This is a genomic window from Sphingobium naphthae, from assembly GCF_043589935.1.
In the GTDB taxonomy this organism is placed as follows: domain Bacteria; phylum Pseudomonadota; class Alphaproteobacteria; order Sphingomonadales; family Sphingomonadaceae; genus Sphingobium; species Sphingobium naphthae_A.
Genome location: NZ_CP171454.1, coordinates 2,729,411 through 2,841,591, shown reverse-complemented (window position 1 = coordinate 2,841,591; position 112,181 = coordinate 2,729,411). Strand labels below are relative to the sequence as shown.

The window sequence follows — 112,181 nt, the reverse complement described above, 5'->3', positions numbered from 1 at the left end:
GTCGTGGTCGAGAACGTCGAGCGCAATATCGAGAATGGCATGTCCCCGCTCGACGCCGCGCGGCTGTCGATGGACGAGGTGTCGACCGCGCTGATCGCGATCGTGCTGGTGCTGTGCGCGGTGTTCGTGCCGACGCTGTTCATCACCGGCATTTCCGGCGCCTTCTACCAGCAGTTCGCGGTCACCATCTCGACCGCGACGGTCATATCGCTGATCCTGTCGCTCACCTTGTCGCCGGCGGCCGCCGCGCTGCTGCTAAAGGAAAAGCACGGTGCGCGCGATCGCAGCGGCGATCCGGTCTGGCGGCAGAAGCTGGGCGCGGCGGCCGATGCGTTCAATCGCGGCTTTGACCGGATGAGCGCGAGCTATGGCCGGCTCACCCGCTTCCTGGTCGCGCGGCCCAAGAAGATGCTGCTGACCTATGCCGGCCTGATCGCCGCCACCATCGCCCTGTTCTGGGTGACGCCCGGCGGCTTCATCCCGGCGCAGGACCAGGGCTATTTCCTGGCCGTGGTCCAGTTGCCTTCGGGCGCGTCGCTGGAGCGCACCGACAAGGTGACGCGCGAGGTCGCGGAGAAGATCCTGCCGATCAAGGGCCTGCGCGGCGCGGTGATGTTCGCCGGCTTCCACGGCCCGTCGCAGACGCAGGCGCCCAACAGCGCGGCGATCTACTTCCCCTTCAACAGCTTCGCCGAGCGCGAGAAAGAGGGCGTGACCTATGCCGGCATCATGGCCGAGGCGAACAAGGCGGTCGCGGGCTATGACAAGGCGCGCATCCTGCTGGTGCCGCCGCCGCTCATCCAGGGCATCGGTTCGGCCGGCGGCTATCGCATGATGCTGGAGGACCGGGAGGGGCGCGGCTATGCCGAGCTCAACAAGGAGGCCGGCGCGCTGATCGCCAAGGCCAACCAGTCGCCCAGCCTGTCGATGGTCTACACCCTGTTCGACGTCGGCACGCCGCGCGTCTATGCCGATGTCGACCGCCGCAAGGCCGACCTGCTGGGCGTCCCGCCCGAGCGCATCTTCGAAGCGATGCAGGTCTATCTGGGCTCCGCCTTCGTCAACGACTTCAACCTGCTGGGCCGCACCTATCGCGTGACCGCGCAGGCCGATGCCGAACATCGCGGGTCGGTGGCGGACATCGCCAATCTCAAGACCCGGTCGAATAGCGGCCAGATGGTGCCGATCGGTTCGGTCGCGACCTTCGAGGACAAGACCGGCCCCTATCGCGTGGTGCGCTACAATCTGATGCCGGCGGTGGAAATCGACGGCGACACGGCGCCAGGCTATTCCTCCGGCCAGTCGCTGATGACGATGGAGAAGCTGGCGGCGGAAGCACCGTCGGGATATGGCGCGGAGTGGACCGGCGTCGCCTATCAGCAGAAGAGCGCCGGCAATACCGCCGGCCTGGTCTTCGGCATGGCGGTGTTCTTCGTCTTCCTGGTGCTGGCGGCGCAATATGAAAGCCTGACGCTGCCGCTGTCGATCATCCTGATCGTGCCGATGTGCCTGTTCGCGGCCATGCTGGGCGTGAACCTGCGCGGGATGGACAATAATATCCTGACGCAGATCGGCCTGGTCGTGCTGATCGCGCTGGCGGCGAAGAACGCCATTCTGGTGGTCGAATTCGCCAAGCAGGCGGAGGAAGAACAGGGATTATCGCCGATCGAGGCGGCGGTCCAGGCGGCCCAGACCCGCCTGCGCCCGATCCTGATGACCAGCTTTGCCTTCATCCTGGGCGCGGTGCCGCTGGTGATCGCAAGCGGCGCGGGGGCGGAACTGCGCCAGGCTCTGGGCACGGCCGTCTTCTTCGGCATGGCCGGGGTCACCGCCTTCGGCCTGCTCTTCACCCCAACCTTCTATGTCGTGTGCCGCGCGCTGGGCGATCGCTTCGCCCGTCGCCCGCGTGGCGCCGGCGACAATGGCGCCGATGCTGCCGTGCAGCCGGCCGAATGAGGACGAACGCCATGACCAGGAACCTGATTGCCCTGCTGCTCGGCGCCAGCGCGCTGACCGCCTGCGCCGCCGGGCCGGACTATCGCCCGCCCGCCACCCCCGCCAGCGCCGCCGCCCCCTTCATCGGGGCGGCGAGCCCGGCGGTGGCGCAGGCCCCGGCCGACGACCATTGGTGGCGGCTGTACCAGGACCCGCTGCTCGACGGGCTGGTGCGCGACGCGCTGGCGGCGAACACCGACATTCGCGTCGCGGTCGCCCGGCTGGAGCGTGCCCGCGCCCAGCTGCGCGGCGCGCGGTCCGACCGGCTGCCCGGCACGACGTTGAGCGGATCGCCCACCTATGGCCGGGTCAGCGAGGCGCAGACGCTGCCCGGCATGGACCGGGAGAATTGGACCATCGATATGGGGCTGGACGTCGCCTATGAGGTCGACCTGTTCGGCCGGGTGAAGCGGTCCATCGAGGCGGCGCGCGGCGAGCTGGGCGCGGCGGCGGCGGATGCGGACGCGGTGCGCGTGGCGGTGGTCGCCGACACGGTGCGCGCCTATGTCGACGCCACAGCTTCGGCCGAGCGCATCGCGGTGGCGCGGCAGACGGTCGACCTGCTCGACCGCTCGCTGCGCATCACCCAGGCGCGCTTCGACGTGGGCCGGTCGGACCGGCTGGACGTGGTGCGCGTGAGATCGCTGCGCGACCAGCAGGCGGCGCTGATCCCCTCCCTGGAAGCGGACCGCAATGCGGCTTTGTTCCGGCTCGCGACGCTGACCGGACGAACGCCGCAGACCCTGCCGGAGGCGGTGCGCGCGGCGCGGCAAATGCCTGAGCTGAGCCAGCCGATCCCGGTCGGCGATGGCCGCGCGCTGTTGGCGCGCAGGCCCGACGTCAAGGCGGCGGAGCGGCGGCTGGCGGCGGATACGGCGCGGATCGGCGTCGCGGCGGCGGATCTTTATCCGCGCATCACGCTGGGCGGGTCGATCGGCACCACGGCGATCGGGGGCGGCGACCTGCTCGGCGGGGGACCGCTCAACTGGGTGCTGGGACCGCTGATCAGCTGGGCCTTTCCCAACCAGGAGGCCAATCGCGCCCGCATCGCCGCCGCGCGGGCCGATGGCGACGCCGCGCTCGCCAGCTTCGACGGCACGGTGCTGCGCGCGCTGGAGGAAACGGAGACGGCGCTCTCCACCTATGTCCATGCGCTGCAACGGCGCGCGGCCCTGCAGACCGCGCGGGACGAGGCTGCACGCGCGGCGCGGATCAGCACGGCGCGCCAGCGCGAGGGGCGGATCGACTTCCTGACGGTGCTGGATGCGCTGCGCAGCCAGGCGGCGGCCGATGCCGACCTGGCGAGCGCCGATCGCGCGGTCGCCTTCGCGCAGGTCGACCTGTTCCGCGCGCTGGGCGGCGGCTGGTCCGAAAGCTGAACCCGGTGCGGGCGGGGCCGGCTGGTCCCGCCCGCGCAGATCCCGGTCAGTCGCGGAAATTGCCGGCGAAGGCGAAGTCTTCGATTGGTTTGCGCCCGCTCGGCATTTCGCGCGCCTGCAGCGCTTCGGGCAGGATCGCCTTGTCGGCTTGCCGCCCGATCGCGACGGCGGCTTCGAGGCGGAAGCGATCCGGCACCGCCAGTTCGGTGCGAGCGCGATCGAAATCGACGCCGGCCATGGCATGGGTGCGATAGCCCATGCGCGTCCCTTGGAGCGCCAGCGCCATCCACGCAGCGCCGGCATCGAAGCTGTGGCTGTGCAAGGGCTTGTAATCGGTCGAGCCCGGCGCGGCGGTCAGCGTATCGGACAGGATCAGCATCAGCACCGAGGCATGTTGCGCCCAGACGCTGTTGCCCGGCACCAACAAGCCCAGGAAACGTTCCCAGTCGGCGCTGTCGCGATGCGCGTAGAGGAAGCGCCAGGGCTGATAGTTGGAGGCCGACGGCGCCCAGCGCGCCGCATCGAACAGCGTGTCCAGATCCGCCTGCGGCATTGCGGAACCGTCAAAGGCACGCGGTGACCAGCGTTCCAGCAGCAGAGGATCGACGGGGCGGGTGACGGCGCGGGGGTCTGTGGTCATGCTATGCCTCGCAAAGAAAGAACCTGCTTTGCTTTATGCACGGCAGAGCGATCGCGACGAAGCGCAAAATTGGCAACCGATCTTTCAGCGCGCACCCTCGCAACCGCCCGCCGGCAGCGCATCGACGTCACCGGTGCGGGCATCCACATTCTTTTCCAGCAAGGTCACGGCGGGCTCGCGCAATACCGCCTGCGTCAGGCGCGTCCACCAGGAGGCAGGCGCCTCATCCAGTTGGGGGTCGTTCATGGCTCTCCTTCGTGCCGACTCATGCGGCTTACTATCGTTATGATAGAGAAATGGCTGCCAAGCAATGCTGAGGGCGCGAACAGAATTGCTTTGAGCGGCGGCATCGCGACCGCGCCCTGACGAACAACCGAAGAGGAGGAAAAATCGACCCGGACAGCCTGAAGACGCGTGCAGTTCGTCAAAGGCTGTCCGGGCGCAACGTCGTCCGCCGTGGAGAGGGAATGACAACGTTGTCCGAGTCTGTTAGAGGCTTTCCGCCACCATTGCAAGACGCTTGTCAGCCAAGGCAAAAAGAGAGCGGGCGCACCGGGATCCCGGCACGCCCGCTCGCGCATTCCACAAGGATAGAAGCCGTCAGCCGGCGAACAAATGGGTCGGCAGGCCGCGCACGCCGCTATCGACTTCGAAGAAGCCGCCGTCATGCTCGCTCGGATCGTCCAGCCCCACCGTCGCCGAACTCACGAACATGCGATCGAGGTCGGGACCAGCGAAGCAGATGTTGGTCACCTGCCGTGCGGGCATGGGAATCGCGCGGTCGAGCGCGCCATCGGGCGTGAAGCGGCTGATCCGCCCACCGCCCCAATGCGCCACCCAGATATGCCCTTCGGCATCGACCGTCATGCCGTCGGGATAGCCGTCCGCCTCCTCGAAGCGGATGAAGGGCTCGCGATCGGTCGCGCCGGTTTCGGTGCGGCGGAAGCGGTACATCTGCCGCTTCGCCGTGTCGCTATGGTAGAGCCACTGGCCGCAGGGCGAGAAACAGGGGCCGTTGGGCACGCGATAGTCGCTGTCGATGCATGTCCAGCTGCGGTCGGGCGCGAGGCGGTACAGCGCGCCGCGGTCATGCTCCTCCGCCATGTCCATCGTGCCGCACCAGATGTGACCCTGGGCGTCCGCCTTGCCATCATTCATCCGGTTGCCCGGAAAATGGGGTTCGGGGTCGCCGATCGGCGTGATCGTCAGCGGATCCAGGCGGATTTCGGCAAAGCCGCTCTGGAACCCGCCGATGAAGCCGCCCGCCTGCCGTTCCGCCACCCAGCCGAGGGGTTCGGGCATGGCGATGCGCGTGACGGCGCCATCCGCCAGCGAGAGGCGGTTAAGCGCCGGGGCGAGAATATCGACCCAGTAGACGGCGTTGTCACGCGCCGACCAGAGCGTCCCCTCCCCCAGTGTGTCCGCGACGTCGCGCGGGATCATCCGCCATTGCGGCATCAGCGCTTCACCGACAGGCGATAGATCATCTGATGATGGTAAGGCTTGCCCGGATCGACCCGCGCCGAGAGGAAGGCGGGCTTGTTGGGGGCGTCAGGGAATTTCTGCGGCTCCAGCGCAATGCCGTCGCCCATCCGGTAGAGATGGCCACCCTTGCCGACCAGCGTGCCGTCGAGGAAGTTGCCGGCATAGAATTGCACGCCCGGTTCGGTCGTCAGCACTTCGAGCACGCGACCCGAGACCGGGTCCTCCAGCCGGGCGGCGAGTTCGGGCGTCCGGGTCGCACCCTTGTCGAGCGCCCAGTTATGATCATAGCCGCGGCCATAGACGATCTGCTGGTCGCGGCCGTCGCGAATACCGTCAGCGACGCGACGGGGATTGCGGAAGTCGAAGACGCTGCCGTCCACCGGCTTCAGCTCGCCAGTGGGGATGAGATTGGCGTCGACCGGCGTGAACGCCTTGGCAGGGATGGTCAGCACATGGCCCAGCGCGCCATCGGGCGACCCTTCGCCCGCCAGGTTGAAAATGGCGTGGTTGGTCATGTTGACGATGGTGGGCTTGTCGGTCTTCGCGTCGAAGGCGATGCCCAGATTGCCGCTTTCGTCCAGCGTGTAGGTAACGGTCACGTCGAGCTTGCCGGGATAGCCCGAATCGCCGTCGGGGCTGGTCAGCGCCAGCACCGCCCGGGCGGTGGGCCCGCTCTTGAGCGAGACGACTTTCCAGACCTGCTTGTCGAAGCCCTTGCCGCCGCCATGAAGCGAATTGACGTCATTGTCGTTGACCGGCAGCTGATAGGCCTTGCCATCCAGGCTGAACTTGCCGCCGGCGATGCGGTTGGCATAGCGGCCGACGGTCACGCCGAAATAATTGGGATGTTCGGCATAATCCTTCACATCGTCATAGCCGAGCAGCACGTCGACGGTCTGCCCGTCCTTGCCGGGCGCCATGAGCGACTGGAGCGTCGCGCCATAGGTCAGGACCTTGGCCGTCACGCCCTGGCCGTTGGTCAGCGTCAGCGTTTCGATGGCGGCGCCGTCCACGGTGCCGGCGGGCGCGCGGCTGGCCTCGGCCGCCAGCGCGGTTCCGCTTGCGAGGCTCAAGGCGAGCGCATAAGACAGCGCTGTTTTCAACATGACGACCTTTCGCATATGACTTCCTCCCGGTGACCTGCGCCCATTGACGGGCGGTTGCCGTGGATATACTCCGACAAAATCGGCAGGCGCAACCCTTGATCGGTCGCTCGCCGCGTGGAACTGCACTGGAGAAGGATGAATGGCAGGACCGATCTCGTCTGGCGCTGCGCCGGCCGCAACGCATAATCCCGGCACGCGCTATGGCCCTGCGCTCGCGCTGCTCGCCAGCCTCTTCTTCATGTGGGGCTTCATCACCGTCATCAACAACACGCTGCTGCCGCATCTGCGTAGCGTGTTCGACCTCAGCTACACCCAGACGACGCTGATCGAATCCGTGTGGTTCATCGCCTATTTCTTCGCCTCCATCCCGTCGGCCAAGCTGATCGAGCGGGTCGGCTATCAGAAGTCGATGGTCATCGGCCTGCTCATCATGGCGGCGGGCGCGCTGGGCATGACGCTGGCGGCGTCGATCCCCTCCTATGGCGTGACGCTGGTCATGCTGTTCGTCATCGCGAGCGGCATCACGCTGCTGCAGGTGGCGGCCAACCCCTATGTCGCGGTGGTCGGCAAACCCGAAACCGCCTCCTCGCGCCTCAACCTGGTGCAGGCGATGAATTCGGCCGGCACGATGCTGGCGCCGATGTTCGGCGCCTATCTGATCCTGGGTCGGTCGAAGGGCGGCACGGCGCAGGGCGAGGTTGTGCTGACGCAGGCCGAGCGACTGGCCGACGCGCAGTCGGTCGTCCTGCCCTATGTGCTGGTGGCGATCGTGCTGACGGTGCTGGCCGTGGTCATCGCCCGCTTCCCCCTGCCCGCCATGGGCAATGCGACGCAGCGCCACAACAAGGAAGAGCGCAAGAAGCATTCGCTGTGGAAGCACCGCAACCTGGTGTTCGGCATCCCGGCGATCTTCATCTACCTGATCGCGGAGATCGGCGTCGCCAACCTGTTCATCAACTTCGTCAGCCAACCGCACATCGCCAATCTGACCCACGAGCAGGCGGGCAACTACCTGACCTTCCTGTGGGGCGGGATGATGGTCGGCCGCTTCGCGGGATCGGCGATCATGCAGCGCTTCGATGCCGGTCATGTCCTGGCCGCCTTTTCGATCGGCGCGTTCGTCGTGATGCTGGTGACGGTGTTCGCGACCGGCCCGATCGCCATGTGGTCGCTGATCCTGGTCGGCCTGTTCCACTCGATCATGTTCCCCACCATCTTCACGCTGGGGATCAAGGGCCTGGGCCCGCTGACCGAAGAAGGTTCGGGCCTGCTCATCATGGCGATCGCCGGCGGCGCGCTGGTGGTGGTGCAGGGCTGGCTGGCTGACCATTATGGCCTGCAGACCAGCTTCCTGCTGACCGCCGCCTGCGAACTCTATGTGCTCTTCTATGCGCTGTGGGGGTCGAAGACGACCAACGCTTTGCCGGACCAGCATATCGAGGCGTAACGAGCCGAGAGGTCGCACCATCGATCAACAAAAGGCCGGAGCGGACATGCCGCTCCGGCCTTTCTTCTTGGGCCCAGTTGGATGGCACGCCCGCCTTTGGCAGCGCGCGCGCCGCCTGCGCGGACCTTCAGCGCTCCATCGCGCTGGCCGTATCCTCCAGCGCCAGGTCGACCAGCACGCCCATGGCTTCGGCCGCGGCGTGCGGATCGCCCGCAACGATCGCGTCATAGACGCGGACATGGTCGGGGATCGGGTTGCGCGGCAGGGCGCGGGCGCGCTGCTTGAACTGGGTGGTCCAGTTGACGGCCGCGCCGATGCTGGCGGTCAGCACCAGCAGCGCATCGTTGCGCGTGGCGTTGAGGATGGCATTGTGAAAATCGCGGTCGGCCGCGCGCCCCGCCTCGGTCGCCAGCGTGTGGCGGCGCATCGCGGCGAGCGCATCCTTCATCAGCCGCAGATCCTCCTTGTCGCGCCTCTGCGCCGCGAGCCGCGCTGCCGCGGGCTCGACAATGGCGCGCAGTTCGAACAAGTCCCGCACGAACTGGATGTCGGGCTCCCCGGCGAACGCCCAGGCGAGCACGTCGGGATCCAGCAGGTTCCAGCGGTTGCGCGGCAGCACGCGCGTGCCCGCCTTGGGCCGGCTTTCCACCAGCCCTTTGGCGGTCAGCACCTGGATCGCTTCGCGATAGGCGCTGCGCGACACTTCCAGTTCCTCGGCGAAGGCGACTTCGCCCGACAGTGTGTCGCCCGGCTGGTATTGGCCCGACAAGATCGCCGTGCCCAGCTTGTGCGCGATCGCGCCGTGCAGCCGCCGGCCCGGTCCCCTGGTTGCCCGCTCCTTGCCGTTCCTGTCCGTCTCCGCCGCTTGCAAAGACGGATTTTCCTTCACCATTCGGCCTTCCTCCCCCCCCTCCATCCTTTGAGGCATGACATACCGTAGAATACAATCATTGCCTTTACCATTGCCGTGTAATATGTCGGAGTAATTCGGATTCACCGCCACGGCGACGTTGGTCGTCGGGGCCATTCATTCTTGGTCGGAACCAGCGCCGGAAAGGCGCGCGGGAGGAGAGTTTCCATGACATTGCGTCTGTTGCAGCACCGTTCGGACTCTGGCGAACGGGCGGTCATCGCCGCTCAGGGCGATGCGGCCCATTTCGTGCCGGGCTATGCCAGCATCCGCGCGCTGGCGCTGCACGCGATCGCCGATGGGATCAGCCTGGCGCAGGCGGTGGACGCCGCGGGCAAGGGCGATGCTGTGGACATCGCCGCCGAATATGCCGCCGACCGCCTGCTCGCCCCGATCGATCATGACGATGGCGCGCATGTGCTGCTGACAGGCACGGGCCTGACTCATCTTGGTTCGGCAGAGGGCCGCGACAAGATGCATCGGGAAGCCGCAGCGGCCGAAAAGCAGACCGATTCCATGCGCATGTTCCTGGAAGGCCTGGAAGGCGGCAAGCCGGCGGTGGGCACGGTCGGGCAGCAGCCCGAATGGTTCTACAAGGGTGATGGGTCGCAGCTGGTCGGGCCGACCGAGCCCTTCACGATGCCCGCCTTCGCCAAGGATGGCGGCGAGGAGCCGGAACTGGCCGGCATCTACCTGATCGGCGAGGATGGCACGCCCTACCGGCTGGGCCTGGCGCTCGCCAACGAATTTTCCGACCATGTGACCGAACGCCACAATTATCTGTGGCTCGCCCACAGCAAGCTGCGCCAGGCGTCGCTGGGCCCCGAACTGCTGGTCGGCACGCCGCCCGAGCATATCGAGGGGTCGAGCCGCATCCTGCGCGATGGCAAGGTCATCTGGGAAAAGCCGTTCCTGTCGGGCGAAGGCAATATGTCGCACAGTTTCGCCAATCTGGAACATCATCATTTCAAATATGACCTGTTCCGCCGCGCCGGCGACGTCCATGTCCATTTCTTCGGCACCGCCACCCTGTCCTTCAGCGACGGCGTGCAGACGCAGGAAGGCGACGTGTTCGAGATTCTCGCCGCGCCCTTCACCCTGCCGGTGCGCAACGAACTGAAGCGCGCCGCACCTGTCCAGGTCGCCGTCAAGACGCTCTGAGCCCGATGGACCCGATCCGTATCGCGATCGTCGGCATCGGCAAGATCGCGCGCGACCAGCATGTGCCGGCCATTCGCGGCAATGGCGCCTTCAGCCTGGCGGCAACCGTCAGCCCGCATGACGCGGGCCTGCCCGGCGTGCCGCACCATGCCAGCCTGGACGCGCTCCTGGCGCAGGGGCCGGCGGTGGACGCCGTCGCGCTCTGCACCCCGCCGCAGGTACGCTATGACCTGGCGGCGCAGGCGCTGAGCCGGGGCGCGCATGTGTTCCTGGAAAAGCCGCCCGGCGCCACGCTGGCGGAGGTCGAGGCGCTCAAAGCCCAGGCGGACAAGGTCGGTGCGACCCTGTTCGCCGCCTGGCACAGCCGCTTTGCCGCCGGCGTCGCCCCCGCCCGCGCATGGCTGGCCGAGCGCCGCATCGAGAAGGTGTCGATCGTCTGGCGCGAGGATGTGCGCGTCTGGCATCCGGGCCAGGCCTGGATCTGGCAGCCCGGCGGGCTGGGCGTGTTCGATCCGGGCATCAACGCGCTTTCGATCGTGACGCACATATTGCCCCGCCCGTTCTTCCTCAAGGACGCGACTTTGGTGCTGCCGGAAAATCGCGCCGCGCCGATCGCCGCCGATCTGGCCTTTCGCGACACCGCGGGCGCGCCGATCCACATGGACCTGGACTGGCGGCAGACCGGCCCGCAAAGCTGGGACATCCATGTCGACACCGATGCGGGTACGCTGAAGCTCAGCCATGGCGGCGCAGTGCTGACATTGCCGAGCGGCACCGAGCATGGCGAGGATATCGAATATGCGGGGCTCTACAGCCGCTTCGCCACGCTGATCCGCGGCGGGCGCAGCGATGTGGACACAGCGCCCCTGCGGCTGGTCGCCGACGCCTTCCTGCGCGGCCGGCGCGAGACCACCGACGCATTCCACGACTGAATTCTTACGCAAAGAGGGAGAGGACGGACATGATCAAGACTTTGCGCCGCACCACCGCGGCGCTTCTGCTGGCGGCGAGCGCGCTGGCGACGCCGGCGATGGCCGATACCGACGGCACGCCGACCAGCGCGACCATCCACGCCGACACGCCCGGCCCGGTCTATGACAAGCGCATCTTCACCCAGTTCGCCGAGCATCTGGGAACCGGCATCTATGGCGGCCTGTGGGTCGGAAACGACCGGTCGATCCCCAACACCAAGGGCTTCCGCAACGATGTCGTCGCGGCGCTGCGCAACCTGTCCGTGCCGGTGATCCGCTGGCCGGGCGGCTGTTTCGCCGACGAATATCATTGGCGCGAGGGCGTCGGCCCCAAGGCCAAGCGCCCGGTCAAGGTCAACACCCATTGGGGCGGCGTGACCGAGCCCAACACGGTCGGCACCGACGAGTTTTTCGAACTGCTGCGCCAGGTCGGCGCGGAAGCCTATGTCGCGGGCAATGTCGGCAACGGCACCCCGCAGGAAATGGCGGAGTGGGTCGAATATATGACCGCGCCCGCCGGCACGCTGGCCGAGGAACGTGCGAAGAATGGCCACAAGGAGCCCTATGCCGTTCCTTATTTCGGCGTCGGCAATGAATTGTGGGGCTGCGGCGGCAATATGCGCGCCGAATATGCGGCCGACGTGACGCGTCGCTACGCCACCTTCATCAAGGCGCCCAAGGGCACCAAGATCATGAAGATCGCGGCGGGAGCCAATGTCGACGATTATAACTGGACCGAGACGATGATGCGGGTCGCGGGCGACCAGCTCGACGCACTGTCGCTCCATTATTACACCCTGCCCCAGGGCGGCTGGCCGCCCAAGGCCGACCCCGTCAATTTTGACGAGACGCTATGGGCCGATACCCTGTCCAAGGCCGTCCACATGGACGAGCTGATCACCAAGCATACGGCGATCATGGACAAATATGATCCCAAGAAGCGCGTCTTCCTGGCGGTCGACGAATGGGGCACCTGGTATGCGCAGGATCCCGGCACGCATCCGGGCTTCCTGCGGCAGCAGAATACGCTGCGAGACGCGCTGGTCGCCTCCATCCATCTCGACATCTTCGCCAAGCATGCCGACCGCGTGCGCATGTCCGCCATCGCGCAGATGGTGAACGTGCTGCAGGCGATGATCCTGACCGATGGCAAGAAGATGGTGCTGACGCCCACCTATCATGTGTTCGAGATGTACAAGCCCTGGCAGGACGCGACCGTGCTGCCGATCGAGCTCGATACGCCTTGGTATGGCAAGGGGCAGTTCACCATGCCGGCGGTCAGTGGTTCCGCGGTGAAGGGCAAGGATGGCAAGGTCCATGTCGGCCTGTCCAACCTGGACCCGAACCAGCCCAACACGGTGACGGTGAAGCTGGATGGCCTGAACGCCGCCACTGTATCCGGCCGCATCCTGACCGCGTCGGCCATGAACGCGCACAACACGTTCGACGCGCCGGAAACGATCAAGCCCGCGTCCTTCACCGGCGCGCAGGTCAGCGGCGGCACGCTGAGCGTCACGCTGCCGCCCAAGTCGGTGGTCGTGCTGGACCTGCAATAAGAGTTTGGAGCGGGCGGAGGGTGGAATGGCCGCCCGCTCCATCCCATCGGCGACCCGCTCCGGCCAAAGCCGGAGCAGAGTAGACATTCAGGCGAACGGGAGCTTTCAACCGTGGAAGCCCGTCCCCCAAAGGAGAGGCCGGCATGAAGCGGCAGATGATCATGACATGGCTGGGCCTTGCCCTTCTTGGCGCGCCCGCCTGCGGCCAGCAGCCGCCCGAGCCGGCGCGCGAAACGCTCAACAGCCGCCTTGCCGGCGACCTTGCGCCCACCCATGATCCGGTGATCATTCGCGAAGGCGACACCTATCATGTGTTCAGCACCGGCCATGGCAAGCGGCTGATCGAAACCCGGACCTCCACCGACCTTGTCACCTGGAAGGCCGGCGACCCCGTCTTCACCGCCCTGCCCGCCTGGGCGAGCCAGGCGATCCCGGGCAGCAACGGCATGTGGGCGCCCGACATTTCCCATGTCGACGGGCGCTACCGGCTCTATTATTCGGTCTCGACCTTCGGGTCCAACCGCTCGGCGATCGGCCTTGCCACGGCAAAGACGCTGGACCGCTCCTCGCCCGATTATGGCTGGCGCGACGAGGGGCTGGTGGTCATGTCCACGACCGCGGATGATTTCAACGCGATCGACCCCAATTTCATCGTCGATCGCGATGGCCGCCACTGGCTGGCGCTGGGCAGTTTCTGGACCGGCATCAAGCTGTTCGAACTGGACCCCAAAACCGGCAAGCCCAAGGACCCGAAGGCAAAGCCGATCAGCATCGCGCGGCGCCCCGCCCCGGCCGGCGCACCCGCTCCGGTCGAGGCGCCCTTCATCATCGACCATGGCGGCTATTATTGGCTGATGGTCAGCTACGACTATTGCTGCAAGGGCGTGAACAGCACCTATTATACGGTCATGGGCCGGTCCAGGGCGATCACCGGCCCCTATGTCGGCAAGGATGGCAGCAAGCTGATGGAGGGCGGCGGCACCATCTTCCTGCGCGCCGATCTGCAGGAACAGCAGCGCTGGCGCGGCCCGGGCCATGCGGGCTGGCTGCACGACAAGGACGGCAGGACCGGGAAAAACACGGATTATGTCGTCTATCATGCCTATGACCGCCAGGCGAACGGCGCCCCTACGCTGCGCATCGCGCCGGTCATATGGGGTGATGACGGCTGGCCCGTCGCGCAATATTGATCCAAGATTAGTCTGACTTAACCGGAGAGAATCAGATGCTTTTCGCCCTGTCCCGCCGTGGCTTCATCGGCAGCGCCGCCGCCTTGTCGGCCGCGCCGATGGCGGTGCGCGCCGCCTCGGACGAGGCCGCTGCGCCCGTGCCCGTCAATCCGCTGGTCAAGAACCGCGCCGACGCGCAGGTCTTCCGCCATGAGGATGGTTATTATTACATGACGGGCTCCGTCCCCGAATATGACCGGCTGGTGCTGCGCCGGTCCAAGACCATCGCCGGCCTTGCCACGGCGGAGGAGAAGGTGCTCTGGCGCCATGAGGCGAGCGGCCCGCGGTCGGGCTTCATCTGGGCCCCCGAACTGCATCAGATCGACGGCAACTGGCACATGTATTTCGCCGCCGGACCGAGCGGCGGCGGCGATGATGTGTTCCGCATCCGCACCTATGCGATCGTGTGCGACGGCGCCGACCCGATGACCGGCACCTGGCGCGTGCTGGGCGAGTTCCAGTCGCCCTGGGACAGCTTCAACCTCGATTCGACCATCTTCACGCACAAGGGCGTGCGCTATTTCGTATGGGCCCAGCGCGAGCCGGGGATCGAGACCAACTCCAACCTGTATATCGCCCCGCTCAAGACGCCGCTGACGCTAGCGGCGAAGCCCGCGCGGCTGACCGTTCCGACGCTCGACTGGGAAGTGCGCGGCTACAAGGTCGCCGAAGCGCCCGCTATCCTGCATCGCAACGGCCGCCTGTTCATGACCTATTCGGCCAGCGCCACCGATGCGCGCTATTGCCTGGGGCTCCTGACCGCGGACGAGAATGCCGACCTGATGGACCCCAAGAGCTGGACCAAGTCCAAGCAGCCGGTGTTCGTCACCAATCGGCAGACCAGCGTCTATGGCCCTGGACACAACAGCTTCACCGTCGACGAGCAGGGGCGCGACATCCTCGTCTATCATGGCCGCGACTATGAAGCGATCGAGGGCGACCCGCTGTTCAACCCCGACCGGCACACCCGCGTCCAGCGCCTCTATTACACCGCCGAGGGCACGCCCGATTTCGGCGTGCCGGTCGGCAATGGGCCGATGCCCGAGCGCTTCATTTCCGCCGCCACGCCGACCGCGCTGCTGGCGCATGACGGCCCGCGCCTGATCGGCGGCAACCCGTCGCTGGCGCAGACACAGTTCCGCCAGACCAGGGGCCGCGCCGGCAAGGAAAGCGTCATGCTGTCCCCCATATTGATGCCCGACCATTATCTGGTCGCAGGCAAGGATGGCGCCGTGACGTTGCAGCCCGACAGCAAGAGCGCGGACTTTTCGCTCCGCAGCCAGTTCGTGCGGCTGGAGGAGAAAGGTGAGGGCCTGTTGCGATTCGCCGCGGTGGGGGCGCCGGGCAAGGCGCTGGGGCTGGCCGAAGGGCAAATCCGGCTGGTCGGCAGCCGGGAAACAAGCGCTTATTGGCGCGCGGACTGAGCTCGCCGGGCCAAGTCCGACAAAAGCTTGCAAGATCAAGGGGGCCGGTCATCTGTTGGATGGCCGGCCTTTCGCGATGCGCGGCTTTACATAGCAGCGCAAGCCAGCGCTGTCCCGACATGCAGCATAAATGTCACAAGCTTCCCACGTCCTGAAATGTCGCGCCAACTTTCCGCTTGCGCTTCATTTGTCGGAGCAATAATTAGTCAGAGTAATTCAGGCATGGCATGGCGTATGCGCCAGCCCAGGGGAGGATTAGCTGATGGCTTTCAAGCCGGTCATTTTCACTACCACGTCCATGTTCGCGCTGATGCTGGCGGGCGCCGCCCATGCCCAGACCGCGCCCGACGCTGGGGTTGCCGCGGCGCCGCAATCCGACGCAGAAATCAACGAGATCGTCGTCACTGGCGTGCGCGCGTCGATCGTCGGCGCCCTCAACGTGCGCAAGCAATCGACGCAGATCGTTGATTCGATCGTGTCGGAAGACGTCGGCAAGCTGCCCGACAATAACGTCATCGAAGCGCTGCAGCGCGTCACTGGCGTTCAGGTCACCAACCGCACCGGCGGCGAAGCGGCCGGCATCTCGATCCGCGGCCTGACCGACGCCCTGACCACACTCAACGGGCGCAACATCTTCACCGCCGCCGGTCAGGCCTTTGCGCTGCAGGACGTGTCGGCAAACCTCGTCAGCCGGGTTGACGTCTACAAGACGCGCTCGGCCGACCAGATCGAAACCGGCTTGGCCGGCCAGGTCGACGTGCAGACCCGCCGTCCCTTCGACTTCGATGGCTTCGCCATTTCAGGCCTGGCCCGCGGCATCTACAATGAGCAGGCCGACACCTATAACCCCAACGTCGCCCTGCTGGTCAGCGACCGCTGGGAAACCGGCATCGGCGACATCGGCATCCTGGTCAACGGCAGCTACACGCGCACCAAATATCGCGACCAGACCGTCACCGCCGGCGCGCTGGTGCCGTTTGCCGACATGGATCCGGCCGAGGGCACGGGCCTTTCCCCGTTCCAGCGCATCTTCCCCGCGGCAAAGGACCCGATCACGGGTGAATTCGCCGTCGCCCCGACCCTGGGCGCGTGGGAGCCGGGCCTTGACCGCGGCCTGTCTACCGCCGCCGGTTCGACCATGCTCGTCAATGGCGTCGAAACCCCCTATTATCTGTCGCGCGACGCGGTGTTCAGCTCCGACCTCTATGGCAAGCGCGAGCGCCCCTCCTTCAACGTCGCGTTACAGTGGGCGCCCAACAGCAGCTCGGTCTACACCGCCGAAGTCTTCTATGCCGGCTTCCGCGGCGAGACGTTCAACAGCCTTCAGTTCAGCTTCGTCGACTATTGGGCCAATCCCGAGGCGCCGACCCTGTATGACGGCACCAATATCGTGAAGGCGCGCACCGCCAATTCGGTCTACGGCTTCAACAGCGGCGACTTCACCAAGTCGAAGACCGACAGCTGGGTCTATGCCCTGAACGGCAAGTGGGACCTGGGCGAGCGCGGCAAGATCGTCGGCGACATCGCCTATCAGCGCAGCAAGGTGGAGAGCAGCTTCATCGCCATGCGCACCGATCGCGTCGCCAACAGCATCACCACCGATTTCAATGCGGGCGGCGGCATTCCTTCCTATCATTTCGATGACGACAGCCTGCTGAACGACACCAGCATCTGGAACGTGGCGCAGCTGTACGACAATGCCAACCGCGACAAGGGCAGCGCCATCACAGGCATGCTGGACGGCTATTATACCTGGGATGAAGGCTTCATCCGCCAGGTGAAGGCCGGCATCCGCATCGACCAGCGCAAGGCGTCCAACTATGTCCGGACGCAGGATCGCGGCGCGCCGCTGGTGGGCACTACGCTGGCCGGCCTGGGCGAGGATGCGGCCTTCACCAATTCGGACTTCTATCAGGGCCGGGCCGACGTGCCGTCGAGCTGGACCCTGGCCAATGGCTATTGGCTCTATGACAACGCCGACATGGTGCGTGGCCTGTACGGCCTTGCGACGTCCGACCAGCTGTCGCTGCAGAAGACGTTCGACATCGACGAGAGCACCATCGCCATGTACCTGCAGGTCGATGGCGAGGTGTCGATCTTCGGTCGGCCGCTGAAGCTGCAGGCCGGCGCGCGCTATGTCACCGTCGATACCGACTACAACTTCTTCGATCGCTACAATAACGGCGCGCAGACGACCGTCTCGTCGGGTTCGGATCGCTGGCTGCCCAGCTTCACCGCCCGTTATGAGATCACGGACAATCTGCGCCTGCGTTTCAACTATGGCGAAACGCTGCGTCGTCCCAACTTCGGCGACATCAACCCCAATTACACGCTGACCGGCGATCTCACCAATGTGGGTTATGGCAGCGGCTCGGCGGGCACGGCGGACTTGAAGCCCACCCATTCGAAGAATTTCGACCTGGCGCTGGAATGGTATTTCGAACGCAACAGCGCGATCACGCTGACCGGCTTCCGTCGTGAGATCGAAGGTCTGGTGGTGCCGCTCACAATCCAGGAATATATTCCCAACAACGGGATCGAAGCCGGCGCGACCGACACCTTCGCCATTACGCGCCCGGTCAACGCGTCGAACGGCGTGCTCAAGGGCCTGGAACTGGGCCTGACCTATTTCCCCAGCTACCTGCCGGGTCCGCTGGACGGCCTGGGCTTTGTCGGCAGCGTCACGGTGCTGGATTCCAAGCAGAATATTCCGCTGTCCAACTCGGCCGGCGAGATCACGGGTGAAGCGACGTCGTCCTTCTTCGGCGTTTCGGACCTCAGCTACAACGCGACGCTCGCGTATGACAACGGCCCGATCGGCGCGCGCCTGTCCTATATCTGGCGCAAGGAGTTCCTGGCGAACAACGAGGCGCGCCTGTTCGCCAATCCCATCGGCGTGTGGCGCAACCCCGAAAAGAGCCTGGACTTGCAGCTCACCTGGAACGTCAATGATCGCCTGGGCGTGACGTTCGACGCGGTGAACTTGACCAAGTCGAAGCAGCAGACTTACTATAAGTTCGAAGATGTCGGCGGTCCCGAGCAGTTCAACCTCGGCACCACGCTGATCGCACGGACATTCGCTCTGGGTCTTCGCTACACGTTCAAATGAGTGCCCGATGGGGCGCGGTGTCTCCTCACTGCGCTCCGTCTTCATGGCGGTCGTTCCGGGAAATCTCTCCACTTCCCGGGACGGCCGCCATATCTGTTTGTGACATAAGGGAGGATGAGCGATGCGCGCGATCGGGATGATGATGCTGGCGGGAGCCGCGCTGACCGGGATCGGCGCCGCCCCTCCCCCGCCCGCGATGGACACGGCCGCCATCGCCGCGGCGCGCTTCGGCAATGATGCACCCTGGTATGAAGACCGCATCCCCTTCTTCGAATCCGCCGATCCCCGGATCGACGCGGTCTATTATTATCGCTGGCAGATTTTCCGCGGGCATCAGCGCGACCTGGGCGCCGAAGGCTATATCACCACCGAATTTTTCGACGATGTCGACTGGCAGCGCCAGCCCTATGCCAGCCTGAATGACGCTAGCGGCTTCCATATCGGCGAAGGACGCTGGCTGCGCGACCGGCGCTTTACCGACGATTATATCAATTTCATGTACCGCAGCGGCGGCAATGACCGGCATTTCACCGATCATATGGCCGACAGCGTCTGGGGCCGTTACCTAGTCGATGGCGACCGGCAGGATGCGATCGAACATCTGCCGGTGATGAACCATATCTACCGCCTGTGGGACGATCATTTCGATTTCGACAAGGGCCTCTATTTTGTCGAGCCGCTGCTCGATGCGACCGAATATACCGTGTCGTCGATCGACGCGTCGGGCGGCAAGGACGGCTTCCGGGGCGGGGACGCTTTCCGCCCGTCGGTCAACAGCTATATGTTCGCCAATGCCCGCGCGCTGTCGCAGATGGCCGCGATGGCGGGCGACAAGGCGATGGCGGCCGACTATACCGCGCGCGCCGACGCGTTGCAGCGCCGGGTGCTGGACGCTCTGTGGAGCGACAAGCTCACGCACTTCATCGACCGGCACCAGTCGCGCAAGAACGAGTTCGTCAACTATTGGGACCCGATCCGCAATCGGGAGCTGGTCGGCTATCTGCCCTGGATGTTCGGCCTGGTGCCGGACGACCCCAAATATGCGCAGGCGTGGGCGCATCTGATCGACCCCGCTTCGCTCGCCGGCAAGGCGGGGATGCGCACGGTCGAGGCCGGCTACGAATATTATATGCGGCAATATCGGTTTCTGGGCAACGCGCCCGAATGCCAGTGGAACGGACCGATCTGGCCCTACCAGACGACGCAGGTCCTGCATGGCATGGCCAATCTGCTGAACGATCGCAGCGCCCATGGGCCGGTGACGCGCAGCACCTATATGCGCCTGCTGCGCCAATATGCCGCCCTGCATTATCAGGGGGATCGGCTGGACCTGGAAGAGGATTATCATTCCGAAACGGGCAAGCCGATCGTGGGACTCGACCGCAGCCATCATTATTTCCATTCCGGCTTCAACGACCTGATCCTGACCGGCTTAGTCGGCATCCGCCCGCGCGCCGACGATGTGCTGGAGGTCAATCCGCTGCTGCCGGCGATGAACGACGCGCAGGCTCTGGCCTGGTTCCGGGTGCAGGATGTCCCCTATCATGGGCACAGGATCGCCGTGACCTGGGACGCGGACGGCAGCCATTATCGCCGCGGCAAGGGGCTTTCGATCGAGGTCGACGGCAAGGAAGTGGCGCGCCGCGACACACTGGGCCGCCTGGAAACGCAAGTCGCGCGCGTCGCCATCGCCCCGATCGTCCGGCCGATCAACAAGGCGGTGCAGCTGGTGCGCGGACAATATCCGATGGGTTCAGCGTCCAGCAACGCCGACACGGAGAATGTCCATGATGCGATCGACGGGCGCACCTGGTTCTTCCCGGAACTGCCCAATGGCTGGTCCTCGGCCGCTGCGCCCGCTCAGCAATGGTATGCGATCGACCTGGGCCGGCCTCAGGCGATCGGCCGCGCCGAACTGGCCTTCTTCGCCGATGGCAAGGGCTTTGCCGTGCCGGCCCGCTACCGGATGCAGGCCTGGGTCGATGGCGCCTGGCGTGACATCGCTACGCCCAAGGGCAGCCCTGTCGCCAATGGCGTCACGGATATGCGCTGGCCGGCGCTACGCACCGCCAGGATACGCATCGCTTTCACCCAGCATCCCGGCAAGGCGGTGCGCCTTGCCGAGTTCAAGCTGTTCCAAGACTGATCAGGCGTCGGCGCCTGATCAGGCGTCGATGCTGATCACGCCGCGGCGGATCTGGTCCAGCTCGATGCTTTCGAACAGGGCCTGGAAATTGCCGTTGCCAAAGCCTTCATTGCCCTTGCGCTGAATGATTTCGAAGAAGATCGGCCCGAACATGTTTTCGGTGAAGATCTGGAGCAAGATGCCCTCGCTCTCGACATCGCCGTCGATCAGGATGCGGTTCTTGCGCAGCCGCTCCAGATCCTCGCCATGGCCCGGGACGCGCTTGTCGACCAGTTCATAATAGGTTTCGATTGTGTCTTGCAGGCGCACGCCGCGCGCCCGCAGCTTTTCTACCGTTTCGTAGATATTGTCGGTGGTAAGCGCGAGATGCTGGATGCCCTCGCCATGATAGTCGCGAATAAATTCCTCGATCTGGCTCTTGTCGTCCTGGCTTTCGTTCAGGGGAATGCGGATGGCGCGATCGGGCGCGATCATCGCCTGGCTGGTGAGCCCGGTCGCCTTGCCCTTGATGTCGAAGAATTTCTGCTCCTCGAAATTGAAGAGCGTGCGGTAGAATTCGCTCCACACGCGCATCTGGCCGCGCCGCACATTGTGGGTCAGGTGATCGAGCAGGTCGAGGCCGACGCTGTTGGCGGCCTCCTTTTCGCGCCAACCGGGCATTTCGGCCCAGTTGCCATACAGGTCCTCGCCGTCCTGGATGAAGTAGAGATAGGCGCCGCCAATGCCTTCGATGACGGTGTCATCCTCTTCCGTCGCCTTGGCGCCATTATCGAGCGCCCAGGCGAGCGCCGCTTGCGGATCGGCGACGCGGAACGCCATGGCGCTGGCCGAGGGCCCGTGAACGCCGCGGAAGGCCGCCACGCGCCCGGCATCGTCGCGGTTCAGCATCAGGTTGATGCGGCCCTGCTTGTAACGCGTGATATTCTTGGTCGGATGGCGATGCGTCGCGGTAAAGCCCAGCGCTTCGAACTGCGCGGCCATCCTGTCGGGTTCGGGCGAGGTGAATTCGACGAATTCGAACCCGTTGAGGCCCAGCGGATTGGCGGACGGGGCGTCGAGCTGCTGCTCCAGCATGGTGGCGGTCATAAAGGCTCCTCTTCCTTGTGTCTGGCATAGGCCTGGGTTCCGCGAGTCAGCACGCGGTCGCCAGGCAGGATGCTGTCGGTTTCATGATCGGGCAGCGTGGCGAGATCGGCATAGAGCGGCGCGAAATCGGTCTGCGTGGTCTGCGCCAGCAGATCCTCGAAACTGTCGATGACGAAATAGCTTTGCTGGAAATCGTCGATCCGATAGCGCGTGCGCATGATCCGCCGCAGGTCGAAACCAAGGCGGTGGGGCGACGGGTCTTCCAGTGCGAACCGCGATTCGGCATTGGACGACACGATCCCGGCGCCATAGAGGCGCAGCCCCTCGCCTGTCGCGATCAGCCCGAATTCGACCGTGTACCAGTAGAGCCGAGCAAGCTTCGCAATTGCGCCGAGGCCATCAGCGCGGAGCCCGCCACGGCCATAGGCCTGCATATAATCGGCGAAGACCGGGTTCGCGAGCAACGGGACATGGCCGAACACATCGTGGAAGATGTCGGGCTCCTGCAGATAATCTTCCTGTTCGGGCGTGCGGATGAACCGCCCGGCGGGGAAGCGCCGATGAGCGAGATGATCGAAGAAGATGCGGTCCGGCACCAGTCCGGGCACCGCCACAACCTGCCAGCCGGTCGCCGCCATAAGCCGATCATTGAGTGCGGCAAATTCGGGAATGCCCGGCCGGTCCATGCGCAAAATGTCGAGCCCGTCCAGGAATTGCGGCACGACCCGCCCCTGAAGCATCTGCGCCTGACGTTCGAACAACCGATCCCACGTCGCATGATCGGCGGCGCTGTACCGATCCCAACCCTGCGGAATCGTCCAGTCTTCCGCCGCGCCAGGGGGGCGAGTGTCGGCATCCTTCTCCATATGAGGATGATGTCAAAAAAAATGCGCGAATGCTTTTCAAAGGGGATGGACGACGACGTGGAAACGAAAAGCTGTTTCATGCTAAAGGATCTGCATGACGAATTTTATCAGCCTTGATCCGCTGGACCGGCGAATATTGGCGGAGCTTCAGAGGGACGCCACGCTCAGCAATGCCGAGCTGGCCGAGCGGGTGGGCAGCACCGGCCCGTCCTGCTGGCGGCGGGTGCGCGCGATGCAGGAGCAGGGATTGTTGCGCCGCGCGGTCTGGCTGGCCGATCCGCGCGCGCTGGGCCAGGGCGTCACCGTCCTGTGCCATGTCCGGATGAAGGCCTTTTCCGCCGAAGCGATCGCCGCGTTCGAGGATTTCGTGCGCGCCCATGAACAGGTGATGGAATGCTATTCCATGTCGGGGGAGTGGGACTATCTGTTGCGCATCGTCGCATCCGATGTTGCCGATTATGAGCATTTCCTGATGCGTACGCTGCTGAAACATCAATCGGTGGCGGGCGCGTCGTCGCAATTCGCCCTATCGACGACCAAATATGAAACGGCCCTGCCGGTGCGCTGATCCCGATCGGCATCAGCGCGCCGCGGGTTTTACTCTTGCGCCCATGCTGTTACCATGCACAAAGCTTGCCAACCGCAGGGTGGCCGACAATCTAGACGCGCGGCCGCAGGGTTCGCGAAGGATGACAGGATGCACGACGTGACCGTTCAGGACCGGCCGACCCCGGCCCACCCCCTCGCTCCTCAGGAAGTGGGCGATGGGCTGTCGGTCATCTCGATCGCCAAAAGCTACGACAAGCGCGTCGTCCTGTCCGACGTGTCCCTGACCGTGGGCAAGGGCGAGGTGGTCGGCCTGCTTGGTCCCAATGGCGCGGGCAAGACGACCTGCTTCTATTCGGTGATGGGGCTGGTGCGCCCCGATCGCGGCCGCATCGTGCTGGACGGGCAGGACATTACCGGCCTGCCCATGTATCGCCGGGCGATCCTGGGCCTGGGTTATCTGCCGCAGGAAACATCGATCTTCCGGGGCCTTAGCGTCGCGCAGAATATCGGCGCCGTGCTGGAGCTGGCGGAACCCGACAAGGCGGCGCGGGCGGCGCGGCTGGAACAGCTGCTGGACGAATTTGGCCTGACGCGGCTGCGCGACTCTTCCGCCATGGCGTTGTCGGGCGGCGAGCGCCGGCGGTGCGAAATCGCGCGCGCGCTGGCGGCCAACCCTTCGATCGTGCTGCTCGATGAGCCCTTCGCCGGGATCGACCCGCTGTCTATCGCCGATATTCGCGACCTGGTGAAGGACCTCAAGAACCGGGGCATCGGCGTCCTCATCACCGACCATAATGTGCGCGAGACGCTGGAAATCGTCGATCGCGCCTGCATCATCTATGGGGGCCAGGTGCTGTTCGCGGGCAATCCCACCGAACTGGTCGCCAATGCTGACGTCCGTCGCCTCTATCTGGGCGAAAATTTCCAGCTGTAAGATGGCGCGGGGGCGGCCTCTTTCTGCCGACCGGACGCCTGGCTGATGGCGCTCGGGCCGCGCCTCGACATTCGCCAGAGCCAGTCTCTGGTGATGACGCCGCAGCTGCAGCAGGCGATCAAGCTGCTGGCGCTGTCCAATCTGGAGATCGAGGCCTTCGTCGCGGGCGAGCTGGAGAAGAACCCGCTGCTCGAAACCGGCAGGGACGATGGGCCGCCTGCGCCCGACGGCATCGACCGCGCGGTGGAGGCGCCCGTCCTCGCCGCCGAAAGCGGGGCAAGCGACGACCTGATCGCGCAGGGCATGGGCGAAGCGGACAGCCCGCTCGATGTCGATCATGGCGCCGAAACCTTCATCGACGATGGCCCCGGCGAACGAATGGCGTCAGCCATGGGTGCTGGCGGGAGCATGGACCCGATCGGCGGCGGCTATGCCGAGGACGCTCCTGATTTCGACAGTTTCGCCGCACCCGACGCCAGCCTGCAGGAACATCTGATGGATCAGGCGCGCGCCGCTTTGTCCGGCATGGACCTGCTGATCGCGTCGCAACTGATCGGCCAGATTGATGAGGCGGGCTATCTGGAGGCGAATCTGCTGACGACCGCCCATGGCCTGGGCGTACCGCTGCACGATGTGGAGCGCGTGCTGGGGGTGATCCATGGCTTCGATCCGACCGGCGTGGGCGCGCGGTCGCTGTCCGAATGCCTGGCGCTGCAGGCGAAGGAAGCCGACCGTCACGACCCGTGCATGGCGCGGCTGCTCGCCAATCTCGATCTACTGGCCAAGGGCGCCCTGCCCCAGCTGCGCCGCATCTGTGGCGTGGACGAGGAGGATATGGCGGACATGATCGCCGAGTTGCGCGGCTATGATCCCAAGCCGGGCCTGCGCTTTTCCGGCGCCAGCGCCGCGCCGGTGACGCCCGACCTGTTCATCCGCCCGACCAGCGACGGCTGGGCGATCGAGATCAACAGCGCCACCCTGCCCCGCGTGCTGGTCAACCGCAGCTATTATGTCGAACTGGCGAGCGGACCGCAGGACAAGAACAGCAAGGCGTGGCTCGCCGATTGCCTCGCCAGCGCCAATTGGCTGGTGAAGGCGCTGGACCAGCGGCAGAAGACGATCATCAAGGTGGCGAGCGAGATATTGCGCCAGCAGGAGGAATTCTTCCGCAAGGGCGTCGCGCATCTCAAGCCGCTGACGCTCAAGGCCGTGGCGGACGCGATCGGCATGCATGAAAGCACGGTCAGCCGCGTCACATCCAACAAATATCTGTCCTGCCCCCGGGGGCTTTATGAGCTCAAATATTTCTTCTCGAGCGGCGTTTCGGCCGCGAGCGGTGATGGCGCGGTGTCGGCAGAAGCGGTCAAGAGCCACATCAAGGCGCTGATTTCCGCCGAGGACCCGCAGGCCATCCTGTCCGACGACACGCTGGTCGACCTGCTGCGCGCCAAGGGCATGGACATCGCCCGCCGCACGGTCGCCAAATATCGCGAGGCGATGGGCATCGGCTCATCCGTGCAGCGCCGCCGGCAGAAAGCGTTGAAAGGGAAGGCGGCTTGAGGCGAGCGCGATGTGGGCAGACTATGCGCCAACCTTACCTCTACCGATATTGCGCCGCCCATAACCTGCGGAGTGGCTTGACCCTGGGCGGGGGAGCGGCAAAAGCAGCGGCATCGCTCGTTGCCAGGGATCATTCCGCCTCATGTCCGTCGCCTATCTGAACGGCGCCTATCTGCCGCTCGCAGATGCTCGCATCTCGCCGCTGGATCGCGGCTTCCTGTTCGCCGACGGTATTTACGAGGTTGCCGCGGTCATCGACGGCAAGCTGGTGGACAGCGCGTCGCATCTGGCGCGGCTGGAGCGATCGACCAGCGCGATCGGCATTCGCCTGCCGCTCCCCCTGGCGGAGATTGAGGCGGTGCAGAAGGAACTGGTCGCCCGCAATGGACTGAGCGAGGGCCTTGTCTATCTGCAGGTCACGCGCGGCGCGGACAGGACGCGCGACTTCATCGCGCCGCAGGATCTTGCACCGACCCTGTTCCTGTTCGTCCAGGACAAGCCCTTCCTCGACGTGCCAGCCGTCCGCGACGGCATCGCTGTCGCCACCATGCCCGATCTGCGCTGGGCGCGGCGCGACATCAAGAGCGTCGGCCTGCTCGCCCAGGCCATGGCCAAACAGGCCGCGCGCGCGGCGGGCGCGCAGGAGGCGTGGATGGTCGAGGACGGCTTCGTCACCGAAGGCGCGTCCTCCACGGCCTTCATCCTGACCGATGACGGCATCGTCACCCGACCCTATAGCCAGGCGGTGCTTGCCGGCTGCACCGGCGCGGCGCTGGCTGCGCTGGCGGAGGAAAGCGGCATCGCCGTGGTGCGCCGCGCCTTCACCGTCGCCGAAGCGATGGACGCCAAGGAAGCCTTCATCACCAGCGCGTCGACCCTGTGCCAGTCGGTGGTGCGGATCGATGGGCAGGCGATCGGAGACGGAACGCCCGGCCCCCTCGCCATGCGCCTGCGGCAACTCTATATCGACTTTGCCCGAAAAACCGGGGTTTGACGGAAAAGACTCCGAAATGGAGAGAAGATCAACGTCTCATTCGAAGATAGGAAATTCGTAGGAAAACTGTCGCCAATCGCGCCACTGCGGACCCATTCCGGACCGGGTCGGCGTCTCTCCCGAGGCGCTTCGAAGGGGACATCGCCAACTCGTGTCCACATCGGCGAAGGATTGGGCTGAACTGATCCGTTCTTGCTTTATTCTCCAGAACGAAGCTAGAACAGGGACTGGATCATGATGGACGATTTTTCCTACGCGACGCCCTTTTGCGATGCGTCCCAGCCGATCGCCGAGCGCGACGATCGGCAGAGCCTGCTCATCATCGCCGATTGGGCCGACACGGCGGCGCTGGCGCCGATCGCGCAGGCGGCCAATCTGCGCCTGCTGGGCGTCACTGGCCTGAGCGAGGCGGCGGAGCGTCTGGACGCGCAGACCCAATGCGATTCGCTGCTGCTCTTTTGTCCGACCATGACCCCGATGCTGGAGCGGCTGCTGGTGCAGGTCGAGACGCAGGCGATCCAGACCGGTATGGCGGTGGTGCTGGTTGCGGGTTGGGACACGGTGGAACTGGCCTTCGCCTGCCTTCGCAGCCCGCACAGCCAATTATTGTGCGATCCTGATCCGGTGGAGCTGGCCGCAGCGCTGGTGGCGGCTGGCGAGCATCGACCGATCGGCGGCAGCGTGCACGAAGTGGATCGGGAAGCCATGCGGTTGCAGCAGCTCAGCGACGAGGTCGGACGGCTGGCCCGCACGATCGATGCGTTGACGCAGCGCGCCAAGGTGACGGCGACGCCCAGTTTCGATCTGGGGCCGCGCATTTCCGACCGCGCCAGCGACTATATCGGCATGCCGGCAATCACGCCCTTCGCCCCGCCGGCCCGACCCGCCGAAACGCCCGCGGTCACCGCCCAGCAAGTGCGCGACATGCTGCGCGCGCGGCGCATACGCGCCGATTTCCTGCCCGGCGACCTGTTCGCCGATCCCGCCTGGGACATGCTGCTCGACCTGCTGGCGGCGCGGCTGGAGCAGGAGCGCGTGTCGGTATCGAGCCTCTGCATCGCGGCTGCCGTACCGCCGACCACAGCCTTGCGCTGGATCCGGACGCTGACCGACAAGGGGCTGGTGCAGCGCCATGCCGACCCGCATGACGGCCGCCGCGTCTTCATATCGCTGGCGCAGGAAACCGCCGAATCGATGCTGCGCTGGTTCGGCGCAAGCCGCCGGCTGCTCAGCAGCTGAAGGGCTTGACCGGCGCGGCGTTTGCCCGCAATAGGCGCCTTCCCGACCGGGGGCGATTAGCTCAGTTGGTAGAGCGTCTCGTTTACACCGAGAATGTCGGCGGTTCGAGCCCGTCATCGCCCACCATTTTGCCGAAGATGGCATCCGCGAGAGTGTCAGGAACTGGGGCGGTCTTCCCGCATCACCCCCTGCAAGTTTCGCCAGCAGGAAAGCGCCTCAGTCCGACGGCATAACGTTCAGGCTGGAGCAAGCATGGCGCGCGCAATCCTGTCGCATGCCCTTTGCCTTTTCTCTTGCCGGCGCGATCCTGCCCGTGCTGCTGATGCTGTCACCCCTGGCGGTGATGGCGACGCGGGACTGCGGCGCGTGGACGGCGCTGGCCAAAGCGGAGGGCTCCGCCAGGAACACTCCCTGCGGCCGCATCCTGCCGCCGCGCATGTAGACGGGGCATATTGCGGCGCACCGCAGCCGCTGCTAATTCCGCTTCCCATGATCCAGCCGCCCGAAATCATCCGAGTCTCCAAGCCCCGCGTGTCCTGTGACGGTTCGGGGGATATTCCCGCCGCGCTCGGCCACCCGCGCGTGTTCCTGGAAATCGACGAGCATGGCTATGTCGATTGCGGCTATTGCGACCGTCGCTTCGTGCTGATCGGCGGCGTCGCGGACACGCCCGACGTCGCCACGAAGCCGGACATCGCATCGGGCGCCAGCCTCTAAAGCTTTTCTGTTGGGATCGAGCCGGCGCGCGCCTATATCAGGCGGATGACCGATACCGCATCCCTGTTCACCGACGCCCGCGGCCTTCTCTACCGTCCCGGCCTGCTCGATCCCGATGGCGCGCGCCGCCTGACCGCGCAGGCACTCAGCCAGTGCGACGACGGCGAACTCTATCTGCAATATCGTGCCAGCGAGAGCTTTGGCTTCGACGACGGGCGACTGAAGACCGCCGACTATTCGACCGATGCGGGCTTTGGCCTGCGCGGCGTGTCGGGCGAGATGACCGGCTTTGCTCATGCCAATGATTTGAGCGAAGCGGCGATTGCAAAGGCGGCGCAGACGCTCACCCTGCTCGATCCCGCCAAGGGACAGCCCGCTCCGCCCCCGCAGCGCACCAATCGCCATCTCTATACCGACGCCAATCCGCTCGAAATCGTGCCCTTCGCCGAGAAGGTCGCGCTGTGCGCCGAGATCGACGCCGCCGCCCGCGCGCGCGATCCGCGCGTGGCCCAAGTATCGGTGAGCCTGGCGGGCAGCTGGTCGGTGGTCGAGATCGTCCGCGCCGACGGGTTCACCGCGACCGATGTTCGCCCGCTGGTGCGGCTCAACGTCTCCATCATCCTGGAGGAAAATGGTCGCCGTGAAACCGGCGTGTTCGGCATCGGCGGCCGCTATCTCTACGACCAGGTGATGGACAAGGCGGTGTGGAACCGCGCGATCGACGAGGCGCTGGCGCAAGCGCGCGTCAACATGCGATCGGTCGCGGCGCCCGCCGGCGAAATGACGGTGCTGCTGGGCCCGGGCTGGCCCGGCGTCCTGGTGCACGAAGCGATCGGCCATGGGCTGGAAGGCGATTTCAACCGCAAGGGGACCAGCGCCTTTTCCGGTCGCATCGGCGAGCGAGTCGCCGCGCCGGGCGTCACCGTGGTCGACGATGGCAGCATCATGGACCGGCGCGGTTCGCTGTCGATCGACGACGAAGGGACGCCGACGCAGGAAAACATCCTGATCGAGGACGGCATCCTGCGCGGCTATATGCAGGATCGGCTGAATGCTCGGCTGATGGGCGTCGCGCCCACCGGCAATGGTCGCCGCGAAAGCTACGCCCATGCCCCCATGCCGCGCATGACCAACACCTTCATCAAGGGTGGCCAGGATGACCCCGCAGAGATGCTGGGCGGCATGAAGAGCGGGATCTTCGCCAAGAGCTTCGGCGGCGGGCAGGTCGACATTGTGTCCGGCAAGTTCGTCTTTTCCTGCACCGAGGCCTATAAGGTCGAGAATGGCAAGCTGGGCGACCCGATCAAGGGCGCGACGCTGATCGGCGATGGGCCGACCGCGCTCACCAAGGTGATCGGCGTCGGCAATGACTGGGCGCTGGATGAAGGCATCGGCATGTGCGGCAAGGGCGGGCAGAGCGTGCCGGCCGGTGTCGGCCAGCCAACACTGCTGATGGAAGGGCTGACGGTAGGCGGCACCGCCGCCTGACGAGCGGTTTTCCGCCGGGACTGCGCCCGACGGAGCCCTCGGCCCCTCGAATGGCGGAACCAGAGCCGCGGTTCTTCATTGGTTCTGCATGAACATGCTGACCGACAGCCATGACGCCGTTACCGCCGACTGGGCGGCCGCCCTGCTCGATTTCTGGTTCAACCAGGTCGGGGAAAGCGGATGGTGGAGCCATGACCCAGCGCTGGATCAGCGCTGCCTGGCCGAATATAAGGCATTGTGGAGGGAAAAGCAGGCGCTTCCCGCCGAGACCTTTCTCGATCGCGCGGATGACGCGCTGGCGGCGGTGCTGCTGTTCGATCAGTTGCCGCGCAACATGTTCCGAGGAACGGGGCAGGCCTTCGATACCGATGCGCTGGCGCGCGACATCGCGCGCGGCGCCATCGCCCATGGTTATGACATCCAGATCGGTGGCGCCGGGCGGCTGTTCTTCTACATGCCCTTCCAGCATAGCGAGGCGCTGGAGGATCAGGAGATGGCGGTGACCCTGATCGAGGGCACGGGCGACGCAGACGCGATCGACTTCGCGCGCCAGCATCACGCCATGATCCAGCGCTTCGGCCGCTTTCCACATCGCAATGCCGCGCTGGGCCGCGAAACGCTGCTCGAAGAGGCCGAGGCGGTGGCGGAAGGCAGCGACTGGTAGGAAGCATGCCCATTTTTTGAGCAGGAGCGCCAGGCTGCCCATTTTTTCGGCGGCCGGACGAGCGACGCCTGGCAGTAAAGGCCCGTTAATGGGTCTTTAGCGTTTTGGCACGGCTCTTGCTGATCGTTCCCTGCACACCATCCACAGGGGGCGACATGAAACTTGTCATGGCTATCATCAAGCCGTTCAAGCTTGACGATGTCCGCGAGGCACTGTCCTCGCTCGGCATCGCCGGCATGACGGTCAGCGAAGTGAAGGGCTTTGGTCGCCAGAAGGGCCAGACCGAAATCTATCGCGGCGCCGAATATTCCACGAACATGGTTCCCAAGATCAAGATCGAGGTGGTCTGCGACGACGACCTTGCGCCGCGCGTCGTGGAAGCGACCCAGGCGGCCGCCAATTCGGGCGCCATCGGCGATGGCAAGATCTTCGTCCTTGATGTCGGGCAGGCCGTGCGCATCCGCACCGGCGAGACCGGCGAAACCGCGCTGTAAGAAGGGGGGAATGATGAGCTTTTCCAAGAAATTCTGCGGCGTGGCGGGGGCTGGCGCCCTGTCGCTGTTCGCCGCGCTGCCCGCATGGGCGCAGGAGGCGGCCGCCGCCGCGCCGACACCCGACAAGGGCGACACCGCCTGGATGATGATGTCGACCATCCTGGTGCTGGCGATGATCCTGCCGGGCCTCGCCCTCTTCTACGGCGGTCTGGTTCGCACCAAGAATATGCTGTCGGTCATGACGCAGATCGGCGCCGCCACCTGCTTCGCCATGCTGATCTGGGTCATCTACGGCTACAGCCTGGCCTTCGCCGGTCCCAGCAACGGCTTCATTTCGGACCTGTCCAAGCTGTTCCTGGCCGGCATCACGCCGGATTCGACCGCTGCGACCTTCACCGATGGCGTCGTCATCCCCGAATATGTGTTCGTCTGCTTCCAGATGACCTTTGCGGCAATCACCGTCTCGCTGGTGCTGGGCTCGGTTGTCGAGCGCATCAAATTTTCGGCGGTGATGGTCTTCGCGCTGGTCTGGCTGACCATCGTCTATTTCCCCGTCGCGCATATGGTGTGGGCGGCCGGCGGTCTCTTCTTCGAAATGGGTGCGCTGGATTTCGCCGGCGGCACCGTGGTGCACATCAACGCCGGCGTGTCGGCGCTGGTCGCCTGCCTCATCCTCGGCAAGCGCATCGGCTATCCCAAGGAGCCCATGCCCCCGCACAGCCTGACGCTGACCGCGGTCGGCACCGGCCTGCTGTGGGTCGGCTGGTTCGGCTTCAACGCCGGCTCCGCGCTGGAAGCCAATGGCTCGGCCGCGCTCGCGATGATCAACACCTTCGTCGCCACCGCTTCGGCCGGTCTGTTCTGGATGCTCGCCGAGCGGCTGAACGGGCACAAGGGATCGGCGCTGGGCTTCTGCTCGGGCATCATCGCCGGCCTGGTCGCGGTGACCCCGGCGGCCGGCAATTCGGGGCCGTTCGGCGCGATCGTGCTGGGCGCCGTCGCCTCCATCATCTGCTTCTACGCCGTCACCGTCCTCAAGCCGAAGCTTGGCTATGACGACAGCCTGGACGCCTTCGGCATCCATGGCATCGGCGGCATGATCGGCGCGATCGGCACCGGCATCGTCTATTCGCCGGCGCTTGGCGGCCCGGGCGGCGACGACTTCGCCATCGGCAGCCAGGTCGTGACGCAGCTGCTGGCCACCGTCACCACCATCATCTGGGCCGCGATCGGCACCGCCATCGCCATCTACATCGCCAAGGCCGTCACTGGCCTGCGGGTCAGCCAGGAGGTCGAATATGAAGGCCTCGACCTCGGCGAACATGGCGAGCGCGCCTACAACCCGTAAGTTTTCACCGATCTGGCCGGGCGGCCAAGCCTTTCAGTCAGGCCGTCGCCCCGCCTTCCGATGTTCCTCCTGCGAACATGCCTGGGTCGATGCGCAAGCATCGGCCCTTTTTTTGCCGAGCGAATCGAGCTTTGCGCGGGCCGTCAGTCGCGGGGACGAGTCCAGAGCGCCGGCGAACGAGGCGCGTCCGCCGGCCAGCGGCGGGCGCGGCCGATGACCTGCAGCCCCGCGCGCGCGACCCAGGCGATCTTGTCGCGCCGGGGCGTCACGACGCGATGGTCCCAGGCATGGTCGCCGCACCGGGCGACTTCCCGCGCGATGTCGCCATAAATGCCCGCCGCGGCGAGCACCGCCCAGGCCGCGCGCGGCGGCAATGCGCCGGTGCCATGGCGCGCGCTCTGCTCATAGGCGGCGGCCATGTCCGCCAGTCGCCGCGCCAGTCTGGAGAGCCGCGGACGCACCCACGGCTTCATATGCTCGCCGGGCGGCATGTCCATTTCAACCAGCCATTCGACCGGCAGATAGCAGCGATCGGCGGCTTCATCTTCGCAAATGTCGCGGGCGATATTGGCGAGCTGAAAGGCCAGGCCCAGGTCGCATGCGCGATCGAGCGTCGCCTGGTCGTCGGGATCGACGCCCATCAGCACCGCCATCATGCAGCCGACCGCGCCGGCGACATGATAGCAATAGCGCAGCATGTCATCCTGACTGCGGGGCCGCCAGTCGCGCGCGTCCAGCGCGAAGCCCTCGATCAGGTCTTGGGCGTAACGCGCCGGTATGCGGCATTCGCGCATGACCACCCCGAAGCCGTCAAAGGCCGGATCGCCGGTGGGCTCGCCTCGCAGCGCCCGGTCGGTCAGCACCCGCATTTCCGACAGGCGCGCCTGCGCATCGGGCACGCTGCGCATCGCGCCGCCATGATCCTGCCCATCGGCGATGTCGTCGCATTTGCGGCACCAGGCATAGAGCAGCCAGGCGCGCTCCCGAGTCACGGGATCGAACAGCTTGGACGCCATGGCGAAGGATTTCGACCCGCGCGCGATGCTGTCGCGCGCATGAGTGACAAGGGCAGCGCGGTCTAATCCCCCCCTCCCGCTTGCGGGAGGGGCCGGGGGAGGGCCTGTTAAGTCCATGAAGCGGACATGCCCTCCCCTCACCCCGCCCGCAAGCGGGCGGGGAATATTATTTCAAAGCCGCGCCGCCTTCATGGCGAAGATGGTCTCATGCGGCTGATAGGCGGCCATGGCGTCGAGCAGCGCGTCGATGGCGTCCGCATGCAGCAGGATGCCGGCATGCTGCGGGCGGATGAAGCCCGCCTGCACCATCTGCCGGTTGAAGCCGATCAGCTGGTCGTAGAAGCCGGCGACGTTGAGCAGGCCGACCGGCTTTTCATGATAGCCAAGCTGCGCCCAGCTGATCGCTTCCCACAGCTCGTCCATCGTACCGACGCCGCCGGGCAGCGTCACGAAGCCGTCGGACAGGTCGGTGAAGAGCTGCTTGCGCTGATGCATGGTCTGGACGACGTGCAATTGCGTGCAGCCGCGATGCGCGACTTCCGCGCCGACCAGGGCTTCGGGGATCACGCCAATGACTTCGCCGCCCGCCTCCAGCGCCGCGTCCGCCACCGCGCCCATCAGGCCCAGGCGCCCGCCGCCATAGACGACGCCGATGCCGCGCTGCGCGAGGGTGCGGCCGACATGGCGCGCGGCGTCGATATAGGTAAGGTCGGCCGGCGTCGCCGAGCCACAATAGACTGCCAGTCTCTTCATTTACATCCTGCCCAGATCATCCAGCATCAACGCCGCGGTCGCCTTGGCGCTGCCCACCACGCCGGGAATGCCCGCGCCGGGATGGGTGCCGGCCCCTACCAGATAGAGATTGGGAATGACATCGTCGCGATTATGCGCCCGAAACCAGGCGCTCTGCGTCAGCAGCGGCTCCAGGCTGAAGGCGCTGCCCATATGGGCGGCGAGATCGCGGCCGAAGTCGCGGGGGGTGTAGTGGAACTGCGTCACGATGCGCGAGCGTATGTCGGGGATCAGCCGATGCTGGATCTCGTCCAATATGCGTTCGGCATAGACCGGGGCGAACCGATCCCAATCGATCGGCAGCTTGCCCATGTGCGGCACCGGGGCGAGCGCATAGAAGGTCGAATGGCCGTCCGGCGCCATCGACGGGTCGGTGACGGTCGGGTGGTGGAGGTAGAGCGAGAAATCCTGCGGCAGCACGCCATGATCATAAATGTCGGTCAGCAGCCCTTCATAGCGCGGGCCGAACAGGATCATATGGTGCGGAATACCCGGCCAGCTGCCCTTGATGCCGAAATGCAGGACGAAGAGGCTGGGCGACCAGCGCTTGGCGGCCAGCTTTTCGCCCTGCTTTTGCCCACGCGGATGCTGGCCGAGCAGGTCGCGATAGCTGTGCATCAGGTCCGCGTTGGAGGCGACGGCGTCGGCCTCCCCCCGCCAGCCCGAGGCGGTGTGGACGGCGGTGGCCTTGTCGCCATAGGTTTCGATCCGCGTCACCGCGTCGCCCAGACGCAGGGTGCCGCCGAGCCGTTCAAAGTGCGTCGCCATGCCCTGCACCAGCCGGTTGGTGCCGCCGCGCGCGAACCAGACGCCGCCATCCTTTTCGAGCTTGTGGATCAGCGCATAGATGGCGCTGGTCTTCATCGGATTGCCGCCAACCAGCAGCGTGTGGAAGGACAGCGCCTCGCGCAGCTTCTCATTCTTCACAAAGGAGGCGACGACCGAATAGACCGAGCGCCAGGCCTGATGCTTGGCGAGCGCCGGCGCGGCGCGCACCATGGAGGCGAAATCGAGGAAGGCGACATGGCCGAGCTTGCGATAGCCCTCTTCATACACGCCGGCGGCATAGTCGCAGAAACGCTCATAGCCCGCGACATCGCCGGGATCGAGCCGGGCGATCTCCGCGCGCAGCGCGGCTTCATTGTTGGAATAATCGAAATTGGTGCCGTCGCGCCAGTTGAGCCGATAGAAGGGCGAGACCGGCATCAGCGTCACGTCCTGCGCCATGTCGTGGCCCGACAGGCGCCACAGCTCGGCCAGACAGTCGGGATCGGTGATGACGGTGGGACCGGCGTCGAAGGTGAAGCCGTCCCGTTCCCACATATAGGCGCGGCCGCCGGGACGATCGCGCGCTTCGACCAGCGTGGTGTGGACGCCGGCGGATTGCAGGCGAATGGCGAGCGCCAGGCCGCCAAAGCCCGCGCCGATGACGATTGCGCTTCTGGCCATCAGCCGGGCGGGTTCAGCAAGGTTCGCATGGCGCTCCTTATGGGGACCGGGGGCTTGCCGCACAAGATGCGGATGCGGTCGGCCAGTGTCGATCGGCCGGCGTAGAAGCGCTGGATGAGGGCGGGATCGAGGCCGTAAAAGCGGGAAAAGATGCGCCAACGCTCCGGCGGCGGGGCGGCGCCAAACAGCATCTTGCCCAGCATCCGGTAATAACCGCCCTGCCGCCAATGAGCCCGCGCATGGGCGCGCGTGGCGGCGGGCAGGCCGTCGAGCGGCTGGCGCGCCAGCCAGAGCGCGAATCGCACCGCGTCGGGCAGCGAATAGCCGGTCATCGGCTGAAACAGGCCCGCGCGCACGCCGGCGCGGGCGACGGGATCGCTGGCCGCCCAGTAAAGGTCGAAGTCGCCGCCATGGACCACGGGCAGCACGCCCTGTTCGCGATGCACGCTGTGCGCGCGCCAGCCCCTTGCGGCCGCATAGGCGGCGATGCGGTCGTCCAGCGCGGCGCCGTCCAGATCGGGCGTATCGCTGTAATAAGTGTCCTCGACGAAGATGGTGTGATCGTCCCAGGGGAGGAGATAGACGAAGCGGTAGCCGTCCAGCTGTTCGACGCTGGCGTCCATGATGACGGGGCGCTCGACGCCATGGGACGCATCGCAGCGCAGGGCGTGGCCGACGAATTTCTGCCAGCCGCAATGAAGCGCCGACAGGTCGCCGAGACCGCGCGCATCGAGCACCGCTTGTGCGCGAATGCTGCGGCCATCGGCTAGCGTCACCCGGTCGGGCGCAAGCGCGGCGACATCCACGCCGGTCAGCAGGCGATCCCCCAGGACGGAACGAAGATGGACAGCGAAAGCGACAGATGTGACGCTGTTATACGGTGTCGGCAGGTCGCGGCGATAGCCGGGGAAGATCACGGCATGTCCCTGCGGCCAGCGATGGGCGATGAGCGGTTCCACCAGCCAGCGATCCTGCGCCGCCACGTCGCCGTCGAAGAAGGACCAGATATGGTTGCCACCGGGCGCGTCGCCTCGCTCGACCAGCAGCAGCGACAGATCGGGCCGCAGCGCCGCCAGCGCGAGCGCGGCCAGGCCACCGGCCAGTCCGCCGCCGATTATCGCCAGGTCGCAGTGCATGTCGTTGCTCATCGGCCCTTGATAGAGGGTCGCACGGCAGGGCGATAGCATCGCCTGCGCAGCCTTGGCAGAAAGGCGATAATAGTATAGGGGGGTATGCTATGCATATTATCGCGGATCGAGAGAAACTGCTGGCGCGGGTCCGGCGGATCGCCGGCCAGGTCGCGGCGGTCGAGCGTCAGCTGGCGGGCGACGCCGGCTGTTCGGAGACGCTGCAACTGGTCGCTTCCGTGCGGGGGGCGGTGGGCAGCCTGATGGAAGAGCTGATCGAGCAGCATATGCGCGAGCATGTCGCGCGGCCCGGCATGACCGACGCCGCGCGCGCGGCCGCCGCCGAGGAGATGCTGGCGCTGATCCGGCGGTACGGGAAATGACGATGCACGATCCCCATCACGGGCACAGCCATCACCATGGTCATGGGCACGACCATGGGCATGACCATTCCCTTCCCGCCGCCACGCCCGGCGAGGCGGAGGAGAGCCATTATTTCGACCATATCTACCTGTCCGCCGGGCATGATCGCAATGCGCGGCGGACGCTGTGGGTGGTGTGGCTGACCGCGGCGACGATGCTGGTCGAAATCGGCTTTGGCTGGCTGACGGGATCGATGGCGCTGCTGGCGGACGGATTTCACATGGCGACCCATGCGGGCGCGCTGGCGGTGGCGGCCGCCGCCTACGGCTATGCGCGGCGGCACGCTCGCAACCCGCGCTACACGTTCGGCACGGGCAAGGTCGGCGACCTGTCGGGTTTCGCATCGGCGCTGCTGCTGGGCGTCACCGCCCTGTTCATCGCGATCGAATCGATCATGCGCTTCTTTGAGCCGATCGACGTGGCGTTCGGCGAAGCGACGCTGGTGGCGGTCATCGGCCTGGTCATCAACATCCTGAGCGCGCTGCTGCTGGGGCATGACCATAGCCATGGCGAGGGCGACGGGCACGGCCATGCCCATGCCGACAATAATCTGCGCGCCGCCTATGTGCATGTGTTGACCGACGCGCTGACGTCGGTGCTGGCGATCGCGGCGCTGCTCGCCGGGCGCTATCTGGGCTGGGGCTGGATGGACCCGGCGGTCGGGCTGCTGGGCGCGGTGGTGATCGCGCGCTGGTCCTGGGGGCTGATGCAGGACACCGCCGCGATCCTGCTCGACACCGCAGAGCCGGCACTGATGGCGCGGGTGCGACTGGAAGCGGAGGCCGAAGGCGCGACCATCCGCGACCTGCATGTCTGGCGCATCGGTCCCCATGCCCATGCCGCGATCCTGAGCCTGGCGCCAGGCGCCGACGGCGATGCGGTGCGCACGCGGATCCGCGCGCTGCCGCGGATGGAGCATGTGACGGTGGAGTGCGGCTGAAAGGCCGCGCGGCATGCGGCCTTATTGCGGCTTCAGCGCATCCATGATCTGGCGCACCGGGCTGATGTCATAGCCGGCGGCGGCGGCCTGCGCGGCGAGCACATCGGGATGATCGCCCGCCCGCGCGCGCGTGAGCGCCCACAGCAAGGTGCTGCGCGTGCCCGAGCGGCAATAGGCCAGCAGCTTGCCGTCTCCCGCCTGCTCCAGCGCCTGCGCCATGCCATCCAGCTGCCACGGCGCAAAGCCGCCATGCGCGACCGGAACGGCGATATAGTCGATCCCCGCCTTGAGCGCCGCCGCCTCGATCTGCGCACCGTTGACCTGGCCCGGCTCCTCATCATCGGGGCGGTTGTTGACGATCATCGTCACACCCTGCGCCTGCGCCTCCGCCACGTCATCGACGCTGATCTGCGGCGCCACAAGAATGCTATCGGTGAGCGAGCGGAACATGGACTTTCTCCTTCTGCCGCGAGCCATGCGCCGGGACGGGCGCGGATTCAAGAGTGGAACGCGCGCCTGGTTCTTACAGGAAGGGGCGGATCGCGGCGAGGAAGGCGTCGCCATAGGCATCGAGCTTCTTCTGGCCGATGCCGCTGATATGGCTCATTTCGCGGATGGTCGACGGGCGCTGCTCGGCCATTTCGCGCAGGGTGGAATCGTGGAAGATGACATAGGGCGGCACCCCGCTCTCCTGCGCCAGTTCGCGGCGGCACGCGCGCAGGGCGTCGAACAGCGGATCGCCGACGGGGTTGGCGTCCGCGCCGTTGCGGGCGTTGCGCCGCCCCCGCCGTTCGCGCCGGGGCGGCACCAGGATGCGCACTTCCGCCTCCCCGCGCAGGATCGGCCGCGCATTCGGGCCGAGCATCAACCCGCCATGCTCGGTCGTTTCCAGCGCGTCGCGGACCAGGAGCGCTCGCTGCACCGGACGCAGCAGCGCGGTTTCATCGCCACTGACGATGCCGTGGACCGAAATGCGGTCATGGCCGCGCTCGCGCACCTTGTCGTTGGGCGCGGCGGTCAGCACCGCTTCGATATGCCCCGCGCCAAAGCTCTGGCCAGTGCGATAGACAGCGGAGAGATATTTGCGCGCGGTTTCCGTCGCATCGACGCTGGCGGGGGGCGAGAGGCAATTGTCGCAATTGCCGCAGGTCGGCGGCGGGTCCTCGCCGAAATGGCGCAGCAGGATCGCGCGGCGGCAAGTCGCCGTTTCGACCAGCGCGCCAAGTGCGGCGATGCGAGCGCGCTCGCCCTGCTGGCGCGCCGGCTCCAGTTCGGCGATGCGCATCCGGGCGCGGGCGAAATCCTCCGCGCCCCAGAAGAGGTGCGCGACCGCCGGTTCGCCGTCGCGCCCGGCGCGGCCCGATTCCTGATAATAGCCCTCGATCGACTTGGGGAGGCCCGCATGGGCGACGAAGCGCACGTCGGGCTTGTCGATCCCCATGCCGAAGGCGACGGTGGCGACCATCACCATATCCTCGCTGGCGATGAAGGCGGCCTGGTTGGCGGCGCGCTGGGCCGGGTCCATGCCGGCATGATAAGCGCGCACGGCGCGGCCGCCCCGCCCCAGCGTCTCGGCCAGTTTCTCGGTCGCGGCGCGAGTCTGGGCATAGACGACGCCGGGCCCGGGATGCTGGCCGAGCATATCGGCGAGCTGGCGCGTCAGCCCTTCGCGAGGATGCACGGCATAGCGGATATTGGGTCGGTCGAAGCCCGAGATGATGAGGCCGTCTTCGGGAATGCCCAGCTGCACCAGAATGTCCCGCCGCGTATGCGCGTCGGCGGTCGCGGTGAGCGCCAGGCGCGGCACATCCGGAAATTCGTCCAGCAGCGGGCGCAGCAGCCGATAGTCGGGGCGGAAATCATGGCCCCATTCGGATACGCAATGGGCTTCATCGATGGCGAAGAGCGCGATCTTCGCCGCGCGCAGCAGGGCGCGAAACCCCTCCCCGCTCGCGCGTTCGGGCGCGACGTAGAGAAGATCGAGTTCGCCCTGGCGCAGGCGATCCTGCGTCTCGCGCCAGTCGGCGTCGACGCTGGTGAGGCTTGCAGCGCGCAGGCCCACTGCATTGGCGGCGCGAAGCTGATCATGCATGAGGGCGATGAGCGGCGAGACGACGATGCAGCAGCCGTCAAGCGCGGCGGCGGGAAGTTGGTAGCAAAGCGACTTGCCCGCGCCCGTAGGCATGATGGCCAGCGTCGGCCGGCCCGCCATGACGCGGCCGACCACCTGTTCCTGCACACCGCGGAATGCGGTGAAGCCGAAGATATCGTGCAGAAGCGTGGGAATGTCGCGCGCCATCGGGCGGCCTTAGCGACTGGCGCGCGGCGGGGCTAGGGTGGTCGGGCAGAAGCTGTGTTCTGGGCGCAGGCTCGAAGGCGCCAGGCCGCGCCCGCCCGAGTCAGCCGTGCATCGCGACCCAGGCGACGGCCAGGGCAATGGCCAGCACGAAGGCGATGATCATGTAGATGCCGAGGGTGCGCGTGGCGGTTTTCGGCGTCTTTTCGGTATGATGGGGCATGACGGCTTTCCTGTTATCAATAGGGGGCCAACGCGGCAGCGCGCGACATGATCCACGGTCGAAACAGGATCGGCAGGTCAGCCGGCTGGATCGAGCAGGCAGCCCCAGCCGGGTTTGAAGCGCGCGGTGCGGGCGGCGAGCAGCGGGACGCTGGCCTTGACGGCGCGCTCGTCCGGCACGTCGGTCAGCTTGACGAGCGCCATGCCCGGTTCCTTGTCATCGGCGCAACTGCCCATGGCCCGTCCTTCGACATAGCGGCAGGAGCAGCCGATGCGCGCGCCATAGGCGGCGCCCAGGCGCGCGCGCGCGCTGAGCGTCGTCCAGTTCCAGGCGAGCAGGCCCAGAAGCATGAGGACGATCAATGCCGCCCCGATCCACCATTTCCGTCGAACCGCCATGGCCCTTTCCCGCGCCTGCCTGTAAGGGCGCCGGCTTATGCAGATCGAAAGCCGAATCGTAAAGCGCCTTGGCATCGGCGCGGGCCTTGTCGCGTTGATCCTGGCGGGCAGCCTGGCCGGACGCGCCGCCCCCCAGGCCGAGCCGCTTTACGCCGTCGCGGACGATGCCATCGTGAGCGAAAGCGCGCTGCGCGCCGCGATCGACCCGCTGTTCGAGGAAGACGTGATGGGCCAGACCCGCGCGCTGCTGGTCCTGCGCGACGGCGCGGTGGTCGCCGAACGCTACGCGCCGGGTTTCGGCCCCGACACGAAATTGCTGTCCTGGTCGATGGCCAAGAGCGTGACCGGCGTGCTGGTGGGGCTGATGGTCGCGGACGGGCGGCTGGCGCTGGATGCGCCGGTGCCGGTGCCGGCGTGGAGCCAGCCGGGCGATCCGCGCGGCACGATCACGCTGCGCCAGTTGCTGACGATGAGTTCGGGCATCGACCATGTCGAGGATGGCGAGCCGGTGACGGCGGGCGACACGGTGCGGATGCTGTTCCAGGACGGCGCGCGGGACATGGCCGCCTATGCCGAAGCGAAGCCGCTGGCGCGAGCGCCGGGCGAAAGCTTCGCCTATTCGACGGGCAGCACGATGATCCTGTCGGACCTGATGACGCGGATGCTGACCAACAGCGAGGCGCCGGACGTGCGCCGGCGCGCGATGCAGACATTCATCGAAGGACGGTTGAAGGCGCCGGGCAACCTGCCGAGCCTGACGCCCGAATATGATGCGCATGGCACGATGATCGGCGGCAGCTTCCTGCACATGACCGCGCGCGACTATGGCCGCTTCGGCGAATTGCTGCGCCGGCGCGGCCGCACCCCGGCGGGACACCAGATCCTGCCGGAAAAATGGATCGACCTCATGACCACGCCGTCGCGGCGCAACCCGGCCTATGGGCTGCATATCTGGCTGAACCGCCCAAGCGACGTCAGTGCGCTGATGCCCGGCCAGGCGCCCGAGAGCCTGTTCGGCTGCGTCGGGCATAATGGGCAATATATCCTGATTTCGCCGTCGCAGCGGCTGACCGTGGTGCGCATCGGCATGTCGCCGCGCAAGGAGCAGCGCCGCGCGGTGCGCGCGGGGCTGGCGCGGCTGATGGGGCTGTTCCCGGGCTAGAGCAGGAAACGCCCCTCGATCACCGTGCGGCATGCGCCGGTGAGGAGGACGCGGTCGCCGTCGAGCGCACAGCCGATCCGGCCCCCGCGGGCGGACGCCTGCACCGCGCTGATGCGCGTCCTGCCGAGCCGCTCCGCCCAGAAGGGGGTGAGCAGGCAATGGGCCGATCCGGTCACCGGATCCTCGTCCACCCCGCCGCCGGGGACGAAGACGCGGCTGACGATGTCGCTGTCCGCGCCCGGCGCGGTGGCGATCAGCATGATGTCGCCCTGAGCCCGCAGCGCGGCGAAATCGGGCGTCAGCGCGCGCACGGCGGCTTCGTCGGGGAAGAGGAAGAGGCTGTAGCCGCCGTCGCGCCAATGCGATTCCAGCGCCGCACCGCCCAGGCCCTGGGCAAGATCGGGCAGATCGCGCGGCGCCATCGCCCAGGCCGGCAGCGAGAGGGCATAGCCCTCCCCCGCGCGTGACACGGTGAGCACGCCGGCATGACGCGTGCGGAAGCGGACATGATCGCCCTGCATCAGCACATGGCCGCTCGCCAGCGTGGCATGGCCGCACAGCTTCACCTCCACCTGGGGCGTGAACCAGCGCAGCGCGAAATCGGCCTCCGGGTCATCGGGGGTGGCGACGGTGAAGGCGGTTTCGGAGAGGTTGTTTTCCTCGGCGATCGCCTGCAGCGTCGCGACGTCGAGCCAGGCGTCGAGCGGGATGACGGCGGCCGGGTTGCCGCTGAAGGGCGCGTTGGCGAAGGCGTCGACCTGAGTGAAGGGCAGGCTGGTCATGCGGGCATTCCTTTCGTTCGCGCTCTTCTGCCTTGCCCCGCGACGGCGGGACAGGGCCGGCCCGTCCGCAATGGCCGTTCAGCCCAGCAGCACCAGCGCGCCGCAGACGGCAAGGCCGACGATAATGTTGAGCGGCACGCCGATGCGCACGAAATCGGCGAAGCGATAGTCGCCCGCGGCATAGACGAGGGCATTGGTCTGGTAACCGATCGGCGTCGCGAAACAGGCGGACGCCCCGATCATCAGCGCGATCACCAGCGGCCGGGCATCGACCTGAAGCTGATGCGCCAGCGCGATCACGATGGGCGTCATGAGCGCCGCGACCGCATTGTTGCTGAGCAATTCCGACAGGATCAGCGCGGCGAAATAGACGATGAAGATCAACGCCCAGGGCGGCGCAACCTGCATCAGCGGCGTGATCCAGCCGACCATCATCGCGACGCTGCCGGCCTGTTCCAGCGCAACGCCGACCGCCAGCATGGCGAAGATCAGCACCAGCACATCGCCGTCGATCGCGCCCCAGGCTTCCTCCGCATCGATGCAGCGCGTCGCCAGGATCACGCCCACGGCAATGATGGCGGCCAGGCCGATGCCGATGACGTCGAAGGCTGAGAGCAGGATGACCAGCGCCATGGCGAGGATGGCGATCCACGCCTTGTTGCGGCGGAAGGCGCGGGTGCGGCTGATGTCGACGCCCATCAGGTTGGGATTGTCCCGCAGCGAACGCATCGCATCGTCGCTGCCCGCGATCAGCAGCCGATCGGCGCCGCGGATGCGCGCTTCGGCGAGAGTAGGCCCGGGCAGATGCCGCGCGCGGTTGATGCCGATGATCCGGACGCGCAGCGCGTGGAGAAAGGGAATGTCGGCCAGACGCTCGCCGATGGAGGGGTGGCTGGGCGCGACCATGGCCTCGATCACTGTGCCTTCGCGGCCGGAGGTTTCGGAATCGGCGGCGATGCCGAGTTCGAAATGGCCCGATTCGCGCAGCGTCATGATCGCGGTGCCGTCGGCGCGGACGATCAGCCGGTCGCCGGCGTGCAATTCCTCCTCCGACAAGTCGCCGCGCCGGATTTCGCCCGCCCGCTTGAGGCCCAGCAGCGCCGCCGAGCGGCCGAACATGGTGAGCGCGCCGATCTTTCGACCGATATATTCGCTGTCATGCGACACGACCAATTCGGTGAGATAATCCTGGGCATTGCCGCCATCTTGACCGGAAATGGCGGGCGGGTCGCTTGGCAGCAGGAAAGACAAACCGACGAGCGCCGCCAGCCCCGCCACCGTTCCGGCGATGCCGAAGGGCGTGATGTCGAAGATGCCGAAGGGCGTCATCCCCTGGTCCGCCGCGATGCCTGCGACGATGAGGTTGGTCGATGTGCCGATGAGCGTGATGCAGCCGCCCAGGACGGCAACGATGCTGAGCGGCATCATCAGCTTCTTGAGCGGGACGCCCGTCACTTGCGACAATTTGAAGATGATCGGGATCAGCACGACCACGACCGGCGTGTTGTTGAGAAAGGCGGAGGCGAGCGTCGCGCCCAGCATGACTTCGACGATCGCGAGGCGCGGATGCTTTTCCGCTCGCTTCATCACGAAATCGGCGGCGCGGTTGATGGTGCCGGTGCGAATGAGCGCGCCCGCCAGCACGAACATCGCACCGATGGTCAGCGGCGCGCTGTTGGAGAAAACGGAAAACAGCCCCTTTTCATCGAGCAGCCCCAGCGCGGCATAGGCGCAGGCGCCCAGCACGGACACCACCGTGGGCGAATAGCGTTCGCGGACAAACTCCACGAACATCAGCGCAAGGATGACGAGGCCGATTTCCGCGCGATAGACACCCAAAAGCGCGGACATGAAATGCATCTGGCGGTGGCCCCCTGGAACGCTCGAACCTGCGTTTTAGCCACCGACAACGAAATGGGCCAGCCATGGTTGCATGGCTGGCCCGTGTCGCGGCGTTCAGGGGACGCTTTGACCGTCAATCCGCGCTTTTTCATCGCAGCGTTTTCCAGGAAAAACGCATGGATGCGCAGTGACGCTCCCCAGGCTTACGCGCTGCCGCACGCCCTCCCGCGGGCGTTGGATGTCATCCTAGCGTAACAGAGGCGAGTCGTCCTGCCCGAAGCACGCATTCGGCGCGCGATTGGCGCGCTTCGGCGCGTCAGTCGGCCGCGCGGTCGCCGCACTGGGCGCGGTGGAGCAGCTTCTGGTCGGCCAGGACCAGCGCCATCATCGCTTCCACCACCGGCACGCCGCGGATGCCGACGCACGGATCGTGCCGGCCCTTGGTGATGATCTGCGAGGCTTCCCCTTCGCGGGTCACCGTGTCGACGGGGATGAGGATGGAACTGGTGGGCTTGAAGGCGACGCGCAGCTTGATCGGCTGGCCGGTCGAAATGCCGCCGGCGATGCCGCCCGCATGATTGGCCAGGAAGGTCGGACCATCGGCGCCCGGGCGCATCGGATCGGCATTCTGCTCGCCGCGCAGGCGCGCGGCGGCAAAGCCATCGCCAATCTCCACGCCCTTGACCGCGTTGATGCTCATCATCGCGGCGGCCAGTTCGCTGTCGAGCTTGGCATAGAGCGGCGCGCCCCAGCCGGCGGGCACGCCCGCGGCCACGCATTCGACGACAGCGCCGAGCGATGAGCCGTGCAGCCGCGCGTCATCGACCAGCTTTTCCCAGCGCTGGGCTGCCTGCGCGTCGGGGCAGAAGAACGGGTTTTCGGCGATCTGGGCGGGATCGAAATTCGCATGGTCGATTCCGTCGCCGCCGATTTCGCTGACATAGGCGAAGATATCGACGTCGGGGATGACGGCGCGCGCCACAGCGCCGGCCGCCACGCGGCTGGCGGTTTCGCGCGCTGACGACCGGCCGCCGCCGCGATAGTCGCGAAAGCCATATTTGGCGTCATAGGCATAGTCGGCATGGCCGGGGCGATACGCCTTGGCGACGTCAGAATAATCCTTTGAGCGCTGGTCGGTATTGTCGATCATCAGGCTGATCGGCGTGCCGGTCGTGCGCCCTTCGAACACGCCGGAGAGGATGCGCACGGCGTCGGGCTCGCGCCGCTGAGTGGTGAATTTGGATGTGCCGGGCTTGCGCAGGTCGAGCCAGGGCTGAATGTCCGCCTCGCTCAGCGCCAGGCCGGGCGGGCAGCCATCGACCACCGCGCCGATGGCAGGCCCATGGCTTTCACCCCAGGTGGTGAAGCGGAACACGCGACCGAAACTGTTGAAACTCATTGCCCCCTCTCCCCTTGAGGGAGAGGGAGGGACCCGCTCGGCGGAGCCGAGTGGGAGGGTGAGGGGTTTCCACGCGCCGTCATCAAAATCGTCTCCAACACCCCGTCCAGATTATGCATCACATCCGCATTGCAGAAGCGCAGCACATGGAAGCCTGCCCCTCGCAAAACCTGCGACCGATGCTGATCGGCTGCTTCCCTAGCGGCATGACTATCACCGTCAACTTCAATGACCAGCTTGAGGTCGGCGGCATAAAAATCCGCGATGTAAGCACATAGCCAGACTTGGCGATGGAATTTGATCCCGCCGAGCTGCCGGTTGCGCAGCTTAGCCCAGAGCCTTTTTTCCGGTTGAGTCGGATCGCGACGCAAGGCGCGAACCCTCATCAGGGACTCTGGCCGGTCAGGATCGGGTCGTCGCATTGCCCCCTCACCTTCCCACCGCTTCGCGGCGGGCCCCTCCCTCTCCCCCGAGGGGAGAGGGGATCTGGATTCACTTGTCCAGCGCGATGTCCGGGGCGTCTTCGGCCTTCATGCCGATGACATTGTAGCCGGCATCGACATGATGAATTTCGCCGGTCACGCCAGCCGCCAGGTCGGACAGGAGATAGAGGCCCGCGCCGCCCACATCCTCGATCGTCACGTTGCGGCGTAGCGGCGAGTTCAGCTCGTTCCATTTGAGGATGTAGCGGAAATCGCCGATGCCGCTGGCGGCGAGCGTCTTGATCGGGCCGGCGGAGATGGCGTTGACCCGGATGTTTTCGGGACCCAGGTCCATCGCCAGATATTTGACGCTGGTTTCCAGCGCCGCCTTGGCCACGCCCATGACGTTATAATGCGGAATGACCTTTTCCGCGCCATAATAGCTGAGCGTCAGGATGCTGCCGCCATTGGGCATCAGCGCGCGGGCACGCTTGGTAACGGCGACGAAGCTGTAGGCCGATACGTTCATGGTCAGCAGGAAATTGTCGAGGCTGGTGTCGACATAGAGGCCGCGCAGCTCATTCTTGTCTGAAAAGCCGATCGCGTGGACGACGAAGTCGAGCCCGCCCCAGCGGTTTTCGATTTCCGCGAAGGCGGCGTCGAGCTTGTCCATGTCGGTGACGTCGCAATCGATCAGGAAGTCGGAGCCGACTTGCTCGGCGAGCGGCCGCACGCGCTTGGCCAGCGCATCGCCCTGATAGGAGAAGGCGAGTTCCGCGCCCTGGGCGTGCAACTGCTTGGCGATGCCCCAGGCCAGCGACTTGTCGTTGGCCAGCCCCATGATGAGGCCGCGCTTTCCTGTCATCAAGCCTGTCATATCGTCGTTCCGTTCCCTTTGTCCTGCGCAGTCGCGTCAGCCTCCTCTTCGGGAAATTCCGCCAGCGCCGCGTTCAATTCGGCGCCAATTACCACGCCGAGCCCCACGAGAAAGAAAAAAATGAGCGTGATCATGACGCCTGCAAGGCTGCCATAGGTACGCCCATAGCCGCCCAGCAGCGACAAGGTGGGCGGCAGCAGCAACACCGTTCCATACCACCAGAGCGCGGTCGCGATCGCGCCCGGCCATTTGGGAAAGCAGCGATCCTTGTAAGCCGTGGGGGTCAGCGCGACATAGAGCGACCAGAGGGCGACGCACAAGATGCCCATCGGCACCAGCCGGGCGGAGGCGACGAGCGCGATCGCCTCGTCCGCCCAGGGCAGGATGCGGTGCAGGAACTGGTCGACGCCGGTGATCACGATCTGAAGCGAGAAGGCGAACATGACCGCGAAGACGCTGACCAAGGTGATGCCGATCGCGCCGAGGCGGTAGCGCCAGAAGGGCTTGGTGCTCCGCGTGCCATAGGCGCGGCGCAATATGTCGCGGATCGTTTCTATCAGGCTGCCGACGGTCCACAGCCCGACCAGCCCGCCCAGCCAGAGCAACGGTCCGCTGCGCGCGGTCAGGACGTCGCTGATCGGCTGTCGCACCACATCGGCGACGCCCGGCGGCACGGTATAGAGGAAGGCATTGACCGCAGCGACGCCGTCCTGCGTGCGGCCGAATATGCTCGCCACCGCCGCCGCGACGATGAAGAAGGGGAACAGCGTCAGCAGCGACAGATAGGCAAGATTGCCGGCGTGAATGAAGCCGTCGCTATAGGTGCCGATGGCCACACGCTTGGCGACTTCGAACAGATGCGATCCGGGGCGGACCCGGTCGATCTGCCGATGGAAATGCGCCCGCGCCTCCCGCGCCATCTGGCGACGCTGCTCGGGCGACAGGGGCGAGGGCATCGGCATGCGCGGTCAGCGACGCGTCGCAACGGGCGGACGCGGATCGCCGCCGCTCCGCCGCGGCGGGCGCAAGCGCTGCGCCGCGCCGGGCATTACACCCCCAGCGACGCGCGCACCGCGCGGTTGTCGGTCCAGCCTTCGACAAAGGCGGCGAGCGCCGGATCGTCGGCGGGCAGATCGATCTGGAGCGTCACCAGCTGGTCGCCGCGGCGGCCATCCTTGCCGGAAAAGCCCTTGCCGCGCAGGCGCAGCGTCTTGCCAGAGGACGCGCCGGCCGGGACGCCCAGCATGACAGGGCCGTCAACGGTCGGCACCTTGACCTTGCCGCCCTTCACCGCCTCATCCAAGGTGATCGGCAGGTCGAGCAGCACATTGTCGCCGTCGCGCGTGAAGAAGGGATGCGGCTTCACCTCGATCGTGACGATCGCGTCGCCCGCGCCGCCCGGCCCCGCCTGCCCCTTGCCCGACAGGCGCATCTGCGTGCCGGTTTCCACGCCGGCGGGCAGCTTGAGGTCGATGGTCTTGCCATCCTGCAGCGTGATGCGCTGGGGCGCCAGTGTCGCGGCGTCGGTGAACTGCACCGCCAACCTATAGGCGACATTGGCGCCCTTCTGCGGCGGGGCCTGCCGGCCAAAGCCGCCGCCAAAGCCCGCCCCGCCACCGGCCCGGCGGCCCGCGCCCCCGAACAGCCCTTCGAAAATATCGCCGAAATCCGCGCTGCCCTCGCCAAAGTCGAAATGGGCGGACTGGCCGCCCGCACCGCCGCGAAAGCCCCCATTGCCCCCGCCGCCAAAACCGAAGGGCGCGGTGGGATTGCCCTCCGCGTCGATCTCGCCCCGGTCGAAGCGCGCGCGCTTGTCCTTGTCGGACAGAAGATCATAGGCGTTGGTCGCGGCGGAAAATTTCTCCGCCGCTTGGGGATTGTCCTTGTTCCGGTCGGGATGCAGTTGCTTGGCCAGCTTGCGATAGGCGGACTTGATCTCCGCCTCGCTGGCGCTGCGGGCTACGCCCAGAGTGGAATAGGGATCGGCCATTCATCCTACCTGTTGCAAAAAAGCATCACTTGACACCTATGTGGACGATGCTGGGCGCACATTCAAGACGCGGATGCAGCCCATGTCCATTGGTAGCGCCCATATCGACAGGCTGCGATCGCCTGCCTAGAAGAAGCGCATGACCGACCCCTTCGCCCTGTTCGACGCCTGGTATGCCGAGGCCCGCGAAACCGAGATCAATGACAGCAACGCCATGGCGCTGGCCACGGCGGACGCGCGCGGACGCCCGTCGGTGCGGATGGTGCTGCTGAAAGGACATGGGCGGGACGGCTTCATCTTCTACACCAATTTCGAGGGGCGCAAGGCCAGCGAACTGCTGGACAATCCCCATGCCGCCCTGCTGTTCCACTGGAAGTCGCTGCGCCGTCAGATCCGCGTCGAGGGCGCGATCGGCGCGGTCGATGACGCGACCGCCGACGCCTATTTCGCGAGCCGCAGCCGCGACAGTCAGCTGGGCGCCTGGGCGTCCGACCAGTCCCGCCCCCTGCCCGACCGGCAAGTCTTCATGGACCGGTTCGAGGAGGTGAGCGCCCGTTTCGAAGGCGGCCCGGTGCCGCGCCCGCCGCATTGGTCGGGCTTTCGCGTCACGCCCGAACGCATCGAATTCTGGCAGGATCGCGCGCATCGCCTGCATGAACGCCGCCTGTTCGAGCGCGATGGCGACGCTTGGCGCGAAGGGCTGCTCTATCCCTGACAAATGCCGTTAGCGCCTGACCGAGCGGAAAAAGCGGGCGCGGAAAGACGGCCCTGCTTCGTCTTCCCTCATGCGACTGGACGCGCGCAATTGCCGCGCGGCCATGCGCCTGTTAGGTGTCTGCGCCTGACAGACGTAAAATAAGGCGGGGGCGCGCTCGCGGGCGGCCTTAGAGGAATTTGATGCGAAACAGACTGACGGCGTTCATCCTCATCGGCATGGTCGCGGGGGTGCTGACCGGCTTCGTGGCCAATCTCTGGGTGGGAGGCGATGAAGCCACGGCGAAGGATGTGGCCGGCTATTTCCACCTGCTCGCCGACATCTTCCTCCACCTCATCAAGATGATCATCGCGCCGCTGGTCTTTTCCACGCTGGTCGCGGGCATCGCCCACATGGGCGACAGCGCCGCGCTGGGCCGGATCGGCGGGCGGGCGCTCGCCTGGTTCATCATCGCGAGCCTCATTTCGCTGAGCCTGGGCCTTCTTTTCGTCAATTTCTTCGAGCCGGGCGCGGGGCTGAACCTGGTGCGATCGGGCGTCGATGCGGGCGTCAGCACCGAAGGGCTCAATTTCCGCGACTTCGTCCTCCACATCTTCCCGACGTCCATGATCGGCGCGATGGCGGAAAATTCGATCCTGCAGATCGTCGTCTTCTCGCTATTCGTGGGCGTCGCGCTGACCGCGATCGGCGACAAGGGCAAGCCGATCGTCACGGTGATCGAGGCGATGGTCGAGCTAATGCTGCAAGTGACGGGCTATGTCATGCGCGTCGCCCCGCTTGCGGTGTTCGGCGCGCTCGCCTCCTCCGTCACGGTGCAGGGGCTGGGCGTGCTGCGGACCTATGGCGCGCTGGTCGGCGAATTCTACATCGCCATCTTCTGCCTGTGGATCTTGCTGTTCCTGGCTGGATCGCTGTTCCTGGGCAAGCGGATGATCAAGCTGATCCGTTATGTTCGCGAACCGATCCTGATCGCCTTTTCCACCGCCTCGTCCGAGGCGGCCTATCCCAAGATGCTGGAGCAGCTCGACCGATTCGGCGTGCCGCGCCGCATCTACAGCTTCGTCCTGCCGCTGGGCTACAGCTTCAACCTCGACGGGTCGATGATGTATGCGACCTTCGCCACCATCTTCATCGCCCAGGCCTATGGCATCGACCTGCCGATCATGACGCAGATCACCATCCTGCTGGTGCTGATGGTGACGAGCAAGGGCATCGCCGCCGTGCCGCGCGCCAGCCTGGTCGTCGTGGCCGCGACGCTGAGCCAGTTCGACTTGCCGGTCGAAGGCATCGCCTTCATTCTGGCGGTTGATCATTTCATGGATATGGGGCGCACGGCGACCAACGTTCTGGGCAACGCCATCGCGACGGCGGTCATAACGAAATGGGAAGGCATGTTGGAGGTCGAGGAGCCCGACTATGTGCCCCATCCCAAGGCGCCGGCGCACACATCAGCCCATGGCCGCGCCGGGCTGGAACTGGCATCCGACATGGTGGACGAAGCGCGCAAGGGATAGGAAGGCGCTGCACGCCCGCCGCCCGGCGCACAGGCCAGGTGACGGGCGGCGCGATCACCACAACACGCCCTTGACCGGCTTGTGCGGCTCCGGCGCCGGGTCGCCGATTGCTTGCAGCAGGTCGATTTCGATCGTGCGGCACATCGCCGTCATCGGCACGTCATGCACGGTGTTGGCGAAGGGATCGGTCAGATCATCGCCGATGCGCAGCACCGCCATGAACATCAGTCCCGCCACTGTCGATCCGAGCGGGGTCGCAAGGCCCAGCGTCTCCACCAGCCCGATCGGCAGCGCGATGCAGAAAATGTGGGTGAAGATGGTCGGTAGGAAACGATATTGCACCGGCAGCGGCGTGTTCTTCAGGCGCTCCATGCCACCCTGGGCATTGGCGATGTCTACCAGCACGGCCTCCATTTGCGTCTGCTGGATGGTGTCGATCATGCCTTCGCGCCGGGCCATGTCGATCCGACGGCCGGTGCTGTCGAGCAGGCCATTGGCGGCATTGACGCGGGCCAGCGCCTTGCCCTTGTCCTGCTCCTCCAGGAACTTGGTGACATCTTCGCCGATGGGTTGACGACGCAGCTGGCAGCGCAGCGCGTTCACATAGGCGATCTGCCGCTTGACGATTTCCCGCTTCAGCTCGCGTGCCTGCGGATCGGGTAGGAAATTGCGCGTGGCACGCGCGATATTGCGGGACGCATTGATCATCGCGCCCCATAATATGCGCCCTTCCCACCAGCGCTGATAGGAACTGTTAGACCGAAAACCGAGGAACAACGCCAGTGCCGAGCCGAAGATGGTGAGCGGCAGCTCGGGCGCATGGAAGGGCAGCAGATAGTAAGTCGCCGTCACCGCGCAATCCCAGAAGAAGAGAGCGGTCAGCGGCTTCCATATTTCGGACGCAATGCGGCGCAAACTGGGAACGGGATCAACAATCATGAACGTCTCCGGCAATGAAAAGGCGCAACGCACTCCGCGGCGCAAATGCTCCGTCGATGTTATGGCGAAACGAAATGTCATGCATGCGGCAACCGCAGCAACATCGACACGTTAGTCCTGCACCATCCCCAGCGGAGCCGCCGCGTGACCAGCGACCTGAGCAGCAACAGGGCCGAAGAGCGCAGGAAGAAGGCGGCTCGCGCGCTGCAATGGCAGATGCTGGCCGGGTTCGTCATCGGGCTGACACTAGGCCTGGCGACCTATATCGCCGCGCCGGATGCCGCCTGGGTGGATCAGGTCACGCGCTATGTGACAGGCCCGGTCGGGCAGATATTCCTGCGCCTGCTGTTCATGCTGGTCATCCCGCTGCTGGTGTCCGCTCTGATCGTGGGCATCGCCGAAATGGGCGAGCTGCGCTCGCTGCAGCGCGTGGGCGTGCGGACGCTGCTGTACACGCTGGTCGTGTCGGGCATCGCCGTGGCGCTGAGCCTGCTGATCGTCAATCTGCTGCGCCCGGGCGCGGGCGTCGATCCGGCCGACGCGCAGGCCATGCTGGCCAATGCGGGCCAGGGCGCCCAGGCGATCCTGGCGCGCAGCGCCGGGACGCCGAGCGGCATGGATGCCTTCCTGCGGATCATCCCGGACAATGTCATCGGCGCGATGGCCGACAATGACATATTGGCCGTCATGGTCTTCGCCCTCTTCTTCGGCATCGGCCTGGTGCTGGTGCAGACGGAGCAGTCGCGCATCCTGCTGACCGCCATGGAAGGGTTGTTCGAGGTGACGATGCGCCTCATCGGCATCGTCATCCGCCTGGCGCCGATCGCCATCGCCTGTTTTATGTTCAACCTGGCGGCGCAGTTCGGCTGGGACCTGCTGGTGCGCCTGTCCGCCTATGTCGGCGTGGTGCTGCTGGCGCTGGGCATCCAGATGTTCGGCGTGTTTTCGCTGCTGCTGCTGTTCCTGGCGCGGCGATCGCCCTTGCGTTTCTTCGCGGCCGTGCAGGAAGCGACGGTCATGGCCTTCGCCACAGCATCGTCCAATGCGACGCTGCCGACCGCGCTGCGGGTGGCGGAGGACAATCTGCGCCTGCCCCGCCGCATTTCCCGCTTCGTCCTCACCATCGGCGCCACCGCCAACCAGAATGGCACGGCGATGTTCGAAGGCATCACCGTCATTTTCCTGGCGCAATTCTTCCATGTCGAGCTCAGCCTGACGCAGCAGGTGATGGTGATGCTGGTGTGCATATTGGGCGGGGTGGGCACGGCGGGCGTGCCGGCGGGGTCGCTGCCGGTGGTCGCGATGATCCTGGGGATGGTCGGCGTGCCCCCGGCCGGCATCGGGCTGGTGCTGGGCGTCGACCGCTTCCTCGACATGTGCCGCACGGCGCTCAACGTCACCGGCGACCTGGTGGCGGCGACAGTGATCGCGGCGGGGGAGAAGGACCCTCCCCCGGCCGCTACCTGAGCTTGGCGATCGACAGCCCGTCCTGCTTGGCGCGGGCCTTGACCGACTCCTCGCTGCGCGTGAGCGCCTTGGCGATGGCCTTCAGGGCCATTCCCTTCTTCGCAAGACTGTGCAGCTTCTGGATCTCGTCCGCGGTCCAGGGCTGCTTGTGCCGTTCGAAGCGTTCACCCGCCATGGCGATCAGTCCGCGAAGGGATCGCGGACAAGGATGGTGTCGTCGCGTTCGGGAGAGGTGGAGACGAGCGTGACCAGGCAGCCGATCAGCTCCTCGATCCGGCGGATATATTTGATCGCCTGTGCCGGCAGATCGGCCCAGCTGCGCGCGCCGGCGGTGGTTTCGCTCCAGCCGCCGATCCTTTCGTAGATCGGCTCGGCGCGCGCCTGGTCCTGCGCATGGGCGGGCAGATAGTCGAACGTGCGATCGCCGATGCGATAGCCGGTGCAGATCTGCAGTTCCTCGAACCCGTCCAGCACGTCGAGCTTGGTAAGGGCGATGCCGGTGACGCCGGATACGGCGACCGATTGGCGCACCAGCACCGCGTCGAACCAGCCGCAGCGGCGCTTGCGTCCGGTGACGGTGCCGAATTCATGGCCCCGCTCGCCCAGGCGCTGGCCGATGTCATTCTCCTGTTCCGACGGAAAGGGGCCCGATCCGACGCGCGTTGTATAGGCCTTGACGATGCCGAGCACGAAGCCGGCGCCGCTGGGGCCAAGGCCAGTGCCGCTCGCCGCCGTGCCGGCCACGGTGTTGGAGGAGGTGACGAAGGGATAGGTGCCATGATCGATGTCGAGCAGCGTGCCCTGCGCGCCTTCGAACAGGATGCGCTTTCCTTCCGACTTCGCCTTGTTGAGGGTCAGCCAGACGGGCTTGACGAAGGGCAGGATGAAGTCGGCGATCTCGGTCAGTTCGGCCATCAGCGCGGCGCGGTCGATCGGGGCTTCGTTGAAGCCGGCGCGCAAGGCGTCATGATGGGCGGTCAGGCGATCGAGCTGCGGGCCAAGATCGTCGAGATGGGCCAGATCGCACACGCGGATGGCCCGGCGGCCGACCTTGTCCTCATAAGCTGGGCCGATGCCGCGCCGGGTCGTGCCGATCTTGCCCGCCCCGCTTGCATCCTCACGCAGGCCATCGAGGTCGCGGTGGAAAGGCAGGATCAGCGGGCAGGTTTCGGCGATCTGGAGATTGTCGGGCGTGATGTCCACCCCCTGCCCCTTGAGCTTGGCCACTTCGTCGCGGAAATGCCAGGGATCGAGCACCACGCCATTGCCGATCACCGACAGCGTGCCGCGCACGATGCCCGAAGGGAGCAGCGACAGCTTGTAGACCTTGTCGCCCACCACCAGCGTGTGGCCGGCATTGTGGCCGCCCTGGAACCGCGCGACGACATCCGCGCGCTCCGACAGCCAGTCGACGATCTTGCCCTTGCCCTCGTCACCCCATTGGGCGCCGATCACGGTGACATTTGCCATGGATACACTCCTCCGCCCGCCGCGCGGACCGGCCATGCCCTTCGACGGGACTCGGCATGCCGGTGGGATAGGATGGACGCGCCATGCTGTCACGGGCGTCCTTTGCGGGGCGCGCGTTAGCCCCGCGCGGCGACCGCGTCAAGGCTGGCGCGGTTACACTTTAGTACAGCGGCCTGGCTTTACGCCGGATCGCCGCGGGCGGATGATGAGAGGAGGCAAGAAAGGCGAGACCCCATGCGCGCACGATTTTCCCTGATCCTCATTCCGACGCTGCTGCTGGCGGGAGCGGCCGATGCGCAATCGCTGCGCGAGAGATGGCGCGCCAAGCTGGAGCAGGGACAGCAGAGCGCGCCGGGCGGGCGCAGCATGGCCTATGGCAGCAATGCGCTTCAAACGCTGGACTTCTGGCCCGGCACAACGGCCAAGGCGCCGCTCATCCTCTTCGTCCATGGCGGCGGATGGAAGCGCGGCAGCAAGGACAATGCGACCGGCGCGGCCAAGGTGAGCCACTATAATGGCCTTGGCTATGCCTTCGCGTCGATCAACTATCGGCTGGTGCCGGACGCGACAGTGGAGCAGCAGGCGCAGGACGTGGCCGACGCGCTCGCTTATCTGCGCGGACAGGCGCCGGCGCTGGGCATCGATCCGAACCGCATCGTGCTGATGGGGCATAGCGCGGGGGCGCATCTGGTCGCTCTGGTCGGCACCGACATGCGCTATCTGACCAAGGCGGGGCTGAAGCCCGATGCCGTCAGGGGCGTGATCGCGCTGGACGGGGCGGCCTATGACGTGCCGCGGCAGATGCAGGAGGGCAATCGCGTGATGGCGAGCACCTATGAGCAGGCGTTCGGCACCGACGCGGCGCGGCAAAGGGCGCTTTCCCCTACGCTGCAGGCAGCGACGCCGAATGCGCCCGCCTTCCTGATCCTGCATGTCGACCGGGCGGACGGCACGGCGCAGGCCAATGCGCTGGCCGCGGCGTTGCAGGCCGCGGGCACCCCGGCCGAACTGCACGCGCTGGAAGGACGCGGGCTGCGCGGCCATATGGAGATCAACCGGTCGCTGGGCGAAGCCGATTATCCGGGCACGGGACTCGTGGACGCGTGGCTGAAGCGGCTGCTCGGTTAACAAGCACGCGTTTCAGCCAGCGACGCAGGGCCCCGCTACGATCATCTGCGGCGCGTTGAGCGATCTGGCGATAGCACCCTGTCAGCAAATCAAACATCCGCTCCTGCAAGCATTGGCAGGTGAGCGAGCGCCGAATGGCTATTTTGAGCCACCCTGAACCGGGTCAAACGCGGCGCTTTCCCGCCGCCGTTGCCGGGGGCCATGCGGACCTGCCGCGACATCGGAAGCTCTCGAAGCCCTTCTATCGCAACCCCAGATATTTATGGGCCTGCACCGTCAGCCGCCATTGCGGGCGGTCCATGACCAGGGCAATGGCGGCGCGGGCGTTGTCGGGGGCGCAGGCGTCATCGAGGGGCTGGATCAGGTGATGGTCGAAGGCCCACCCCGCCATCGCGTCGACGTCGGCCAGGCTGTGGCCACCCCCCGGCTGCGGCCAGACGAGCTTCAATTCATGGCCGGACCGCTGCACCACGTCGCTGCCGGCTTTGGGACTGATGCAGATCCAGTCGATGCCGGGATGGGCGGGCAAGGTGCCGTTGCTTTCGATCGCGATGGTGAAGCCGCGATCATGCAGCGCATCGACCAGGGCATCGTCCACCTGCAGCATCGGCTCGCCGCCGGTCAGCACGATGTAGCGCCCTTCCACCCCTTCGCCCCAGAAGCCGAGCGCGGCGTCGGCCAGCCTGTCGGCGTCGGCAAACTTGCCACCGCCAAGGCCATCGGTGCCGACAAAATCCGTGTCGCAAAACCGGCAGACAGCGCTGGCCCTGTCCTGCTCGCGCCCGCTCCACAAATTGCAGCCGGCAAAGCGCAGGAACACGGCGCGCCGCCCGGCCTGGACCCCTTCCCCCTGCAGGGTCAGGAACATTTCCTTGGCCGCATAACTCATCGGTTATGCCTTGGGCGGCTGCACGGCATAGATGGTGGGATCGACCAGGCCCGCTTCGGCGAAACCCTTGGAGCGCAACCGGCAGCTGTCGCACAGCCCGCAATGCTTGCCGTCAGGCGTCGGATCATAGCAGGACCAGCTGATCCCCGCGTCGAGGCCCAGCCGGTAGGCCTCCTTCGCGATGTCCGCCTTGGTCATATATTGCAGCGGCGTGTTGATGCGGATCGGCCGCCCTTCCACCCCCGCCTTGGTGGCGAGCGTCGCCATCGTCTGGAAGGCGTCGATGAATTCGGGCCGGCAATCGGGATAGCCCGAATAGTCGAGCGCGTTGACGCCGATGAAGATGTCGCTCGCGCCGGCCACTTCGGCCAGGCCCAGCGTCAGCGACAGGAAAATGGTGTTGCGCGCGGGCACATAGGTGACCGGTATCTCTTCGCCCACGCCGCCCTTGGGCACCGCGATGTCGGCGGTCAGCGCCGAACCGCCGAACGCCGTCAGGTCGAGCGGCAGGACGATATGGCGGATGGCGTTGAGCGACTGCGCGACCCGGGCGGCGGCGTTCAGTTCGACGCGATGGCGCTGGTTATAGTCGATCGACAGGGCGAAGATGCGATAGCCCGCTTCGCGCGCCAATGCGCCCGCGACCATGGAATCGAGCCCGCCCGAAAGCAGGACGACAGCGAATTTTCCTTCATTGGCAACCATGGCTTCGCGCTACGCCTCCCGGCGCGCGAGCGCAAGCGAGCGCACGGCGCGGTCAGGGACGGCAGGGGCCAAGACGGCGACCCTCCGCATCGAAGGCGAAGGGCGCGCCATCGGCGATGCCCTGCGAGCGGATCTGCACCAGGCGGACGGTTTCGACGCGCAGATCGGTACGCCCATTGCCGGCGGCGGCGCAATCATAGGTGACCGACAGCGCATGGGGCGTATCGGCGACGGTGAAGCTGGGGCAAAGCGCCCTGCCATGCCGCAGTTGCAGCAACTGGCGCAGGTCGCTGATGCAGAGCCGGCGCGTCTGCGCATCTTCGCCACGGCCGCGCACTTCCCATTCGCCCGGCTGCAGCGCGCGCAGCGCCTGGGCGCCGGGCGCCCGCCGTTCCGCCGGCGGGGCCGTGTGGGCGATGCTCGCCCCGCCGATCAACGCTGTCGCGGCGCATAGCGCGCGCAATCCTGCCTTTGTCATGATCCAGATCGAGTCCTTGGGAGAATGACTCCCGTCTTGCCGACCAATTGCGGCAATTTGATAGCGCAAAAGCCACAGCCGGCCTCAATTCACACCAGCGGCCGGTGGCTGCGCGTCAATGGGTGGCGAAACTGTCCAGCGCCAGCGGGAAGATGCGCGAACAGAAGGCGCAATCCACGCCGATCACGCCATCGTCGCCCGCCATCTCTGCCCGCTCGTCAGCCGCAAAGCGACCAATCACATCGCGGATATGCGCCAAATCGCAGCGGCACCCCTTGGCCAGCGGCGCGGCCTCGGTCACGCGCACCTCTTCCTCTTCATGGAAGAGACGCCAGAGAATGTCGGTCAGCGGCAGCGCCGCGTCGGTGAGTTCTTCGGCGCGCAGCGTTTCAGCCAGCACCTGCACATGTTCCCATTCAGGATGATCGTGGCGCACATGCAGCCGTTCGCGCCCCGCCTCGCCCTCGGGCAGATGCTGGAGCAGCAGCCCGGCCGCCACGCAGCCTTCGCCCGCGTCATGACGCGTCGCGATGCGAATGACGCTGGGGATTTGTTCGGACTGGAAGAAATAATGTTCGGCCGCATCGGCCAGCGATTCGCCCTCCAGCGGCACGATGCCCTGATAGCGCTCGCCGGTTTCGGCAAGGTCGAAGGTGATGGCGAGATAGCCCTTGCCAAACAGGCCGAACAAGGACGGGTCAGGCCCGAGTTCCGCCAGGCGGTCGGCGTCGAACTTGGCATAGCCGCGCAGGGCGCCATCCTTATAGTCGGCGACGAGCAGGCCGATGACGCCATTGTCGGTCTGCGCCTGCAGCGTCAGCTGCCCGCCTTCCTGCTTGAGCGTGCTGCCGAGCAGCGCGGCCAGCACCAGCGCAGACGCCAGCGTCCGCTCGATCGCGGGGGGATAGGCATGGGCGGCGAGCACGGCGTCGAGCACAGGCCCCAGCCGCACAAGGCGACCGCGCGCATGGCGCTGCGGGATGGTGAAGCCAATGGCTTGGTCGAGATTGGCGGCAGGCGTCAAAACTATGCTCCGGCGGCCGGCGCGCGAACGCCGGGACAAGGGTTCAGCATCCAGCGATGCGGGCAGGCCGCCTAGATAGGAAGCCTGCCCGGAAACTCAACCAAGCCGGCCCAGTGCCCAGAGCAGCACCGATTTCTGGGCATGGATGCGGTTTTCCGCCTCGTCCCAGATCAGCGACTGCGGGCCGTCGATCACCTCCGGCACCACTTCCTCGCCGCGATGTGCGGGCAGGCAATGGAGGAATTTGGCGCCTGACCTGGCCCCTTCCATCAGCGCCGCCGTCACCTGGAACGGCATCATCGCCGCCAGCTTTGCGTCGGCATGGGCCTGGCCCATGGAAATCCAGGTGTCGGTGACGACCACGTCCGCGCCCGCCACCGCCTCTGCCGCGTCGCGGGTCAGAGTGATCGCGGAGCCTGCCGCGCGGGCAGCCTGGGAGAAGCGCGGATCGGGGTCATAGCCTTCGGGGATGCCCATGCGGACATCGAACTTCAGCAGTCCGGCGGCTTCCACGATCGAGTGCAGGACATTGTTGCCATCGCCCAGCCACGCCCATTGGCTGCCCGGCAGCGCCAGCCCATGCTCCACCACGGTCAGCAGGTCCGCGACGATCTGGCAGGGATGGGACAGGTCGGTCAGCCCGTTGATGACCGGAACGGTGGCGTAATGCGCCATTTCCTCGACCTTGGCATGATCGTCGGTGCGGATCATGATCGCGTCGACCATGCGCGATAGCACGCGCGCGGTGTCGGCGATGCTTTCGCCGCGGCCCAGCTGGCTGGTCGCGCCATCCAGGATCAGCGACGTGCCGCCCAGCTGGCGGATCGCCATGTCGAAGCTGACGCGGGTGCGGGTCGAGTTTTTCTCGAAGATCATCGCCAGCGTATGGCCGGCTAGCGGCGCATCGGCGTCCGCCTGCCCCTTGGGACTGCCCGCCCGCGCGGCCTTCCGGTCGATGGCGTCGGCGATCATCGCGGCGATCGCGTCGCCGCCGGCATCGGAGAGATTCAGGAAATGCTTGGTCATGGGTTTCCCCTTTTCTCCATCCTCCGTTCGGTTCGAGCAGCCTTCGAGCGAAGTCGAGAAAGCGTAGCAAGAACGATTCCCGACGAGCGCGAACCGAACGGAATCTAGAGGAGTGTCTTAAGCCGCCTTGGCTTCCGCGAAGCTCCGCGCGCCGGCGGAGATTTTCTCGATGGCTTCGGCGATATGGCTTTCCTCGATGAGGAGCGGCGGCAGCACGCGCAGCACATTCTGCCCCGCCGACACCGTCAGCAGGCCATGATGATCGCGCAGATGCCCAACGAAGGTGCGGGCGTCGAAGCCGTCCTTCATCTTGACGCCGAGCATCAGGCCCATGCCGCGCACATCCTCGAACATCTCGTCATGATTGGGGATGAGCTGCTCCAGCGCGGCGCGCAGGCGCGCACCCATGGCGTTGACATGGTCGAGGAAGCCGTCGGCCAGCACTTCCTCGATCACGGTCAGGCCGACCGCCATGGCGAGCGGGTTGCCGCCATAGGTGGTGCCATGAGTGGCGAAGGTCATGCCCTTGGCCGCTTCTTCCGTGGCGAGGCAGGCGCCCAGCGGGAAGCCCGCGCCGATCCCCTTGGCAACTGCCATGATGTCGGGCGTCACGCCATATTGTTCATGCGCGAAGAAGGTGCCGGTGCGGGCATAGCCGCACTGCACCTCGTCCAGCACCAGCAGCAGACCCTGTTCGTCACATGCGCGGCGTAGGCCGGTCATGAACGCCTGCGTCGCCGGTGTCACGCCGCCCTCACCCTGCACGGGTTCCAGCAGGAAACCGGCCGTATTGTCGTCCACCGCCGCCAGCGCGGCGTCGAGATCGTTGAACGGCACGACCTGGAAGCCGGGCAGCAGCGGTTCGAAGCCGTCGCGCATCTTGGGCTGGCTGGTGGCCGAAATGGCGCCCAGCGTCCGCCCGTGGAAGGCGTTGTCGAAGCTGATCAGCTTGTGCCGATGCGCCTGCCCATTGGCATAATGATAACGGCGTGCGGTCTTGATCGCGCATTCGACCGCTTCGGCGCCCGAATTGGTGAAGAACACGGTGTCGGCAAAGCTATTGTCGACCAGCTTCTGCGCGAACTGCTCGCCCAGCGGCATGCCATACAGGTTCGACACATGCATCAGCGTCGCGGCCTGGTCGGCGATGGTCTTGACCAGTTTGGGATGGCCATGACCCAGAAGGTTGACCGCAATGCCGCTGGCGAAGTCGAGATAGCGCTCGCCGCGCTCACCGATCAGATAGCAGCCCTCGCCTCGCACCGGACGCACATCGCACCGGGGGTAAACGGGCATGAGCGGCGTAATCGACATGGGCCTTCCCTTTCTGGACTGATGTTCGCATCGTCAGGTGCGCGGATGTGCGCGAAACGCAAAAAGGCGGCCCCGCCGGGCCGCCCTCATGCGAGCATCGCCTATACAGGCGCCAGGAAGGGGGTGCAACCCCGCCGCCCGGGCCAGCCGCGCGACGCTGGACTTAACCGATCTGGCTCCAGGCGTCGGCGATCTCCGCCACGATGGCGCGGGCCTGGTCGACCGGGTCGGCCGATCGTTCCTTGGCGCCGACGAGCAGCAGGCGGCGCGCCTCGCGATAGATTTGCGCCAGGCCGGTGGCGACGTCGCCGCCCTTGTCGAAGTCGAGGCTGGATTCGAGCGCGAAGAGGATCGACATGGCGCGGGCCTGCTTGTCCGACACCTTCATGCGATCGCCCTGGCGTTCGGCGAGCGCCGCGGCGTCCAGCGCCAGCAGCAGTTCGTCGAACAGGATCTTGACCAGCCCATGGGGCGTGGCGCCTTCGGTGCGGCTGCCAGAATGGACCGCCGCATAACGCCGCGCCGCCGAACCGCCTGCATAACCCTGATTGTAGAACATCGTCGTCTTCCGTCCCGAATTAGCTGTCGCTGTTGTTCCAGACCTCGATCTGCTGCTCGAGGTAGCTTTGCGTCGCCTTGAGCGCACTGAGGCGCGTTTCCATCGCCGCGTAGATGGTGGTCAGATGCTCCTCATAATCGGCCATCTGTTCGTCGAGCTTTTCAAGCTGCTCGGTGAAATCCTCGGACAGCGCCTCGTAGCGCTCCTGCGCCAGCTTGAGCGGGCCGTCATCCTTCTCGATATTGTCGCGCACGCTGTCCATCAGGCTGGCGAGGCCAGGATTGGCGGTGGTCGACACCTTGGGATTGACCATATTGGCCACGCCTTCGGGATCGGCCTCCATCGCCTTGGCGAGCATGTCGGTGTCGAGGCTGAGCGTGCCGTCGCGATTGGTGGCGACGCCGATGTCGGCCAGCGTCTTGTAGGTGCCGGTGCTGCCCAGCTGGGTCGACGTGATGGCGGCGAGCTGGCGCTTCATGTCGCGCACGCCCGATACGCCGTTCAGGACGCCCGCGCTCGATGAGTCGACGCCCGTCGCGGTCGCGGTGTTGAGCGCGGTCATCAGCGTGTTATAGGCGTCGACAAATTCCTTGAGCAGGTCGGACAGACCGGCCGTGGGCTGCGTCATCGACAGGGTCACGGTGGCGCCGGGCGACGCCTTGTTGAGGTCGATGCGCAGATATTCGATCGCGTCGTCGATGGTGTTGCTGGCATATTCATAGGCGACGCCGTCGAGCGTGATCTTGGCGTTCTGCGGCGCCGAGGAACTGGTCATCGTCGCGCTGTCCGCGCCGCTCCAGCCAAGGCCCGCCAGCACGCTGCCGCTGTCGTCGGCGGTGGTGCTGATGCTGAAGTCATTGGCCGCGCCGGTTTCGCCCTTGAACACCAGCCGGGTGCCGTTGGCGTCGGTGACGACGCGAGCGGTGACGCCAGCGCCAGCCGCATTGATCGCGGAGGCAAGGCCGGCATAGCTGTTGTTGGTCGAGTCGATCGTGATGGTGGTCGCTTCGCCCGCCGCATTGGTGATGGTGAAGCTGCCGGTGCCGACCGCGCTGCTGCCGGTCGCGCCGCTGGTCGTGCTGGACGACAGGACGCGCGCGGTCGCCAGCTGGTCCACGGTCAGCTGCGCGGGCAGGCCCGCCGGGCTGCCGCCGCTCAGCAGCGTGACCGATGCGATGCTGGTGTCGTTGGAGGAAGCGACGCCGGTATAGTCCGCGCCCGAAAGAACTTCGGTCAGCGCATCGGCGAAGGTGTCGAGCGAGCTGATCGCGGAAGCGAGGGCCGAAATGCGCGAGGTGTTGAGCGACTGGCGGGTCGTGATCGCCGACTCCTTCGGATCGCGCGTCGCGCTGACCAGGCTGGAGACGAGCGAGGACGTGTCGATCCCCGATCCCGCGCCGAGCGCCGTCAAGATGCTGCTGCCTACCGAAGTCATTGGCCGTCCTTTCAAGAGGGTAGAACGGCGGTAGCGGGAAGACCTTTAGGAAAGATTTTCGCAGGCGGCGGCGACAGACAGCGGAGTGGCGTCGAACCGGCGGATCAGCCGGCGGAAGTCGCGATCTGCTCGACCGTCGCGCGCTTGAGATGCGCTTGGCCGACATGGGCATGGGCGGCGCGCTCGACGATCCGGCGGGCCACGTCGGCGGCATGTTCGACCGCTTCCTTGCTGGCGGGCGGCAGCGGCACGAGCACCATGGGCTTTGGGATCATCGCCTGCACCGCATCCTGCGCCTGCGCGACATCGGTCGCGCCGGCGTCCAGGTCGGCAAGGATTTCGGCGATGCGGGCGTGCACCTCGACATATTCGGCCAGGCTCGCCAGTTCCTCCTGATTGCTGCGCGTCAGGTCGGGCTGCGGCGTGCCGCTGCGCTTTTCCTGGGCGAGCGCATCCTTGGTCCGGCTGGCCGCGACCGAGGAAACCGAGGACACAGGCGAAGAGGCGCGCAGGACCGTCCGGTCGACTGGCGCCAATTCAGTTCGCGATACATAATCGTCCATGACGCACCACCCTCAGGCGTCCCCGTGAACAGAGAACGGATCGGCGTCCTGCCGCTTTAGCGCGAGGGCGAAAAATTTTACGTGGCGTTTTTCCGACAGCGAAACCGACAGGTGCGGCGATGTCAGAGCTTGCGGCCCTCGGCGTCGAAGCGCAGGTCGTCGGGAACGGTGATGAAGGGGCGATCCATCTCGCTCGCCATGCGGTTTTCGACGCGGAACACGAAGGCGAGCACGGTCGCGACCGCCATGTAGAGCCCTTCGTTGACGATATGGCCGGCGCGCGAGGTGAAGTAGATGGCGCGCGCCAGTTCGGGATATTGCAGCACGGTCACGCCGTGCGTGTCGGCGAGGTCACGGATCGACGCGGCAATGGCGTCGCACCCCTTGGCGACCACCACGGGCGCCGCGTCCTGGCCCGGACGATAGCGCAGCGCGACCGCGAAATGGGTGGGGTTGGTGATGATGACGCTGGCTTCGGCCACCGCCTTGCGCGTGGAGCCGCTCAGCACTTCGAACTGGCGGCGGCGGATATGACCCTTGAGCTCGGGCGATCCTTCACTTTCCTTGTGCTCGTCCTTCACTTCCTGCTTGGTCATGCCCAGCCGCTTGGCCCGCTGCATGATCTGCGCCGGCACGTCGATCCCGGCGATCAGGAACAGCCCGCCCGCCATGACGAGGCAGGTGAAGATGAAGATGCTGCCGACATCAGCGATGGCGGGCGCGATCCCCGCCTTGCCCAGGCCCGTGATTTCGGTCAGCCGGTCCCAGATCAGCCAGACGCCGATGCTGCCGAGCAGGCCGACCTTGGCGATCGACTTCAACAGCTCGATCAGGCCCTGCATGCCGAAGATGCGCTTGAGGCCCGACAGGGGGTTGAGCTTTTCCGGCTTGGGCGCGAAGGCGCCGGGCCGGAAACCGAGCGACCCGAGCAGCGCGGGCGCGGCGATGGCGGCAAGGAAGGTGGCGAGCATGACGCCCGCGACCGGCAGCGCGATGCTGGCGAGCAGGTCGAGCCCGCGCTTGGCCGGCGAGAAGTCGACAATGTCCTCACGCCGGATGCGCAGCGCCTCCACCAGCATGTCGCGCAGCGCGTCGATCAGCGACGGGCCGATGACCGCCAGACAGCCGATGCCGGCCATGACGACCAGCGCCGTGCCCAGTTCGCGCGACTGAAGGATGTCGCCCTTCTTGGCGGCGTCCTGCAATTTCTTGGCTGTCGGTTTCTCGGTCTTTTCGCCGCCCTCGCTGCCGCCCGCCATGTCAGCGGCCCTCCGCGATGTGGCCGGCTTCGGTAAGGCCCGCCTTGAGCGCAGCGGTCATGCCTTCGGCCATGATCGGGGCAGCGATAGCGAGCAGGATCAGGCCCGCCATCATCGCCATCGGCATTCCGACCGCGAACAGGTTGAGCGAAGGCGCCGCGCGCGACAACATGCCCATGACAATCTGCACCAGCACCAGCGCGAAGCCGACAGGCAACGCCACGGTGACGCCCATCCCCAGCAGCGATCCGCCAAATTCGATCAGCCGCCAGATGGTGTCATTGTCCAATATGCCGCTGCTGGGCGGGATCGCGACATAGCTTTGCACGACGAAGCTGGCGAGCAGCAGATGGCCGTCCATGCCCAGCAGCAGGAAGGTGGCGAGGATCGAGAGGAACTGGCCCAGCACCTGCGTCCCCTGCCCCGAGGACGGATCGACCATGGCGGCGAAGTTGAGGCCCATGGCGTTGCCGATCGTTTCGCCCGCGACGAAGGCGGCGGCATAGCCGATCTGGACCGCGAACCCCATGGCGAGCCCGGCCAGCACTTCGCCCGCGACCATCAGCACGCCCTGGATGCTGGCGACGCCGTCCTGCGGCAGCTGGATGGTGACGCTGTTGAGCGCGGCGAGGCCGAGCGCGAGCGCCAGGATCAGGCGCAGCTGGAGCGGCACGGCGGGCGCGCCGAAGACGGGCGCGGCGATGAAGGCGGCGCCCGGCCGGATCATGGCGATCAGCCAGACCCACAGCTGGGTTTCCACGCCCGCAAAGCCCGGCGCGATCATCGCGCGCGCCTCATTGCAGCAGGTCCGGTATGCGTTCGAAGATTTCGCGGGTGAAGTCGGCGACCAGCACCATGATCGACCCGCCGAACAGCGCCAGCATCGCGCCGACGATGATCAGTTTGGGAATGAAGCTGAGCGTCTGTTCGTTGATCGAGGTGGCGGCCTGCACCATGCCGATGACGAGGCCCGAAATCAGCGCCGGGATCAGGATGGGCGCAGCGGCGAGCGCCGTGATCCACAGCGCCTGCTGCGCGAGCCCCAGGAAGAAATCGGCGTTTTCCATGGTTCAGCGCCGCCCGCTCATGTCGCGAAGGATCCCGCGAGCGATCCCATCGTCAACGCCCAGCCGTCGACCAGCACGAACAGCAGCAGCTTGAAGGGCATGGAGATGATGGTGGGCGACAGCATCATCATGCCGAGCGCCATCAGCGTCGACGCGACGACCAGGTCGATGATGAGGAAGGGCAGGAAGATCATGAACCCGATCTGGAAGGCGGTCTTGAGCTCGCTGGTCACGAAGGCTGGCAGCAGGATCGAGAAGGGAATGTCGGCGGGTGTGCGGAAGGCGGGCGCCTGCGCCAGGTTGGCGAAGAGCTTGAGGTCGCTTTCGCGCGTCTGCTTGGTCATGAAGCCGTGCAGCACCTTGCCCGACCGGCCGACCGCTTCCTCGATACTGATCTGCCCCTTGCCATAGGGATCGAAGGCCTGCGCATTGATCGTGTCGATCGCCGGGCGCATCACGAACAGCGACAGGAAGAGCGCGAGGCCCACCAGCACCTGGTTGGGCGGCGTCTGCTGCAGGCCCAGCGCCTGGCGCAGCAGCGACAGGACGATGATGATGCGGGTGAAGCTGGTCATCATGAGCACGAGCGACGGCAGCACCGTCAGCAGGCTCATCAGGATGAGAATCTGGAGGCTGAGCGAGAGCGAGCGGCCGTCGCCCGACACCTGGCCCAAAGCGCGGGTCAGCGCGCCGCCATTGTCGACGGGCGGTGGCGCGGCAGCGGGCGCCGCCTGTGCGAAGGCGGGGACGGCGAAGAGGAGCAGCGCCAGCAACAGGCAGACCACCATGCCCGCGCAAGCGCGCATGACAGCATCGGACCTTTCAGCGCAGGCGGGCATGATCGCCTTCCGCGATCTTTTCGATGCGGCCGCGCGTGACCGCGACCAGGATCTTCTTGCCCTCGAACTCCACCACGGCGAGCTTGCCGAAGGCGCCCATCGGCAGCGCTTCGAGCAGCCGGAGGGACCGGTCGCCCTGCCCGGCGATCATGCCGGGCTGATATTTGCGCCACAACCACAGCGCGCCGAACGCCATGCCGCCCACCAGCGGCAGCAGGATCAGCAATTTGACGAAATACCAGACCATGATGAGCCGCCCGCGACTATGGTTAACCCCGCCCGTGCGATCCGCAGTTTCGGGCGCGAAGGCAAGTGCAAATTCCGCTGCGTGCGATCAGCCGCGCCGTTCGATCCCGGCAAGCCGCGTCTCGGTGGCGGCAATGTCGACGATGCGGATGCCATAGCGGCCGTTCACCGTCACCACCTCGCCCTTGGCGATCAGCGCGCCATTGACCATGATGTCGAGCAGATCGTCGGCCTGGCGATCCAGTTCGACGATGCTGCCTTCGGCCAGGTCCATGACTTCGGCCAGGCGCAGCGAGGTGGAGCCCACCTCCACCGACATGCGCACCGGAATGTCGGCCAGCAGCTTGAACTGCCGGTTATTGTTCATCCGGCTGACCGGATCGTCGCCGCGCTCGATCCGGGGCGCTTCGCTCATGTCGCTCATTGTTCAGGTTCCTGTGCAAGCTTTTCGATCTGGAAGGCGGCGCGGCCGTCCTGTTCACCGATCGTGCCATGGGCGACGATGCGGTTTCCGACGATCAGCGGCAGCGCGCGGCCGATCGTCACGGGGATCACGTCGCCGACCTTGAGTTCCATGAGGTCGGCGAGCGAGAGATTGGGGCGAGCCAGCACGGTGCGGGCCGGCAAGCGGATGTCGCGCATGCGGCGAGCGATCCGCGCCTGCCAGACGGGATCGGACTGGTCCTCGTCGGCCGAGACCTTGGCGCCGGTCAGCGCCTCGACCGCGCGCAGGGCGGACAGCGGGAAAAGAAGGTCGATCGGCCATCCCTGCTCGCGCGTCAGGCTGACGACGAAGCGCTGCAGCACCATCTGGTCGGCGGGCTGCGCCGCGGCGGCATAGCCGACCCCGGTTTCGCGCAGCATCAGCGCGGCGTCGAGCGGCAGCACATCGGCCCAGCATTCGACCATCCGCGCCATCAGCGTTTCGGTCATGCGCGCGATCAGCCGGTCTTCGGTCGGCGTGAATTCGCCGCGCACGGGCAGCGGACGGTTGCCGATGCCGCCATAGAAGCAATCGACCAGGGTGGATACCATGCCCGCGTCGAGCCGCAGCAGCGTCTGCCCCTTGAGCGGCAGCAGGCGGTAGACGGAAATACTGGTGAAGGCGGGGACTTCGGCGCTCCATGCGGCAAAGTCCAGCACGCGGGCGTCCTGCGCCTCCACATTGGGGCGCACGCCCGCGATCGGCTCGATCAGGGCGCGAATGCGCCGGCCGAGCTTGTCGCCCAGCCGGTCGAGCCCGGACAGCATCACGGGCGCCTGCAATTCCCCGCGCCCGAAGGCGTAGGATTGAACGTCGGTCGTCATCTTGGTCCCCTGCCCGCATCAGGTCAGGGGACATCCCGACCCTGTTCAGACAGCCCTATTGAATAACGAAATTGGTAAAATAAACGTTATCGACACCGCCATAGCCGGTCTTCTGCTTCAAAATATCGTTGATGATGGTGCGAATCTTGCCCTGGAGCGCCTGCTTGCCCTTGGGCGTGTCCAGCACCTCCTGCGGCTGCTGGGCCAGCATCATCAGCACCTGGCTGCGAATCGCCATCTCATGCGTCTTGATCGCCTCGATCACGCGCATGTCGTAATAGGTCGACACCGCCACCGAAATCTGGGCGAAGGCATCGGTATCGCTCATGTTCGACGTGAAGGGCGCCTGCAACTGGAAATAGGTGGCCTGATAGGCGGCCGGGTTGGCCGGAGTGGGCAGGTCGATGCCCTTGCCATGCGGCGCGCCATGGGCAGCCGCGGCCGCGCCTCCGCCGTGATCGCCGCCCCCGCCGCCATGCGCCTTCGCCACATCCTCGGCGCTTTCGCCGGCTAGCACGAGCACGGGCTTGTTGGGATCTTCCTTGGGGCCTTCTTCGGCGGGGCTGAAGAAACCGGCAGCGTACAGACCGCCCGCCGCGCCCGCGCCGCCGACGACCACGCCGACGACCAGCAGCAGGATCATCTTCATGCCCCCGCCCTTCTTCTTCTTGGTCTTCGGCTCGTCACTCATGATCTAGTCCCCTGGGAAAGGCGCGGATCACGCATAGCGCGCGCGCACGGTGTCGCGGACGCCATCGCCCGCCTCCTCAGAGTCCATAACGACCGCTTCGCCGCCATTTTTATGGAGCATGGCGATATTTTCACGCCCCTGGCGGCCCTGCATCTGCGACTGGCCGGCGGACTGGCCCTGGCCCTGCCCCTGGCCGGCGGCCTGCTGTTGCGGCTGATCGGATTGCGAACCATTCTGGTTCGAGGCGCCATCGCTTCGAGCCGGTTCGGTTATATGCGGGGCGCGCTCCACCTTCACCTCGCTGATGCGCAGGGGCGATAGGCCGGAGTCGAGCTTGAGCATGTCGCTGTCCTGACGCAGCGCCAGTTCGGCCGCTTCGCTCGCGACCGTCAGGCTGACCGCGGCGCCGTCCGCGCCCTGGCGGATGTCCACCTGGACCGGGCCAAGCTGATCGGCGTTGATCTGGAAGCGGCCCTGCGGGCCATTGGCGGTGAGGCCGGCAAGGTCGCGGGCGAGCCCGTCGATCCACTGGCCCGACACGCCCATGTCCACCACTTGCGCGCCGAGGCTGGCGGACAGGTCGATGGTCGGCATCGCCGCCGCCGTGACGACGGGCGCGGCGGCCTGAGGCGCGGCGGTGAACATCGGTGCGGCCGCGGCGCTGGCCTGCGTCGACGCCGCTGTCGTCGCAGAAGGTGCGCTGTCGGTGGCGGAAGTCGCTGCGCTGTCCGCACGCATATCGCCGCGATCGGCGGGGCGGCCGGCCATCTGGTCGCGCACCAGCTGCAGCAGCGACACGGCTTCGGCGCGAGCGCGGCGAACCATCGGGCGCGCGCCTTCGGCTGCGCCATCAGCTTGCGCCGCGAGCGGATCGGTCTGGCCGTCTTCGGGCAGCGGGGCGTCGGCCTCTGGCGTAGCGGTCGGCGCTGGCGGCAGATCAGCGGTCGGCTGCGCGGGTGCGGCCGCCTGCGGCAAGGGCGTGGTTGGCGTCCGGGCGCTGGCGAGATCGCGGGCGGCGGGCGCTTCCGGCACCGGAGCGGTGGCGGGGGCGCGGTCGGGGCCTTGCGACTGATCGTCCGCTACGGGCGCAGCGGCCATGCGCGCGGGGGGTGCCGGCGCTTCCCCAGCGGGCAGCGACTGCGTGTCGGCGGCGACCGCGTCCGGCCCGACGGGCGCCGACGGGATCGGGGGCTCGGATATAGGCGCGGTCTGCCCCATGCGTGGGTCCAGCGTGGTCGGCGCTGCCGCAATCGGGGGCGGCACTTGATCGACCGACGCGCTCGCCGCGCGAACGGCAGGCGCCGGCGCGATCGAGGGGCGCATGGCGTCCTGCGCGGCGGGCTGACCCGCAGCCGGATCGATATTGATGACGGGCGCGTCCGGACCGGAGGTTGGCGCTGGCGCTAGGGTCGGACTGGGCTGAAGTTCCGGTGCGGGGGCCGCCGACAGATTGCCCGACACCTGGCCAGTGAGAACAGGCGTGACGTTGCCTCCATCCTGCGGCGGCAGCTGCACGCTTGCATCGGCCGGGCGCGGCGCGGCGTTACGCGGTGCAACCCTGTCTGCCGGCATGGCCGACGCTGCGACCGGAGCGGACGCAGGGTCATCCAGCGCAGCATCAGCGCGCGATAGTATCTCGGCTCCCCCCACGGGGGCGGCAGCAATCAGCGACAGGTTCGCAGTCCCGCCATCCGCGGCGGCTGGACCCGACGCCGGGTAGTCCGCGGCATTCCCCTGCCCCGGCGTTCCGGCGACGGGCGACGCGAGATCCGGCGATGCGGCTTGCGGCGCGGCGGCCGTCGGGTCCAGCGGCACCGCGTTCTGGAGCGCGGCATCTTGCGGCGCAACGGGCGCGGCGGCGAAGGACGCCGCCTTAGGCGCGGCGGCTACGGCCGCGATGCCTTCGGCTGCCAGCGTCGGCGCGGCCGGAGCCGGGGCCGCGGGCATAGGCACCGGCATCGGGATCGGCGTGGCGACCGGCATTGTCGGGCTCGGCGCGTCGGCCTTGGTCGGAGCAGGCTGATCTTCGCTGTCCTCGGCCTCCGCGGGGTTGGCGTCCTCATCGGCTATAGGCGCGGTGAGCGGCTCGACCTCAGTCTTAGCGACGGGAAGCGGCGCATTGCCGGCATCGGCTGCCAGCGTCGGTGCGGCGGCTTCGGGCGTTGCGGGGCGGATCAGGACATCGGGCTGCGGATCGGCGGGAAGCGCGATCTGCGGCGCGGGCGGCGCGATCTTCGCTGCCGGATCGGCAAGCGCGGGCGTGTCCGCTTCAACGATGGCGGGCTCGCCAATCGTTGCGCTGACCGGCGTCACTACCTGGCCCGCAGCGGGCGCAGGCATGGACGGCACGGCCGGGGCTTGTGCGAAGTGCGGCTGCACGGGCGCAAGGCCCGCCGGTGCTTGCGCCTGCATCCCCGCTTGGTCGGCGATCGCCGGGGCGGCCGGCGCGGGAGGGGCGAACGCATCGGGCGTTGGGGCGGCCGGAGCCATGGTGGAGGCGGGCGCCGCCACAGCAGCCGACGCCGCTGCGGGCACGGCCTGCGCGGGCGTAGTCGCCTGCGCCGCGCCCAGCAGCTGCGCGAAGTCATTGGCGCCATCCATCGGCGCCAGGGTCGCTTGCGCGGCGCCGGGCGCGGCGGTGGGGAAAAGCAGAGCCTTGAGGCTGGTCAACATGGTCATGGCTCAACTTTCCTCGTTGCGCTGCATCCGCCGATAGCGCGGCAGAGCGGCAAGCTTGTTCTCGCGCCATTCCTCCAGGTTCGCGCGGGCGCGGTCCTTAAGGCGGCTGGCAATTTCCTTCTCGCGGTTCGCTGCAAGAGTCATGCCTTCTTTGACTTCGACATTGCGGCGCGCGTCATACAGCGCGCCGTCGAGCTGGCGGCTGGCCTGTTCGAGCCGGGTCGCAAGCTCCTGCATCGCGGCGAAGGACGCGCCGGTCGCCATGCCCTGCGTTTCGAACAATTCGCTGCGCACGGCGCGCAGCCGCTCCAGATTATGAGCGATGCCATTGGCCTCGTCGCGGGCGCGCGCGGTTTCGGCAACCGCCATACTGTGCTGGACCGCACGCACGCGCAGCACGCGCTGGCGGCGATTGACCAGACCCTTCACGCGCCAAAGCCGGCGATGAGCGCGGCGGCGCTGGTGTCGAGGTCGATGCGGCTTTTCTGATCCTGCCGGATGAAGTCGAGGATTTCCTGGCGGCGCTTGACCGCTTCGTCGATCACCGGATCATTGCCCGGGCGATAGGCACCCATCAGGATGAGATCGCGATTTTCCTCATAGGCGGCCCAGAGGCGGCGATAGCCGGCCGCGGCCTGCCGATGTTCGTCGGGCACCACATCGGCCATCACGCGCGACAGCGACTTGCCGATGTCGATGGCGGGAAAGATCGCCTGTTCCGACAACTGGCGCGACAGCACAAAATGCCCGTCGACAATGGCGCGGGCGGCGTCGACGATCGGATCGTCGGTGTCGTCGCCATCGGCCAGCACGGTATAGAGCGCAGTGATCGACCCGCCGGTGCGGGCGTCCACGCCGGCCCGTTCGACCAGGCGCGGGATGAGCGCGAGGGCCGAGGGCGGATAGCCCTTCATCGCCGGCGGTTCGCCCAGAGCCAGGCCGATTTCGCGCTGGGCATGGGCACAGCGAGTGAGGCTGTCGATCAGCAGCAGCACCTTCTTGCCACGGGCGCGGAAATATTCGGCGATGGCGGTGGCGCGCGCGGCGGCGCGCAGGCGCAGCACCGGCGGATGATCGGCGGGCACGGCGACGACGATCGACTTGTGCATCGCGCCCTTGAGCTTGGTTTCGAGGAAGTCGCTGACTTCGCGGCCGCGCTCGCCGATCAGGCCGGTGACGACGATGTCGGCTTCGGCGCCGGCGATCATCTGCCCCATCAGCACCGACTTGCCGACGCCCGAGCCCGCAATGATGGCGATGCGCTGGCCGCGCCCGGCGGTCAGCAGCGCGTTGACGGCGCGCACGCCCAGGTCGAAGGGTTCGGTGACACGGCCGCGATCAAGCACATTGCCCTTGACGCCATTGAGCGGCCAGCTGCCGCCGGCGATGATCGGGCCCTTGCGATCGAGCGGCTGGCCCATGGCGTCGATGACGCGGCCGATCAGGCCGTCGCCCACCTGCACCATGTTCGCCTGGCTGTCGGGTTCGACGCGAATGCCGTTTTCCAGCGGCGCGTCGGCGTCCAGCGGCACCAGCAGGGTGCGGTCGCCACGAAAGCCCACGACTTCGGCGCGGCAGATCGACCCGTCGCTGGCCAGAACGCGAGCCCCCGATCCGATCGGGCGGCGAAAGCCGGTGACTTCCAGCATGCCCGCATCATGGCTGACCAGGCGACCGACATGGCGGGGCGCGCGGTTCTGCACCTGCAGATGATCGAACAGGCTTTCGGCCTGGCGCAGCGCGGCCTGGATCACGACTTGCCCTCCATATCATCCATCAGCGCGCGCAGGCGCGACAGGCGCACGTCCGGGCCATCCTCGACCCAGCCGTCGGCAGTCTCCAGCCGGACACAGCCGCGATGCATCGCCTTGTCCGCGATCATGGGCACGCCGATCGCCTCGCCTTCCAGCAGGGCGACGTCGTCGGGATGCAGGTGCAGCGCGCTCTTGTCCTGATTGCTTTCGATGAAGGCGGCGACCGTGTCGCAGCGCTGGACCAGACGCTCCAGGTCGATCTCGACCTCGCCTACAATCTGTTCGACCAGGCGCACGACCGTGGCCGACAACATGGTGGACAACATGCCGCTGGGCGCGGGAGAGAGCAGTTCCAGCGCTTCGGCAAGGCGCGCGCGCGCCTCGACATCCGCGGCGTTCGCTTCCGCCGTGATGCGGCAGCCTTCGTCGAAGCCGAGCGTGAAGCCCTCCATCCGAGCTTCCTCGACCATGTCGATTTCCGGCTCCACTTCCATCACCGCCCCGCGCATCGCGGCGGTCAGCTGGCCCGGAGGCGCGGTATAGAGGCTGCGAAAGCCGCCTTCGGCCGGGCGAAAGCCCGCAACGGCCACCGGTGCCACGTCCCGCACCGCGTCGGCACCCCAGATCCTAGACAAAGTCGTTGCCCTTTCCGCCGAGCATGATGGTGCCCGCGTCCGCCATGCGGCGCGCGGTGGCGATGATGAGTTTCTGCGCTTCGATCACTTCGGCGAGGCGGATCGGCCCGCGCTCCTCGATCTCATCGGCGATCGCCTGCGCGGCGCGCGCGGACATGCAGCTGAAGATCTTGCCCTTGAGCATATCGTTCGCGCCCTTGAGCGCGACCACCAGCACCGTGCTGTCGATCGTGCGCATCAGCGTGCCCAGATTCTTGTCGTCCATGTCGATGAGGTTGTCGAAGACGAACATCTCCTCCTCGATCGTCTGGGCGATCATCTTGTCGCGCTTGGCGACGGCCTTCATGATCCGCTGCTCATTGTCCTTGCGGACATTGTTCATGATCGCGGCCGCCTCGACCGTGCCGCCGCGCTGCGAGGCCGCGCCCTGCTTGGCCGCGGGTCCGCGCAGCAGCAGCTGCTCCAGATCCTCCAGCGCCTCGTTCGACACGGGGCCGAGCGTGGCGATGCGATAGACGATCTCTTCCTGATATTCGGCGGGCAGCAGCTGCAGCACGTCAGCGGCGACCGGCGCCTCCAGATGCGCGAGCACGATCGCCATGATCTGCGGATGCTCCATCTCGATCAGCACCGCGATTTCCTTGGCGTCCATCCACTTCAGCATTTCCAGCTGAGTGGATCGGGTCGGCGGGGTGATGCGGGCCAGGATGGTTTCCGCACGCTCCTCGCCCAGCGCCTTGGTCATCGCGCCGCGGATATGGCGAGTCGCGCCATAGCCGATGGTGGTGCGCTTCTTGGCCTTGGTGACGAAATGGTCGAGCGCCTCGTTCACTTCCTCGGGATCGACATCCTGCACGTCATACATGGCATAGCCGAGCTGGCGCACTTCGTCGGGCTCAAGGCGCGACAGGATCTGCGCGGCCTCATCCTCGTTGAAGAGCATCAGGAGGACCGCGGCGGCGGCGCTGCCCTTGAGCGCCTCGGGACGGCCGGGGACGATCTCAGGCATTTTCCTTTTCCTTCTTCGCGTCGCGCAGCAGGTCGCGGACGACCAGCGCGGCGCGATCCGGGTCCTGCTTCACGAAGTTGCGAATGAGGTCGGCGCGCTGGGCATAGTCGTAGGTGGAAGAGATCATGTCGAGCGTCACCGGCGCCGAGGGATCGGCCGGATTGGCGACCGCCTGCTTGGTGAGCTCGGTCGAGATCGCCTGGCCGATCGCCTGCTTCTGTTCGGCGCGGTCGGCGGCGGCGGCTTCCTGCGCCGCGGCGCGACGCTTAAGAAGCGGGCGACCGATGCCGAAAGTGACCAGCAAGGCGACCAGCAGAGCCGACACGTTGCGGGCAAGCGGCGCGATCCAGTCGGCCTCGTACCAGGGCGTTTCGGCGGCCGTTTCCTTGACGAAGCTGCGCGAGGAGAGCGCGACCACGTCGCCGCGGGCCTGGTCGAAGCCGACCGCGCCCTTCACCAGCGCTTCAAGCGCGGCGATTTCCTGTGGCGAGCGCGGCTTGCCGTCCGCCCCATTGTCGAGCGCGACGGCGACCGACAGGCGCTTGACGGTGCCGGTGGCGTCGCGGGTGACGGACACTTCGCGGCCCAGCTCGAAATTGCGGTTGAACGTTTCCTCGGTCTTCATCAGCGGGTCGGTGGGCGTGCCGGGCCCTTGCCCCTCAGCGGTTTCGCCCTGCGTCACGGCCTGGCCATTGGGATTGGTCTGGGTGACGGTCGGGTTGACCGGCGCCTGGTTGCTGATCGCACCGGGAATGCCGCTCGCCTCGCCCTTGCCCTGACCGCGCGGATCGGACGCCCAGCTGCCGGTTTCGCTGCGCAGCCGCGCCTCGTCCTGCGGATAGGTTTCGCGAGTCGCCTGGCGCTCGGCGAAGTTCAATTCGGCATGAACCTCGGTCGAGAAATTGCCGTCGCCCAGGATCGGCGTCAGCAGCGCGATCACCGACTGGCGATAGCGATCCTCGATCTTGCCCTGCATGGCGAGCTGGCGATCATCGCCCGCATTGCCGTCATTGTCCGACAGCAGCCGGCCATTCTGGTCGACCAGCGAAATGTCGTCAGGGTTGAGTTCGGGAATGGAGGAGGCGACCAGATGCACGATCGCGCTCACCTGCTGTTCGGTCAGGCGACGGCCGTTCGCCAGGCGCAGCATCACCGACGCCGACGGCTTGGAGCGTTCGCGCAGGAACACGCTGGGCGGTTCCACGGCCAGATGCACCTTGGCGCTTTCGACGCTGTCAATCGCCTCGATCGTGCGGGCCAGGTCCATCTCGCGGGCCGACCGCAGCTTTTCGCCCTCGACCGCGCGCGATGCGCCCATCGGCAGGCTGTCGATCATGCTGTTGCCGTCGGGCGCGCTCTTGGGCAGGCCTTGGGCGGCAAGCATCATCTTCGCCTTGAAATAATCATCCTCCGCGACCGTCATCGCGCCCGAACTGTCGAAGTCGTAGCGCACGCCATTCTGGTCGAGCACCTGCGCGACGGCCGATTTGTCGGCATCGGGCAGGCCGCGGAACAGGTCGCGCTGCGGCGGTTCGCGCAGCGCCAGCCAGGCCGCGCCGGCGACCGCGACGGTGCCGATGAGGCCGAGCAGCGGCAGGCTCTTGGCGACGGCCGGCTGCTTCATGAAGCCGGTGACGCGCGCCTTGAGCGCATCCATGCCCTTGGCGCCGCCCATGGCGGGCGCCGCGGCGGCGGGGAGAGCAGGCGCACCAGCGCCGACGGTGGTGGAAAGGGCGTTCTCGCTCATGGGATCAGACCGGCATGCTCATGATGTCCTTATAGGCGGACAGAAGTTTGTTGCGGACTTGCAGGGTCGCCTCGAAGCTGACCGAAGCCTGTTGCTTGGCCAGCATGACGCCGGCGATGTCGGTGGTTTCGCCCCGCTCGAACGCGGCGGCGGCCTCGCCGGCCTGGCTCTGCAGCCCGTTGACCTGCTGCAGCGCGCTGCTCAGCGCCTCGGTAAAGGCGCCGGGCTTGGCGTCCTGGACGCCGTTCGCCGCGCCCGCGCCAGCGGCCGGGCCGGTCTGCGCGATGTCGCGCAGCGCCGCATTCTTCTGCAATATGGCGTTGCGGATAGCCATCACGCTATCCGTGGGGGATATGCCGTTCATGTGAGAAGCTCCCGTCAGGCGGCGGCGAGATCACGCATCTCGGCGAGCCGATAGCGCAGCGTGCGTTCCGAAATGCCCAGCTTGCGGGCGGCGGCGGCGCGATGGCCGTCGGTTTCGCGCAGGGCCAGGCGAACCGCTTCCAGCTTCGAATGGCGCGTCAGGTCGCGCAGCAGGATCGGCTCGGCGGCGGCGGCGGGCACCGCGGTGCCGGCGACGATGCGCAGCGGCTGGGGCGCGCCGGAGATATGCAGGTCGGCCGCATCGATGCGGTCGCCTTCGCGCAGCACCAGCGCGCGCTGGAGCACATTACCCAGCTCGCGCGCGTTGCCGGGCCAGCCATGGGCGGCCAGCTTGTCGAGCGCGGCGGCGGTCGGCCACACGAAACCGTTCTTCGCGCCGTCCTGCTGGCGCAGCAGCATGGCGGCGGCGATGGCGGCGATGTCGCCGCGGCGGTCGGCCAACGGGCGCAGTTCCAGCGCCATGACGTTGAGCCGCCAGTAAAGATCCTCGCGGAAGCGGCCGGCGGCGACTTCCTGCGCCAGGTTGCGGTTGCAGGCCGCGACGATGCGGACATTGACCGGCACCGGATGGGTGGCGCCCACGGGCAGCACTTCGCCTTCCTGCAGCGCGCGCAGCAGCTTGGCCTGGAGCGCGAGCGGCAGCTCGGCGATTTCGTCGAGGAACAGCGTGCCGCCGTCCGCCGCCAGGAACAGGCCGTCAGACGATTGGGCGGCCCCGGTGAAGCTGCCCTTCTTGTGGCCGAACAGCATCGCTTCCATCATGGTTTCGGGCAGCGCGGCGCAGTTGACGGCGATGAAGTCGTGACCGGTGCGGCCAGACTGGGCATGTAGGTAGCGCGCCATGCCTTCCTTGCCGGTGCCGGTGTCGCCCTGGATCAGCACGGTGGCGTCGCTGCGGGCGACCCGTGCGGCGAGCGACATCAGATGCGCGCTGGCACCGTCGCCGACCGCGGGAACCGAAACAGGCCGGGCGAGTTCAGCGATCAGGGCGAAGGCGAAGCCCATATCCTCCAGGCCAAAGGCGACGCGCGCCGGCAGGCCGTTGGCGGCGGCAACCAGCGAAGGCGCGCCGTCGATCAGGCTGATGAGGATGTCGCGATGCGTGGCATGACCGATCTCGGTCGCCAGCAGGACGCGACGGCTGTCCTTTTCCCGCGGGCTTTGGGCATCGACGATGCGCACGCTGTAGAAGGCATTTTCGAGCCAGTGCTGGAGCCCAGGAACGAGCGCGCAGACCCCACGGCTCACGTCAAGCGATGACATGAACTTTTCCCACCTAATTGTCTGGCTTGTGCCCCCGCACGCCCCAGTCCCTTCGATGGTTAATCTTTACCCGATCCGTGGTTATCAGATGGTTAACGCGGCAAATCGGTTGCCGCTGGGCGGCAATTTTTTTCCGCCGCTGCCGCTTCAGCTTGTCGCGCGCGCGTAAGGGCCGCGCAAATGCGTCGATTCCAGAAAAATCGCATCGGCCCCTAAAAGCTCCCGCCGCCCCGCCGTTATCCCCTTTCGAGGCCGCAAGCAGCCTGATGGCAGCGACCTGATAGAGACACGGAAAGGGAATATCATGACTGTTATCGGAACCAACACCTCGGCGCTGCGCTCGGCCAACGCTTCTTCTTCGGCCAGCAAGGCTCTGTCGACCGCGATGGAACGCCTGTCGACCGGCAAGCGCATCAACAGCGCGAAGGACGACGCCGCCGGCCTCGCCATCGCTTCCAGCATGACCGCGCAGATCAAGGGCATGACCCAGGGCGTCCGCAACGCCAATGACGGCATCAGCCTGGCGCAGACGGCCGAAGGCGGCCTGGGCGAAGTCAGCAACATGCTGCAGCGCATGCGTGAACTGACGGTCCAGGCGCTGAACGGCACCAACGACGCCGACGCCAAGACCAACATCCAAGCGGAAATCTCGCAGCTCGCCACGCAGATCACCGACACGCTGGCGAACACCGAATTCAACGGCACCAAGCTGTTCGAGGGTTCGACCACCACGGTCAGCATCCAGGCCGGCGCCAACGCTGAAGACGTTGTCGACATCACGCTGGACGACGTGGCCGGCAACGCCGACGTCACCGCCGCCCTGGCCGTCGACGCCACCACGGCGACGACCGCTGACCTGGCGACCTTCGACGACGCGCTGAAGGCGATCGCGACGACCCGCGCCAACCTCGGTGCGGTGCAGAACCGCCTCGAATCGACGGTCAACAACCTGACCAACAACATCACCAACCTGACCGACGCGAAGAGCCGCATCGAAGACGCCGACTTCTCGTCGGAAACGACCGCTCTCGCCAAGCAGCAGATCCTCAGCCAGGCGTCGACCGCGATGCTGGCCCAGGCCAACCAGAGCCAGCAGGGCGTGCTGAAGCTGATCGGCTAAGGATGACGAAATTGGCCGGCTGAGGTCTTGGTCACCGCCAGCCGCCCAATGGAGCCCCCGGCGCATCAACAGTCCCCACCGCGCCGGGGGCGACACCTTCGATCGAACGACCAGCCTGTTTGAAGCCTCCGTCCCCCCGGGCGGAGGCTTCTTTCGTTTCGGGCGGGATACAAGACTTGGCTCGATCGTTTTGCCGGTCCATGACCCAGACCATGACGAAGATCGATCGGCGCGCGATGATCGCCGCCTCGGGCGCCGCCCTCCTCCTGCCCTCCGCGCTCGGCGCGCAAAGCCTGATCGGCAATCGCCCCGCGCCCTTCTCTTGGGAACGGCTGGTGGCGCAGGCGCAGCAGTTGACCCGCACCCCCTTCAAGGAGACGCCGGCGCATCCCGGCGCGGCGAAGGTCGATTATATCGCCCAGCATGAAGCGCGCTTTCGCGACGAGCGCACCTTGTGGGGCGACCTGCCCGGCGACACGGGCATCCGCTTCTTCCCGCTATCCCAATATTCCACCCAGCCGGTGACGATCGCGACCGTGGACAATGGCCGCGCGACCCCGCTGCGCTATGACGCGGACATGTTCGACGCGCCGGCGGGCAATGCAGTCAAGGCGCTGGGCCCCGATGCGGGCTTCGCCGGTTTCCGCATCATGAACGCCGCGCGCGACGGCGACTGGCTGTCCTTCCTGGGCGCCAGCTATTTCCGCGCGCCCAGCCCGCAGAAGCAGTTCGGCCTGTCCGCCCGCGCGATCGCGATCAACACCAGCCTGGGCAAGGAGGAGTTTCCGCGCTTCACCCATTTCTGGCTGGAGCGGACGGGCGAGCACAGCGTAACCATTTATGCGCTGCTCGACGGCGCTTCCATCACCGGCGCCTATCGCTTTGTGAGCAGCCTGGGCGCCGACGGCGTGCATCAGGACGTGACCGCCGCCCTGTTCCCGCGCCGGCCGATCGAGGAACTGGGCCTGATGGCGATGACCAGCATGTTCTGGTATGATCAGGCAAACCGCGGCAAGGGCACCGATTGGCGACCCGAAATCCACGACAGCGACATTTTGTCGATCGCCAGCGCCGATGGCACCGCCCATGCCCGGCCGATCATCAATCCCCCCACGCCGCTGGTCAGCGCCTTTGCCGAGCGCGACCCCATGGGCTTCGGCCTTGTCCAGCGCGACCGCGATTTCGACCATTATCAGGATGACGGCGTCTATTATGATCGCCGGCCCACCCTGTGGGCGACGCCGACCCGCGCGCTCGGACAAGGCGAAGTGCGGCTCTACAGCTTCCCGACCGACAGCGAATATACCGACAATGTCGTTGCCTACTGGACTCCGCAGGCCGCGGCCGTTCCCGGCCGGCGGATCGACGCCAGCTACCGCGTCGACTGGAGCGCTGCGCGCGCGCCGGCGTCGGCTGCCTCAGGGCAGAAGGTCGCGATCGTCGAGAATGTGTGGCGCGGGCGCGGCGACGAAGAGGGCAGCGACCGGCTGGTGGTCGATTTCGCCGGTGTGGCCGATGGCGCCAAGCCTGACATCTGGACCGACATCAGCGCCGGCACGATGCTCAAGACAGCGGGCTATCCGGTGCTGGGGCAGCCGGGCCTCTATCGCATGGTGCTCGACCTGCGGCGCGAAGGGACCGGGCTGACCGATATCCGGGCGCAGCTGCGCCTGGGCGGACGTGCAATCAGCGAGTATCTGCACTATCCTGTCGGCCCCTGAGGGGAACCGTTGCGGACGCAAGCGGTTCTGACGCTCGGGTCATTAGCAGACGGGTCTGGGATCATGGGGAATGGACGCGCGCCGTCGATCGGATCGACAGGCGAGGACAAGCCATTGGCGCGGGCCTTCGAACAGGTGCCCGCCGAAAGCCCGCTCGCCATGCCCGAGCAGGATTTCGACACGGCTCCGCCGCTGATCGCGCGCCGCCGCTTCAACATCGACCTGTGGGCGCGCCGGCTGCTGGTCGTTACTCTGACCCTGATCCCCGCCGCGCTCGCCGCGCATGAGATGCGCCGGTCGATCGGCCTCGACGGCATCAGCGTCATGGAGGGCGTCTATCTTACCCTCTTCATCTCGCTCTTCGCCTGGATCGCCTTCGGCTTCGCGACCGCCGCCATCGGCTTCCTGTTGTTGACCGCGGGCAAGGGGCGCAGCGTCACCCCCCGCCCCCTGCGCGCGTCGGAACCGCTGCGCGGCAAGACCGCCATCTTGCTGCCCGTGTGCAACGAGGATTTTCTGGGCGTGCTCGGCCGCCTGTCCATCATGGAGCGCAGCCTGGCGCAGGTGATGGGCGGCGAGCGGTTCGAATTCTTCATCCTCTCCGATTCCAACGCCGAAAGCGGCGAGACGGAAAAGCGCGCCTATCAGGAAATGCGCGACTCCTTCTCGCGCCCCGTCCATTATCGCCGCCGCGCGCTCAATATCGGCCGCAAGCCCGGCAACATCGCCGAATGGGTGCAGCGCTTCGGCGGCGGCTATGATCATATGATCGTGCTGGACGCCGACAGCATCATGAGCGGCCAGACCATGGCACGCCTGGCCGCCGACATGGAGCGGCACCCCCATGTCGGCCTGATCCAGACCGTGCCCACGGTCATGGGCGCGGCGACCCTGTTCGCGCGCTGGCAGCAATTCGCCAGCCGCCTGTTCGGGCCAATCTCGGCCGCGGGCATGATCTGGTGGGCCGGTTCGGAAGGCATGTTCTGGGGCCACAATGCGATCGTGCGCGTGCGCGCCTTCGCCGAAAGCTGCGGCCTGCCGGAACTCCCCGGCCGCGCGCCCTTTGGCGGCCATATCCTCAGCCACGACATGCTGGAGGCGGCGTTGCTGCGCCGGCGCGGCTGGGACGTGCACATGGTGACGGCCGACGACAGTTTCGAGGAATTCCCGCCGTCCATGCCCGACCTCTTCACCCGCGATCGCCGCTGGTGCCAAGGCAATATCCAGCATGTGCCGCTGCTGATCCGCATCGCCGGGCTTCATCCGCTCAGCCGCTTCCAGTTGCTGGTCGGCGCGACCGCCTATTGCACGTCGCCCATGTGGCTGGCGCTGATGCTGGTGGTGCTGGGCGGCGCGGCGAGCGGTTATTGGCCGCCGGCGCAGGTGCTGCCGTCGGGCGCATTGCTGGGCGTGACGGCCGTGCTGCTGTTCGGGCCCAAGATCCTCGCCATCCTCTGGGCGATGGCGGACCCGGCGCGGCGCATCGGCTTTGGCGGCGCGGCCCGGATGACGCGCGGCGTCATCGTCGACATCCTCCTGTCCATCCTGATGGCGCCGGTCGCGATGCTGACCCAGACGATCAACCTCGTCACCATATTGATGGGCAAGAAGGCGAGCTGGAACGGGCAGACCCGCGACCGCGACGGCATGGCCATCGGCAGCGCGATCTGGCTGTTCAAATGGCATATCCTGCTGGGCGTGGCGTTGACATGGCTGGCGGTGGAGGCGGGCGCTGTCGGCTGGACGCTGCCGGTGGTCGCGGGCCTGTTCGCCGCGCCGCTGCTCGCCGCCATCACCGCGCGCAAGGATCTGGGCCGCCGGGCCGAGGAAAGCGGTCTGTTTCAGGTCGCCGACCCCTGGTGGCGCACGCAAAGCTATCGCCCGCTGCGCTTTCGCTGGCCGACGGGCGAGCGCCGGCGCGCCATCGCGGCGAATGACGAGTAATTTTGGGCGCAGTTATGGGTTGGCATCGGCCGAGCTTGAGCCTTCAGGAAGACATGAGGCTCGTCAACAGACTGATGTGAGCAGAAGGCGAGAGCAGGCCTCCGACGATCACTCGTCCCAGTCGCGCAGCTTCTCGCGCAGCTTGTCGAGCGCGGCCTTCTTGATCTGGCACACGCGCGCCGCGCCGATGTCCAGCGTCTGGCCGATTTCCTCCAGGTTCATTTCCTCAACGAAATAGAGCTGCAGCACCATCGCCTCGCGCTGGGGCAATTCGCCGATGCAGGCGGCGAGCGCCTTCTTGAGCGATTCGCGCTCCAGCACCTGGTCGGCGCGGTCCTCGACATCGGCGAACCACATGGACTGATCGGAATAGACCTCGTCCATGCTGGTGTGCTGCACCATCTCGACGCTGTCGGCGACTTCGCGATAGGCGGCGGGCTCCAGGCCCATCTCGCTCGACATTTCCGCCTCGGTCGGCAGCCGGCCGAGTTGCTGCTCCAGCCGATTGCGGACACCGGCAATTTCTTTCCGCTTGGCCATTGCCGACCGGCAAAGCGTTGCCTGCCGGCGCAGATGGTCGATCATCGCGCCGCGCACGCGCAGCTGCGCATAGGCGGCAAAGCCAAGGCCGCGATCCTCGAAACTGTTGGCGGCCTCCACCAGCGCGACCATGCCGATCTGGAGCAGGTCCTCGACCTCGATGGCGGTGGAAACCCGCCCGTGCACGTGCCAGGCGATCTTGCGCACCAGCGGCATATATTGGCGCGCCAGCCGCTCGGGGCTATGCTCGCCGGGCTTGCCATAGGTGTGTGCGCCAGCCGCGATCTTGTTCATATACATGGCTCAGTCCCTCGGGCCCAGTGTCTCAGGCCACGCGTTCACGCATCTGGTCCTGCCGCGGCAGCGGATCGTGCCGGGGCGCCGGACGCGAGTCGTTTCCTACCACCGCAACTACTTCCACACCCTTACCGTCCGGAATCTCCAGGAAGGACAGCACCGGCGTTTCGGGCAGATGCGGCTTGAACAGGCGGGCAAGCGCCCGGCGCGCCACCGGCGATGTCACGATGGCGAAGTTGCGCGCCTGGCCCAGCATCGGGCGGGCAGCGTTCACCACCTGCTCGACGATGCGGTTGGCGAGGCTGGGTTCGATCGGATGCTTGGCGTCGCCGCCCACGCGCATCGCCTGCGCCAGCATCGCTTCCAGCTCGCCGTCGAGCGTGATGACGGGCAGCGGCATCTTCACCGGCACCAGTCCCTGGATGATGAGCGCGCCGATGCGCTGGCGCACCGCTTCGACCAGCTGTTCGTGGCTCATGTCTGGGCGACCGCCATCGACCATCGCCTCGCAGATGCGGCGGAAATCCTTGAGCGCGATGCCTTCGCTCAGCAGGGCGCGGCACAGCGCGCTGATCTGCGTCAGGTTGAGCAGGCCCGGCGTCAGTCCGTCGACCAGCTGCGGCGCGACGTCCTTCAGATTGTCGAGCAGCTTGCGCGCTTCGTCCAGGCCGAACATCTCTGCCGCGTTCATCGCGATCAGCTGGTTGAGATGGGTGGCGACGACCGTCGGCGGATCGACCACGGTATAGCCCGCGACGACGGCTTCGCTGCGCTTGGCCTGCGCAATCCAGACGGCGTCGAGGCCGAAGGTCGGGTCCTTGGCGGGGCGGCCGGTGACGGTGCCTTCCAGCGCGCCGCTGTCGAGCGCCAGCAGATCCTCGGGCCAGATCTCGTCCTCGCCCACGACGACACCGGCGATAGTGATGCGATACTGATTGGGCTCCAGCGCCAGATTGTCCTTCACGCGCACCATCGGCACGACGAAGCCCAGTTCCTTCGACAGCTGGCGGCGGATGCCAGTGATGCGGGCCATCAGCGGCGCGCCCTTGCGCTCGTCGACCAGGCTGATGAGGCCATAGCCGATCTCCAGGCCCAGGATCGCGCCGTCCGACACGTCATCCCATTCGATGAGCGCGGGATTGGGCGCAGGCGGCAGCGGCGCGGGCTCGGCCGCCTTCTTCTGGCTCGCCTTGCGCAACTGCCAGGCGATGCCGCCGGCGACGGCCGCGGCCGGCAGGATGATCATGTGCGGCATGCCCGGCAGGATGCCCAGGAAGCCCAGGATGGCGGCGACCGGCACCCAGGCCTTGCCGCTGCCGAACTGGCTGGCGACCTGGCCCGACAGGTCCTGCTCGCTCTTGACGCGCGTCACGATGGACGCCGCGGCGATCGACAGCAGCAGCGCGGGGATCTGCGCCACCAGCGCGTCGCCGATGGCCAGGATGATGTAGGTCTGCGCGGCCTCGCCAATGGCCAGCCCGTGGCTGACCACGCCCAGGATGATGCCGCCGATGATGTTGATGACCAGGATCAGGATGCCCGCGACCGCATCGCCCTTCACGAACTTGCTGGCGCCGTCCATCGAACCGTAGAAGTCGGCCTCGGTCGCGACTTCCTGGCGACGAACCTTGGCTTCGTCGGGGGTGAGCAGGCCGGCGTTCAGGTCGGCGTCGATCGCCATCTGCTTGCCCGGCAGGGCGTCCAGGGTGAAGCGCGCCGACACTTCGGACACGCGGCCCGCGCCCTTGGTGATGACCACCAGGTTGATGATCATCAGGATGGCGAAGACGAAGATGCCCACGACATAGTCGCCGCCGATCAGGAAGTGGCCGAAGGCTTCGATCACCTGGCCGGCGGCGTCCGAGCCTTCATGGCCGGACACCAGCACCACGCGGGTCGAGGCGACGTTGAGCGCCAGGCGCAGCAGCGTCGCGAACAGAAGGACGGTCGGGAAGCTGGAAAAATCCAGCGGCTTGGCGGCGTTGAGCGCCACCATCAGCACGGCCAGCGAAATCATGATGTTGGTGATGAAGCCGAGGTCCAGCATGATTGCCGGCACCGGCACCATCATGAACAGCACGACCATCAGGGTGGCGAAAGGCAGCACCGCGCCCTTGGCGGCGCTCATCCAGATTTTCGCTTTGACTTGGGCAGGAGACATGATCGGCCGTTACCTTCCGAGGGTGGCAAGCATGAGATAGGCGAGGCGCGCGGTTTGCGGCTGCGGCCGGACGGTGACGTCGGGCTGCTCGGCAAGGCGCTGGGTTTCGATCCGCACATAATCGGCGGGCTGAACGGTCCTGGCGCCGCTCGGCAGGCCGGCGGCCGCGCTCGAAGCGTCGGCATATTGCACTGGACCGCCCAAGCTGTCGGAGCTTTTCTGGAGCTTGGCGGCGAAGCGGTCGCGAATTTCCGAGAAGCTGCGCGCATTGCCCGACCGGTCGTAGAAGATGGAGCGGTTGGCGCGCGCGGCCGACGGGAACATCGACGCCGCGCTCGCCTGCGGCGCGCGGTCATGCACCGACAGGAACTTGGCCGCGCCCCCCACGCCCAGGAAATGGGCGAGGTAGAGGTCGACAGGCTCGGCTTCGCGGCCCAGGCGGCTTTCCAGATAGGCCTTATTGTCAGCGGCATGCTGCGCGGCCATGACCGACGCGGTTTCAGGATGCTTGCGCAGGTCCAGTATCTGCTGGCGCAGTTCCGGATCGGCGACCTGATAGCGGCCGTTGCTGCTGCGGCTGATGGCGTCCGATGCCCAGCCCAGGCCATATTGGCTGCCATGCTTGTCGATAACGGCGAGCCAGCTCTGGTCAATGAACTGGTAGAGGCCAGTGGCCGAAGAGGTGGAGGCGCGCGCCGTCGGGTTCAGGCTCGATTCGATCTTCGCCTGTCCCAGCAGATAGCTGAAATCGACACCCGTGCGCCGGCTCGCCATGGCGATCGCGTTGGTCACGCGATTGCCGGTCGATCCGGAAGCTGCCGATATGTCTGCGAAAACCGACACGAACTCCATCATCCTCAGTTGCTAGCTGCGGACATTAGAGCAAGCGCCATGCCAAGATTTGGTTAACGCAGCGGCAGGAATTTACAGGCCGCCCAACGAAAAACGGCGCCCGAAGGCGCCGCTTCAAACTTAACGTGAAAAAATTTTCAGCGGCCGTAGGTCAGCGGCGCCGTGCGGGCGCCGTGCGAGGCCAGGAGGGACAGGCGCTGGCTGGCATGGTCGGCCAGCAGGTTGACGCGCACCCGCGCGCTGTCGATCAGCGGCAGCATCGCCCGGATCCGGTCGGCCAGCGCCGGGTCGGACCGCCATGCGCCGATCGCGCGCACGCCGGCGGCGGCGCGGCTGACGCGATGCGTCGCCGATTCGATCGCCGCCACGTCATTGCCGCCCAGCACTTCGCGCAATTCCTCGAACGCGTCGTTCAGATCGTTGAGGGCGGCAAGGCCAAGCGGCATGAGGCGAAATCCTTAATCCTTGGCGGGCAGATCGAGTTCGAGCATCCGCTCGGCGATCGCATCCGGATCGACCGGATAATTGCCCGACGCGATCGCGCTCTTGATCGCGGCGATCTTGTCCATGTCCACAGGGGCGCCTTCGGCCGCCATGCGGGCGGCCGGGCTGGTCGATGCGGCGGCGCTCGACGCGGGGGTGGCGCCGGTCGCGGTGGTGGCGCGCGTCTTGCCGCCTTCCCGCAGGCTGGTCGCGCCGATGGCGCTGCCGATGCTCTGGCCAACAGAGTTGATCATAGGTCTAATCCTTCACTCGTCCTTCCACCCCTATAACGGACAAGTTCAAAAATCATTAAATCCCGGAACGCGCACAACGCCCATTTCCACGATCTGCGCGAAAATCGGCGCGCTTTTGCGGTCTTCGCGCACCCGGATGGTGTCGCCCACGGCGCCGCCTTCGTCCGCAATCATCATGCGCGACACGCTGAAGGCGGCGTTGCCGGCCAGCAGCTGCACCGGATCGCCCTTGCGCACGACATCCTCCTTGGGCGCGGCCATGGCGGCGCGCGTGAAGCGGTTGGGGCTCGCCGCGGCGCCGGGCACCGGGCCATAGCTGGCGGCGGCCACGCCCTTCACCAGCGGCACGCGGATGCGCCAGCCCAGCGCCTCGCACTTCACCATCGCCGCGCCGAAGACCGGGCCTTCGACCGTGGGGGTGGTGGGGCAGGCGGCCAGGCGCAGCCGGCGATCGACAGGGGCGGCGGGCCCGCCCGGCTCGCCCAGATTGGCGCCGACGGTCATCGCGACCAGGCTGTCGATGCGATCGAGATTCTCGAACGTCTGCTGCGCCAGCGCGGGCTGCACGGTGGCGAGCGCGGCGACAGCGAAGAGGATGGACGAAAGGCGAAGCACGGCAGTCTCCTGTCAGGGAACGGTTTCTTGCTCAGACTGCCGCAATTTTCGTGCCAGACGGATCAGCTGCGGAATTTGCGCCCCGGCGCGATGCGGATCCACTGCCCCTGCCCGGCCTGATCCTCCGCCTGATCGAGGCCGCGGATCAGCAGCCGGTCGCGCGCCACGCCGTGCGCCTCCAGCGCGCGCGCCACTGCGCCCAGCCGCGCGGCGGCCAAATCCCATTCGTCGAAGCGCTGGCGGCGCGGATCGGCGCCCTGGCTGCGAATCTCGATCGCCGGGGCCTGCGCGAAACGCCGCGCCAGACGCGCGATCTGCGCCTCGCCCCGCGCGCTCAGCAGCGCTTCGCCGGGCAGGAACAGCTCGGCGGCGCGCAGGGCCGCGCCCTGCGCCATCGGCTGGCCGCCAAATTGCCGGCTGACCTGCGAGAGCATCGCGTCGCGCCGCGATCCGCTCGCCTGCAGCAGCACGAAGAAGGCGAGCAGCAGCAGCAGCAGGTCGGCAAAGCTGATCGCCCAGCGATTGCGCCGGGCGAGCGGGAGGGACTGGGCGGTCATGCGACCTCGCGCATCGCGGCGCGGCGCAGCGGCGCATGTTCACGCCGGGCGATCGCCAGCATGCGGTCCGCCGCCTCGCGCTGCCAGGCCAGTTCGCGCTCCGACAGGTCGGCCAGGCGCGCCGCGATCGGCGCGGCGATCATGTTGGCGATGACGACGCCATAGAAAGTGGTGAGCAGCGCCAGCGCCATGGCGGGCCCCAAGGCGGCGGGATCGTCCATCGCCGCGAACATGCCGATCAGGCCGATGACGGTGCCCGCCATGCCCAGCGCCGGCGCGGCGTCGGCGATGGAGAGCCAGACGCGATGCACGGCGGCATGGCGCTGCGCGCGGTCGGCCAGCAGTTGCGTCGCCCACAGCTCGAAGGCCTCGCTCCGGTCGCAATTGGCGAGCTTGCGGGCGGCGTCGGTCAGGAAGATGTTGGCGGTCTTCACCCGGTCGGTGCAGGACAGGCCGCGCAATTGCGCCACCTGGTCGATCTGGAGCATGGCCGCGCGCGCCGCATCGCGGTCCCGCGCGGGGTCCGCGCGCAGCAGCGGGCGCAGCGCCGCGAACGCTCGCCCCATCGCCCCCGCGCCATTCTGGAACAAGGCGACCAGGCCGATCCCCGCCAGCATCGCCAGCAGCGTCACCGGGTCGAACAAATGGCCGAAAATCGCGAGCATGTCCCTCTAGTCCCCATCCGTTCGCCGACGGCCGGCAACGGCCTGCCGGCAAGCGGCAAAAATTTGCCGCCCTTGCCGCTTCACCCCGCAAGGGCCCGGTTTTCCCAGCATTGCCGCCTTGCCGATGCGTCACCCACGCAATTTGGCACGGCTCTTGCTGATCACAGGCTGGATCACCCGCAGGAGACGCCATCAGGCTTCAGAACGGCGGGTGGAGGAAAACTTTTAGAGCGAATTTTGAGCATGTCGGTGGAAGACAATCTGTTCGGGATCCATGGAAAGGCGCTGGCGCTTCGCTCGCAGCGCCTGTCCCTGCTCGCGTCCAACATCGCCAATGCCTCGACCCCCGGCTACAAGGCGCGCGACATCGATTTCGAAGCCGCGCTCAAGGAAGCGACGGCGCAATCATCCGGCGCATCCTCGACCGACATGGGCCAGGCGGTGGAAGACGCCATGGGCTATCGCGTGCCGCTGCAGCCCAGCCTCGACGGCAATACGGTCGAACTCAGCACCGAACAGACGCTGTTCGCCGAAAACGCCGTCAAATATCGCACGACCCTGTCCTTCCTGGAAGGTCGCATCAACACCATCAACCGCGCGCTGAAGGGAGAATGAGCATGAGCGGCTCTGGCTCCATGAACATTTTCGACATCGCCGGCCGCGCCATGAGCGCGCAGCTGGTGCGGCTGAACACCACCGCGTCCAACATGGCGAACGCCGGCAATGTCACCGGCAGCGCCGAAGAAGCCTACCGCGCGATCAAGCCGGTGTTCACGTCCGTCACGGACAGCCCCGGCGTGTCGACCGTCAAGGTATCGGACGTCGTCACCACCAAGGCCGAGCCGACCAAGCGCCATGATCCCAACCATCCGCTGGCGGACGCCAATGGCGATGTGTGGGAAGCCGCCGTGGATAGCAATGCCGAGCTGGTCGACATGATCGAGACCGCCCGCATGTACCAGAACAATGTTCAGGTGCTCAACACCGCCAAATCGCTGATGCTCGAAACCATAAGGATCGGCAAATGACGACCACTTCAACCGTCACCGACAGCGCCGGGCTTTCGGTCTACAATCCCAACGCGACTGTCGGCACCGGCAGCGCGACGATGGACCAGTCGAGCTTCCTGAAGCTGCTGACCGCGCAGATGCAGTATCAGGACCCGTTCGAACCCGTCGACAATGCCGAAATGGTGTCGCAGATGGCGACCATCACCAATTCGAGCGGCATCGCCGAGATGAACGCCAATCTGGCGTCGATCAAGGAAGAGCTGACCGGCACGCGCCTGGGCGATGCGGCCAGCTGGATCGGCAAGTCGATGCTGGTCCAGAGCAATGTCGCCGTGCCCGATGCGAGCGGCTATTATGCCGGCCAGATCAGCTTCGCCAACGCGACCGATGGCGCCACCGTCGACCTAGTCGATGGCGATGGCAATGTCGTCAAGACGATCGACCTGGGATCGCAGGATGCCGGCGACGTCACCTTCTACTGGGACGGCAAGGACGATGCGGGCGAAACCGTGTCGACCGACGCCCTGCAGGTGAAGGTGAACGGCGCCACGCCCAGCAAGGTCGCGACCTGGGCCACGATCGCCGCCGTCCAGTCACCCGCGGATGGTTCATCCTCCAAACTGATCACCGCGCTCGGCAGCTACAGCCCGTCCGACGCGCTGAGCCTGATGTAACCCCAACCAACCTCCATCCTTTTCACCCCCAAATCCTTTTCACCCGAGGAGCTACGCCATGACCTTCTATGTTTCGCTTTCCGGTCTCAAAGGCGCGCAGGCCGACCTGTCCGCCATCTCCAACAACGTCGCCAACGTGAACTCCACCGCCTTCAAGAAGAGCAAGGCGCAGTTCGGCGACATCTTCGCCGCCTCGCCCATGCAGACGACGCATCAGGTGGCCGGCCAGGGCGTGCGCGTGCAGGGCATCACCCAGCAGTTCACGCAGGGCACGATCGAAACCACCGACAAGACGCTGGACCTCGCCATCACGGGCGAAGGCTTCTTCACCGTCAAGGGTGAGGACGGCACCGTCAGCTATACCCGCAACGGCGCCTTTTCGGTCGATAATGACCGCTATGCCGTCGATACCACCGGTTCGCGCATCCAGGTATTCGCCGTCGACCCGGAAACCGGCGACCTCACCACCCCGCCTACGGGCGCCACGGGTCCGGGCGACCTGACCGACCTGCAGATCCCGACCACCTATATGGGCGAAGCCGATGGCGCGCAGCTGACCAGCGTGGGCGTATCGAAGGAAGGCCTGGTCTCGGCCATCTACGCCGACGGCAGCACCGTCTATCTGGGCCAGGTCGCGATGGCGTCCTTCAACAGCCTGGAAGGCCTGCGCCAGCAGGGCGACGCGCACTGGACCTCCACGGTCGAGAGCGGCAACCCGATCTTCGGCACCGCCAACGAAGGCATGTTCGGTTCGGTCAACTCCGGTTCGCTGGAACGCTCGAACGTCGACATCACCGACGAGCTGGTCCAGCTGATCGCCGCGCAGCGCAACTTCCAGGCGAACAGCAAGGCGATTGAGGCAGCCAACACGCTGACCACGACCATCGTCAACATCCGCACCTAAGCGGCCAGACGCGGGAGTAGAAGGAACAGGCCATGGACCGGCTCGTCAACACGGCACTGACGGCAATGCGCGGCGCGATGGCGCGGCAGGCGTCGATCGCGAACAACCTTGCCAATGCCAACACCGTTGGCTTTCGCGCGGAAATCGCGAATGCCGAGACGCGCTGGATCCAGGGCGACAGCTTCGACACCCGCGCCCAGGCTTCCGAGCAAGTGATCGCCGCCGACATGGCGCAAGGCGCGGTCACCGAAACGGGCAACCCGCTCGACGTGGCGCTGAACGGCGATGCTCTGCTCGCCGTCCAGGCCACCGACGGCAGCGAAGCCTATACGCGCCGCGGCGACCTCAAGGTCTCCGACAGTGGCCTGCTGACCACCGGCGACGGCCTGCCCGTCCTGGGCGAAGGCGGCCCGGTCATCCTGCCGCAGATGGACAGCGTGTCGATCGCCCAGGATGGCAGCATCTGGGGCGTGCCGCAGGGCGGCGACCCCGCCAACCCGCAGCAGGTCGACAAGCTCAAGCTGGTCAACGCCTCGGGCTCCAGCATCGCCAAAAGCAATGACGGCCTATTCCGCGAAGTGAATGGCGGCGCGCTGCCGTCCGATCCGCTGGCCACCGTCACTTCCGGATCACTGGAAGGATCGAATGTCAATTCGACCCAGGCTTTGATCGACATGATCGAGGCGAGCCGGGCCTGGGAGACCCAGGTCAAGATGATCGACACCGCCAAGCAGCTGGACGATGGCGGCGCATCGCTGATGCGCCTCGACGGCTAGGGCGGATGGTTAATATTGGCACGCCTCTTGCTTTGAAGCGTGCATAGGCAGCCTGCATAGAGGGGCTGCATCCTGGATACAGGCGATCGTCACGGATCGCGCCTCGGAGAAGTCACGATGAGCAACGCCGCCCTTCATGTCGCCCGCACCGGCCTCGACGCACAGAACACGAAGATGCGCGTGATCGCCAACAACCTGGCGAACGTCAACACGACCGGGTTCAAGAAGGACCGCGCCGATTTCGAGACGCTGGCCTATCAGCAGATCGTGCAGGCCGGCGCCAACTCTGACGCGGAAAACAAGTTCGCGACCGGGCTGAACCTGGGTTCGGGCGTGGCGCTGCAGGGCACCAGCAAGATCAACACCCAGGGCACCCTCACCCAGACGAGCAACGTGCTCGACATGGCGATCGAAGGGTCCGGCTATTTCCAGGTGCAGCAGCCCGACGGCTCCACCGCCTATACCCGCGCCGGCAATTTCAGCGTCACCGCCGAAGGCACGATCGTCACGGGCGATGGCCTGCCGCTGATCCCGCAGATCACCGTGCCCCAGGGCGCGACGTCGGTCTCGATCGGCAATGACGGCACCGTGTCGGCGACGCTGCAGGGCGAAAGCGAACCCAGCCAGCTGGGCCAGATCGAACTGGCGAGCTTCATGAACCCGTCGGGCCTGCAGTCGGTCGGCGGCAACCTGCTGGTTGAAACCGCCGCCAGCGGCACGCCGCAGGTCGGCGTCGCCGGCCTGGAAGGCCGCGGCGTCATCCGTTCGGGCTATCTGGAAACGTCGAACGTGAACATCGTCGAGGAGCTGGTCGACATGATCGAGACCCAGCGCGCCTATGAGGTCAATTCCAAGATGATCAAGGCGACCGATGAAATGCTCCAGTACGTCAATCAGAATATCTGAGCCTGATCGATGCGCCTGTCCTTCGCTCTCGTCGCCACCGTCTCGCTCGCCGCGCTCGCCGCATCCCCCGCCGATGCGCGCAAGAAGCAGCGCGAGCAGGAACGCGAATATTTCGCGCCGACCGTCGTCGCCCAGCCCGCGGCGCCCGCCGCCAATGGCTCCATCTTCCAGACTTCGGTGGGCTATACCCCGCTGACCAGCGGCGCGCGCGCCACCAGCGTCGGCGACATCATCACCATCGTGCTGGTCGAACGCACCCAGGCGTCCAAGAGCAACAGCGCCGACACCAGCCGCAGCGGCTCCTTCGGCCTGACCCCGCCGACCACCGGTGTCCTATCCAAGCTTTTTTCGGCCAGCGATGTCGCAATGGGCGGCAATAACGGCTTTACCGGCCAGGGCGCGGCGACCCAGTCGAACGCGCTGACCGGCGAAATCACCGTCACCATCGCGCAGGTCTATCCCAACGGCACGATGCTGGTGAAGGGCGAGAAGGCGCTGACCCTCAACCGCGGCGACGAATTCATCCAGATCAGCGGCCTGGTGCGCCAGGCCGACATCAGCCCGGACAACCGCATCGCCTCGACCCGCGTCGCCGATGCCAAGATCATCTACAAGGGCAAGGGCGAGATCGCCAACGCCAGCCGCCAGGGCTGGCTGCAGCGCTTCTTCTCCGCGATCAGCCCCTTCTGATGGAGAGCCAAGTGAGAGTTTTTCACCGCCTCTTTTCGATCCGTCCCCTGGGCAAAGATCGGGTCCGCGCGCTTCTCCTGACCCTGCTTGCGGCGTTCGCCTTTGCCGCCGCACCCGCTCATGCCGAGCGGATCAAGGATCTGGGCAATTTCCAGGGCGTTCGGCCCAACCAGCTGACCGGTTACGGCATCGTCGTGGGCCTCGCTGGCACTGGCGACGACAGCATCGAATATGCGACGCAGGGCATGAAGGGCGTGGTTTCGCGCTTCGGCCTCACCCTGCCACAGGGCGTCAACCCGGCGCTCAAGAACGCGGCCGCGGTGCTGGTCACGGCCGATCTTCCCGCCTTCTCCAAGCCGGGCCAGCGGCTCGACGTCACCGTGTCGGCGCTGGGCAAGGCCAAGTCGCTGCGCGGCGGCACGCTGATCATGACCCCGCTGCGCGGCGCGGACAACGAAATCTACGCGATGGCGCAGGGCAACCTGGCCGTCGGCGGCCTCGGCGTCTCGGGCGCGGACGGCAGCCAGGTGTCGGTCAACATCCCCTCGGCCGGCCGCATCCCGAGCGGCGCGACGGTCGAGCGCGCGGTCGCCACCGGCTTCGACACCGCCCCGACCCTGACCTTCAACCTGGCCGAAGCCGACCTCACCACCGCGCTGCGCGTGGCCGACGGCATCAACCGCACCTTCGGCGACAACCGAGCGAGCGCGGTCGATGCCGTGTCGGTGGCCATCGCCGCCGCGCCGGGCGCGGAACAGCGTATCATGATGATGGGCATGATCGAGAATATCGAGATCGCGCCCGCCGACGCGCCGGCCAAGGTGATCGTCAACGCCCGCACCGGCACTGTCGTCATCAACGGCGCGGTCAAGATCCATCCCGCCGCCGTTGCGCACGGAAAATTGACCGTCAGCGTCAATGAAGCACCCCGCGTCGTCCAGCCCGCGCCCTTCAGCCGAGGCCAGACAGCGATCGAGCCGTCGAGCAGCATCAGCATCGACGAACAGAAAAAACCGATGGTCAATTTTAAAGGTGGGGCGTCGCTGGCCGATATAGTCAAGGCGGTCAACGCCATCGGGGCTTCCCCGGCGGACATGGTCGCGATCCTCGAAGCCTTGAAACAGGCGGGCGCGATGAAAGCGGATCTGGTGGTGCTGTGATGCAGATAACGACGACTTCACCCACTGCCGCGAGCGGCGCAGGCGGCGCCAATCGCGCCGCGCTGGAAAAGGCCGCGCAGCAGTTCGAAGCGGTGTTCCTGCGCCAGATGATCGGCGCGATGCGCTCGGCGAGTCTCGCCGAGGGCATCACCGATTCCAGCGCCACCCAGCAATTCCAGGACATGGCCGACGCCCGCACCGCCGACGCGATGGCGAACAAGGGCGCGATGGGCATTGCCGAGCTGCTCATCAAGCAATTCGGCGCGCGTGTGCAGAACAGCCCCGCCGCGCCATCCTCTCCGGCCGCGCCTGACGGGCCGGCGCCGGCGGAGGGCGCATGAGCGACCTCTTCATCATCGGCGCATCGGGCACCAAGGCCTATCGCACCGCCATGGCGGCGATTTCGGAGAATATCGCCAATGCCGGCACCGACGGCTATGCCCGCCGCACGGTGACGACCGCGGAATCGGGCGCGTCGACCTCGACCATGTCGCTCTACATCGCGAAGGCGAATTTCGGCGGCACGCAAGTGATGGGCGTCGATCGCGCGAGCGACCCCTATCTCGACGCCACGGTGCGTTCGACCGGCATGACGCTGGGCAGCGCAACGGCGCGGCTGCGCTGGCTGACCGACGCGGAAACCGCGATGAACGACAGCAGCACGGGCGTTGGCCAGCTGATGACCAGCATGTTCCAGAATATGGAAAAGCTGGCCGCCAGCCCCAGCGACACGGCGCTGCGCGTCACCACGCTCGACAGCATCGGCCGCGTGGCCCAGGCTTTCAACCAGACCGCCGCGGACCTCAAGAATGTGTCGGCGGGCATCGCCACCGAAGCCACCGCCTCGGTTGAAACGATCAATCGCTCGCTCTCCGCTCTGGCCAATATCAACAACAGCCTGCTGCGCGCGCAGCCCGGCACGTCGGCCTATGCCCAGCTGCTCGACAGCCGCGACGCGGCGTTGCAGACGCTGTCGGAAAATATGGACGTCACGATCAGCTTCGGCGCGCGTGACAGCGCCGAAATCAGCTTTGCCGGGCAGACGCTGGTCAGCGGCAACAGCGCCGCCAGCCTGTCGGTCGCGGCCGATGACGATGGCACGCTGGCGCTCAGCCTGGGCGACGGCACGGCGCTCAGCGCGCCCGCCAACGGGACGCTGGGCGGCCTCTTCTCCGCCGCGCAGACCGTCACCGCCCGCCGCGCCAGCCTCGACACGCTGGCCGAACAGTTCGTGACCGACGTCAACGCCTGGCATGCCCAGGGCCTGACCGACGCGGGCGACGCGGGCGCGGCGCTCTTGTCCTATGGCGGCGGCGCGGCCAGCGTCGCGGCGCTGATCACCGATCCGGCGGAGCTGGCGCTCAAGTCCGCCGACGGCACGCTCAACGGCAATCTGCTGACCGTCTCCTCTACCCTGCGCGGCAGCGGCAGCGTCGAACAGAGCTGGACGTCGCTGGTCGCCACCCACGCCAATCTGCTGGGCGCGACCCAGGCCGAATATGACACCGCGACCAGCCGCAGCGACCAGGCCGTCGCCGCGCGCGAAGCGGTGAGCGGCGTCGATCTCGACATGGAGGCGGCGGACCTCTTGCGCCTGCAACAGGCCTATTCGGGCTGCGCCAAAATCCTGCAGATCGCCAAGGAAACCATCGACTCCATCCTCAACATCATCTGAGCGGCAAAGGGCTGACCCATGGTAGGCATCACCAACAAGATCATGATCGCCGAAATGCGCCGGCAACAGAAATTGTCGCAGAGCATCGTCGACGGGCAGACCGCCATTTCGACGGGCATCACGCTCAACAAGCCGTCCGACGACGCGCTCGCCTGGGTCCAGGTGTCCGACATCGGCCGCGCCCAGGCGCAGCAGGCGGCCTGGCAGGCCAATGTCAGCTATGGCACCACCCGCGCCGCCACCGCCGAATCGAACCTGTCGGAAATCAACAACCTCCTCACCCGCGCGCAGGAACTGGTGACGTCGGCCCGCAACGGGTCGCTCAACGACACCAGCCGCGCCGCCATCGTCGAGGAACTGGGGACGATCCGCACCACCATCGACGAAATGCTGAACCAGAAGGATTATCAGGGCACGCCCGTGTTCGACGAAGGGCAGAGCACGCTCGTCCCGGTCAGCCGCGGCCTCAACCTCGCGGTCGTGGGCACGCGCCAGGAAGTGTCCGCAGGGATCGACGTCGATGGCGCCGCCATGTCGATCGACGAGATACTGGCCGCCAGCATCACCGCGATCGAAGGCGGCGTCGATGCAGACATCGCCGGCGCCTTGGACGGGGTGAAGGCGGCGCAGAGCCACATCACCATCGAACAGGCGAAACAAGGCGTGCGCAGCGACCGGCTGGAGGTGATCGGCACCCGCCTCACCGACATCGACATCGACCTGACCGAACGCCGCGCGAACTTGGAATCGACCGACCTTCAGGAAGTGATCTCGCGCGTCCAGTCGCAGCTGCTGCAGCTGGAAGCCGCGCAGTCCGCCTACGCCCGGATCAACCAGCAGACGCTGTTCGACCTCATCAGCTGACCTGCGGAAAAAGGCGCCGACGTCCTAAAGCGGATGCTAACCAGTCCGTATTAACCAGAAAGGAACCAGCGTTTCGGCGCTGATGGAGCCACCGCCGCTCAGGCGCTATTTTCGGGGATATTCATGTTCGCAATCATCGGCCTTGTCGTGCTTCTGGGCATGGTGTTCGGCGGCTTCATCATCACCGGCGGCGACATCGGCCCGGTGCTCCACGCGCTTCCGCACGAAATGCTGATCATCGGCGGCGCGGCCGTCGGCGCGCTCATCATCGGCAACTCGGGCGCGGACCTCAAGGCGCTGGGCGGGGGCCTGGCCAAGGTGTTCAAGGGCCCGGCCTACAAGAAGCAGGATTTCCTCGACTGCATCTTCCTCGTCAGCAAGCTGATGAAGACGCTGCGCGTCGAAGGCCCGGTGGCGCTCGAACCCCATATCGAGGATCCGGCCAGCTCGACCATCTTTTCCGAATATCCCAAGCTGATGAAGGACAAGACGCTGATCCACCTGATCAGCGACACGCTGCGCCTGGTCGTCGTCTCGTCCGGCACGCTCGATCCGCACGCGGTCGAGGAAGTCATGGACAACTCGCTCAAGACCCATCATCACGAAGCCATCAAGCCCGCCGACAATCTGCAGGGCCTGGCCGACGCGCTGCCCGCGCTGGGCATCGTCGCCGCCGTGCTGGGCGTGGTAAAGACCATGGGCTCGATCGACCAGCCGCCTTCGGTGCTGGGCGCGATGATCGGCTCGGCGCTGGTCGGCACCTTCCTGGGCGTTCTGCTCGCCTATGGCATGGTCAATCCCTTCGCCAATCGCTGCCGCGCGGTGATCGAGGCGGACGGCGCCATCTATCATGTCGTCAAGCAGATCATCATCGCCTCGCTGCACGGCCATCCGCAGCCGCTGGTGATCGAAGCCGCGCGCTCCAGCCTCAGCCACGCGAACCAGCCGGCCTTCGCCGAAGTGTTCGACGGGATGCGGGGCAAATAAGCCATGGCCGAGAAAAAGCGCGGCGCGAACGAGCCCGAACCCCGGCCGATCATCGTCAAGAAGATCATCGTCGAAGGGCATGGCGGCCATCATGGCGGCGCCTGGAAGGTCGCCTATGCCGACTTCGTGACGGCGATGATGGCGTTCTTCCTGCTGATGTGGCTGCTGGGCGCGACCACCGAAAAGCAGCGCAAGGCGCTGGCCGACTATTTCACGCCGACCCTGGTCGAACTGAAGATGGCGTCGGCCGGATCGACCGGGCTGATGGGCGGCGACAGCCTGACGGGCAAGGATAATTATCCGACCACCGGCGGCGTCGGCAACCTGTCCATCACCATCCCGCGCGACGCCACCGGCACGAAGGACCAGGGCGGCAAGGCGATGCGCGCGGCCGACCGGCGCAAGTTCGAATCGATCAAGAAGGATCTGGAAGCCCGGATGAACCGGAAGGGCCTTTCGCGCCTGCGCAAGAATGTCCGCTTCACCGAAACCCGCGAAGGACTGCGCATCGACCTCATCGACGAAGCCGATTTCGCGATGTTCTCCATGGGCACCGACCGGCTGGTTCCCGAAGCGCGCGCGCTGGTGGGCGAAGTCGCGACCGTGCTGCAGACCATGCCCAACGACCTCATCGTGCGCGGCCACACCGACGCCCTGCCCTATGCCTCGGGCAAGTCGATGAACAATTGGCGCCTGTCGTCCGCCCGCGCGGAATCGACGCGCCAGGCGCTGGCGGACAGTGGCATCGGCAATGCCCGCTTCGCCCGGATCGAAGGCGTCGCCGACCGCGAACCCTTTGTGAAGGACAATAGCTACGACCCGCGCAACCGGCGCATGTCGATCATCCTGGGCTGGAGCCGCGGCGGCGGCAGCGGCGATGCGGACGAACCGATGGACGCCGAAACCCGCGCCGCGATCAAGGAACGCGACGACCCCCGCCGCGTCGCACAGGAACAGGCGCGCAAGCTCGACATGGGCGGCACCGGCCTCCCCGCCGGCGTCGAACTGGTAAACCCCGCCGCCAGCGGCACGTCGAGCAAGCCCGGCAAGCATTGAGGGGAGTTTCAGGTGCGGGGACGGGCCTGACGATAGCTGCCGAGCTGGCGCACCCATTTGGTGTGGAATTCCAGTTCCGCCAGCGCCCGATCGACGGCGGCGTCGCCGGGCATGCCCTCTATGTCGCAATAAAATTCGGTGGCGGCGAAGCTGGCGCCGCGCTGGTAGCTTTCCAGCTTCGTCATGTTGACGCCGTTGGTGGCAAAGCCGCCCATCGCCTTGTAGAGGGCAGCCGGCACATTCTTCACTTCAAACAGGAAGGTGGTCATGACCGGGCCGATATTGGCGACCGGCATCCTTCCTTCGCGCGCCAGCACCAGGAAGCGCGTCATATTGTCGTCGCTATCCTCGATATTTTCCGCCACCAGCCGCAGCCCGTACAGCTCGGCCGCCAGATAGGGCGCGATCGCCCCTTCCCCTGGCGTCCTGCGTTCCGCGACCAGCGCCGCCGCGCCCGCGGTGTCGGCATAGGCAACCGGCTGGATGCCGCGTTCGCGCAGATAGTGGCGGCACTGACCCAGCGCCTGCACATGGCTGACCGCGCTTTTGACCGGCGTCGCATCGGGCGCCATCAGGCAGTGGCGAATGCGCAGAAAATATTCGTCGACGATCGACAGGCCCGATTCGGGCAGCAGGAAATGCATGTCGGCGACGCGGCCGTGCAGGCTGTTTTCGATCGGGATGATTGCCCGGTCCGCCTGGCCGTTGCGCACGGCGTCGATCGCGTCCTCGAAAGCGAAGCAGGGCAGCGGCACGCAATCGGGCGCGTAGCCGAGCGCGGCAAGATGCGAATTGGCGCCGGGCGCGCCCTGATAGGCGACGGCGCGAGCGGGATCGGCAGCGGCCTTGGCAGCGAGGTCCGCGACGATCGCGCGAGCGGGAGCGGGATAATTTTCCATGAGCGCCTGCGCGCTTAGGATTTCCCCCCGCCTGGCGCAAGCACCCCGGCGCGATCAACGATCACACCGACTTGCACCAACGCGCCAGCGCCATTATGGCAGCGCACAAGAGGGGGCGCGACTGACAGCCGCCAGAACAAAAGCAAGGGAAGTCGAGCGAGATGGGCGATCGTTTCAATACCGTGGCGGGCTGGGCTTTGTTTGCGGGGATCATCGCCCTGGGTGGCGCGATCGTCAGTTCCAAATATTTCGAAGCAGAACGGCCCGAGACGATGGGCTATGCCATCGAGGGCGTGGAGGCCGAAGGCGAAGGCGGCGACAGCGGCCCCAGCCTCAACACCCTGCTGGCCAGCGCGGACGTCGCCGCGGGCGAAAAGGTGTTCGCCAAATGCGCCGCATGTCATACGGTGAACCAGGGCGGCGCCAACGGCATCGGTCCCAATTTGTGGGATACGGTGGGCGAAGCGATCGCCGTGGGCAAGGGGGGCTTCGCCTTCTCCGACGCGCTCAAGAGCAAGGGCGGCGAGTGGACTTTCGAGAATCTGGACCATTGGCTCAAGAGCCCGCGTGAATTCGCGCCCGGCACCAAAATGACCTTTGCGGGCCTCGGCAATCCGGCCGATCGCGCCAATCTGATCGCCTGGCTCAATACCCAGGGCTCCAACCTGCCGCTGCCCGCGCCCGATGCCGCGCCGGCCGAGGCGAGCGCCAGCCCGGCCGAAGCGGCGGGCAATGCCACCAATGCGGCGGAAAGCGTCGAGGGTGCGGCGCCCGCCAGCGCCGCCACCGCCGGCGGGCCAGCGACGCCGACGACGGGCGAGAGCGAATAGGCACGGGGCGGGCGCGACGCTGGCCGCGCCCATCCTGAACAGCGCGCGATGGGCAGGATCTGCGCCGGTCAGCCTTCCAGCATGCGATATTTGAGGCCCATCGCCTGGGCAAGGTGGCGCAGCCGGCGCTCGACCGCTTCGCCATAGAGATCCGCATCATCGTCGCGCAGGGACAGGTCGATGCAGTCGTCCTGCCGGCCAAGCCGCGACACGGCCAGCGGACCTTCCACCCCGCCCGACAGCCGCTGCGCCAAGCGAATGGCGAGGCCCCATAGCGCGGCGCGATGCAGCCGATCGCCGGTCGCGATCCGCTCCAGCCCCGGCAGCGCGTCGATCCCGCCGCCGAAATGGCTGTGCAGGGCCTGACCCAGCATCGCCCGCTCGCACGCGTTGATCCCGACCCAATTGCTGTGCAGCGCGATTTCCACCCCGCGTTCGGCGCGGAAATCGGGATTGGCGCGCCAGCCGACATCGGCGAGCAGGCAGGCGGCGCGGCGGATGCGGCGGCCAGCGGCGTCATCATCCGGGAAGAGCGGCGCGATCCAGCGATCGATGCGATCGCCATGGCCCCGAAAACGCGCCTGCGCCTCCCCTTCCGCCTCGGCCGCGACCAGCAGCGGATCATGCGCGCGGATGTCGGGCGGCAGCGCGTCGTAGAGCAGGCCTTCGCGCAGGCCATAGGCGGACACGACGAGGCTGCTGGATTTGAGCTGACGCACCACCACGGAGAGCAGGGCCGCCGCATCCGGCAGCGTCGGCACGCGCGACCCGGTCATCGCCGGGATCCGCTTCAGCCGCGCCCTGTCGACATGAGAAACGATGCGGGTGAGTTGCTCGGCGCGGGTCGAGGTCATCTCATATTGGTGGACGACCGGCAGCGGGAAATGGGTGAGTTGCATGTCGAAGCGCGCGAGCGCGCGCCAGGAGCCGCCGACCATGTAGAAAGGCAGGCCGGGTTCGGGCTGCCAGCCGGCCCTTTCCAGCATCTTGGCGACGCAGCGCTCCAGCGCGCGCGGCCCCTTGGCGCGAATCTGCGGCAGGCGCAGCACGCCCAGCGGCAGCGAGATGGTCTGCTCCACCGCGCCGCCACGCACCCGCGCCAGCTCCAGACTGCCGCCGCCCAGGTCGCCGACGATCCCGTCCGCGCCGGGGATGCCCGACAACACGCCCATGGCCGCGCCGATCGCTTCCTGCGCGCCGGTCAGAAGCTCGACGGTCAGGCCCATATCCCTGGCGCGGGCGATGAAGTCGCCGCCATTGGTCGCGTCGCGCACCGCGGCGGTGGCCACGCAGCGAATGTCGGCTACCTTCATCGACCGGCAGAGATGCGCGAAGCGACCGATCGCGCGCAGGCCGCGCTCCATCGCCTCGGGCTCGATCGCGCCGGTGCGGGCGAGCGAGGCGCCGAGCCCCGCCATCACCTTTTCGTTGAACAGGATGAAGGGGATGCGGCGTGGGCCGTCATAGATGACCAGCCGCACGCTGTTCGACCCGATGTCGATGATCGCGGTGCGCGCATGGGCCGGCTCGGGCGATGTCACCATCTGTTCGGCGGCAGCGCGCACGCGGCTCAGCATCGAATTCATGCGCGCCTTCAGCCTCCGCTGCTCAGCCGCAAGGTGGGCACGGCGTCGCTGTCGAGCGCCGCGCCGCGCCCGGATAGCGACGGGTTGGTCATGAAATAGCGGTGCAGGTTGAACGGCTTGTCGCCCGGCTCCACCCGGCTGTAATGGCCTTCGCTGTCCAGTTCCCAGCTTTGTTCGGTGTCGATGAGATTGGCGACCATCACCTGGTCGACAATCTGGTCATGAACCGTCTTGTTTTCGACCGGCGCCAGAAATTCGACCCGGCGGTCGAAGTTGCGCGGCATCCAGTCGGCCGAGCTGATATAGACCCGCGCGCCATTGTTGGGCAGCGCCTTGCCATTGCCGAAGACGGTGATGCGGCTATGTTCGAGGAAGCGGCCGACCACCGACTTTACCCGGATATTCTCCGACATGCCCGGAACGCCCGGGCGCAGGCAGCAGATGCCGCGCACGATCAGTTCGATCCGCACGCCCGCATTGCTGGCGGCGTAGAGTTTTTCGATGATGGCGGGATCGACCAGGCTGTTCATCTTGGCCCAGATGGTGCCGGGCCGGCCGGCGCGGACATGGTCGATTTCCGCATCGATCAGTTGGCAGAGCCGGTTGCGCAGGTCGCGCGGGCTCATCACCAGCTTTTCCAGCGCCTGCGGCTCGACATAGCCGGTGATGTAGTTGAACAGCGCGGCGGCGTCGCGGCCATAATCGGGATCGGCGGTGAAGAAGCTGAGATCGGTGTAGATGCGCGCGGTGATCGGGTGGTAATTGCCTGTGCCGAAATGGCAATAGGTGCGGAACTGTTCACCTTCGCGGCGGACGACCATCGACACCTTGGCATGGGTTTTCCAGTCGATGAAGCCGTAGACCACCTGCACGCCCGCGCGCTCCAGCGCGTCGGCCCACATGAGGTTCTGCTCCTCATCGAACCGCGCCTTCAGTTCCACCACCGCAGTGACGGACTTGCCCGCTTCGGCCGCGTCGATGAGCGCACGGATGATCGCCGACTGCTTGCCGGCGCGATAGAGCGTCTGCTTGATCGCGACCACGTCAGGATCGGACGCCGCCTGCTTCAGGAAGGAGATGACGACGTCGAATGCTTCGTAGGGATGATGGACGACGATGTCCTTGGCGCGGATCGCGGCGAAGCAATCCCCGCCATATTCCCGGATGCGCTCGGGGAAACGCGGCGCATAGGGCTCGAACTTAAGGTCGGGCCGATCCTCGTCGACGATGCCGCTCAGGTCGCCGATGCCGACAAAGCCCTCCACTTCCTCGATGATCGCGTCATGGCCCTGCAGCATGTCCTGCAGCATTTCCTCGACCGGCTCGGGAATGCGCTCCTCTATCTCCATGCGAATGACGCGGCCGCGCCGGCGGCGCTTGATGGCGCTGCGGAAATAGCGGACCAGATCCTCGGCTTCTTCCTCGATTTCGATGTCGCTGTCGCGGATGATGCGGAACACGCCGCTGTTGCGGACCCGGTAGCCGGGGAAAAGATCAGCGGAAAAGCGGCGGATCACCGCTTCCAGCGCCATATAGCGAGCGGGATCGCCCGGCACGCGCACAAAGCGCGCCAGCGAGGAGGGGATCATCACCAGCTCGCGGATCGGCTGCTTGTCCGACAGCCGCTCCAGATCGAACACGATCGAGAGCCCCTGATTGGGGATGAAGGGGAAGGGATGCGCCGGATCGAGCGCCTGGGGCGTGAGGATCGGGAAGATCTGCGTCAGGAAATGTTCGCGCAGCCAGGCGGCGCAGACCGTGTCCATCTCCGCCGACGGGCCGATCACCTCGACGCCGACCTGAGTCAGCTCGCCATGCAGCGCACCCCAGACCTTCTGCTGCGCGCGCATCAGCGTGCCGGTGGTTTCGGTGATCGCCGCCAGCTGCTGCGCCGGGGTCAGCCCGTCGGCCGAGCGCATGTCGACATTCTGCAGCTGCTGCCCCTTGAGTCCGGCGACGCGCACGGAGAAGAATTCGTCGAGATTGGCCCCCGAGATCGACAGGAAGCGCAGTCGCTCCAGCAGCGGATGCGCCCGGTTCATCGCTTCCTCCAGCACGCGCTGGTTGAAGGCCAGCCAGGACAGCTCGCGGTTGAAATAGCGGTCGCCGGGCAGCGACAGATTGGCGATGGGATCGGCTTCGGCCACGGATTACTCGCGCTGCGCTGAGGGAGGATCGGAGGGGACTATAGGCAGGATGCCCGCAGATTGCAGGACCTGTTTCGCCATTGGGATGGAAATTTTGCGTCCAGATGACAAAGCCGCGCGGTCGAGCAGCCGGGTGACGTCGGCAATGGCGGCGTAGGACCGATCGATCCGGCGCGCCAGCCAGTCCGGCAGGTCGGGGGCATAGCCCGCGCCAGCGGCATCGAAATTGCGCTGGATGAGAGCGCGGGTCAGCGCCTCGTCCGGCGGGTCGATCGCGACATGGGGGACCGCGGCGAGGCGCGAGCGCAGGTCCGGCAAGGCGACGGGCCAGCTGGCGGGCGGCGCCTGCCCCACCAGCAGCAGCGGGCGCTGGTCGGTCTGCGCGGCGTTCCAGGCGTGAAACAGCCGATGATCCTCCACCGGGGTCGCCGTCCCCTGCGCGTCGTCGATGACGGTCCCACCGCTCATCCGCGCGAACTGGCGCGCCAAAGTCGAGCGCCCGGATCGCGGCGGGCCGATCAGCACGGCGACAGAGAGAGGCCAGGTGCGCCACCTCTCCAGAAAGGCGACGGCGATGCGGTTGGCCTCGCTGACCAGAAAATCGCCCTCGCCCTGCCCTTCATGGCCTTCGAAAGGAAGGCTGATCTGGCTCATTGCGCCGGCGGCGGCGCCTGTCGCCGCGTGATGCGGAGCGTGGTGCCGGACACCGCGACCTGATAGCCGCGCGCCTGCAGGCCGGCGCGAAGCATGTCGACGCTGCCATCGAACCCGACCTGCATGACCGACGTGCCGCCCAGCGCCAGGCTGGTGGTCGATGCCGACCGCACGCCCGGGATCGACCGGATCGCCGATTCGCCCGCGCCAACCGAGCTGACATCGGGCGTGTCGAACTGGATCGAGAAAGTGCCGGTCGCGCTGGCGCCGGGCACCGGCACGTCGATCGCCTCGATCGGCGCTTCGACCGCATTCTCGATCTCCAGCGTTTCGGGATCGACCGGCTCCTCGATGATGAGCGAGGGATCGGGGCGGAGGCGGCCGTCATTGAGCGCGCCGGTGTAGAGCGCGTCGATCCGCTTCGCCCCTTCGTCCAGCATCTGCGCAATGCCGCTGGCGTTGGATGCGCGCAGCGAGAAGCTGCCGATCAGGCTGTTGTCCGGGCCATAGCGCGCGGTGAAGGTCGCAATGACCGGCCCGCCGGGCCAGGCGCGCTCCAGCCGCGCGATCGGGATGACGACGTCGGCCGCGCCATATTGGTCGAGCAGCACGCGCCACCACAGGCGGCCGCGTCGGCCGATCTGGCCAGCATTGAGCAGGATCGGGTCGGCGATGGAGCCGGCGACGCGGACATAGTCGATCGCGCTTTCGCCGGTGCGATAGCGTGCCCAAGCCTTCTGCCATTCATTGGTGCGCTCGTAGGATACGGCCGATCCGCCGTCCCACAGCACCGGGATGACCAGCAGCGGCGGCGAGCGGCGGACATTGCCCGATACGCCCAGCAACTGCCCTGTGCGGGCGCGGTCGAACATGACGCCCAGCGTCGCGACATAGCGGGTCGGGCCGACCTGCTCCTGCTCGATCTCGATGCCGGAAATCATCGCCTCCAGCTGCGAATCGGACAGGGCCGGCGCGCCGGCGCCGCCATGGGTGCGGCTCCACAGCATCCGCCAAGCCTGCCGCTGCGCCATGCGCCAGCCGGCGAAGCGCGCGCTGTCGGCATCCTTCGCCTGCACGTCGACCTTGACGCCCGTCACTTCGAAGTCGCCGCCGCTCGCGATCGGCGGGACGCCGCGCTCCCCCTCCATCTGCGCGAAGAGGGCGGCGGCGAGCAGCCCCAGCGCGATGGCGATCGCGATCTGCACCGGCCGGGACAGCAGGCGCAACAGCGCCGCGGGCCTGAACTTGGCGAGGGATCGGGGGCGGGACAGGGTCGGGCTGAGGCTCACGCGCGCCCTTTTGGCGTTTATTGGCCGGGATGCCAAGCTTCCGTTTTGCGCCTCATTGTTCTAGGGGCGCAGATCATGAGCGACAACGAATCCTACAGCTACGCCAAGGCAGGCGTCGACATCGCCGCGGGCAACGCCCTCGTCCGCGCCATCGCGCCCCTGGCCAAGGCCACCCGCCGCCCCGGCGCCGACGCGGACCTGGGCGGTTTCGGCGGCTTTTTCGACCTCAAGGCCGCGGGCTATGACGATCCGCTGCTGGTCGCGGCCAATGACGGCGTGGGCACCAAGCTGAAGCTGGCGATCGACCATGGCCGGCATGATGGCGTGGGCATCGACCTGGTCGCCATGTGCGCCAACGACCTGATCGTGCAGGGCGCCGAGCCGCTCTTCTTCCTGGACTATTATGCCACCGGCCGGCTGGAGAGCGGCGTCGCCGAGCGCGTCATCGCCGGCATCGCCGAGGGCTGCCGCCAGGCGGGCTGCGCGCTGATCGGGGGCGAAACCGCCGAAATGCCGGGCATGTATGCCGATGGCGACTATGACCTGGCCGGCTTCTGCGTCGGCGCGGTGGAACGGTCCAAGGCGCTGACCGGCAACAAGGTGAAGGCGGGCGACGCGCTGATCGGCCTCGCCTCCTCTGGCGTGCATTCGAACGGCTATTCGCTGGTCCGCCGCCTCGCCGCCGACAAGGGTTGGAAGCTGGATCGCCCCGCCCTGTTCGACCAGGATGTGCTGCTGATCGACGCATTGATGGCGCCGACCAAAATCTATGTGAAGAGCCTGCTGCCGCTGGTGCGCGCGGGCCTGATCAACGCGCTCGCCCATATCACCGGCGGCGGCCTGCTGGAGAATGTCCCGCGCGTCCTGCCCGAAGGCGCGCATGCGATGATCGACGCCGACGCGTGGGACCAGCCGCGCCTGATGGCGTTCCTGCAAGCGCAGGGCAATATCGAGCCGGAGGAAATGGCGCGCACCTTCAACTGCGGCGTCGGCATGGTGCTGGCGGTGGACGAGGCGCATGTCTTAGCCGTCTGCCACGCGCTGGAGGATGCCGGCGAGACCGTGTTCCGCATCGGCGCGGTGCAGGAGGGCGAGAAGGGCTGCACCGTCAGGGGCAGCGCGGAGACGTGGAGCGCGAAGGCCGGCTGGTCGGCGACGCATCTGGGCTGACAATCCGAATCGTCCGTGCTGAGTAGGGACCGACGAACGGAGTTTTCTGACATGGCCAAAGCGAAAGTCGGCGTCCTGATTTCCGGCCGGGGATCGAACATGGCGGCCTTGCTCTACGCGGCCAAGGCCGAGACATGCCCCTATGAGATCGTGCTGGTCGCCGCCAATGATCCCGACGCGCCAGGCCTGGCGCTGGCGGCGGCGGAAGGCATCGCGACCTTCGCGCACAGCCACAAGGGGCTGAAGCGCGCCGAATTCGACCGGATCATCGACGCGCAACTGCGCGCGGCGGGCGCGCAATATGTCGCGCTGGCCGGCTATATGCGGCTGCTCTCGCCCGAATTCGTGTCCGGCTGGGAGCAGCGGATGCTCAACATCCATCCCAGCCTGCTGCCCAAATATAAGGGGCTCGACACACACCAGCGCGCGATCGACGCGGGCGACGCCCATGCCGGATGCTCGGTCCATATCGTCACCGCCGAACTGGATGACGGCCCGGTGATCGGCCAGACGAAGGTCGCGATCCTGCCCGGCGACACGGCCGGCAGCCTGGCGGCGCGCATCCTGATCGCCGAGCATCAGCTATATAGCCGCACCCTGGCCGATTTCGTCACGCGCGATCGCCAGCCCGACTGGCTGCTGAACCGAGTGCGCGAAATCGCGCTGGGACTGCCGCAGGCGGATGAGGTGGTGTCACATGGCATGCCCTGCTTCGGCATCGAGAAGGGCAAGAAATTCGCCTGGTTCACGCGCGACCATCATGGCGACGGCATCATCGCGGTGCTGGTCAAGACCACGGCGCCCGACGAACAGGCGACGCTGATCGAGGCCGATTCGGCGCGCTATTATCGCCCGGCCTATTTCGGCGACGACTGGGTCGGCATCCGCCTGGACCTGGGCGACAATGACTGGGACCATATCGCCGGGCGGCTACGCGCCAGCTGGCGGCAGATCGCGCCGAAGAAGCTGCTGGGCCTGATGGACATCGCCGAAGAATTCTGACGGTCTGACGTTTACAAAGGCCCTGTCAATTCGGGGTCAGGCCGGGCGGCGCGAACGCCGCCCGGCCTGCCGGCATCAGGCGTCGGCCAGCGCCGGCGCGCCTTCCAGCACGCCCTTCACATAGTCGCGAATGGCTTCGTCCTGCGCATTGGCGAAGAAATGGTCCTGGAACTGGGCGCCGGCGATCGCCGCCTTGACCAGATCCTGGTCGACCGACTTGAGGACGGTGACCATGTCCTTGCACGACGCGTCCTTCAGCGACTTCAGGATACCGCGGTTCTTCGCCATGATCTCCGCGCGCTCCTTGGGATAGCCAAGGCCGCGCTCACCTTCGAACAGCTTGCGATAGACGTCCTGCAGGTTGAGCTCGGCCGCCCAGCCAAAGCCCTTGGCATAAGGCATGGAGATCGCGTTGCCGTCGTTGATCTGCGCGAACAGGAAGGCGTCGGTGGGATCGATCACCAGGCCGCAGAACACGCCGGGCATGGCGTTGCAGGCCAGCATCGAACCCATGCCGGTGCCGCAGCCGGTGACGACGAAATCGGCCGCCCTGGAATTCAGCAGGATGCCCGCCAAGATGCCGTTCATGACATAGGTCAGCGAAGCTTCATCCTCCGCCGTATACATGCCATAGTTGAACACCTGGTGGCCGAGCGGCTCGGCAACGGCGGTCAAGGCCGTGTGGATCGTCGCATTCTTGGCCGCCTGGCTGTTTTCCGTAATCAGGGCGATTTTCATCAATAGTCTCCAGATGAGAGGCGGATGGAGGAAGGACCGCAGGCGGTGCGGGCTTTTGGAACCTGCGCCCACACCTTGGGAAACACCTTCTACACGAAAAGCGCCGCGGCGAAACTCCGTCTGCGCTGCATTTGGCTCCTTTAGCGGTGGAGCGCAGCGGAACTCGATCGCGAGCGCATGCCCAGCGCCCCTACCCGCAACTCGCCCGCCCTC

At 66.5% G+C, this 112,181-nt stretch carries 110 protein-coding genes and 1 tRNA gene (1 of these 111 cut by a window edge); 48 read left to right on the top strand and 63 right to left on the bottom strand.

From position 1 onward, the window contains the following. Together ACGGKE_RS14095 and ACGGKE_RS14090 are read left to right on the top strand one after the other, a co-directional pair. Positions 1–1,956, top strand: partial view of an efflux RND transporter permease subunit gene (locus tag ACGGKE_RS14095; protein ID WP_394438786.1) — the 3' portion only. Its footprint begins 1,239 nt before the window's first position; 1,956 of the gene's 3,195 nt are visible here — the last part of the coding sequence; its start codon lies beyond the left edge, outside the window; the stop codon is at positions 1,954–1,956. Between the two features lie 11 nt (positions 1,957–1,967). After that, positions 1,968–3,374 carry an efflux transporter outer membrane subunit gene (locus ACGGKE_RS14090; protein WP_394438785.1) on the top strand — a complete coding sequence of 469 codons (1,407 nt, stop codon included), beginning with the start codon at positions 1,968–1,970 and terminating at the stop codon, positions 3,372–3,374. Positions 3,375–3,420: 46 nt separating this feature from the next. On the opposite strand, the gene ACGGKE_RS14085 is transcribed toward ACGGKE_RS14090, so the two are convergent. From ACGGKE_RS14085 to ACGGKE_RS14070, 4 genes are all read right to left on the bottom strand, one after another. Beyond that, positions 3,421–4,014, bottom strand: a complete 594-nt coding sequence (locus tag ACGGKE_RS14085) for a nitroreductase family protein (RefSeq protein WP_394438784.1) — start codon at positions 4,012–4,014, stop codon at positions 3,421–3,423. Positions 4,015–4,098: 84 nt separating this feature from the next. Continuing rightward, positions 4,099–4,260 carry a hypothetical protein gene (locus ACGGKE_RS14080; protein WP_394438783.1) on the bottom strand — a complete coding sequence of 54 codons (162 nt, stop codon included), beginning with the start codon at positions 4,258–4,260 and terminating at the stop codon, positions 4,099–4,101. 354 nt (positions 4,261–4,614) lie between these two features. After that, on the bottom strand, positions 4,615–5,472 hold the full coding sequence (locus ACGGKE_RS14075) for an SMP-30/gluconolactonase/LRE family protein (protein WP_394438782.1): 858 nt from the start codon (positions 5,470–5,472) through the stop codon (positions 4,615–4,617). Continuing rightward, positions 5,472–6,620, bottom strand: a complete 1,149-nt coding sequence (locus ACGGKE_RS14070; RefSeq protein ID WP_394438780.1) for an aldose epimerase family protein — start codon at positions 6,618–6,620, stop codon at positions 5,472–5,474. Before ACGGKE_RS14070 ends, ACGGKE_RS14075 begins: the two co-directional genes overlap by 1 nt. A 124-nt stretch (positions 6,621–6,744) precedes the next feature. Between ACGGKE_RS14070 and ACGGKE_RS14065 the strand changes: the two genes are divergently transcribed. Continuing rightward, on the top strand, positions 6,745–8,052 hold the full coding sequence (locus ACGGKE_RS14065) for a sugar MFS transporter (RefSeq protein ID WP_317517192.1): 1,308 nt from the start codon (positions 6,745–6,747) through the stop codon (positions 8,050–8,052). 127 nt (positions 8,053–8,179) lie between these two features. Here ACGGKE_RS14065 and ACGGKE_RS14060 read toward each other — a convergent pair whose 3' ends face one another. After that, positions 8,180–8,944 carry a FadR/GntR family transcriptional regulator gene (locus ACGGKE_RS14060; protein WP_228164713.1) on the bottom strand — a complete coding sequence of 255 codons (765 nt, stop codon included), beginning with the start codon at positions 8,942–8,944 and terminating at the stop codon, positions 8,180–8,182. A 186-nt stretch (positions 8,945–9,130) separates the two neighbouring features. On the opposite strand from ACGGKE_RS14060, the gene araD1 reads away from it, so the two are divergent. From araD1 to ACGGKE_RS14025, 7 genes are all read left to right on the top strand, one after another. Continuing rightward, complete coding sequence (gene araD1, locus ACGGKE_RS14055; RefSeq protein ID WP_394438779.1) at positions 9,131–10,123, top strand: AraD1 family protein; 993 nt, start codon at positions 9,131–9,133, stop codon at positions 10,121–10,123. Positions 10,124–10,128: 5 nt separating this feature from the next. Further along, on the top strand, positions 10,129–11,055 hold the full coding sequence (locus ACGGKE_RS14050) for a Gfo/Idh/MocA family protein (protein WP_228164714.1): 927 nt from the start codon (positions 10,129–10,131) through the stop codon (positions 11,053–11,055). Positions 11,056–11,084: 29 nt separating this feature from the next. Next, the gene (locus ACGGKE_RS14045) at positions 11,085–12,650 is read left to right on the top strand and encodes an alpha-N-arabinofuranosidase (protein ID WP_394438778.1); all 1,566 of its coding nucleotides are present in this window, start codon (positions 11,085–11,087) and stop codon (positions 12,648–12,650) included. A gap of 143 nt (positions 12,651–12,793) precedes the next feature. After that, on the top strand, positions 12,794–13,840 hold the full coding sequence (locus ACGGKE_RS14040; RefSeq protein WP_394438777.1) for an arabinan endo-1,5-alpha-L-arabinosidase: 1,047 nt from the start codon (positions 12,794–12,796) through the stop codon (positions 13,838–13,840). 35 nt (positions 13,841–13,875) lie between these two features. Further along, entirely contained in the window at positions 13,876–15,303 is a 1,428-nt protein-coding gene (locus ACGGKE_RS14035; protein WP_394438776.1) for a family 43 glycosylhydrolase, read from the top strand. A 262-nt stretch (positions 15,304–15,565) separates the two neighbouring features. After that, positions 15,566–18,412 carry a TonB-dependent receptor gene (locus ACGGKE_RS14030; RefSeq protein WP_394438775.1) on the top strand — a complete coding sequence of 949 codons (2,847 nt, stop codon included), beginning with the start codon at positions 15,566–15,568 and terminating at the stop codon, positions 18,410–18,412. Positions 18,413–18,533: 121 nt separating this feature from the next. Continuing rightward, positions 18,534–20,558, top strand: coding sequence for a glycosyl hydrolase family 65 protein (locus ACGGKE_RS14025; protein ID WP_394438774.1), 2,025 nt, complete (start codon positions 18,534–18,536; stop codon positions 20,556–20,558). Between the two features lie 18 nt (positions 20,559–20,576). On the opposite strand, the gene hppD is transcribed toward ACGGKE_RS14025, so the two are convergent. Together hppD and phhA are read right to left on the bottom strand one after the other, a co-directional pair. Further along, on the bottom strand, positions 20,577–21,644 hold the full coding sequence (gene hppD / locus ACGGKE_RS14020) for a 4-hydroxyphenylpyruvate dioxygenase (RefSeq protein ID WP_394438773.1): 1,068 nt from the start codon (positions 21,642–21,644) through the stop codon (positions 20,577–20,579). Next, positions 21,641–22,510, bottom strand: coding sequence for a phenylalanine 4-monooxygenase (phhA, locus tag ACGGKE_RS14015; RefSeq protein ID WP_394438771.1), 870 nt, complete (start codon positions 22,508–22,510; stop codon positions 21,641–21,643). The genes hppD and phhA overlap by 4 nt, the downstream gene beginning before the upstream one ends. Positions 22,511–22,604: 94 nt before the next feature. On the opposite strand from phhA, the gene ACGGKE_RS14010 reads away from it, so the two are divergent. The 12 genes from ACGGKE_RS14010 (at position 22,605) to ACGGKE_RS13955 (ending at position 32,497) form a co-directional block, all read left to right on the top strand. Continuing rightward, positions 22,605–23,078: an Lrp/AsnC family transcriptional regulator gene (locus ACGGKE_RS14010; protein ID WP_394438770.1), complete on the top strand. Its 474-nt coding sequence runs from the start codon at positions 22,605–22,607 to the stop codon at positions 23,076–23,078. 129 nt (positions 23,079–23,207) lie between these two features. After that, positions 23,208–23,993, top strand: coding sequence for an LPS export ABC transporter ATP-binding protein (gene lptB, locus ACGGKE_RS14005; protein WP_394438769.1), 786 nt, complete (start codon positions 23,208–23,210; stop codon positions 23,991–23,993). Positions 23,994–24,038: 45 nt separating this feature from the next. Further along, positions 24,039–25,553, top strand: coding sequence for an RNA polymerase factor sigma-54 (rpoN, locus tag ACGGKE_RS14000; RefSeq protein ID WP_394438768.1), 1,515 nt, complete (start codon positions 24,039–24,041; stop codon positions 25,551–25,553). A gap of 142 nt (positions 25,554–25,695) precedes the next feature. Further along, positions 25,696–26,547 (top strand): D-amino-acid transaminase, encoded by an 852-nt coding sequence (locus ACGGKE_RS13995; RefSeq protein ID WP_394438766.1) that lies wholly within the window; start codon positions 25,696–25,698, stop codon positions 26,545–26,547. A gap of 234 nt (positions 26,548–26,781) precedes the next feature. Beyond that, complete coding sequence (locus tag ACGGKE_RS13990; RefSeq protein ID WP_394438765.1) at positions 26,782–27,786, top strand: winged helix DNA-binding protein; 1,005 nt, start codon at positions 26,782–26,784, stop codon at positions 27,784–27,786. Positions 27,787–27,836: 50 nt separating this feature from the next. Further along, positions 27,837–27,912: transfer RNA gene (locus ACGGKE_RS13985), tRNA-Val, on the top strand. A gap of 148 nt (positions 27,913–28,060) precedes the next feature. Beyond that, on the top strand, positions 28,061–28,228 hold the full coding sequence (locus ACGGKE_RS13980) for a hypothetical protein (RefSeq protein WP_394438764.1): 168 nt from the start codon (positions 28,061–28,063) through the stop codon (positions 28,226–28,228). 47 nt (positions 28,229–28,275) lie between these two features. Beyond that, a complete protein-coding gene (locus ACGGKE_RS13975; RefSeq protein ID WP_228164728.1) occupies positions 28,276–28,503 on the top strand; it encodes a zinc-finger domain-containing protein in 228 nt (75 codons plus the stop codon). Between the two features lie 45 nt (positions 28,504–28,548). Beyond that, positions 28,549–29,991 (top strand): metalloprotease TldD, encoded by a 1,443-nt coding sequence (gene tldD, locus ACGGKE_RS13970; RefSeq protein WP_394438763.1) that lies wholly within the window; start codon positions 28,549–28,551, stop codon positions 29,989–29,991. A gap of 88 nt (positions 29,992–30,079) precedes the next feature. Continuing rightward, on the top strand, positions 30,080–30,655 hold the full coding sequence (locus ACGGKE_RS13965) for a DUF924 family protein (protein WP_394438762.1): 576 nt from the start codon (positions 30,080–30,082) through the stop codon (positions 30,653–30,655). 155 nt (positions 30,656–30,810) lie between these two features. Then, a complete protein-coding gene (locus ACGGKE_RS13960) occupies positions 30,811–31,149 on the top strand; it encodes a P-II family nitrogen regulator (protein WP_004209785.1) in 339 nt (112 codons plus the stop codon). 13 nt (positions 31,150–31,162) lie between these two features. Then, the gene (locus ACGGKE_RS13955; protein ID WP_394442034.1) at positions 31,163–32,497 is read left to right on the top strand and encodes an ammonium transporter; all 1,335 of its coding nucleotides are present in this window, start codon (positions 31,163–31,165) and stop codon (positions 32,495–32,497) included. A gap of 143 nt (positions 32,498–32,640) precedes the next feature. Here the strand turns inward: ACGGKE_RS13955 and ACGGKE_RS13950 are convergent, their stop codons facing one another. The 4 genes from ACGGKE_RS13950 to crtY are packed head-to-tail and all read right to left on the bottom strand — an operon-like array spanning position 32,641 to position 36,902. Continuing rightward, positions 32,641–33,630, bottom strand: a complete 990-nt coding sequence (locus ACGGKE_RS13950) for a phytoene/squalene synthase family protein (protein WP_394438761.1) — start codon at positions 33,628–33,630, stop codon at positions 32,641–32,643. A 54-nt stretch (positions 33,631–33,684) separates the two neighbouring features. Then, positions 33,685–34,266, bottom strand: a complete 582-nt coding sequence (locus tag ACGGKE_RS13945; protein WP_394438760.1) for a TIGR00730 family Rossman fold protein — start codon at positions 34,264–34,266, stop codon at positions 33,685–33,687. Next, complete coding sequence (locus ACGGKE_RS13940) at positions 34,267–35,754, bottom strand: phytoene desaturase (RefSeq protein ID WP_394438759.1); 1,488 nt, start codon at positions 35,752–35,754, stop codon at positions 34,267–34,269. Continuing rightward, positions 35,754–36,902, bottom strand: coding sequence for a lycopene beta-cyclase CrtY (crtY, locus tag ACGGKE_RS13935; RefSeq protein ID WP_394438758.1), 1,149 nt, complete (start codon positions 36,900–36,902; stop codon positions 35,754–35,756). The genes ACGGKE_RS13940 and crtY overlap by 1 nt, the downstream gene beginning before the upstream one ends. A gap of 89 nt (positions 36,903–36,991) precedes the next feature. Between crtY and ACGGKE_RS13930 the strand changes: the two genes are divergently transcribed. Then, the gene (locus ACGGKE_RS13930) at positions 36,992–37,264 is read left to right on the top strand and encodes a metal/formaldehyde-sensitive transcriptional repressor (RefSeq protein ID WP_228164735.1); all 273 of its coding nucleotides are present in this window, start codon (positions 36,992–36,994) and stop codon (positions 37,262–37,264) included. Then, positions 37,261–38,244, top strand: a complete 984-nt coding sequence (gene dmeF, locus ACGGKE_RS13925) for a CDF family Co(II)/Ni(II) efflux transporter DmeF (protein ID WP_394438756.1) — start codon at positions 37,261–37,263, stop codon at positions 38,242–38,244. The genes ACGGKE_RS13930 and dmeF overlap by 4 nt, the downstream gene beginning before the upstream one ends. 21 nt (positions 38,245–38,265) lie before the next feature. Here dmeF and ACGGKE_RS13920 read toward each other — a convergent pair whose 3' ends face one another. From ACGGKE_RS13920 to ACGGKE_RS13910, 3 genes are all read right to left on the bottom strand, one after another. Further along, positions 38,266–38,694, bottom strand: coding sequence for a TIGR01244 family sulfur transferase (locus ACGGKE_RS13920; RefSeq protein ID WP_394438754.1), 429 nt, complete (start codon positions 38,692–38,694; stop codon positions 38,266–38,268). 73 nt (positions 38,695–38,767) lie between these two features. Further along, positions 38,768–40,543, bottom strand: a complete 1,776-nt coding sequence (gene recQ / locus ACGGKE_RS13915) for a DNA helicase RecQ (protein ID WP_394438753.1) — start codon at positions 40,541–40,543, stop codon at positions 38,768–38,770. 297 nt (positions 40,544–40,840) lie between these two features. Next, positions 40,841–41,161, bottom strand: coding sequence for a hypothetical protein (locus tag ACGGKE_RS13910; protein ID WP_394438752.1), 321 nt, complete (start codon positions 41,159–41,161; stop codon positions 40,841–40,843). Positions 41,162–41,198: 37 nt separating this feature from the next. Here ACGGKE_RS13910 and ACGGKE_RS13905 point away from each other — a divergent pair, with 37 nt between their 5' ends. Beyond that, positions 41,199–42,323: a serine hydrolase domain-containing protein gene (locus ACGGKE_RS13905; RefSeq protein WP_394438751.1), complete on the top strand. Its 1,125-nt coding sequence runs from the start codon at positions 41,199–41,201 to the stop codon at positions 42,321–42,323. Here the strand turns inward: ACGGKE_RS13905 and ACGGKE_RS13900 are convergent. The 7 genes from ACGGKE_RS13900 to ACGGKE_RS13870 all read right to left on the bottom strand — a co-directional run bounded on the left by ACGGKE_RS13900 (position 42,320) and on the right by ACGGKE_RS13870 (position 49,635). Beyond that, complete coding sequence (locus ACGGKE_RS13900) at positions 42,320–43,105, bottom strand: PhzF family phenazine biosynthesis protein (protein WP_394438750.1); 786 nt, start codon at positions 43,103–43,105, stop codon at positions 42,320–42,322. The genes ACGGKE_RS13905 and ACGGKE_RS13900 overlap by 4 nt on opposite strands. 78 nt (positions 43,106–43,183) lie before the next feature. Beyond that, positions 43,184–44,965, bottom strand: coding sequence for an SLC13 family permease (locus ACGGKE_RS13895; RefSeq protein ID WP_394438749.1), 1,782 nt, complete (start codon positions 44,963–44,965; stop codon positions 43,184–43,186). Positions 44,966–45,263: 298 nt separating this feature from the next. Continuing rightward, positions 45,264–46,346, bottom strand: coding sequence for a chorismate synthase (aroC, locus tag ACGGKE_RS13890; protein ID WP_394438748.1), 1,083 nt, complete (start codon positions 46,344–46,346; stop codon positions 45,264–45,266). Beyond that, positions 46,343–46,732 carry an endonuclease domain-containing protein gene (locus tag ACGGKE_RS13885; RefSeq protein ID WP_394438747.1) on the bottom strand — a complete coding sequence of 130 codons (390 nt, stop codon included), beginning with the start codon at positions 46,730–46,732 and terminating at the stop codon, positions 46,343–46,345. The genes aroC and ACGGKE_RS13885 overlap by 4 nt, the downstream gene beginning before the upstream one ends. A gap of 106 nt (positions 46,733–46,838) precedes the next feature. Next, entirely contained in the window at positions 46,839–47,645 is an 807-nt protein-coding gene (gene fabI, locus ACGGKE_RS13880; RefSeq protein ID WP_394438745.1) for an enoyl-ACP reductase FabI, read from the bottom strand. Further along, positions 47,642–48,607 (bottom strand): YihY/virulence factor BrkB family protein, encoded by a 966-nt coding sequence (locus tag ACGGKE_RS13875; RefSeq protein ID WP_394438744.1) that lies wholly within the window; start codon positions 48,605–48,607, stop codon positions 47,642–47,644. The genes fabI and ACGGKE_RS13875 overlap by 4 nt, the downstream gene beginning before the upstream one ends. 86 nt (positions 48,608–48,693) lie before the next feature. Further along, the gene (locus ACGGKE_RS13870; RefSeq protein WP_394438743.1) at positions 48,694–49,635 is read right to left on the bottom strand and encodes a DnaJ C-terminal domain-containing protein; all 942 of its coding nucleotides are present in this window, start codon (positions 49,633–49,635) and stop codon (positions 48,694–48,696) included. Between the two features lie 139 nt (positions 49,636–49,774). On the opposite strand from ACGGKE_RS13870, the gene pdxH reads away from it, so the two are divergent. Both pdxH and ACGGKE_RS13860 read left to right on the top strand, forming a co-directional pair. Next, positions 49,775–50,350 carry a pyridoxamine 5'-phosphate oxidase gene (gene pdxH, locus ACGGKE_RS13865; RefSeq protein WP_394438742.1) on the top strand — a complete coding sequence of 192 codons (576 nt, stop codon included), beginning with the start codon at positions 49,775–49,777 and terminating at the stop codon, positions 50,348–50,350. A gap of 182 nt (positions 50,351–50,532) precedes the next feature. After that, a complete protein-coding gene (locus ACGGKE_RS13860; protein WP_394438740.1) occupies positions 50,533–51,864 on the top strand; it encodes a dicarboxylate/amino acid:cation symporter in 1,332 nt (443 codons plus the stop codon). Between the two features lie 54 nt (positions 51,865–51,918). Here ACGGKE_RS13860 and ACGGKE_RS13855 read toward each other — a convergent pair whose 3' ends face one another. Further along, a complete protein-coding gene (locus ACGGKE_RS13855; protein ID WP_394438739.1) occupies positions 51,919–52,803 on the bottom strand; it encodes a bestrophin family protein in 885 nt (294 codons plus the stop codon). A gap of 216 nt (positions 52,804–53,019) precedes the next feature. Between ACGGKE_RS13855 and ACGGKE_RS13850 the strand changes: the two genes are divergently transcribed. Next, positions 53,020–54,270, top strand: a complete 1,251-nt coding sequence (locus ACGGKE_RS13850) for a dicarboxylate/amino acid:cation symporter (protein ID WP_394442031.1) — start codon at positions 53,020–53,022, stop codon at positions 54,268–54,270. On the opposite strand, the gene ACGGKE_RS13845 is transcribed toward ACGGKE_RS13850, so the two are convergent. After that, positions 54,263–54,445 carry a hypothetical protein gene (locus tag ACGGKE_RS13845; RefSeq protein ID WP_228164751.1) on the bottom strand — a complete coding sequence of 61 codons (183 nt, stop codon included), beginning with the start codon at positions 54,443–54,445 and terminating at the stop codon, positions 54,263–54,265. The two genes, ACGGKE_RS13850 and ACGGKE_RS13845, sit on opposite strands and share 8 nt — an antisense overlap. Positions 54,446–54,450: 5 nt before the next feature. Beyond that, the gene (locus tag ACGGKE_RS13840) at positions 54,451–55,740 is read right to left on the bottom strand and encodes an adenylosuccinate synthase (RefSeq protein ID WP_394438738.1); all 1,290 of its coding nucleotides are present in this window, start codon (positions 55,738–55,740) and stop codon (positions 54,451–54,453) included. 234 nt (positions 55,741–55,974) lie between these two features. On the opposite strand from ACGGKE_RS13840, the gene ACGGKE_RS13835 reads away from it, so the two are divergent. Further along, on the top strand, positions 55,975–56,868 hold the full coding sequence (locus ACGGKE_RS13835; protein WP_394438737.1) for an alpha/beta fold hydrolase: 894 nt from the start codon (positions 55,975–55,977) through the stop codon (positions 56,866–56,868). A gap of 241 nt (positions 56,869–57,109) precedes the next feature. Here ACGGKE_RS13835 and queE read toward each other — a convergent pair whose 3' ends face one another. From queE to ACGGKE_RS13710, 25 genes are all read right to left on the bottom strand, one after another. Beyond that, entirely contained in the window at positions 57,110–57,757 is a 648-nt protein-coding gene (gene queE / locus ACGGKE_RS13830) for a 7-carboxy-7-deazaguanine synthase (protein WP_394438736.1), read from the bottom strand. Positions 57,758–57,760: 3 nt separating this feature from the next. Further along, a complete protein-coding gene (gene queC, locus ACGGKE_RS13825; protein ID WP_394438735.1) occupies positions 57,761–58,462 on the bottom strand; it encodes a 7-cyano-7-deazaguanine synthase QueC in 702 nt (233 codons plus the stop codon). Positions 58,463–58,514: 52 nt separating this feature from the next. Then, a complete protein-coding gene (locus tag ACGGKE_RS13820; RefSeq protein WP_394438734.1) occupies positions 58,515–58,940 on the bottom strand; it encodes a DUF3617 domain-containing protein in 426 nt (141 codons plus the stop codon). A gap of 115 nt (positions 58,941–59,055) precedes the next feature. Continuing rightward, positions 59,056–59,964, bottom strand: coding sequence for an Hsp33 family molecular chaperone HslO (locus tag ACGGKE_RS13815; protein WP_394438733.1), 909 nt, complete (start codon positions 59,962–59,964; stop codon positions 59,056–59,058). A 96-nt stretch (positions 59,965–60,060) separates the two neighbouring features. Continuing rightward, positions 60,061–60,990 (bottom strand): ornithine carbamoyltransferase, encoded by a 930-nt coding sequence (gene argF / locus ACGGKE_RS13810; RefSeq protein WP_394438732.1) that lies wholly within the window; start codon positions 60,988–60,990, stop codon positions 60,061–60,063. Between the two features lie 117 nt (positions 60,991–61,107). Next, positions 61,108–62,304 (bottom strand): aspartate aminotransferase family protein, encoded by a 1,197-nt coding sequence (locus tag ACGGKE_RS13805; RefSeq protein ID WP_394438730.1) that lies wholly within the window; start codon positions 62,302–62,304, stop codon positions 61,108–61,110. Between the two features lie 163 nt (positions 62,305–62,467). Then, positions 62,468–62,863: a flagellar export chaperone FliS gene (gene fliS, locus ACGGKE_RS13800; protein WP_228166058.1), complete on the bottom strand. Its 396-nt coding sequence runs from the start codon at positions 62,861–62,863 to the stop codon at positions 62,468–62,470. A gap of 19 nt (positions 62,864–62,882) precedes the next feature. Continuing rightward, the gene (gene fliD, locus ACGGKE_RS13795; RefSeq protein WP_394438729.1) at positions 62,883–64,298 is read right to left on the bottom strand and encodes a flagellar filament capping protein FliD; all 1,416 of its coding nucleotides are present in this window, start codon (positions 64,296–64,298) and stop codon (positions 62,883–62,885) included. Between the two features lie 104 nt (positions 64,299–64,402). Next, positions 64,403–64,792, bottom strand: coding sequence for a hypothetical protein (locus tag ACGGKE_RS13790; RefSeq protein ID WP_394438728.1), 390 nt, complete (start codon positions 64,790–64,792; stop codon positions 64,403–64,405). A gap of 191 nt (positions 64,793–64,983) precedes the next feature. Continuing rightward, positions 64,984–66,120: a flagellar type III secretion system protein FlhB gene (gene flhB, locus ACGGKE_RS13785; protein ID WP_394438727.1), complete on the bottom strand. Its 1,137-nt coding sequence runs from the start codon at positions 66,118–66,120 to the stop codon at positions 64,984–64,986. A 1-nt stretch (position 66,121) separates the two neighbouring features. Then, entirely contained in the window at positions 66,122–66,904 is a 783-nt protein-coding gene (gene fliR, locus ACGGKE_RS13780; protein ID WP_228166062.1) for a flagellar biosynthetic protein FliR, read from the bottom strand. A 10-nt stretch (positions 66,905–66,914) separates the two neighbouring features. After that, positions 66,915–67,187: a flagellar biosynthesis protein FliQ gene (gene fliQ / locus ACGGKE_RS13775; RefSeq protein WP_228166063.1), complete on the bottom strand. Its 273-nt coding sequence runs from the start codon at positions 67,185–67,187 to the stop codon at positions 66,915–66,917. A gap of 17 nt (positions 67,188–67,204) precedes the next feature. Beyond that, positions 67,205–67,993, bottom strand: a complete 789-nt coding sequence (fliP, locus tag ACGGKE_RS13770; RefSeq protein WP_394438726.1) for a flagellar type III secretion system pore protein FliP — start codon at positions 67,991–67,993, stop codon at positions 67,205–67,207. A gap of 16 nt (positions 67,994–68,009) precedes the next feature. Further along, on the bottom strand, positions 68,010–68,273 hold the full coding sequence (locus ACGGKE_RS13765; RefSeq protein WP_228166064.1) for a flagellar biosynthetic protein FliO: 264 nt from the start codon (positions 68,271–68,273) through the stop codon (positions 68,010–68,012). Positions 68,274–68,360: 87 nt separating this feature from the next. Further along, on the bottom strand, positions 68,361–68,696 hold the full coding sequence (fliN, locus tag ACGGKE_RS13760; RefSeq protein ID WP_228166065.1) for a flagellar motor switch protein FliN: 336 nt from the start codon (positions 68,694–68,696) through the stop codon (positions 68,361–68,363). Further along, the gene (locus ACGGKE_RS13755; RefSeq protein WP_394438725.1) at positions 68,693–69,580 is read right to left on the bottom strand and encodes a flagellar motor switch protein FliM; all 888 of its coding nucleotides are present in this window, start codon (positions 69,578–69,580) and stop codon (positions 68,693–68,695) included. The genes fliN and ACGGKE_RS13755 overlap by 4 nt, the downstream gene beginning before the upstream one ends. 55 nt (positions 69,581–69,635) lie before the next feature. Beyond that, positions 69,636–70,271: a flagellar basal body-associated protein FliL gene (gene fliL / locus ACGGKE_RS13750; protein WP_394438724.1), complete on the bottom strand. Its 636-nt coding sequence runs from the start codon at positions 70,269–70,271 to the stop codon at positions 69,636–69,638. Between the two features lie 27 nt (positions 70,272–70,298). Continuing rightward, positions 70,299–72,950 carry a hypothetical protein gene (locus ACGGKE_RS13745; protein ID WP_394438723.1) on the bottom strand — a complete coding sequence of 884 codons (2,652 nt, stop codon included), beginning with the start codon at positions 72,948–72,950 and terminating at the stop codon, positions 70,299–70,301. Positions 72,951–72,953: 3 nt separating this feature from the next. Continuing rightward, on the bottom strand, positions 72,954–73,379 hold the full coding sequence (locus tag ACGGKE_RS13740) for a hypothetical protein (protein ID WP_228166069.1): 426 nt from the start codon (positions 73,377–73,379) through the stop codon (positions 72,954–72,956). Continuing rightward, positions 73,376–74,704, bottom strand: a complete 1,329-nt coding sequence (locus tag ACGGKE_RS13735; RefSeq protein ID WP_228166070.1) for a FliI/YscN family ATPase — start codon at positions 74,702–74,704, stop codon at positions 73,376–73,378. Before ACGGKE_RS13735 ends, ACGGKE_RS13740 begins: the two co-directional genes overlap by 4 nt. Further along, positions 74,701–75,339 (bottom strand): FliH/SctL family protein, encoded by a 639-nt coding sequence (locus ACGGKE_RS13730; RefSeq protein WP_394438722.1) that lies wholly within the window; start codon positions 75,337–75,339, stop codon positions 74,701–74,703. Before ACGGKE_RS13730 ends, ACGGKE_RS13735 begins: the two co-directional genes overlap by 4 nt. Further along, positions 75,332–76,348 (bottom strand): flagellar motor switch protein FliG, encoded by a 1,017-nt coding sequence (gene fliG / locus ACGGKE_RS13725; protein ID WP_228166072.1) that lies wholly within the window; start codon positions 76,346–76,348, stop codon positions 75,332–75,334. Before fliG ends, ACGGKE_RS13730 begins: the two co-directional genes overlap by 8 nt. Beyond that, positions 76,341–78,095 carry a flagellar basal-body MS-ring/collar protein FliF gene (gene fliF / locus ACGGKE_RS13720; RefSeq protein WP_394438721.1) on the bottom strand — a complete coding sequence of 585 codons (1,755 nt, stop codon included), beginning with the start codon at positions 78,093–78,095 and terminating at the stop codon, positions 76,341–76,343. The genes fliG and fliF overlap by 8 nt, the downstream gene beginning before the upstream one ends. A gap of 4 nt (positions 78,096–78,099) precedes the next feature. Further along, positions 78,100–78,459: a flagellar hook-basal body complex protein FliE gene (gene fliE / locus ACGGKE_RS13715; protein WP_394438720.1), complete on the bottom strand. Its 360-nt coding sequence runs from the start codon at positions 78,457–78,459 to the stop codon at positions 78,100–78,102. A gap of 14 nt (positions 78,460–78,473) precedes the next feature. After that, positions 78,474–79,742, bottom strand: coding sequence for a sigma 54-interacting transcriptional regulator (locus ACGGKE_RS13710; RefSeq protein ID WP_394438718.1), 1,269 nt, complete (start codon positions 79,740–79,742; stop codon positions 78,474–78,476). A 304-nt stretch (positions 79,743–80,046) separates the two neighbouring features. Here ACGGKE_RS13710 and ACGGKE_RS13705 point away from each other — a divergent pair, with 304 nt between their 5' ends. The 3 genes from ACGGKE_RS13705 (at position 80,047) to mdoH (ending at position 84,527) form a co-directional block, all read left to right on the top strand. After that, positions 80,047–80,862 (top strand): flagellin, encoded by an 816-nt coding sequence (locus ACGGKE_RS13705; protein WP_394438717.1) that lies wholly within the window; start codon positions 80,047–80,049, stop codon positions 80,860–80,862. A 212-nt stretch (positions 80,863–81,074) separates the two neighbouring features. Continuing rightward, positions 81,075–82,583 carry a glucan biosynthesis protein gene (locus ACGGKE_RS13700; protein WP_394442028.1) on the top strand — a complete coding sequence of 503 codons (1,509 nt, stop codon included), beginning with the start codon at positions 81,075–81,077 and terminating at the stop codon, positions 82,581–82,583. 63 nt (positions 82,584–82,646) lie between these two features. Then, positions 82,647–84,527: a glucans biosynthesis glucosyltransferase MdoH gene (gene mdoH / locus ACGGKE_RS13695; RefSeq protein ID WP_394438716.1), complete on the top strand. Its 1,881-nt coding sequence runs from the start codon at positions 82,647–82,649 to the stop codon at positions 84,525–84,527. A 108-nt stretch (positions 84,528–84,635) separates the two neighbouring features. Here mdoH and ACGGKE_RS13690 read toward each other — a convergent pair whose 3' ends face one another. From ACGGKE_RS13690 to ACGGKE_RS13655, 8 genes are all read right to left on the bottom strand, one after another. Beyond that, positions 84,636–85,367: a sigma-70 family RNA polymerase sigma factor gene (locus tag ACGGKE_RS13690; protein ID WP_228166079.1), complete on the bottom strand. Its 732-nt coding sequence runs from the start codon at positions 85,365–85,367 to the stop codon at positions 84,636–84,638. 25 nt (positions 85,368–85,392) lie between these two features. Next, a complete protein-coding gene (gene flhA / locus ACGGKE_RS13685) occupies positions 85,393–87,525 on the bottom strand; it encodes a flagellar biosynthesis protein FlhA (protein WP_394438715.1) in 2,133 nt (710 codons plus the stop codon). Positions 87,526–87,534: 9 nt separating this feature from the next. Next, complete coding sequence (locus ACGGKE_RS13680; RefSeq protein ID WP_394438714.1) at positions 87,535–88,368, bottom strand: lytic transglycosylase domain-containing protein; 834 nt, start codon at positions 88,366–88,368, stop codon at positions 87,535–87,537. A 146-nt stretch (positions 88,369–88,514) separates the two neighbouring features. Beyond that, complete coding sequence (locus ACGGKE_RS13675) at positions 88,515–88,823, bottom strand: hypothetical protein (protein ID WP_394438713.1); 309 nt, start codon at positions 88,821–88,823, stop codon at positions 88,515–88,517. A 12-nt stretch (positions 88,824–88,835) separates the two neighbouring features. Next, positions 88,836–89,114 carry a flagellar biosynthesis anti-sigma factor FlgM gene (flgM, locus tag ACGGKE_RS13670; protein ID WP_394438712.1) on the bottom strand — a complete coding sequence of 93 codons (279 nt, stop codon included), beginning with the start codon at positions 89,112–89,114 and terminating at the stop codon, positions 88,836–88,838. A gap of 45 nt (positions 89,115–89,159) precedes the next feature. Continuing rightward, positions 89,160–89,729 carry a flagella basal body P-ring formation protein FlgA gene (locus ACGGKE_RS13665; protein ID WP_228166084.1) on the bottom strand — a complete coding sequence of 190 codons (570 nt, stop codon included), beginning with the start codon at positions 89,727–89,729 and terminating at the stop codon, positions 89,160–89,162. Positions 89,730–89,791: 62 nt separating this feature from the next. Beyond that, positions 89,792–90,286, bottom strand: coding sequence for a flagellar motor protein MotB (locus tag ACGGKE_RS13660; protein ID WP_394438711.1), 495 nt, complete (start codon positions 90,284–90,286; stop codon positions 89,792–89,794). After that, positions 90,283–90,951 (bottom strand): MotA/TolQ/ExbB proton channel family protein, encoded by a 669-nt coding sequence (locus ACGGKE_RS13655; RefSeq protein ID WP_394438710.1) that lies wholly within the window; start codon positions 90,949–90,951, stop codon positions 90,283–90,285. Before ACGGKE_RS13655 ends, ACGGKE_RS13660 begins: the two co-directional genes overlap by 4 nt. Before the next feature lie 243 nt (positions 90,952–91,194). Here ACGGKE_RS13655 and flgB point away from each other — a divergent pair, with 243 nt between their 5' ends. From flgB to ACGGKE_RS13590, 13 genes are all read left to right on the top strand, one after another. Next, on the top strand, positions 91,195–91,566 hold the full coding sequence (flgB, locus tag ACGGKE_RS13650; RefSeq protein WP_228166222.1) for a flagellar basal body rod protein FlgB: 372 nt from the start codon (positions 91,195–91,197) through the stop codon (positions 91,564–91,566). Positions 91,567–91,568: 2 nt separating this feature from the next. Then, the gene (gene flgC / locus ACGGKE_RS13645; RefSeq protein ID WP_228166087.1) at positions 91,569–91,979 is read left to right on the top strand and encodes a flagellar basal body rod protein FlgC; all 411 of its coding nucleotides are present in this window, start codon (positions 91,569–91,571) and stop codon (positions 91,977–91,979) included. Then, a complete protein-coding gene (locus ACGGKE_RS13640; protein WP_394438709.1) occupies positions 91,976–92,635 on the top strand; it encodes a flagellar hook assembly protein FlgD in 660 nt (219 codons plus the stop codon). The genes flgC and ACGGKE_RS13640 overlap by 4 nt, the downstream gene beginning before the upstream one ends. Before the next feature lie 58 nt (positions 92,636–92,693). Next, on the top strand, positions 92,694–93,539 hold the full coding sequence (locus ACGGKE_RS13635; protein WP_394438708.1) for a flagellar hook-basal body complex protein: 846 nt from the start codon (positions 92,694–92,696) through the stop codon (positions 93,537–93,539). A 32-nt stretch (positions 93,540–93,571) separates the two neighbouring features. Next, positions 93,572–94,315, top strand: a complete 744-nt coding sequence (locus ACGGKE_RS13630) for a flagellar basal body rod protein FlgF (RefSeq protein ID WP_394438707.1) — start codon at positions 93,572–93,574, stop codon at positions 94,313–94,315. 117 nt (positions 94,316–94,432) lie between these two features. Then, entirely contained in the window at positions 94,433–95,221 is a 789-nt protein-coding gene (gene flgG, locus ACGGKE_RS13625) for a flagellar basal-body rod protein FlgG (RefSeq protein ID WP_394438706.1), read from the top strand. A 9-nt stretch (positions 95,222–95,230) separates the two neighbouring features. Then, the gene (locus ACGGKE_RS13620; protein WP_228166092.1) at positions 95,231–95,911 is read left to right on the top strand and encodes a flagellar basal body L-ring protein FlgH; all 681 of its coding nucleotides are present in this window, start codon (positions 95,231–95,233) and stop codon (positions 95,909–95,911) included. An 11-nt stretch (positions 95,912–95,922) separates the two neighbouring features. Beyond that, on the top strand, positions 95,923–97,071 hold the full coding sequence (locus ACGGKE_RS13615; RefSeq protein ID WP_394438705.1) for a flagellar basal body P-ring protein FlgI: 1,149 nt from the start codon (positions 95,923–95,925) through the stop codon (positions 97,069–97,071). Next, on the top strand, positions 97,071–97,412 hold the full coding sequence (locus tag ACGGKE_RS13610; protein ID WP_394438704.1) for a rod-binding protein: 342 nt from the start codon (positions 97,071–97,073) through the stop codon (positions 97,410–97,412). The genes ACGGKE_RS13615 and ACGGKE_RS13610 overlap by 1 nt, the downstream gene beginning before the upstream one ends. Continuing rightward, positions 97,409–98,746: a flagellar hook-associated protein FlgK gene (gene flgK, locus ACGGKE_RS13605; RefSeq protein WP_394438703.1), complete on the top strand. Its 1,338-nt coding sequence runs from the start codon at positions 97,409–97,411 to the stop codon at positions 98,744–98,746. Before ACGGKE_RS13610 ends, flgK begins: the two co-directional genes overlap by 4 nt. Positions 98,747–98,764: 18 nt before the next feature. After that, positions 98,765–99,610, top strand: coding sequence for a flagellin (locus ACGGKE_RS13600; RefSeq protein WP_394438701.1), 846 nt, complete (start codon positions 98,765–98,767; stop codon positions 99,608–99,610). Between the two features lie 123 nt (positions 99,611–99,733). Continuing rightward, positions 99,734–100,597 carry a flagellar motor stator protein MotA gene (gene motA, locus ACGGKE_RS13595; RefSeq protein WP_228166096.1) on the top strand — a complete coding sequence of 288 codons (864 nt, stop codon included), beginning with the start codon at positions 99,734–99,736 and terminating at the stop codon, positions 100,595–100,597. Positions 100,598–100,600: 3 nt separating this feature from the next. Continuing rightward, positions 100,601–101,653 carry a flagellar motor protein MotB gene (locus ACGGKE_RS13590; RefSeq protein WP_394438699.1) on the top strand — a complete coding sequence of 351 codons (1,053 nt, stop codon included), beginning with the start codon at positions 100,601–100,603 and terminating at the stop codon, positions 101,651–101,653. 8 nt (positions 101,654–101,661) lie between these two features. On the opposite strand, the gene ACGGKE_RS13585 is transcribed toward ACGGKE_RS13590, so the two are convergent. Beyond that, on the bottom strand, positions 101,662–102,552 hold the full coding sequence (locus tag ACGGKE_RS13585; RefSeq protein WP_394438697.1) for a prephenate dehydratase: 891 nt from the start codon (positions 102,550–102,552) through the stop codon (positions 101,662–101,664). Between the two features lie 161 nt (positions 102,553–102,713). On the opposite strand from ACGGKE_RS13585, the gene ACGGKE_RS13580 reads away from it, so the two are divergent. Beyond that, positions 102,714–103,382, top strand: a complete 669-nt coding sequence (locus ACGGKE_RS13580) for a c-type cytochrome (protein WP_394438695.1) — start codon at positions 102,714–102,716, stop codon at positions 103,380–103,382. A 68-nt stretch (positions 103,383–103,450) separates the two neighbouring features. On the opposite strand, the gene ACGGKE_RS13575 is transcribed toward ACGGKE_RS13580, so the two are convergent. From ACGGKE_RS13575 to ACGGKE_RS13560, 4 genes are read right to left on the bottom strand one after another with little or no spacing between them, the layout of a single operon-like run. Continuing rightward, complete coding sequence (locus tag ACGGKE_RS13575; protein ID WP_394438693.1) at positions 103,451–104,968, bottom strand: Ppx/GppA family phosphatase; 1,518 nt, start codon at positions 104,966–104,968, stop codon at positions 103,451–103,453. 8 nt (positions 104,969–104,976) lie between these two features. Next, a complete protein-coding gene (locus ACGGKE_RS13570; RefSeq protein ID WP_394438691.1) occupies positions 104,977–107,115 on the bottom strand; it encodes an RNA degradosome polyphosphate kinase in 2,139 nt (712 codons plus the stop codon). Between the two features lie 3 nt (positions 107,116–107,118). Then, complete coding sequence (locus ACGGKE_RS13565; RefSeq protein WP_394438689.1) at positions 107,119–107,769, bottom strand: chromosomal replication initiator DnaA; 651 nt, start codon at positions 107,767–107,769, stop codon at positions 107,119–107,121. Next, a complete protein-coding gene (locus tag ACGGKE_RS13560) occupies positions 107,766–109,058 on the bottom strand; it encodes a heavy-metal-associated domain-containing protein (protein WP_394438686.1) in 1,293 nt (430 codons plus the stop codon). The genes ACGGKE_RS13565 and ACGGKE_RS13560 overlap by 4 nt, the downstream gene beginning before the upstream one ends. A 75-nt stretch (positions 109,059–109,133) precedes the next feature. Between ACGGKE_RS13560 and purM the strand changes: the two genes are divergently transcribed. Together purM and purN are read left to right on the top strand one after the other, a co-directional pair. Next, positions 109,134–110,228: a phosphoribosylformylglycinamidine cyclo-ligase gene (purM, locus tag ACGGKE_RS13555; protein ID WP_394438684.1), complete on the top strand. Its 1,095-nt coding sequence runs from the start codon at positions 109,134–109,136 to the stop codon at positions 110,226–110,228. A gap of 51 nt (positions 110,229–110,279) precedes the next feature. Beyond that, positions 110,280–111,230 (top strand): phosphoribosylglycinamide formyltransferase, encoded by a 951-nt coding sequence (gene purN, locus ACGGKE_RS13550; protein ID WP_394438681.1) that lies wholly within the window; start codon positions 110,280–110,282, stop codon positions 111,228–111,230. A 75-nt stretch (positions 111,231–111,305) separates the two neighbouring features. Here purN and ACGGKE_RS13545 read toward each other — a convergent pair whose 3' ends face one another. Beyond that, complete coding sequence (locus ACGGKE_RS13545; RefSeq protein WP_394438679.1) at positions 111,306–111,968, bottom strand: RpiB/LacA/LacB family sugar-phosphate isomerase; 663 nt, start codon at positions 111,966–111,968, stop codon at positions 111,306–111,308. Positions 111,969–112,181 lie beyond the last annotated feature (213 nt).

Bases quoted from the DNA above. Each gene is read 5' to 3' on its own strand.
- ACGGKE_RS14060 (WP_228164713.1), bottom strand. From the start codon at position 8,944: ATGGTGAAGGAAAATCCGTCTTTGCAAGCGGCGGAGACGGACAGGAAC.
- ACGGKE_RS13860 (WP_394438740.1), top strand. From the start codon at position 50,533: ATGCGAAACAGACTGACGGCGTTCATCCTCATCGGCATGGTCGCGGGG.
- fliR (WP_228166062.1), bottom strand. From the start codon at position 66,904: ATGATCGCGCCGGGCTTTGCGGGCGTGGAAACCCAGCTGTGGGTCTGG.
- ACGGKE_RS13575 (WP_394438693.1), bottom strand. From the start codon at position 104,968: ATGAATTCGATGCTGAGCCGCGTGCGCGCTGCCGCCGAACAGATGGTG.
- ACGGKE_RS13850 (WP_394442031.1), top strand. From the start codon at position 53,020: ATGCTGGCCGGGTTCGTCATCGGGCTGACACTAGGCCTGGCGACCTAT.
- ACGGKE_RS13840 (WP_394438738.1), bottom strand. From the start codon at position 55,740: ATGGCAAATGTCACCGTGATCGGCGCCCAATGGGGTGACGAGGGCAAG.
- ACGGKE_RS13835 (WP_394438737.1), top strand. From the start codon at position 55,975: ATGCGCGCACGATTTTCCCTGATCCTCATTCCGACGCTGCTGCTGGCG.
- flhA (WP_394438715.1), bottom strand. From the start codon at position 87,525: ATGTCTCCTGCCCAAGTCAAAGCGAAAATCTGGATGAGCGCCGCCAAG.
- flgG (WP_394438706.1), top strand. From the start codon at position 94,433: ATGAGCAACGCCGCCCTTCATGTCGCCCGCACCGGCCTCGACGCACAG.
- fliQ (WP_228166063.1), bottom strand. From the start codon at position 67,187: ATGGAAAACGCCGATTTCTTCCTGGGGCTCGCGCAGCAGGCGCTGTGG.
- ACGGKE_RS13870 (WP_394438743.1), bottom strand. From the start codon at position 49,635: ATGGCCGATCCCTATTCCACTCTGGGCGTAGCCCGCAGCGCCAGCGAG.
- ACGGKE_RS13580 (WP_394438695.1), top strand. From the start codon at position 102,714: ATGGGCGATCGTTTCAATACCGTGGCGGGCTGGGCTTTGTTTGCGGGG.
- ACGGKE_RS13765 (WP_228166064.1), bottom strand. From the start codon at position 68,273: ATGGTCTGGTATTTCGTCAAATTGCTGATCCTGCTGCCGCTGGTGGGC.
- queC (WP_394438735.1), bottom strand. From the start codon at position 58,462: ATGGTTGCCAATGAAGGAAAATTCGCTGTCGTCCTGCTTTCGGGCGGG.
- queE (WP_394438736.1), bottom strand. From the start codon at position 57,757: ATGAGTTATGCGGCCAAGGAAATGTTCCTGACCCTGCAGGGGGAAGGG.
- ACGGKE_RS14030 (WP_394438775.1), top strand. From the start codon at position 15,566: ATGGCTTTCAAGCCGGTCATTTTCACTACCACGTCCATGTTCGCGCTG.
- ACGGKE_RS14070 (WP_394438780.1), bottom strand. From the start codon at position 6,620: ATGCGAAAGGTCGTCATGTTGAAAACAGCGCTGTCTTATGCGCTCGCC.
- ACGGKE_RS14075 (WP_394438782.1), bottom strand. From the start codon at position 5,472: ATGCCGCAATGGCGGATGATCCCGCGCGACGTCGCGGACACACTGGGG.
- ACGGKE_RS13910 (WP_394438752.1), bottom strand. From the start codon at position 41,161: ATGGCGGTTCGACGGAAATGGTGGATCGGGGCGGCATTGATCGTCCTC.
- flgC (WP_228166087.1), top strand. From the start codon at position 91,569: ATGAGCGGCTCTGGCTCCATGAACATTTTCGACATCGCCGGCCGCGCC.
- ACGGKE_RS14065 (WP_317517192.1), top strand. From the start codon at position 6,745: ATGGCAGGACCGATCTCGTCTGGCGCTGCGCCGGCCGCAACGCATAAT.
- ACGGKE_RS14010 (WP_394438770.1), top strand. From the start codon at position 22,605: ATGACGAATTTTATCAGCCTTGATCCGCTGGACCGGCGAATATTGGCG.
- lptB (WP_394438769.1), top strand. From the start codon at position 23,208: ATGCACGACGTGACCGTTCAGGACCGGCCGACCCCGGCCCACCCCCTC.
- ACGGKE_RS14085 (WP_394438784.1), bottom strand. From the start codon at position 4,014: ATGACCACAGACCCCCGCGCCGTCACCCGCCCCGTCGATCCTCTGCTG.
- aroC (WP_394438748.1), bottom strand. From the start codon at position 46,346: ATGAGTTTCAACAGTTTCGGTCGCGTGTTCCGCTTCACCACCTGGGGT.
- ACGGKE_RS13975 (WP_228164728.1), top strand. From the start codon at position 28,276: ATGATCCAGCCGCCCGAAATCATCCGAGTCTCCAAGCCCCGCGTGTCC.
- ACGGKE_RS13950 (WP_394438761.1), bottom strand. From the start codon at position 33,630: ATGGACTTAACAGGCCCTCCCCCGGCCCCTCCCGCAAGCGGGAGGGGG.
- ACGGKE_RS14040 (WP_394438777.1), top strand. From the start codon at position 12,794: ATGAAGCGGCAGATGATCATGACATGGCTGGGCCTTGCCCTTCTTGGC.
- ACGGKE_RS13660 (WP_394438711.1), bottom strand. From the start codon at position 90,286: ATGACCGCCCAGTCCCTCCCGCTCGCCCGGCGCAATCGCTGGGCGATC.
- flgK (WP_394438703.1), top strand. From the start codon at position 97,409: ATGAGCGACCTCTTCATCATCGGCGCATCGGGCACCAAGGCCTATCGC.
- ACGGKE_RS13565 (WP_394438689.1), bottom strand. From the start codon at position 107,769: ATGAGCCAGATCAGCCTTCCTTTCGAAGGCCATGAAGGGCAGGGCGAG.
- ACGGKE_RS13585 (WP_394438697.1), bottom strand. From the start codon at position 102,552: ATGGAAAATTATCCCGCTCCCGCTCGCGCGATCGTCGCGGACCTCGCT.
- ACGGKE_RS13710 (WP_394438718.1), bottom strand. From the start codon at position 79,742: ATGTCATCGCTTGACGTGAGCCGTGGGGTCTGCGCGCTCGTTCCTGGG.
- ACGGKE_RS14025 (WP_394438774.1), top strand. From the start codon at position 18,534: ATGCGCGCGATCGGGATGATGATGCTGGCGGGAGCCGCGCTGACCGGG.
- ACGGKE_RS14035 (WP_394438776.1), top strand. From the start codon at position 13,876: ATGCTTTTCGCCCTGTCCCGCCGTGGCTTCATCGGCAGCGCCGCCGCC.
- flhB (WP_394438727.1), bottom strand. From the start codon at position 66,120: ATGGCGGGCGGCAGCGAGGGCGGCGAAAAGACCGAGAAACCGACAGCC.
- ACGGKE_RS13640 (WP_394438709.1), top strand. From the start codon at position 91,976: ATGACGACCACTTCAACCGTCACCGACAGCGCCGGGCTTTCGGTCTAC.
- ACGGKE_RS13885 (WP_394438747.1), bottom strand. From the start codon at position 46,732: ATGAGGGTTCGCGCCTTGCGTCGCGATCCGACTCAACCGGAAAAAAGG.
- ACGGKE_RS13955 (WP_394442034.1), top strand. From the start codon at position 31,163: ATGAGCTTTTCCAAGAAATTCTGCGGCGTGGCGGGGGCTGGCGCCCTG.
- araD1 (WP_394438779.1), top strand. From the start codon at position 9,131: ATGACATTGCGTCTGTTGCAGCACCGTTCGGACTCTGGCGAACGGGCG.
- motA (WP_228166096.1), top strand. From the start codon at position 99,734: ATGTTCGCAATCATCGGCCTTGTCGTGCTTCTGGGCATGGTGTTCGGC.
- ACGGKE_RS14045 (WP_394438778.1), top strand. From the start codon at position 11,085: ATGATCAAGACTTTGCGCCGCACCACCGCGGCGCTTCTGCTGGCGGCG.
- ACGGKE_RS13745 (WP_394438723.1), bottom strand. From the start codon at position 72,950: ATGACCATGTTGACCAGCCTCAAGGCTCTGCTTTTCCCCACCGCCGCG.
- purN (WP_394438681.1), top strand. From the start codon at position 110,280: ATGGCCAAAGCGAAAGTCGGCGTCCTGATTTCCGGCCGGGGATCGAAC.
- ACGGKE_RS13895 (WP_394438749.1), bottom strand. From the start codon at position 44,965: ATGCATTTCATGTCCGCGCTTTTGGGTGTCTATCGCGCGGAAATCGGC.
- ACGGKE_RS13980 (WP_394438764.1), top strand. From the start codon at position 28,061: ATGCCCTTTGCCTTTTCTCTTGCCGGCGCGATCCTGCCCGTGCTGCTG.
- flgB (WP_228166222.1), top strand. From the start codon at position 91,195: ATGTCGGTGGAAGACAATCTGTTCGGGATCCATGGAAAGGCGCTGGCG.
- ACGGKE_RS13995 (WP_394438766.1), top strand. From the start codon at position 25,696: ATGTCCGTCGCCTATCTGAACGGCGCCTATCTGCCGCTCGCAGATGCT.
- ACGGKE_RS13965 (WP_394438762.1), top strand. From the start codon at position 30,080: ATGAACATGCTGACCGACAGCCATGACGCCGTTACCGCCGACTGGGCG.
- ACGGKE_RS13945 (WP_394438760.1), bottom strand. From the start codon at position 34,266: ATGAAGAGACTGGCAGTCTATTGTGGCTCGGCGACGCCGGCCGACCTT.
- ACGGKE_RS13705 (WP_394438717.1), top strand. From the start codon at position 80,047: ATGACTGTTATCGGAACCAACACCTCGGCGCTGCGCTCGGCCAACGCT.
- ACGGKE_RS13805 (WP_394438730.1), bottom strand. From the start codon at position 62,304: ATGTCGATTACGCCGCTCATGCCCGTTTACCCCCGGTGCGATGTGCGT.
- ACGGKE_RS13755 (WP_394438725.1), bottom strand. From the start codon at position 69,580: ATGACGACCGACGTTCAATCCTACGCCTTCGGGCGCGGGGAATTGCAG.
- hppD (WP_394438773.1), bottom strand. From the start codon at position 21,644: ATGACCGCCACCATGCTGGAGCAGCAGCTCGACGCCCCGTCCGCCAAT.
- ACGGKE_RS13630 (WP_394438707.1), top strand. From the start codon at position 93,572: ATGGACCGGCTCGTCAACACGGCACTGACGGCAATGCGCGGCGCGATG.
- mdoH (WP_394438716.1), top strand. From the start codon at position 82,647: ATGGGGAATGGACGCGCGCCGTCGATCGGATCGACAGGCGAGGACAAG.
- dmeF (WP_394438756.1), top strand. From the start codon at position 37,261: ATGACGATGCACGATCCCCATCACGGGCACAGCCATCACCATGGTCAT.
- ACGGKE_RS13905 (WP_394438751.1), top strand. From the start codon at position 41,199: ATGCAGATCGAAAGCCGAATCGTAAAGCGCCTTGGCATCGGCGCGGGC.
- flgM (WP_394438712.1), bottom strand. From the start codon at position 89,114: ATGATCAACTCTGTTGGCCAGAGCATCGGCAGCGCCATCGGCGCGACC.
- purM (WP_394438684.1), top strand. From the start codon at position 109,134: ATGAGCGACAACGAATCCTACAGCTACGCCAAGGCAGGCGTCGACATC.
- ACGGKE_RS13610 (WP_394438704.1), top strand. From the start codon at position 97,071: ATGCAGATAACGACGACTTCACCCACTGCCGCGAGCGGCGCAGGCGGC.
- ACGGKE_RS13655 (WP_394438710.1), bottom strand. From the start codon at position 90,951: ATGCTCGCGATTTTCGGCCATTTGTTCGACCCGGTGACGCTGCTGGCG.
- fliP (WP_394438726.1), bottom strand. From the start codon at position 67,993: ATGCGCGCTTGCGCGGGCATGGTGGTCTGCCTGTTGCTGGCGCTGCTC.
- ACGGKE_RS14080 (WP_394438783.1), bottom strand. From the start codon at position 4,260: ATGAACGACCCCCAACTGGATGAGGCGCCTGCCTCCTGGTGGACGCGC.
- fliF (WP_394438721.1), bottom strand. From the start codon at position 78,095: ATGAGCGAGAACGCCCTTTCCACCACCGTCGGCGCTGGTGCGCCTGCT.
- ACGGKE_RS13600 (WP_394438701.1), top strand. From the start codon at position 98,765: ATGGTAGGCATCACCAACAAGATCATGATCGCCGAAATGCGCCGGCAA.
- ACGGKE_RS13545 (WP_394438679.1), bottom strand. From the start codon at position 111,968: ATGAAAATCGCCCTGATTACGGAAAACAGCCAGGCGGCCAAGAATGCG.
- ACGGKE_RS13900 (WP_394438750.1), bottom strand. From the start codon at position 43,105: ATGACCAGCCTGCCCTTCACTCAGGTCGACGCCTTCGCCAACGCGCCC.
- ACGGKE_RS13930 (WP_228164735.1), top strand. From the start codon at position 36,992: ATGCATATTATCGCGGATCGAGAGAAACTGCTGGCGCGGGTCCGGCGG.
- ACGGKE_RS14050 (WP_228164714.1), top strand. From the start codon at position 10,129: ATGGACCCGATCCGTATCGCGATCGTCGGCATCGGCAAGATCGCGCGC.
- fliE (WP_394438720.1), bottom strand. From the start codon at position 78,459: ATGAACGGCATATCCCCCACGGATAGCGTGATGGCTATCCGCAACGCC.
- ACGGKE_RS13820 (WP_394438734.1), bottom strand. From the start codon at position 58,940: ATGACAAAGGCAGGATTGCGCGCGCTATGCGCCGCGACAGCGTTGATC.
- fliL (WP_394438724.1), bottom strand. From the start codon at position 70,271: ATGAGTGACGAGCCGAAGACCAAGAAGAAGAAGGGCGGGGGCATGAAG.
- fliG (WP_228166072.1), bottom strand. From the start codon at position 76,348: ATGCCTGAGATCGTCCCCGGCCGTCCCGAGGCGCTCAAGGGCAGCGCC.
- ACGGKE_RS13690 (WP_228166079.1), bottom strand. From the start codon at position 85,367: ATGTATATGAACAAGATCGCGGCTGGCGCACACACCTATGGCAAGCCC.
- ACGGKE_RS13675 (WP_394438713.1), bottom strand. From the start codon at position 88,823: ATGCCGCTTGGCCTTGCCGCCCTCAACGATCTGAACGACGCGTTCGAG.
- ACGGKE_RS13845 (WP_228164751.1), bottom strand. From the start codon at position 54,445: ATGGCGGGTGAACGCTTCGAACGGCACAAGCAGCCCTGGACCGCGGAC.
- recQ (WP_394438753.1), bottom strand. From the start codon at position 40,543: ATGGCGCGCGACATTCCCACGCTTCTGCACGATATCTTCGGCTTCACC.
- ACGGKE_RS13960 (WP_004209785.1), top strand. From the start codon at position 30,811: ATGAAACTTGTCATGGCTATCATCAAGCCGTTCAAGCTTGACGATGTC.
- phhA (WP_394438771.1), bottom strand. From the start codon at position 22,510: ATGGAGAAGGATGCCGACACTCGCCCCCCTGGCGCGGCGGAAGACTGG.
- pdxH (WP_394438742.1), top strand. From the start codon at position 49,775: ATGACCGACCCCTTCGCCCTGTTCGACGCCTGGTATGCCGAGGCCCGC.
- fliS (WP_228166058.1), bottom strand. From the start codon at position 62,863: ATGTTCTACAATCAGGGTTATGCAGGCGGTTCGGCGGCGCGGCGTTAT.
- ACGGKE_RS13855 (WP_394438739.1), bottom strand. From the start codon at position 52,803: ATGATTGTTGATCCCGTTCCCAGTTTGCGCCGCATTGCGTCCGAAATA.
- tldD (WP_394438763.1), top strand. From the start codon at position 28,549: ATGACCGATACCGCATCCCTGTTCACCGACGCCCGCGGCCTTCTCTAC.
- crtY (WP_394438758.1), bottom strand. From the start codon at position 36,902: ATGAGCAACGACATGCACTGCGACCTGGCGATAATCGGCGGCGGACTG.
- ACGGKE_RS13990 (WP_394438765.1), top strand. From the start codon at position 26,782: ATGATGGACGATTTTTCCTACGCGACGCCCTTTTGCGATGCGTCCCAG.
- ACGGKE_RS14090 (WP_394438785.1), top strand. From the start codon at position 1,968: ATGACCAGGAACCTGATTGCCCTGCTGCTCGGCGCCAGCGCGCTGACC.
- fliD (WP_394438729.1), bottom strand. From the start codon at position 64,298: ATGACTTCGGTAGGCAGCAGCATCTTGACGGCGCTCGGCGCGGGATCG.
- fabI (WP_394438745.1), bottom strand. From the start codon at position 47,645: ATGACAGGCTTGATGACAGGAAAGCGCGGCCTCATCATGGGGCTGGCC.
- ACGGKE_RS13920 (WP_394438754.1), bottom strand. From the start codon at position 38,694: ATGTTCCGCTCGCTCACCGATAGCATTCTTGTGGCGCCGCAGATCAGC.
- argF (WP_394438732.1), bottom strand. From the start codon at position 60,990: ATGACCAAGCATTTCCTGAATCTCTCCGATGCCGGCGGCGACGCGATC.
- ACGGKE_RS13940 (WP_394438759.1), bottom strand. From the start codon at position 35,754: ATGGCCAGAAGCGCAATCGTCATCGGCGCGGGCTTTGGCGGCCTGGCG.
- fliN (WP_228166065.1), bottom strand. From the start codon at position 68,696: ATGAGCGACATGAGCGAAGCGCCCCGGATCGAGCGCGGCGACGATCCG.
- ACGGKE_RS13635 (WP_394438708.1), top strand. From the start codon at position 92,694: ATGACCTTCTATGTTTCGCTTTCCGGTCTCAAAGGCGCGCAGGCCGAC.
- ACGGKE_RS13875 (WP_394438744.1), bottom strand. From the start codon at position 48,607: ATGCCGATGCCCTCGCCCCTGTCGCCCGAGCAGCGTCGCCAGATGGCG.
- ACGGKE_RS13700 (WP_394442028.1), top strand. From the start codon at position 81,075: ATGACGAAGATCGATCGGCGCGCGATGATCGCCGCCTCGGGCGCCGCC.
- ACGGKE_RS13590 (WP_394438699.1), top strand. From the start codon at position 100,601: ATGGCCGAGAAAAAGCGCGGCGCGAACGAGCCCGAACCCCGGCCGATC.
- rpoN (WP_394438768.1), top strand. From the start codon at position 24,039: ATGGCGCTCGGGCCGCGCCTCGACATTCGCCAGAGCCAGTCTCTGGTG.
- ACGGKE_RS13620 (WP_228166092.1), top strand. From the start codon at position 95,231: ATGCGCCTGTCCTTCGCTCTCGTCGCCACCGTCTCGCTCGCCGCGCTC.